This is a genomic window from Bacteriovorax sp. As-1, from assembly GCF_058446905.1.
In genome coordinates, this window is record NZ_CP184341.1 from 2,224,723 (window position 1) to 2,339,427 (window position 114,705).

Consider the following 114,705-nt stretch of genomic DNA (forward strand, 5'->3'; position numbering starts at 1 on the left):
TTTTGGAGCTTTCGGTTGTTTTGGGGCCTTAGGCTTCGGCTCTGGTTTTGGTTCAACCGGAAGATCAATTTTTGGGAACAGTGGCATTGGCTCAGAAAGCTCATACGTTGTTGTTCCAAACTTCACGTCTTCATACTTGCCTAACTTCACTCCAAGAGGCTCTAACGCCTTCTTAGCAGTGTCTGGAAGGAAAGGAGACAGAAGGGTAGAGATCGCATGGATCGAGTATAGGCAGTTATAAACAACTTGTTTAAGCGCCACTTTATCTTCTTTAAGTTTCCATGGCTCTTTCGTGTTTACGTACTGGTTCATATTGTTGACACCTTCCCAAAGAGCTTCAAGCGCTTTGTTGTGTTCACGTTTTTCCATGTACTCTTTCATCTTCTTGAAGTTTTCATCGAAGTTAACTTCTTGTGTGATGCCTGCGCCATCAACCGTTGGAGCGTTGTCTTTTAAGTAAAGCTTAATTACACGCATGATCAGGTTCCCAAAAGAGTTCCCAAGTTCAGCATTGTGCTTTTCAATTAATTCTTTCTCAGAAAAACGCCCGTCACTTTGAGCAGGAAGCGCGCGAAGAAGGTAATAACGGAAACTATCCAGCGGATACTTTGCCAGCATATCGTTTGGATCAATAACGTTGTTAAGTGACTTCGACATCTTTTTTCCGTCTTCAGCAAGGATCATTCCGTGAACGTAAACTTGTTTTGGAAGAGCGATACCAGCAGCGTGTAGCATGATCGGCCAGATAACGGTATGGAACCAAGTAATGTCCTTACCAATAACGTGCATTGAAGCTGGCCAGAATTTTTCATTCGGAGTTCCAGCAACAGCAGCATAGTAGTTAATTAAAGCATCAAACCACGTGTACATAACAAACTTAGGATTTCCTGGAACCGGGATTCCCCATCCTTCGTTTGGACGAGAGATTGGAAGATCTCTTAGTTTGTCGCCTTCTAAACGCGAAAGCATTTCATTGTATGAAGAGCTTGGCACGATGAAGTTTGGATTCGTCTTGATGTAAGCGATGATCCAATCTTGGTAAGCGCCCATTTTAAAGAAGTAACCTTCTTCTTCTTTTTTTGTAAGTGGTGTGTTGTGGGCTGGACAGATATTGTCCGGCGCCTGAGTGTCAGTGTAGAAAGACTCACAAGCAAGACAATAGTTCCCAGAGTAAACTCCAAAGTACACGTCGCCTTTAGCTTCAAGTTTCTTCCAAAGATCAACGCACACATCGTGGTGGCGTTTTTCAGTTGTCCTGATGAAGTCGTTGTTTGAAACGTTTAAGTCAGCGCAAAGCTTTTTAAAGATTGCTGAGTTGTCATCGACAAACTTCTGCGTCTCAAGGCCTTGTGCTTTTGCCGACTCAATAAGCTTTTGTCCGTTTTCGTCTGTTCCAGTTAGGAAGTATGTTTCATAACCTAAGAACGCGTGCCATCTAGAGTAGGCGTCGCTGACGATTTTTTCGAGGGCATGGCCCATGTGCGGTCTACCGTTTGGGTAATCAATCGCGGTAGTGATATAAAATTTTTCGCTCATATAAATCCTTATGCTTTTACAACAAAGTTAACAATTTTTCCTGGAACGTAAATTTCTTTAATGATTGCTCCAGTAAGGTGCTTCGACACGTTCTCATCTGCTTTTGCCATCGCGATCGCATCTGCTTGAGTGATCCCTGGCTCAACTTCAAGAGTTGCACGAAGTTTTCCATTAACCTGAACCGCCACAGTGATCGTGTCGTCTTTTGCCAGGTTTTCGTCAAACTTAGGCCATGATTCATAAGTAAGCGTCGTCTTTCCACCAAGTATTTCCCAAAGCTCTTCACCTAGGTGAGGGGCCATTGGAGCAAGAAGAAGGGTGAATGTCTTAGCCGTTTCATTTGTTACCTTCCCAGCTTTGTAGCAGTGGTTAACAAAAATCATCAGCGCAGAAATTGCTGTGTTGAAACGAAGGTGATCGTAGTCTTCAGTCACTTTTTTAATTGCTTTATGAAGAGCTTTTAGAGTTTCATCAGTTTCAGCACCAGTTGTGATGTGTGCAGGATCAGCAAAGAATCTGTAAGCGCGAGAAAGGAAGTTAAATACCCCTTTAACTCCGTTTTCATTCCATGGCTTAACTTTTTCTAGTGGCCCCATGAACATTTCATAAAGGCGAAGAGAATCAGCTCCTGATTCTTTAACAACCGCGTCCGGGTTCACAACGTTACCGCGGGACTTTGACATTTTTTCGCCGTCAGTTCCAAGGATCAGGCCTTGGTTCACTAACTTTTGGAACGGTTCTTTTGTTGAAACAAACCCAAGATCAAAAAGCACTTTGTGCCAGAAGCGAGCGTATAGTAAGTGCAGAACCGCGTGCTCAGCTCCACCGATGTAAAGGTCAACTGGCATCCAGTATTTTTCTACGTCTTTATTCCATGGCTCTTTTTCGTTCTGTGGATCACAGAAGCGTAGGTAGTACCAACAAGACCCTGCCCAGTTAGGCATTGTGTTTGTTTCACGTTTTGCTTTTTTACCTGTTTTTGGATCAGTAATCCAAAGCCAGTCTGTAGCGTTGGCAAGTGGAGACTCGCCGTTACCAGATGGTTTAAATTCTTTTAGGTCAGGAAGAGCAAGTGGAAGTTCATCAGCGTCTAAGCATCTGATCGTTCCATCTTCAAACTTTAAGATAGGGAATGGTTCACCCCAGTATCTTTGACGAGAGAAAATCCAGTCGCGAAGTTTGTAGTTAATTTTTCCTGTCCCAAGCTTTTTAGACTCAAGCCACTCGATCACTTTTTTCTTAGACTCAGCAATGTTTAATCCATTGATGAAGTCAGAGTTCATGTGCTTTCCGTCTGCCGTGTAAGCCGCTTCGTCAATATCGCCGCCTTCAATAACTCTCACCATCGGAAGGCTGAACTTTTTCGCGAACTCATGATCTCTTTCATCGTGAGCAGGAACGGCCATAACCGCACCTGTTCCGTAAGTTGCAAGAACGTAGTCCGCAATCCATACCGGGATTTGTTTTCCAGTTGCCGGGTTAATGGCGAATGCTCCAGTTGGAACTCCGGTTTTATCTTTGTTAAGTTCAGTTCTCTCTAATTCGTTTTTAAGCTTACAAGCTTCAACGTAAGTCTCAACTGCTGCCTTTTGAGAGGCCGTCGTGATTTTTGCAACAAGCGCATGCTCAGGAGCGATGACCATGTAAGTTGCACCAAAAAGAGTGTCTGGTCTTGTGGTGAAGACTTCGATCTCTTCCCCTGATTCTACTTTAAACTTGATGGTTGCCCCTTCAGACTTTCCAATCCAGTTTCTTTGCATTTCTTTAATTGATTCCGGCCAGTCAACATCTTCGATGTCGTTAAGCAGTCTTTCAGCGTACTCAGTGATTCTCAGTACCCATTGTTTCATCTTCGTTTGGATAACCGGATGGCCTCCAACTTCAGACTTTCCATCGATAACTTCTTCGTTTGCTAGAACTGTTCCAAGCGCCGGGCACCAGTTTACGTTCATTTCAGATTCGTAAGCTAAACCTTTGTTGTAAAGCTGAACGAAAATCCATTGAGTCCACTTGTAGTAATCAACGTTACTCGTCGCGATCTCTCTGTCCCAGTCGTAAGAAAACCCAAGGGCCTTAAGCTGACGAGTGAAAGTCGCAATGTTCTTTTTAGTCGTGATATCCGGGTGAGTGTTGGTCTTCATGGCATAGTTCTCTGCCGGTAACCCGAAAGAGTCCCATCCCATTGGGTGAAGAACGTTATAGCCCAGCATTCTTTTATAACGAGACATGATGTCCGTCGCTGTATATCCTTCAGGATGACCTACGTGAAGTCCATCTCCAGATGGGAAGGGGAACATATCGAGAGCGTAGTACTTTGGCTTCTTCGAATTGTTTTCCGCTTTAAATGTTTTGTTGGTTTCCCAAAACTTTTGCCACTTGGCTTCGATGGTTGCGAAGTCGTAGTCGTTTTGGTTTTGTTGGGCATTGGTAGTTTCAGACATGAATGAAATCCTTGGTAAATGAACCTGATTATTTTGGAAGTCAAAATTTTAACACTAGGAATGCTTTTTATCAAAGTGTATAATAGGGGAAAGTTTGTACATTCCCTGGAGCTTTTATGAATGAGAAAATTATCGTCTACCCAATTAGCGCTAACCCGCCAACATGGGGACACGCCGATATCATGATGAGGGCGGCCACTCATTTCGACCACCTTTACTGGGTTGCTGCGACGAACCCTAAAAAAGCTTACATGTTCACAGTTGAAGAACGATTGGAAATGATGCAGGCTTACGTAGATTACTATAAACTAAAAAACGTCACTATTGTCTCGCACGAGGGGACGATTGCTCGCTTTGCAGAAGATAAAAAGGCCCAGTTTTTACTCAGAGGACTCCGAAACTCTTCTGACTATCAAATGGAACTTGAACTCTCTGTCGGTAACCGCGGAATCAGCAAAGACATCGAGACCATCTGTCTTTTCGCTAAACCTCACTTTGCAACAATCTCTTCAAGCTTAATTAGAGAACTGGCCCAATTAAATGAGCGCATCGATCAATACGTCATGCCTTCAATTGCTAAAAAAATTCTGCATAAACTTCACGGAGATAAAGCGATCAAATGAGAACGCTGATTATTTTAGGTCACCCTGATAAAAAATCACTGTGTGCCGCGATTGCAGACAGCTATGAAAAAGGCGCAAAAGAAAAAGGGGGAGAGATAGAGCGAATCAATCTCTCTGACTTAAATTTCAATCCCAATTTAAAAAATGGCTACAGGGTAGTTCAAAACCTGGAACCTGATTTAATCGAAGCTCAAAAAAAAGTAAAATGGGCCACGCACATCGTGATCGTTTTTCCGGTCTGGTGGGGTGGGGCTCCGGCACTTCTTAAAGGTTTTTTAGACCGCGCTTTTTTACCTGGATTTGCTTTTAAATACCGCGAGAATTCTCACAATTGGGACAAGCTTCTCACTGGGAAAAGTGCACGTTTAATCGTAACGAGTGATGCTCCCGTCTGGTGGTTATACCTGACGTACTTTCACCCCGCCGTCAACATGATGAAAAAAGCGGTGCTGGAATTTTGTGGAGTGAGCCCGGTTGAAGTCATGAGTTTTGGATCAATCAAAGATGCGAGCGAAAAGCGCATTGAGGGGATTATCTATAAGGCCTTTAGAGCAGGGCTAGACGAAAACTAAAGACGTTCTGCCATTCCAATAAATTCTTTAATCTTTGCCTGCGAGAATTTGTTGTCGCAGTTATTTTCAATTGCATCAAAAAACTTAATTAACGATAACGAAAGCTTATTTCCTTTTGCTGTTAAACTATAAGCATAACCTCTTAAATCATTGTCTACCATTTCACGGGAAATGAACTTTCTCTCTTCCAGAAAAGAAGTGCAATGGCTGATATTGCCCTTAGTTGTCGGGATAATTCCCGAGAGTTCATTAAAGCGGATTGTCTTTTCTGGTTCAAAAAAGATCGCCAATAAGATCAATGCCTGGTTGAGATTGAGATCAAACTCTTTAAGACCAAGATTCATTTCTTTTTGCAGTCGCATACCGTTGGAAATCAATGAAATCGTAGCACTTTCAGTAATGAATTTTTGTAGCTTAGGCTTTTTCATATTGTTTAGCAGTAAATAGTTTAGCAATAAACTATGTCAGTTGATGATGTTTTGCAATTGTTTTTCATTGGAAGATTTCCTAATAATTGTGAACACAGGAGAAAAATATGCAGACATCAAAGGCCTTGGTTCCCGAACTTATTATAAAATTCCCGGAAAAGACAAAGGCCACCGTCATTTCTTTTCTATTAGGATTGGGAATGCTGAGCGCACTTGCTCAGCTTAAATTCGTTCTACCATGGACGCCCGTTCCGATTACTGGGCAGACATTTGGTGTGGCCTTATTAGCTCTTCTTTGGGGAAGCCGTTTATCTTTTTCAGTTTTTGCTGCTTACCTGGGAATTGGTTTTTTAGGAGCACCTGTCTTTGCAGGCGGAGCTTCTGGTTTCTTGATCGGGCCTACGATGGGGTATCTCGGTGGAATGTTCATCGCCTCTTGGGTGGTTGGAAAATTAAGTGACAGGGGATGGACTGAAAGTTTTTGGAAAGCTCTTTTTGCCTGCTACATCGGAAGTGCGATTACTTTTTCTTTTGGTGTCTTTGGATTATTGTTTTTCATTCCAACAGAAAAATTGTTGATCGCTGGAGTACTGCCGTTTTTGCCTGGGGATTTATTAAAGAATCTGCTGGCCGCAGGAATTACCACTCGAAAACTAAGTCGTCCGAAAACCACTTCTTTTTAACTTTGTAATCTTTGAGCGAGTCATTAGCCAGGTAGTTTTCTAATTGATAGTTCTTCATGGTTTCGGCAAATGCATTGCTGCAGCCTTTGTGGGTTTTTCTCCACAAAAATATATTGTTTTCTTCTGCCTTTTCTTTTTTCTATTCGCTCTTCATGGCAGAGGCATTTACTTTTTTAAAGCAGGCCTGCTCGCCATTGACTGAGACGGGGACGTTGACCGTATTTTTATCGTAGAAGCCCGCGCTGCTTGAACCTCCACCAAGAGAGATACCAAAGCCAGTTTCTTTGCGGTAGCCGATAGCTTAGCTGTTGCATTTGGCGAATGCTTCGGAAAAAGAGATGGTGAATAGGAGCAGAGTTAGGGTTGTTTTCACTTTGAACTTTCAGGTCGGTTTGCTAAATAACTTTAGTTACTTGCGGGCAATGGTGTTGACTGCGTGACCGGCGGCCATAAGTCCGAATAAGGCCGTAATATGAGAGACTGAGCCCATGCCTGATTCACAATCTAGCTTGAGATTCGTTTCTGGGTCGGGAATATTGCAAGTACCACCTTCTGCTGTCGGATAGATAGTGTCTTCAGGTGAAAAAACACACATCATTTTAAATTTCTGCGGCTTCAGGTTGCTGGTTTTTGTTCCAGCTGGAAAGTCGAAATCGCGGCGTAGTTTTTTTCTCAATCTGAAAAGAAGAGAGTCATTTTTGCTGGAACCTAAATCCGCCAGCGTGACTTTTGTCGGGTCAACTTTTCCTGCGGCCCCCCCAGTGATAATCACTGGGATTTTTCTTTGGTGGCACTTAGATATAAGCAGAGATTTATTTTTTAAACTATCAATAGCATCAATCACAAAGTCGTAAGGCGCATCGAGAATAGCTTCAGCAGTAGACTCCGTAAAAAAATCTTCAATTAAATGGACATGGCAATCAGGGTTAATGGCCAAAATGCGATCGCGCATAACGTGGATTTTAAGTTTCCCATACTGGCCGCTCATTGCTGGAAGCTGACGGTTAGTATTAGTGATACAGACGTCGTCCAGGTCTACCAGAGTGATATAACCTACACCCGAGCGGGCCAGGGATTCGGCCGCCCATGAACCTACGCCCCCTAATCCTACGACCAGGACGCGGGCCCTCATCAGGTTTTTAAGCCCTTCGACACCATAGAGCCTGGCGATCCCGCCAAAGCGCTGGTTGTAGTCGGTTGTGACTTGTGATGGGGTTAAATCAATTGTCATGGGCGATTTATACCTATTTTATGGAGTTTTTCCAAGGGGGAAGGGCCTAAACAAGTATAAAAATTACAAAGGGGCTATTAAGCCATGCTGGTTGCTCTATACTCAGGCATCACACATTTTTTTAGAGGATTTTATGGCATTAGAGAGATTTAAGATTGTTTCGCCAAAAGATGGCCAGTCAGTCGACAACATTTTTGAAACATTACTAATCAACCTTGATCACATCATCAGCCTTAAGCCTATCCGTATGGTAGTGGAAGAGAAACTGGTAATGGGTTACTGGATTAGAACATCTAACGGGAAAAAATACCGTGCGGTGGAAATCCCGGACTCTTTAAAAGCTACCCTTGGCTCAGATGAGATTGATGGATCAACGACAGTGCTGAATGTACTAAGTGACGATCTAAATCAGCAGGAACTTTTAAACTAAGAACTTTTCTTAATTCATCCGCACTTCCCCCGGCGAAGATTACTTTTCCGGGGGAAGTTTTTTTTATGACCTCTAAAATCACAGCTTTCACATAGATTTCTGTTGCTTTTAAAATCGCTTCATCCGTCGTGTGAGGGAGTTCTTCATTACCTTTAAACAACTGGTCTGCTTTTAAATGTGGCAGCTGAGCGCTGTCGGAATAAGTTTTTAAGAAGCGGTTTAGTCCCGGAAAGATATATCCACCCTGGAAACCATCGTTAGTCACGAGGTCGCAAGTGATAAAAGTTCCGGCGTCAATCACCAGGACTTTTTCATTGGGTTTAAGTTTTTTGTAAACGCCATAAGCGGCAACCATGCGGTCTTCACCCAATGTTTCGCTATAGTCCACTTTCATATCGAAGAAATGCGTTTTTGTTCTTTTTGTTTTTAAGTCGAAGCTTGGCTTAATAGATAAGCTTTTGCCCACGCTGGAGATCAAAATAAAATCAGAAGCAACAGGAGTGTACTGATCGAGAGGCACAAGACTCTGCATCACACCATTGTCATGAATGGCGACTGTCGGATTCGTATTGCCGTTATCGATCGTAACTAATCTCATGCTTTTAAGTACTCGTTGATCAGTTTCATTTTGTATTCGTACAGGTTGCCGATTGGCTTGCAGAATTTAGGCGGATCTTTTTTTCCGTTGTGAAGCAGATCGTTCACGACTAGAACTTGCCCATCCGTGTGTTTGCCTGAACCGATACCAATTGTTGGGATTTTTAATTTATCTGTGATTTTTTTCGACAAAGACTCTTCAACAAATTCTAAAACAACACAGAAGCATCCGGCAGCTTCAAGCGCCTGAGCTTCTTTCATTAAACGAGTTTGAGAAGCCGTGTCTTTTCCGTGAGTGTAGTATCCGCCTTGTTCGTGTACAGACTGAGGAGTCAGGCCGATGTGCCCCATAACAGGAATCCCGATATGAGTCAGGCGCTCGATAATTTCCAGAATAAAAGGGAAGGCACCTTCAAGTTTTAGAGCTTCAACTCCCGATTGCTGAAAAAGTTTAATGGCGTTTTGCACACCAAGCTCCATCGTAGCGTAGCTTCCAAAGGGAAGATCGGCGACGACAAATTTTTCAGGGGCTCCACGTTTAACAGCTTTGGAGAACGTGATCATCGTTTCAGTGTCGACCTGAATGGTGTGGTCGTAACCTAAAACAACATTTCCTACACTGTCGCCGATTAAAAGAAGATCAAGGCTCGTTTCATTCATCAACTGGGCCATTTGATAATCGTAACAAGTCAGCATCTGCAGAGTGCGTTTTGCTGTTTTCTTTTTAAAGGCGCGGATTTTTCTGGTGTCTAATTTCATATTTATCTCACTAATTGATAAGATCAGCTTTTAATCTTTTATAAACCTGAGAGAGTTCTTCATTTTCCCAGTCTTTGGTTACTTTAGCTCTTAGTTCGTCGGTGTATCCCTCTACCTCTTTGTAGAAAGTGCGGTCGTTGATATCTTTCATGATTTTCTCCAGACCTTTTTCGAACTCTTCGCCTAGAAGAAGTTCTTTGCCTTTTAGTGAGCCTAAAAGAGCATTGGGAGAAATCAGGTTGAAAAAAGCTTCAGGTCCTAATGTCACGATGGCCTGAGAGATTGATTTCAACTCTAAAAAACATTCCATAAAAGCGACTTCCTGAGAGATGCCGTTTTTTCTAAGAGTGTTGAAAGATTTTAAAGCGACGTAGGGAAGAATCGAGCAAAGGAATGACTGCTCAGAAAATAAATCAGCAGCGCACTCTTCATCGAAGTTACTTTTGTAAAGAGCAGTGAAGCCTGCTGCTTTAGCAATCATGCGCAGGTCTGCTTCAAGGGCCGCTGAGTCGGCACAATAAGCAGCACCGATTTTTCCTTTGATCTCGTACTGGTATCGTACTTCACTGGCAATCGCCTTTGGAGCGAGTAGTGAGTGATGAATGTTTGGATATGCTTTCTTCAAATCAAACTTTGAAACACTGAAACCGTGAGCATAAATTAAATGGGCCCCGGGTGCTAAGTAGGATTGATTTTTTTGCAGGAAGCTTAGCTGTTGATCATCAGGGATCAGCATCACAAGCAGGCGCTCGTTTTTCAAAGCGTCACTTTCCAGATCAATAATTTGAAAACCCATTTGCTCGGCAAGAGCGCGCGATTTACTTCCTTTGTTTAAAGCAATTTTTAAGCTCTGCTTTGAATCTTTGAGGTTCAATGCCCATGCTTTTGCTTGCGAGCCAAAACCGACGATTGTCACGCTGGATTTTAGAGACTCCATAAACTTTCCTTTGTCAGATCTTCATGAATAAAGCTACACTCTTAGGAAGAAAGAGGCTAGCATTTCATTGAAAATAATATCGCAAGATTCCATTCCATTTTATCAGTCAGAAGAGCTAAACCGCGGGGTTTGGACCTTCACTTCTTTTCTTTCAGGGCAAGAGCAGTTTGTCTTTTTAAACGAGCATTTAAACCGATTGCTAAAAGGCGCAGATCACTTATTTCCTAAGGCAAATTGGATGAATTTTAGGGGAGAAATTGAAGCTTTTTTACAAGCTGAATTTGTCCCGGCACATTATTTTCGTCTTAGTATCGCTGGGGATACTTTGCTTTTTACCAAGAAGCCCCATGCACCAAAAAATCCTTATTTAAATTTGGGAAATGCCACATCAATCAAGGCCCAAAGCCTCGTGCCCTCGTTTGTTAAATCTCCCAACTATTTAGTGGCTGATCTGGAACTTAAAGAGGCCTTAAAAAGAAAATGTGACGATGTCATTTTTTTCGATCATCAGGGAAACTTAACAGAGGCGAGTACTTCGAATGTTTTTGTCTGGGTGGATGATAAAACGGTCCTGACACCTAAGCTTTCCTCTATGGTATTGGACGGTGTGACCCGCAAGAAATTAATTGAATACTTAAAACGCGAAGACTTTCATGTGATTGAATCCGACATTTCTAAAAGTGAGCTTGAAAGCTCCAGGGAAATTTGGTTAACTAATGCCATACAAGGCATTCGTTTGGTTGATCAATATGAAAAGATCAATTTTGTGAGAGAGAAAAATCTTTACCAGACTACGTGCCTTAAATTCGGCCGATTCGGAGAAAGGTATGAATAAACTGCTAAAAGTTAAATGCCCACAGTGTGATACTGCTTTTACTTATTACGAATCAGAGTTTCGTCCTTTCTGCTCAAAGAGATGTCAGCAGATTGACCTCGGACACTGGTTCCAGGAAACGTATACAGTCCCGACAAAAGATGTCGTCATGGAAGAGGAACAATCAATCGATCAGGATAGCGATGAAAGAAATGAAAGCGAATACGAAAAATAAAAAAGCAGTTGTTAAAAAAGAAGAAGCACTTAAACTGGCGATGGATCTTGGAGTCAAGGCTTCAAAACTTCTTTTGGAAAAACAAAAAAAACTATCCAGCTTAAAAATCACAACGAAAGTGGCCCAGGGAATTGCCAGCAACGCCGATGTTGAATCGGAAAAACTGGTGATTGATGGGATCATGAAAAAATACCCGGATCATTTTATCCTGGCAGAAGAGAGCGCCTATAAAGAATATATGGGCGAGATGAATCGCTATAAATTTCTGAAAGAAAAAGACTGGGTGTGGATTATCGATCCTCTGGATGGGACAAATAATTTTTTAAACGGACTCGATTATTACGGAGTCTGCATTTCTCTGGTTCATTTCGGAGAGCCGGTAGTCGGAGTGGTGATCAGACCGACTAACGGAGATTGTTTTTATGCCATCAAAGGCAAGGGAACAAAATTGATCAACTTTTCAAAAGACTTCAAAAAGAAATCCAAACCTATCAGCTTAAAAAAGACATCGACGAAAAAAACACTGAGTGACTCGTTATTAGTTACTGGATTTGCCACAGAAAAAGGCCCGGTCTTTGATCAGGAATTTGACCTGTTCAAAAAACTCATGGGCAAAAGCCGTGGTATCAGACGAATGGGAAGTGCGGCCCTGGATTTATGTTATGTGGCCCGCGGAGTATTTGACTGTTTTTGGGAGAGAGGATTGGCGGCATGGGATGTTTCTGCTGCCGGATTAATCTGTCTTGAGGCCGGTGTTTTAGTAACTGATTATGACGGTCAGAAATTCCATCCTTTCCAAGCGACAATCGCAGCGGCAAGAGCTCCTTTACACAAGGAAATGTTGTCTTTATTTGGGAACAGATTATAATTCCATATAGATGCGATTAGAGATTAAATCCTAGGAAGGGACCGTGACAGAAACAATACGTTTGATTCTCACCAAATTTACTGATGAAACCATCACAGTGTTTAGTTTGCTATTACTGCTGACGATGGTGGCGATTATTATCTATTGGTTTTACAACCGCAAAAAGTTTCATCAGCTCTCACACGAAATCCCAGCGAGTGTTGTAAAAAATTATTTAGATTCAATTATCCAGAATTCTAATTCACTTAAATCATCTCTTTTTAGAGGCGGTGGCCTTGATATGGGCAACGGCGTTCCTTCTGTTGTGCCAGTAGGGGATCTTCCCTCTTCAATGAATATCGGTATTGGTGCCGGTGCTGAAGAAGTGACACAAAAAAATGCAGAGATCGCGGCACTTACCCAAAAACTAAGCGACCGTCAGAGACAAATCGTTGACCTCGAGAGAACTATCCAGGAGCTTTCTGCAGGAAAAGGTCTGGGCGCTGAAACTGAAATCCTGAAAAAAGACTTAGGGACAGCTCAACAAAGAGTGAGAGACCTAGAGGCGCAATTAGCAGAAGCGATGACAAAAGCTGGTGGAGACGCTGGTCTTCAAAAAGAGCTGGCCTCTGTTACAAGTGAAAGAAATGAAATCCGTGAGCGCTTAAAAGAATACGCCATTATCGAAGAAGACCTGGCAAACTTGAAGCGTCTTCAGCAGGAAAATGACCAACTTAAAGCTGAGCTTCAGGCCTTAAGAAAAGGAGCTCCAGCTCCAGCAACTGCGGCTGCTCCAGTAGCACCACCACCTGCAATGGAAGAAGTAGAAGATTTAGAAGCAGCTATGGCCCAGGCCATTGCTGATAGCAAACCAGCACCTGCTGCTGAAAAAGCTCCTCAGGTTATGGATATCCCTCTTGAAGACGTTCCTCAGGAAGAAGGGGAGCAGAAATCTGCAGAAGAACTGTTATCTGAATTTGAAAAAATGCTGGGATAATCCCGCGGGAGTTTTTGATGAAGAATGTAGCTCGTATTATCTGTCTTCTGTCTCTGACTTTTTCTGCTTATGCACAAGCAGCGATTAATAATTCAGATGTAAAAAATGCTCTTCTTCAACGATATATGCTTAATAACGACAAGACTCAAATGGCGAGCCTTAAGAGTGAAACTCTTAAGCACGGTGGAGAATCTGTTGCAGCCTTGATTGAAGTTATGAAAAACGGAAAGTACCCGGATAAAAACCGCTGGATGGCGACGTTCCTACTGGGACAAATCATGGGTGATAAGTCAGCTCCTTTCCTTTCAAAATTTTTAAAGCACCCTCACTGGGTTATGAGAATGGCCAGCTTAAAGACGATGCTTGCTCTAAAACAACGAGGGTACTCACAACAATACGCGAGCCTTTTAAAAGATGATTCATTCATCGTTCGCGCTCAGGCCCTGGATAACATCAGGACACTTAAGACGGTAGACGCCGCTCCACAAGTATGGGCAATGTTATACGATAAGAAAAATTACTATCAGCCAACAATGAACGGGAAAGCTCTTAAGGCAAAACGTTCAAATATCATCAAGTCAGTTATCTCAACAGTAGGGGAGCTGAAGTTTGAGAAAGCTCGCCAGCCACTTCTAAAGATGATTCAAAAAGAACGCTACAACGATATCTTCCCGGAGATGGATGCAAGTCTTGCAAAGATTACTGGACAGAAATCACCTAATGGGGACATGAGCAAGAAGAGAATCTTCTGGCAACGTATGGCCTTGAATACAACAATCTAATTTAGATATTTTTTTAGGAAACTTAGAAGTTCTTTTCGGCTTCTTTTGTTTTCTTATCTTCGATTTCTTGAAGCTTGGCTTCGATGGCCAGGGCTCTTTCAAGACGATAGAGGATAGATTTTTCTAAGATTCCGTCAGTTCTGATAATCTTCCAGCCTTGCAGGAAATCCTGCTCAACTCTCTGGCGTTTAAAGACTGTGACCTTCGCCACTTCTTTTGTTCCACGATAACCTTTGACGACGTTGATGATCAGTTTGAATTCCGCTCTTTTTACAGAGTCACTTGACCCGAAAGAGTCGGCGAAGTTTAGCTCAAGAGTGTTGTCGATCCAGCGGGTTTTAATGACTCCGGCATCCTGGTTGTAAACTTCTCTGGCGTATTTATTAGTGAGCTTCATCACCTCTTGCCAGACCTTGTTGTAGTCGGCACGGTAGACTTGACTTGGAATTTCAAGATCTTCAGTGACTTCCTTGAAATTCTCATAAGAAGAACAGCTGTAAGTCCCAAACAAAATAGCTGTGACTACAATGGTCTGTGCCATGATCTTTGGTAATCTTTGCTTTAAATTGTTTGAAAAACTTTTTATCATCTTCTTAATATTGTAACGTAAGACCCAGTAGTTTCAAGATTTTCACTTAAAAGGGAAAGTATGACCCACTCAAAAACCATGGCGGATGTTCTTAAATTAGAAGCAGAATCGCTTCTTAGGGCCGCTGAAATTTTAGAAAAGAATCATTCAAAAGATGCAGATAAACTAACCAGCTTGTTTGATCAATTGAGAGCGACAGGTTCGTCGATTATTTTTTGTGGAGTAGGAAAGTCCGGCATTATCGCTCAAAAGTGTGCTGCCACTTTTACTTCTCTTGGTCTTCCGGCCCTTTTCCTTCACCCGACAGAAGCTCTTCACGGAGACCTGGGACGAGTAGGGAAAAACGATGCCATCGTCCTTTTAAGTAAATCAGGAACTACAGAAGAAGTCTTAAAGCTTATGCCATTTTTACAAATCCCAAAAAGCCACCGCATCGCTCTTGTGGGAAAAGTGCCTTCTCCTATTTCAGAGTACTGTGACATTATTTTTGATTGTTCGGTAGAAAAAGAAGCCTGCATCAACAACCAGGCACCAACGACGAGTTCAACACTGGCGCTGGCAATGGGCGACGCCATGGCCGTGCTTTTTGAAAAATACATAGGTCTTTCAAAAGAAGGTTTTGCCGTTAATCATCCGGGAGGAATCCTTGGTAAATCTCTGCGCATGAAAGTGCGAGACCTGACTATCAAAGAAGACCAGTGCCCGGTTTTAAAGAGCACACAGACACTTCAGGACGCTATTCTTATGATGACTAAGTTTCCAGTGGGAGGCTGTGCAGTTGTCGATAATGGAGAGTTTAAAGGCATTCTGGTTGAAGGCGATATAAGACGAACATTTACTCGCGAAAACCAAGGGCTGCAAACAAGTGTAGAGTCCATCATGAATAGGACTCCAACTAGTATTCACCCGGATCAATTAGCTTTTGAAGCTCTGGAGCTTATGGAATCGAAGACAAGGTCATTTCAAATACTGCCGGTCTTAGAAGGGAAAAAGTTTTTAGGCTTTATTCGTCTTCATGATCTCTTGAAAGAAGGTTTTTCTCTTAAGGGCTAATTCTACTAATCCTAAAACCAGTGCGATCGCAAGAAAGCTCAACAGACCAAAAGTTTGAAAGAGTGTTTTTTCTCTTTTAACAAAAGAAAAGTCGTGATCGAGATACGTTTTTTCACCCAATGATAAACGAGGGCTCTCGCTTCCATCAGGATAAATGACCGTTGAAATTCCCGTATTCGTTGACCTGATAATCGGCAGGTTGAATTCAAGTGCACGCCATTTACTTAAGAATAAGTGCTGATGAGGTTCCGCGGTGTCGCCATACCATGAATCATTAGTCAGGTTGATTAAGAACTGAGCTTCTTCCTTTTGATGGTTAAGCATATCAGAGACAAAATCAGGGAATAGAATTTCGTAACAAATAACTGAAACAAAACTATGATTGTCTCTGGTTTTAAAACCAGTATAAGTGTCACCTTCAGCAAAGTAAGAGATGTTAGTAATGATACCACTTAGGTACTGATTAAGTGGCCCAAAAGGAAGCCCTTCACCAAAAGGGATCAGGCGCATTTTGTGATAGACTTCTTTCATGTATCTATCGCTGCTAAAAAGAAAAGCAGAGTTGTAGTCGCTTTTGTAATTTTGCTCGCCTGGCTTAAGACTTGAATCGTAACCACCAATAAAAAGTTCAGCTCCTGTTTTTTCGATAATGCTGTCGATCACTGACGGAGGTGGGAAGTTTTTATTATTTTTCATCCCTTCACTTAAGAAGAGAGTCGGGAACGCTGTTTCGGGCCAGATGACTAAATCTGTTTTTTCTGGAAGTTTATCAGTGCTTAGAAAGTAATAGCTGTCGTAGACACTCTTGATTGAGTTAACACTTCCGCGTTCAGAATCAATTTTAAGAAAGTTTCCGATGTTGGGTTGGACCATGCGGATTTTTAGCGTGCTTAATTCCTTGGCACTGCTCGGGTATAAAAAAGGCAAGTGAAGCACAATCACAACTAAAACAAATCCGTAGTAGAGTTTAGGTTTTTGTTTGGTTTTAAAGTGCTCTACCAGCGCCAGAGATAAAAGGGCCGTGAAGAATGAATAAAAAGCAGCTCCTGCCCATGGTGCAAAGACCAGTTTCACTGTCGGAGCCAATGAAAGAAACGAATGCCCTAAGTGCGCCGGGAATTGCTGAGGCACAAAGCGCTCGAGTAGAACATACCCTACGGCAAGAAAAAGCGGGTGTTTGATTTTGTTTTTTAAAACGACATAACAGTAGACTTGGGGAATGATGACAAATGAAAATACCAGGCCAAGCAGATAGTTTAAAGGAAAGAAGAGACCGCCGAACTCTTTAAGAGTATGCGGGATCCAGTAGAAACCAAGTAGGTAAAAACCAAGTGAGTAGGCTAAACTTAAAACAAATTGTTTTTTGAGAGATGTTTCCTGATCCAGGGCCCAGTTAAAAAGAGCAAATCCGATGATCGGAGCAATAAACAGCGATGAGCCGTTAAAAAGTGGGAAGCCCAAAGCATAAAGCATTCCGGCCAGGAGACAGACGATAATTGTTCGGTATTTTAATAAAATTGGCATAAAGAGATACTAGTTTTATTCAGATTATTTGCCAATGAGAGACTCTCACTTTAGAATTTTATTATGAACAATGATGTTTCTAGAATAACTCCAGGAAAGGGAGAGTCTCTCGATTATTTTGAGGGCCTTCGTTCATCCATCCCAGAAGCAGCTTACAAACCAGTTAAGCGCTGCCCGAATTGCCAGTCGGTTTATTTAACCGATACAAACTGCGAAGCATGTGGGCGCTCACTCCTTTATCATCCGATCGGAGATCCGTTTAGCGCTAAAAGCCTTTATGGTTTTAAAGAGCGCTACTACGAGAGTTTCTCAACTTTCATTAAGTATTTCCCGGTTTTTGAAAACAAGACTGGCAATGAAGCCAAAAGCTACGTCAGAAAACTGATGAAGCGCTTTGATGATTTGTTAGAGGCCTTTGGTGATGAAGAGGCCATGGATACAAAAAACCGCAGGCTTTTTTATGTCGAAATCATGGAACTTATGGATGAGCTTCTTCGTTATGGGACGAGCCCAGTGCTTCTTCAGCAAAAAATTGAAGGCAGCTCATTTGAGACCGGTTCTCTTTTATCTGAACAATTGCTTTTGTATTTAAATGAAACGAAAAAAGAAAATAAGCTTGAAGCTTCGTGGAGTGTGCGCTTTTTAAATCATCGTTGGTTTGGTTTGAAAGTGGACAGGATTTTTAAGACGTTTATAATCGCGGCCACTGTGGTTGCAATGGCCGTCGCTTATTATGGTGTGATTAGTTCGCAAGTCGGTAGATAATTTTCCCTTCTTCTTTTTTAGCCTGAGACTTAGAGTCGTTAGCTAGCTGACGGTTTGGAGTGTCTTCGTATTGAGCAGCAAGAGTGATCGCAGCTGAAGCATCAAGACGTCCACCTGTTGCGCATTTTCCTTCCATCGTTACTTCTTTTTTAGCAGAAGCTTTGATGATTTCCTTAATTTTTTCAGTCGGAAGGTTAGGGAACTGAGACTTAATTAAAGCAGCTACACCTGTTACGAATGCTGTTGCTTGAGAAGTACCAGTTAAGTATCCTGCACGTCCGTTTTGTAGAGAAGATTTAATACGGTAACCTGGAGCAAAGATATCTACACTCGAACGTCCGTAGTTTGAAGAGCTAAGGATTCTTAAGTCTTCATCGTGGGCCGTTACAGTAATGATATTTTTCAGTCCGTAGCTTGCCGGGAAGTAAGCTTTCTTTCTATCGTCAATGTTAGACTCTTCGTTACCAGCTGCTGCAACAACCAGGATTCCTTTTCTTTCAGCTTCTTTAAGGATGCGCAGTTCTTCTACTGCGGCCTCAGGTCCACCACCAGAATAGTTGATAACATCAACGTTGTTGTCTACAGCGTATTTAAGAGCTTCAACCGTAGAGTTCAGGTTATCAAGTCCTGAAGCGTTTGGGTTGTAGTATTTTAGAGCAAGGATTTTAACGTCTGGGTAGATACTCTTAATGATCCCAGATACGTGAGTTCCGTGTCCGTGTTGATCAAGTGGAGCACCTTTTAGTTTTTTATCTTTAGAGAAGTCGACACCGAAGTTGTTCTCATCAACTTTTCCATTTTCTACGAAAATGTTCTTTTCAAGGAAAGGGTGGATCGGGTCGATACCAGTATCAACTACAGCAACGACGATTTCCTTTTTCTTCTTAAATTTCTTCCAGGCTTCTAGAAGATTAATGCTCGATGGATTTTCTGGATTAACTCCCCAGCTTACATAACTAGAAGTTAAATCACGTGGATCAAAATAAGACTTCTCTTCCATCTTTTGAGATTGAACTCTTGGAAGATTTCCCTGAATGTTGGCAGTCTGTGACCATGCACCAAACGAGATTGTTGCCACTACATTAAGTACAACAAGTCTGGTGATCATCTTCTTCATTTGATTCTTCATACTAATCCCTTAATTCGATCCGGCCAAGGTTCATTCTGGCCTAATTGGTTCTCCCCCATAAAAAGCAAGCTTCTTGCCAAGGAGTTCCCCTAATAATCTAGGGGGTTAAGGTTCAAAGTGATCAAAGAGTTGATAAAAAACTAGTGAGCTGTAAAAAGTTTAAACACATTTTTAGTGATGATTCCTGTTTTGATCCTAGACCAGGTTCTAAAAATTTTGTGAAAGGGTGAAAAAATGACACTAAATAAGTGGCAAGCAGATTGCTCTATATATTGGTAAGAGGCCCAAAGTGGGGCCACCCCCTCAAGGATGTAGAGGTCACTGTATGAAAAATGGATTACTTAGATTTTATCTCGTCTTTATGTTCGTCAGTTTAGCGCTTTTTTCATGTGAAAATCGCGACCTAAGCAGCGATGCCAGAGAAGCCAAGCAAAGCATTATCGACAGAAAGCCAGACATGCGTCATCCAGTGGAGCCCAACGAGGCACCAGCTGAACCTCAAAAAGGGAAGAAGTCCCGCGGTAAATACATTGCGAGATCGAGCAACTGGTGCTGATTCCCCCCTCAGCACTGCTTGCCCGGTATCAATAAAAAAGCCTCCAATTGGAGGCTTTTTCTATTTAGATCTTGTTGTGAGAGAAATGTGATTAGATAGCTTTGATAAATTTTTGGTTTTCTCTTTCTTGTTCTTCAGCGTGAGTGATACACAGATTTGTCCACGGTTGGTTTTCCAGGCGTTTTTCACCGATGGCCTCATCACACTCTTCGCAGTGACCGTAAACGTTCTGCTCGATCTTATAAAGGGCTTCATCAATGGCCTTAAGCTTTACCAGCTCTCTTTGGCGCATATTAAATGTTACTTGTTGATTGATGACCGATGTGGCCAGGTCAGCTTCGTCAGATAGGTCGTCTGAAGAAACAGTCAGGTCTTCTGTACTACGTAGAATACCACCGTTCATGATCTTCATCTTCGCCTGAAGAAGTAGTTCTTTGAATTTTTCCATCTTAGCTTTGTCCATACATTCCTCGTTTAAACTAGCAATCCTTAGAAACTCGGTCTGACGTGTGCGCCAGAAGAAACTTACCAAATAGTTTACCTTGTTTTCTGAATTTGACACAAGGGAAAAAACTACCATTACCTTTCATCTGGCCCTGAGTTTTGACTGAATAATCGACAAGTTTAGGCGCCATTTTGTCAAAAAAGTTTACAAGGTTTTGGGGAGCCATTATTATTGGGGAAATCTATAGAGAGGACGATTTATATGTTTGCTGAAGAGTATCTGGCGCTAGTGCGTGAATGCCGTGACGAAGAAAAAATGTTTCAATTTCTAAAAGAAGACAAGCCGGGAGTGGCCCTGGAACTGGCAAAGTCAAAAAACGTGAGCCCGCGCATCCTTGATATTCTCACTCGCCATGTATCAATCACTGTTCGTCACGAAGTGGCAAAGAACCCTCTGACACCTGTGACGACACTGCAAAGACTAGCAAGCGATAAAGACATGCTGGTAAGAGACTACGCTCGCAGAACTTTACTTGCTCAAAACTAAATTTTACGGTTGAGCTGGCGCCTGTGGAACTTCAGGTTTCTTATCTTTATCGCGCCAGCTTTTGCCTTCACGATTCTTCGCATTCTTCTGCCATTTATTGACCGCTTCTTGATGGGCCCCATAGCTCTCTGAAAAAATGTGTGTTCCGTCGTTTTGACTCACAAAATAGAGATACTTGTGTTGAGCAGGGTGTAGCACCGCTTTGATTGATTCAATTCCTGGATTGGCAATCGGCCCCTTTGGTAAAGCTTTAACTGTATATGTATTGTAGTCAGTTGGAGTCAGTAGATCTTTTTTTGTAATGTTTCCATTATAAGTCTCATAAATACCATAGATCGTCGTCGGGTCTGACTGCAGTCTCATTTTAATTCTCAGGCGATTTAAAAATACTCCGGCAATTAGCGGTCTTTCACTCTTATCTCCAGTCTCTTTTTCAACCATTGAAGCAAGAGTGATGACATCTTCTTTACTCATTCCCGCCAAAGAGTAATCAACTCCCGTTGTTTTTTTATTAAACTGTCTCACCATCGTTTTGATGACATCTTCTGCCGGAAGTCCTGGGGCAAAGTCATAAGTTTCGGGGTAGAGGTATCCTTCTACAGTTGCACCTTTGATTCCTAAACTTTGAACGAAGGCCGGGCTTTTACATAATTCAATAAACTGATCATAGGTCGTGATTGATCGCTCTTCTAGCATACGACCGATCTCATACATGTTTTTTCCCTCGGGCACAGTGAAGTACATCGCCAAGGATTTTTCATTGATAAAAGTATTGTAGACATCCATCAGGTTTGATCCAGTCTTAATCTGATATTGTCCTGATTTAAACTTGGTCATCACTCCTCTCATTTGAGAAAGGCGGTGAAAGAGTCTTGGAGAAGAAATAAGTTTTTCTTTGTCTAAACGGGCATTAATAGATGAGAAGCTCTCGCTCGGCTTGATGTAAAAGAAGGTGTCAGGTCCTTCATATCTCCAAATGTAGGCAGAGTAATAAATCCTAAGTCCTACTAACAATAAGGCAAATAATGGGGCACCTAAAAGAAATAATAGATTTTTTTTCATAATATCTAGAGGTTAATGAATATCATCCGGGCTTACAACGAATGGCCATAAATTCCTAGTATTGCGTATGTTCGTTCGGCCCTAGAATGGAGGCTGGAGAAAGTGAATGAAGATTATTTTGGCCGTTACTATAATGATACTTTCAATATCCAATGTCTTTGCTCGGCCATCATGTCCTGCAGTTCAACCACAAACAGGTGTTGAGAACTTTGCCAAAGATGCAGCAGGTTTGGCGTGCGCAGCGACTCGAGAAGAGTATCAGTGTGCAAAATTAGAATCAGAACTTGAAGATAAAGAAAAATACAAAGTCATTAAATGCGACAGCAAATCTCTTGAGGCCAATAAACTTTCTAATGTGAGTTTGAGTGATTGTGTTTGGAATGGATTAAAAATCAGTGGCGAGCAATTGGTGGACCTGGGAAAACTACCGGGAAAAATTGCTGAGAGCATTGCCAAAGGTTTTAGTGAAACTCAAATGTGTAACCAGAGCATTGAGAAAAAAAGAGAGATCTTAAATGCTTTCAACTTAACAATTGAAGATTCGCGTTTCAAATTAACAGAACAATTTTTAGGGCGCTGGCTTGAAGAGGCTCCTTGTTCGGAAATTGAAAAATTGGTTTTTAACCGCTATCAAAATTATCAGAATACGATGATGCGTGAGCGCCAGGCCGCTATTTTAACTGGAAAAAAACCAACTGCACTTAAAACGGAAAAACAAGGTCCAGCTCTGATGGAGCTTCTGAAGTCGGCGATGAAAGAGGCCGGCGCTGTCTATCAGTGTTACACGCCAAAAGTAAAAGCTGAAATGGTATGTGCGGGAGTGACTTCATTGTTAGCTGATGCTGCTTTAGGTGGTGGTGTGCTGATGGCGGCGAAAAAAATCAGCATGGTGGTTAAATCTAAAAAGGCCTTGGGTAATATCGAACGAGCAGTGGCCTCTGGAAATAAAGCAGACCTAAAAGATTCAGCAGCTCTTTTAACTAAAGACAGATTAAAAGGTGCTCAGGCCGTTTTAAAACGTGAGCTTTCGGAAGCAGAAAAGAAAGCGATCATGGAAGCCCATGAAGTAGGGATTAAAGAAGGGCGCGGTTTTTATTCATACACTCAGGAGGATATCTCGAAGAAGGCGCGTATTTTAAGAGAAGCTGGCCTTTCTCCGAGCGAAACCCGCGAGTTAATGGAAAATGGTATTACCGGAATGTTCCGCGATCCGTTCTTTAAAAATGCGATGGTCAAACATTTTGAAAAAACTATTGCTGTTGCCATGACTGAATCGCAGAAAGAAGCGATGGTGGCGATTCACGAATTAGGGAAGTCTTCGGCCGCTGGATTTGCAGATAAAGCAAAAGCGCTTTTAAAAGAAGCGAAATTTACTGATGATCAAATCGCTAAAATCCTAAAAGCGAAATCAAATGAAGAAAATGGTATTAAAACGGTGGTCGCTGCTGCCGTAGAAAAGAAAGTGGAATCAGCGGCAACGAAACCAATGACAGAAGTGGCCAAGCCACAACCGACAACTCCTGCCGTAAAACCGGTGGAAACACCAACTCAAGCCGTAGTTGATTCTCCAGGCAGAAAAGCCGTTTTAAACAATTTTAAAGACGATAAACTTGTTCAGTACAAGCCGATGGAAATCGACGAAAAGTTAACTGGTGAAGCGCTTGAAGCAAAAAAGCGCGCAAGAACTAAAGAAGCACAAGAACTGATGAAGAAACTGGAAAAGGCCAACGGTTTTGATGTCCAGGCCTCAATGTACTCTGATGCTGAAAGTATTTCGAAGGCCAGAAAGTTTATTACTGAATTTGAAGAAAAGTTAGCGAAGCTTCCAGCGAAGGGAGCGGATATGACGAGAAAAGATCTACAAGATAAACTCGATCGTTCAATAACATCTTTGGAAATGTACCAGAAGAGATGTAAAGGAGCGCTGGAACTTTACCGTGACGCTTACGGGATTGTTCAGTACTTAAAAACGTACGAAACCGTTTACGAAAGAAGCTGTAAATAAGTTAAGATTTGATAAAGTCTTCGAGGATGATGGTCGCTGAAACGCAGTCGATTTTAGTGACATCAACCTTGAAGTTGAATTGAGGAGAGTTTTTCATTCTGTCCTCTGCCGCTTTGGTTGTCAGCGTTTCATCCTGCTCAAAAAACATCTGATCTGGACAAGCTTTTTGCAAAAGAGCGCCGAACTCTTTCATGCGTCTGGTGTTATCGCTTTCTTTGCCATCAACGAAATAAGGTACACCTAAAACGATGATGTCGATGCCTTCGTTATCAACCAGCCCTTGAATTGATTTGATGGATTCTTCGTGAGAGCGGTAGATGATTTTTTCAAAAGCGTAGGGAAAAGGGTCATGTCCCGGGCAATACATCGCCGTCCCAATGACCTTGCTGCCAAAATCAATCGCCAGGATTCGCTTTGCAATGAATTGTTGGTAGCGGGGGTAAAAAGAGTAATCTTCCATGCACTGGGGTATATCTTACGGCGCAATCTCTGTAAAGAAGCTGTTTTTAAGGGGTTAGGTCATGATTTTGACTCGAAAAAAAGCGTGTTTCAGGCCATTTATCTTGACAGTTTTCCCTACAAGGATAATATTGGATGTATATTTACAAATACCTTCCCGCTAATAACAATCCCCGAAATTTTCAACACCATGAGGTTTTTCAAAATTCGGTCTTATTTTCGTTCATTAAAATTCAATCAACATTTAGATAAATAATTTTCACCGCAACAGGAGTCACCTTCAAATGCATCTTAACGATCTTAGAGAAAAAGAAATTGCCGAACTCACGACCATGGCCGAAGAGTTACAGATTGAAAACCCAAGTAACTTAAAGAAACACGAACTCATCTTCGCTATCTTAAAAGCGACAGCAAAAGATGATAAAGCGATTTTCGGAAACGGCGTTCTTGAGATTCTACCAGACGGTTTCGGATTCCTTAGATCACCACTTTATAACTACCTTCCGGGTGCCGATGATATTTACGTATCTCCATCTCAGATCAGAAAATTCGGTCTAAGAAAAGGGGACTCTGTAGAAGGTGAAATCAGACCACCGAAAGAAGGTGAGAGATACTTCGCCCTAGTTAAAGTAAATGAAATCAACGGACAGTCTCCTGAAAAACATAAGAAGACAGTTCTCTTTGATAACTTAACTCCGCTTTACCCAGAAAAGAAAATCAACCTTGAGTACCACCCGACAAACTACTCAACTCGTCTTATCGACCTGTTTGTTCCACAAGGGTTTGGTCAACGCTGTCTTATCGTAGCTCCTCCAAAAGCTGGTAAGACTGTACTTCTTCAAGATATCGCTAACGCTATTACAACTAACCATCCAGATGCTGTTCTGATCGTTCTTCTAATTGACGAACGTCCAGAGGAAGTAACTGACATGAGAAGAAACGTTAACGCTGAAGTTGTTTCTTCAACGTTCGATGAACCTGCTACTCGCCACGTTCAAGTTGCTGAGATGGTTATCGAAAAAGCAAAACGTTTAACTGAAGCTGGCAAAGATGTTATCATCCTTCTGGACTCGATCACTCGTCTTGCCCGCGCATACAACACAGTTGTTCCACCATCAGGGAAAATCCTTTCGGGTGGGGTTGACTCAAACGCTCTTCACAAACCAAAAAGATTCTTCGGATCTGCTCGTAACATCGAAGGTGGTGGATCTCTTACGATCATCGCTACAGCTCTTATCGATACAGGTTCAAGAATGGATGAAGTTATCTTTGAAGAATTCAAAGGTACAGGTAACTCTGAAATCCAGCTTGATAGAAAACTTCTTGAAAAGAGAATTTTCCCAGCTCTTGATATCAACAAATCTTCAACTCGTAAGGAAGACCTGCTTATGGCACCAAACGATCTACAAAGATCGTACCTGCTTCGCAAGGTTCTTCACCCAATGGCGCCAATCGACGCTATGGAATTTATCCTGAGCCGTGTAACGAAGACAAAATCAAACTCGGACTTCCTGGATTCAATGAACTCATAAGAGTAAAGTATGAAAAAAGCGCTGCTTAAAAAATTAGTTCTTCTTGTTTCAAAACAATACGCTTCAATTGGCGGCCAGGCCGTCATTGAAGGCGTAATGATGAGATCTCCAAACGCCTTCGTTGTTGCTGTCAGAAAGCCGGATGGTTCAATCCGCCTAAGACGCGACCAATGGTACGGTCTTTCAAATAAGCTCGCTTTTTTGAAGAAGCCGTTTCTAAGAGGTGTTTTAGTTTTGGTTGAAACGATGGCCAACGGGATTGTGTCGCTGAATTATTCGGCCAACATCGCGATGGATGAAGAGAACAAAAAAGAAGCTCTTAAAAAAGGGCAGACAGAAGAAGAATACGAAAAGACAAAAAAATCAAAAGAGAAGGTAAGTCTTGAGACTTTCCTTTCAATCGCGGTTTCTTTCCTTTTCGGTATTGGGCTTTTCGTTTTCGTTCCTCACGCAGCAACTGCTCTTATTGAAAAATACTCAGGGGCCACTTGGGATCTACAGAGCTGGCAATTCCACGCTGTAGATGGAACGATTAAAGCTTTTATCTTTTTAACTTATATCTGGCTTATCAGCTTCATTCCAGACATTAAAAAGGTGTTCCAGTACCACGGTGCTGAACATAAATCGATTTCGACATTTGAAGCAGGTGAAGAACTGACGATTGCAAACGCGAGAAAATTCCCGACTTTCCACCCTCGTTGTGGAACGACGTTTATTTTCTTCTTAATGTTTGTTTCAATCATTCTATTTGCCATTATTTTCGCGATCATTCCGGTAGGATCAAATTCTCCGGTTATCTTAAAGCACCTTTACGCAATCCTGTTTAAAGTGGCCTTAACATTCCCGATCGCAGGTATTTCTTATGAGCTAATTAAGTTCCTGGGGAAAAATCCGGATTCAGCTTTTGGAAGATTCTTAAGCTACCCTGGAAAAATGCTTCAGAAACTAACGACAAAAGAGCCTGATGACCAACAATTGGAAATCGCTCTAGCTTCAATCAAAGCGGTGCTTTTCTTAGAAGAAAAATACAACTTGAAGGACGCGAGCTCAAAAACGATCACTGTGGACGAAATCGATCTTCGTACACTTGCTGATATTGAAAACAGTAACTTTAAACTTAAAGACTTTTTAGAAGGCTAATATCCATGTCAATGTTTGATAAACTAGAAGCAGTTGTTAATCGTTATGAGCAACTCACAGAAAAACTTGCAGACCCGTCGATCTATGATCGTCAGAAAGAATTCAAAGAAATCTCTTCTGAAAGATCTAACATCGAAGAGGTTGTAAACGTTTATAAAGAATACAAAAAAATGAAAGAAGACCTGGAAGGGTCTAAAGAAATTCTTCGCAATGAAAAAGACGAAGACATGCGTGAAATGGCGAAGATGGAACTGGCCGAACTTGAAGCGCAAATCCCACCAATGGAAGAGAAACTAAAAGTTCTTCTCCTGCCAAAAGATCCATTAGATGACCGCAACGTTATCATGGAGATGAGAGCTGGAGCTGGTGGAGATGAAGCGTCGATTTTCGTAGCTGATATGTTCCGCCTTTACCAAAACTATTTCCGCCACCTGGGATTCAAGATTGAAGTAGATTCAATGTCTGAAGGAGACCAGGGCCTAAAAGAAATTATCTTCACTGTAACAGGTGATAAAGTTTACTCAAAACTTAAATGGGAAGCGGGAGTTCACCGCGTTCAACGTGTACCTAAAACTGAAACAATGGGACGCGTGCACACTTCTACAATCACGATTGCCGTTATGCCGGAAGTTGATGAGGTAGAATTTGAACTTAACCCGAACGATCTTCGTATCGACGTTTACCGCTCTGGTGGATCGGGTGGTCAGTCGGTTAACACGACGGACTCTGCGGTTCGTATTACTCACATTCCTACAGGGATGTCGGTAGCTAACCAGGACCAAAAGTCTCAGCTAAAAAACAAAGAAAAAGCGATGAAGATCCTTCGCTCGAGAATTTACGAGCAAATGGTTAAAGCGCAAAAAGATGAAATCGATTCTGAACGCCGCGGACAAATCGGTGAAGGGGATCGTTCTGAAAAAATCAGAACGTATAACTATCCTCAAAACAGAATTTCTGACCATAGAATCGGACTGACTGTTCACAACCTTGAAGGGGTTATGAACGGCGATTTAGGTGACATTACAGATGCTCTGATTGCCCATCACCAGGCCGAGCTAATGAAAGGACAAGAAGAGTAAATCCTAATCCAGCGAGTGCCGCGTGAGTATTGTCAGTTTAGATAATTACCTAAAGGGATTTTTTGATTCAGAAAAAAAGAATCTGATGCAAAACTATCCGGGGCTTACGTTGCACCGACTTCGCCAAGACATTAATCTTCATGCTTTCTTGCACGGGATTGATTCAGAGGAGATTTTTGATTTCCCTTATCTTCCTCACCGCACACATCCACTGACTATTTTTTTCGAAAAGCTTAAAGAAGGTGTACCTCTGGAATACATCACAGGTTACGCTTATTTTTATCGCTCAATTTTTAAAGTCACCAGCGACACACTTATCCCGCGCAGTGAAACTGAAATCCTGGTAGAGCTTGCTTCCCAGGAAATTAAGAAAAACTACCGCAAAAGGCCATGCCGTGTGGCCGATATTGGAACGGGAACAGGGGCGATTGCCCTCTCGCTTATGACTGAAGAGAGCGCTGCTCTTTCAATTGTTGCCAGCGATATTTCTCCAAAAGCGCTTAAAATCGCCAAGGAAAACTACTTTAACCAACGTTACGGGCTCTCGAACATTCACCAGATCGACTTCGTTCTTAGTGACCGCTTTACCAATATTACTGGCGAATTCGACCTGATTCTTTCAAACCCTCCTTACATTAAAAAAGAAGCGGACATGAAAGAGGTGCACCCACAAGTGGCGTCTTTTGAACCACACCTGGCCCTCTTCCTGGAAGATGATTCGTATGACCAATGGTTTAGAGAATTTTTTGAAAGTATTTATGAAAAGTTATCGGCCACAGGTGTATCATTGATCGAAGGACACGAACACCATCTTGAACATCTTTCGGCCATGGCCAAATCCGTAGGATTTAGCGAAGCCGTTGTGATTCAGGATTACACTCAAAGAAACAGATTTTTAAAGTTAAAAAAATAAAGGAAGGATCATGGACAAATTAATTATCTCTGGACCTGCAAAACTTTCTGGAACAGTGAGAATCGCTAGAGCAAAAAACGCTTACCTGCCAATTTTAGCAGCTGTACTACTTTCAGATAAACCTATTCACTTAAAAAACATTCCTGAACTTCAGGATATTAAAACGATGATTAAACTTCTTTCAAACCTTGGTGTAACTATCAAGAAAGAAGGGGACATCACAACATTTGATGCTTCAACTCTAAACTCGCACGAAGCGACTTACGACATTGTAAAAACAATGCGTGCTTCAATCTTCGTTCTTGGACCTCTTTTAGCGAGAAGAAAAGCAGCGAGAGTTTCTCTTCCTGGTGGATGTGCGATTGGGACAAGACCAATTGACCTTCACTTAACAAACTTAGAAAAACTTGGTTGCGAAATCAATGTTCACTCTGGATATGTTGATGCCAAAGTAGACAAGATGAAAGCAACTCACATCACTCTGGCATTCCCATCAGTTGGAGCGACTGAAAACCTAATGATGGCCGCAGTTTTTAGCGATGGTGTAACGACGATCGAGAACTCTGCTCTAGAGCCGGAGATTGATGATCTAGCTCACTTCCTAAATGCAATGGGAGCAAACGTAAAAGGAATCGGAACAAGAACAATCGTTGTTACTGGAGTTAAAGAACTTAAAGAAGTGACTTACGAAGCAATTGGAGACCGTATTGAAGCTGCGACTTACTTAATGGCCGCACTTGCAACTGGATCTGATATTGAAATCCTTGGAGTGAATCCTCGCCACTTAGATTTCGTAACTGAAGTCCTTCAGCAAATGGGCGCAAAGATTGTCACTGGTGAAAATTCAATTAAGGTTTTCAAGAGTGAACTTAAAGGCTGCTTAATTGATACAGCACCATTCCCTGGTTTCCCAACAGACGCTCAGGCCCAGATGATTGCTCTTTGTACGCAAGTTAAAGGCGCTTCTGTTATCACTGAACATATTTTTGAAAACCGCTTTATGCACGTTCCTGAGCTTGTTCGTTTAGGAGCAGATATCACTCTTAAAGGTAAATCTGCCTTCATCCAAGGTGGAGAGAAGTTAACAGCGGCCCCAGTAATGTGTACTGACCTTCGTGCAAGTGCTGCTTTAATTATCGCAGCTCTGGCAACTGAAGGAGATACAGAAATCCAGCGCGTTTACCACCTTGATAGAGGGTATGAGCGTTTAGTAGATAAATTCTCAGCTTTAGGAGCGAAGATTAAACGCGTTCCAGGGAACCCGACATAATGAGTGCTGATTGTTTATTCTGTAAAATCTTAAAGGGCGAAATTCCTTCGACGAAAGTTTATGAAAAAGGAAACGTGATTGGCTTTGTGGATATCTTTCCACAGGCAAAAATCCATTTGCTCTTCGTTCACAAAAACCACTCGTCAGATATTAATCATATGTCATTAGACCCGCAAACAATTGGCGAAGTCTATCAGGGAATTGCCGAGTACACGAAGGCCCAAGGTCTTGATCAAGGCGGATTCAGAGTTGTTACAAATCTTGGTAAAGATGCCGGTCAGACGGTTTTCCACACCCATTTCCACGTTTTAAGTGGAGAGAAATTGGGTCGTTTCGGTAGCTAGTTCATTTTTGAAAATGACTGATTGCTTACCGTATTTTTAATTTAATATAAGTCGATCATTTGTTAAATCTTCTGTGTTCTCAAAAAACACAGGAGATTTTTATGCCTTATGTACTCTTCTTCTTATGTTTACTTCTTGGTGCCTGCGGAAAAAAAAGCAATATCATCAGCGCTCCTTCCGTCGTCTCAACTTCAGAGCAGAGAAGCTTTATTGTGATTGCTCACGAAAAAGGAAGTTCTGTATTTAGAAACAAAGCTCTCAACTCAATCGTAGAGACAAAGTTTCCTTCAAACAATCCAAATTTTGAGATTAAAAAAGGTGATGAACTTCTAGGTTATGACATGAGTGAGCGCGACCGCGCTTTTTATGAACACAATGAACGAACCATGGCCAAGGTCATTGTTTCTTTCACTGACAGGCTGGAGATTTATTTTGTTCCTCGCAAAGTCGCGATTCCTGAAATCACATCTCAATTAAAACTCACTGCTGAAGCTCAAAGAAAATTTAAACTCATCAATCCCAATGGGCGTTACACTGAAGAGGGAAATACTCTTTACTTGATTAGCGTAAATTATGAAGACTTGATGGAAAACGACAAAAAATTTTATCAGGAGAATTTTGATCTTCAAGACTTAAAAGAAAGATCGGCCTTTTATGTGGAAAGCTATAAAGAAATGGTTTTGAGTATGAGTTATGAGTTTTTTAAAGAAAGAGATATCACAAAACTTTTTACCGGACCGACCATTAAGTGTTCCCGAGATTTGATTGAGGCCGGTACCTGTGGGCGTTGTGAGTACAAAAAAAGTGTTCCATCAGGAAACTTTGACAAGATTGCCAATCCTTCTTTGGATGATTTAGGAGTTGGGTTAAAACTAGATGGAGAGACCATTAAAATGGGAAATTTAACTGCTGAAATGCTTGCTCCTGGTTCAGTAGTTTTTCACTTGGCCCCACAGGCCCTGGATGTTTCTGTCACACTTAGAGTGGAATTGGAAAAGAAGGCCTTGCCGACATATAGGATTTCAGAAAATGTAGAAGAGCTTACTTATTGTGCTTCTGTCCCTAGAGGGTATATCACTCTCGCTTCAAAATCATCGATTAGCTTGAAAGTAAAAATGTTGGGAAGAGGTGAGAAGTTAAAAGACGTTAAATTATAAAAAAAATGCAGCCTCGGCTGCATTTTTTTATTAACTGTTTAGCCCTTCAAAAAGGGAAGTTAGAATAGCTTTTTGTAGTCTGGTCAATTGGTAGATATTAGTCATGATAAGAACTGGCGACTTCTTAATAGAAGCACAAATGACCAGCTGGCCTTTGTCTTTATTGTAATCAGTGATTTCAAAAATGTTTCCGAAATCTTTTTCGTAGCTCTTTAAAACCATTTCATCCATATCATCAATTGATGTCATTTCAGGGAAGCGATCGCCAACGATTTTAACTTTTACAAGTTTGTTTTTTTCGTTTTCGTTTTTCGCTTTGATCATGTCGTTATAGATCAGCTTCAGGTTTGTTGCACCTAGGTTTGATTTTAGGATAAACCATAATTCTTCAAAAAATCCTGAACGGTCATTTGGAAATAGACCAAGGAGGTGAGTCCTGACTTTAAAAAGCTCTTCGATAAGCGAGATGTTGTTTTGAAGAATCCAGTTCTCGCGCATTTTATCAAAAATAGGTTTTGCTTCGTCGTAGCTTAATTTATCGAATCTTTCTGCTGAAAGACTGAACTCTGCACTTGAGCGGATAGGATAGAATTTTAATTCGTTTTCAAGGCCAACCAGGAATTCATCATTTTTTAGTTCTTCAGAAAAGATAAATCCTTGCAGTGGAAGGTTTTTAGCTTCGTTGATGTCGATGATTTTTGAACTTGGAGTTTCGTTGTGCTTGAAAGAGCGAACGATTCCTTGTTCCTTATTCTTAGTGTAGAGGAGATTAAAATCCATGTTTTTTCCTAAAAGTCTTATAGAATTTAAGCATTTTACTAAGGAAATCCGCCACTTGGCTAGGAAAAATGTGCGAAATTGCTCGTGATTCGATGTTCGTATAGACTTGAATATATGAATAAGTTGCTAAGTTTATTGATTGTTTGTGTTGTGTCGTGGCAGGTCCTGGCGCAAGACGAGCGCTATTTCAGGCAGCTTTTTTCCGGAGAGCTCAATAAAAAAGGCAAGTCAGATGCACGCAAGTATTCCTGGAGCGTCCACACTCCCTATTACTCACTGGACTTAAACCGCGATGGAAAAGAAGAGCAGATTGTCTTTGTAAAAAAAGACAATGAGGACTGGATCGAGATCTTTGATAGTGAGAAGAATAAAATCTTCGGCCATATTTTTGAAAACAAAGGTTATGATTCAGAACTCTTCAGGATTGAACTTAAGACTCTCAATGTAGCAACAGATGTGTTGCTCCTTTATTATTACGAAGGTGTAAGCAAGTATATCGATTTTCAGGGGACGGCACGCATTTACGCCATCACGATTGATAACCGCGATCTAAAAACTCTGAGTATCTTTAAGGGCTCAAGTTTCTTTGATGAAGTGAAAACCTTCAAAGGGCATTATCACAAAAGAAATTATGAAGTGTATCTTGAAGACCTAAACCGCGATGAGACTAAAGAGCTCATTATCAAGCATAGAAATGCCAGCACTGTCTTTATCTACAAAGGACAGGGGAAGTGGATGACTTTTAATCAGGACCAAAAATAATTAAGAGGCCTTTGGGAAATCGACGTCATCGTCGTCTTCAGAATTTTGCTGATAGTCCGTTTTGTATGGTTTGAATTGCTGAGTTTTTGGATAGTATCCAACGGCCTTCTCATCAGATTTTTTGCTGAACTTTTTTGAAATCATAATCCATAGAGCAATAGGAAGAGCGATTAAGAAAATAAGCGGGCCGACGTAATTAGATGGAGTTGTTGCTTCTGCTTTGGCAACGATGTTGGCCGGGAAACGCTTTGGAGTAGGGGCCTCGTTTTTAGCGAAGTCATATCCTGAATCAACTTTTTTTGCATCTTCGATATCAACTTCAACTACCGGTTCCACTGATGGGCCACGATGAATACTATCAGGTTGTCCGTGAACAACACTTGAAAGAGTGATAAAAGTGAAAGCGAATAATAGAGCGCAAATCTTTTTTTCCATCGTGAACTCCAGAGAAAAATTTCTCTATAAGTCTTATCGAAATGAAAAAGGAAAAGATTAAATTAGTCGGGTATTTTATTTTTCGAGCTCTTCAAGCTCTTGATAAAGCGCCAGGAGTCTTTCCTCCAGAACGTTTTGGGCGTCTGTCAGGATCTTTAATTCGCCATTTTTAGGATCGGCGAGCTTGGTGTAGTCCAGGCCTGCGATCTTTTCTTCAATGATTTTAACCTTGGATTCAGTCGCTTCAATGTCGGTGTAGATTGTTTCAAGGCGAAGCTTGTTTTTATTGTTGTTCACCTTTGGAGCTGCTGCTGGTTGGGCAGAGGGGGCCGGAGTCGTTTCTTTAGAGTCTTTTGAGCTTTCTCTGAGTTCTTTTTCAATCTCTAAAGCATCAAGGTAAGGAGAAACTTGATCGTATCCACCTTCGAAGTTTTGCAGTTTCTTTTCATCAATCAGCCAGACTTTGTTCGTTACTGTACTTAAGAAAGCACGGTCGTGACTGATGAGGATGACAGCGCCTGGAAACTCAGCGAGTTTTTCTTCCAGGATCTGGATTGTTTCAAGATCGAGGTCGTTGGTAGGCTCATCGAAAATGAGAATATCACCCGGCTTTGTTAAGTTAAAAGCAAGTTGAAGCCTGCTCTTTTCTCCACCGGAAAACGTTTTTAGTGGACGGTTGATATCGTCGCGGTCAAAAAGGAAGCTTTCAAAATAAGAGATGACGTGTTTTTTAGATCCATCTGGAAGGGCCACGAAATCATTTCCATCGCCGAGCAATTGGTAAGGAGTTGTGTCGATATCGAGCTCGTCGCGCTTTTGTGAGAAGTATTGGATTTGTAAATTATCAGCAGTCTTCATCTTGCCGCCAGTTGGAGCAAGATCACCTTTGACTAATTTTAACAGGGTGGTTTTTCCCACACCGTTTTGGCCTAGAAGACCAATCTTGTTACCTTTGTGGATTTCTCCGCTGATTTGTTCAAAGAGAACTTTTGATTTTGAATACTCAAAATCAAGATCAGTGAAGGACACGAGAACTTTTGTCTGTCTGCCAGATTTTTGTAAGCTTAAATCGAGGGTCTTTTTGGCTTCACTCTTAATTGTTGAAACTCGGTCTTTTAAATCGAGGAAGTTCTCTACGCGCTTTTTACTTCTTGTCCCGCGGGCCTTAACTCCCTGGCGCATCCACGCTTGTTCGCGCTCAAGGTTATTTTTAAGCTTGTTGAGTAAACTCATCTTGGCCTGCTCTGATCTTTCCAGGAAGCCTAGGTAGTCAGTGTAAGAGCCGTCGAAGTTTTCGATACGTCCGTGCTGAATATGCAGAATTCTTCTCGTTAGTTTAGAAAGCAGGTAGCGGTCGTGAGTGATAAGCATAAAAGCTTTTGAAGTCGAGTTAAGCTCATCTTCAAAGAGCTTGATGGTTTCAATGTCTAAGTGGTTGGTAGGCTCATCCCATAAAATGAGATTGGCGTTACTTGAAAGACCAAGGCTTAGAAGAATTTTCTTTTGTTCACCACCGGAAAGGTCAGTGATCTTTTTGTCTAAATTCTCGTGGCCGAAATATTTTAAATACGATTCGTAATCTTGAATCAACTCCCATCCGTGAAGCCTCTCGAATTCGTCGAGGTGAGTTTCATAAAGCGCTTTTAGCTCTGGATAAAAAACGAAAAAGTAGTCCTTAATCGAGACATTCTCATGCCCGGCGACTGGAAGTTCCTGTGGGACATAAAAAAGAGTGAAGCGTTTTGAGTCGTCTCCATCTCCGCGCGCCTTATTAAATTCAAAAGGAGGCGTAGAGTGATCTGGAACCACCTCTCCAGAGAGAATCTTAAACAGCGTCGATTTTCCTTTCCCGTTTAGACCTAATAATCCAATACGGTCTCCTGTTGAAATAGAGAGCTGGGCATTTTTAAAAATGGTTTTAGTTCCAAAGGTAAGGTGAATGTTTTTGATGCTGCAAAGTAAACTCATTCTGCGATTATAATGAGTTGAATATCAATCGGCAATTAATTCCCAGTTGCGCAGGGAGATTCCTATAGCGTGCTACTATTAAGTTAGGTTACCTCTAAGGGTGGCTCCCTGCGGGAGAGAGTATGAACATTCCAGCAATCGCAAAAAATACTTTTGAGTTGCTTCGAAATCAGCCCGAATTCATGAACATCACCAATTCGGTGGTAGAGCACCTAAATAAAATCAAAAGTAAACTCGAGAAGGCCCGTTTTGTTCACAACGTTGTTGATGAATACAATAAAGAAGTTTTCGCTCATCCTCTTTTAAAGCAATTTGTCCCTTGTAAAGCAGGGTGTACTGGCTGCTGTCATACTCAAGTGAGTGTGACGGAAGATGAGGCCGAGCTGCTCTTGCACAACATTGATGAAGGGGTCGTGATTGATTACAATCGCTTGAGTCTTCAGAGTGAAGCAGGCAACGATTCTGCTGATTTCTTTAAACTTTCATACAAAGACCGCGCATGTGTTTTCCTCGATGAAAACGGAGCATGCAAAGTGTATAAAGACCGCCCTTCTGTCTGCCGCACCAATGCAGTTGTAGGGGAAGCCTCTCAGTGTGATACCAGCTCACAGGCCCAGGGACCTCTTCGGTTAGTTAAAACTCCCAAAGCCGATATGGCCATTGTCGCAGCTTTTGCTGTCGCCGAAAGCGGAACTTTGCCCTATATGCTCTCTAAGGTATTAAAAGAAAGAAACGCCAGAGAAGATAACGGCTTTTTCAAGAGTATTTTCGATCGTTTGACTGGGCGAAAACCAGTTTCCAAAGACACCGAACTATAGTAAAAATCCCCAATGGATTGCCTCTTATGTCACTCTGATTCAACATCTTTTGTTGCCGGTACTTTTATTTGCCCGGAATGTGCACTGGTGTTTAAAAATCCAGCTGACTTTCTGAGTGCTTCAGACGATCACGATCGCTATGCTCAACACCAAAACAATAGCGAAGACCAGGGATACCGCGATTTTTTAGGTAAGCTCCTCAATCCACTAAAAGAATTTCTTCCCCCTCATTTTTATGCGCTCGATTTTGGATGTGGCCCGGGACCAACACTCTCACTTCTTTTGGAAGATGAAGGCGGTGACGTCGAAAACTACGATCCTATTTTTTTCCCGGATGCTCATCTGCTCATCCCTGAAACTTATGATCTGGTGACATCGACTGAAGTTGTCGAGCACTTCAAAACACCAGAAAAAGATTGGGAGCTTTTAGTTGGGCTAGTTAAAGACGGAGGTCTTTTAGGAATCATGACTCAGTTTTACGTCGAGTCTATTGATTTCCAAAAGTGGTGGTATAAAAACGACCCAACTCATGTGGCATTCTACCAGGAGAAAACACTTAATTACCTGGCGGAAACCTATCATCTCGATATGATCTACAACGATCACAAGTCAGTCGTGATTTTCAGAAAGAGAGGCTATTAATGTTTACCATGTATGCAATTCCTAATTGTGACACTGTTAAGAAGGCACGCACTTTTTTAGATAAGAAAAAAATTGCTTACGAATTTGTGGATTTCAAAAAAACACCACCAACAAAAGATCAGATTAAAAGATGGGCCGATTTTATGGGGGAGCTACCCGCTAATAAAAAAGGAACGACTTACAAAAAAGTAAAAGATGAATTTGAGTCCCTGACTCCAGCGAAGAAAATTGATTTCATGATTGAAAATTCTTCAATGATCAAAAGACCAGTCTTAGAAAAAAACGGCAAAACGCTCGCCATTGGTTTTGACGAAGAAACTTACGGCGGGTTCTAGTTTGGATAAGGCGACCTACCTCAAGATTAAAGCAGAAAGAGAAAAAGCATTTTTAGAAAGTAAAAATGCCAAGGAAGATTTTTGTTTTAAATGCCATCGTCTGCAAAAGTATTGTCTGTGCCCACAGATTAAACCCTTCGATACCAAGATGAAGTTCGTTATCCTGATGCATCCAATGGAAGCTAAAAAAGAAAAGCAGGGGACGGGAAGAATCTGTCTGGCCACACTTAAAAACTCACACATGATAATGGGTGTGGACTTCACTGAAAATGAAGAGGTCAATGCTCTTATTAATGACCCGAATAATTACTGTTTCACTATGTATCCGGGAGAGCGTTCACTCAATATTTCTGAGCACGACGTCGCTCCTTTAAATAAGCTTCTTGATGAGAATAAAACCATCGTTCTATTTCTCATTGATGGCACCTGGCCTTGCGCTAAAAAAATGATGAGAGAGTCTAAAAATATCCAGTCTCTCCCGCGCATCTCCTTTACGGCCAAACACACTTCTATTTTTGAAATTAAAGAACAGCCGGCCGATTATTGCCTTTCAACTCTGGAGTCGATCCACTTCTTCATTCAAGAGTGCAGCCGACGTGGAGTTGAAAATACCGCTGGGGCCGAAGACAATCTTATTGATGTTTTCAAGGCCATGATCAAGTTTCAAATGGACTGTGCTTTAGACCCAAACAGATCTTCTTATAAACGTGGATCGAAGCTGGGTTATTCTAAAAAAGAAGACCGTGTGAAGGCCAAGAAGTGGCTGACAAAAAGCCGAAGTGTCATTCTTCCTGACCGCTGCTCTTAATAAAGACCCTGATGGCCACAAATATGGGCATTTGCTAACCTCCTAATCCTACACATATCTGACTGAATTTCTAAGACTTAGGTCAATATTACCTTCCATCTTTTAAGCCCTTAACCGTTTATAATGTAAAATAGAATATAAATAACCATTGTGGTGGGTACCCGTATGCTTAAACACCTTTATAAGACATTTTTAGTTTCGATCCTGACATGGTCGCTTTTAATGTTTAATAGCGCAGCTGTTTTTGCAGAAACAAAGGCAACGGTAACGACGGATAGTAAAGGCGTTATTTCAGCGACTAAAACTCACAAATTCGAAAAAATTTCTGACACTGATATGTTAGCTTCTTTAGGGATGTTGGCCGCTGGTTTTATTACCGGACGAATGCTGAAGAACTATAAAATTCTTGGTGGTGCGACCGACGTTATTCTGGCGGGTGCTGCAGGGGTTGCCTTCATCGCCGGTGAGATTATTTCTAACGTTAAATTCAAAGGTACGATCGATGAGATGACTGAAACGGTTGTTAAGAAGAGTGATGGTACTGTTAATGAAGAGCAGATTCAAAGATTGAAAGATTTACGTCAATCTTATGAAGAAGCAAAGAAGACGACAAAAACGAAAAAGACCCTTCAACTTGCTTCGGCCGCAGCTTTTACAGCAGCAGCAGCTGTTGCCACTTACAATGCCATTCAGGAATCCATGGCCGCAGCGGCTTGTCTTCAGGCAACAACAACTAGCTTAACAAATCTTGGAACATGTCCTGAAGGAAATACTCCGCAAACTTCATTTTATCGTCCTTACTGCGCACAGTGTGCGACAGAGGTTACGGCCTATAAAGCAAACGTTGTAAAATTTGAGGCGGCCAGAACTTCACCTGGTCCATCATTACTTGAACAAAAAGAAATTTCACCTGCACAAATGAAAGCAAATATGCCTGTTTGTGAAGATATGCTTCCAGGATCAATCACTCCTCCAGCAGCAGGTATTTCTATTGCTGCAGCTTGTGGAGCAATGGTTAAAATGGAATCAATGAATCAGGTTTTTTCATACAACCCTGCTGCACTGGGAAGTACAAATCAATTGTTAGATGAAATCCTTTATAAAGGAAACGCTCCTAAATTTACTTATGAAGACGCTAAATCAGTAGAGCTAAAAGGTGAGACGATTTTAAATACTGTTTTAGATGTTTTTTTTCCTCAAGCTAAGGCGAGCTGGCTTCCAATGCTTGGTTTAAGTGCTGCGACTGCAGCAAGCTTCTTTTTAATTACTGGAGAGACAGCAACGCTAGTTGACCTTTATATGTTCGTTCCAAGAAACCGCGCGATTGCCTTTGCTGCACTTGCCGGAGTTGCTTACCTTTCTTCGAAGTCATCTGACAATGTTATTGGTAAGCTTGATGATAATATCAAAAAGATCGATGCTATTCTTGGCGATATGGAGAAGCTGACAAAAGGTGTGAAGGCACAAAATTTAAGCAACCAATCAATTGCTATTAAGACAGTTAATCCTGCGATTAATTCAGCATCATACTCAGCTACTGGAAAAACTAAATCGCAGTGTATGGCCAATAATAGTACAGAAAACTGTGCTAGCCTGACTGATCAATTAAAATCAATGCCTGGATTTGCGGGCCTTCCTGACTCATTTAAAGACATCGCTACTCAGAGTACAACAATGGCAGATGGATTAAGTGGTTCAACTGGAGTTTCAGGATCGACATTAACGACTGCTGAAGCTTTAGGAAATAAACAAAATGCGATCGCAAAAGTTTTAAAAGGCCAGCAATCTAAACTTGAGAAAATTTCTAACGGAAAAATTAACTTTGAGAAAGGAAAAAACGATTTTCTCAACAGTGTTAAAGCAAGTGTAAAAAAAGGACTTGATAAAAAAGGAATGAGTGCTGCCGGCATGATGGCAAGTATCGGTGGAACACCGATTGATTCTTCGGCAAATAAAAATGCAGGAGATGACGTTAAGAAACTTGGAGCCTTTGAAGGCAATGTTGTGAGTACTGCTCCAACAGGTGAGGCAGAAAAGGAAAAAGAAGACTCTGGTCTAAAGTTAGAATTTAAAGATAATTCAGCCGTTGGTGATGCAACGATCCTAGGGGCGCCTCAGGTTTCAGGAGCTGACCAATACGATGTTAAGACCGATGAAATCAACGGTCAAAATGGACCGTCATTATTTGAATTAATTACCAGAAGATATATTAAATCAGGTTACCCAAAACTTCTTGAGGAAGAACCAGTTAAAAACTAAGTTCTCTCTAAGAAGATCGAGGCACGTATGTTGAAGTTTTTTTATAAAGTGTGTTTGGTATCAGTTCTGTCCGGCTCTTTGATGCTGGTTGATTTCAGTTACAAAGGGGCAATCCTTCAGTCTGCACAGGCTGAATCTGTAAAAACTGAAGCCATTAGTGACAAAGACTTAATGGGAACATTGACCATGACTGCTGTCGGGACAATCGCTTCACGTCTTTACTCTTATAAGATGACGACTGACGTAATGCTTGCTGCCGCCGGTGGTGCTGCTTTTATCGCAGGTGAAGTTCTGGCCTATCTGAAACTTAAAGAAGTTATGAAAGGTATGGAGCAGGAAATTACCAGAGATAAAAATGGTAATATTAACCAAGAGCAAATTGCGGCCCTGGAAAGATTGAGAAAATCTTATGAAGAGGCCAAGAAAACAGCGGGTACTAAGAAGATGCTTCAAATGGCAGCAGCAGCAGCTTTCGCCGCGGCGGCAGTAACTGCTTATACAATGGCCGCAGGTGATATGGCCGCGCTGACAACTTGCTCTTCAGGAATTACAACAGCTCTTAGTACTATTTCTGGTCCAGTCACTGCCACATGTAAAGGTTTACTTGCTGGAACTTATACCGCCGCAGAAGGTGCTCGCTGTATGACGGAGGTGGGAACATGTACGGCCGCTGTGACAAAATATCAGCAATCATTGATGACCTATGAAATGGCGAGACAGGCCTCTGGTCCATCAGCTCAAGGTCTAGCGACAACTACAACTCAAGGGACAGCTCTTCAAGGTGAATTAGCTGCTCTAACTGGTTCATGTACGACCTATACAGGAGCGGCAAATGGCTCGTTACAGGGGGCATGTCAGGGACTAATTCCAACTAATAATATTGCCACTAGTGGTGGGGCCGGATTAGTTGCTCCTGCCGGTAGTATGAATCAATATGACTTGCCTCCAGTATTGAAAAAGTATTACATGCAAAACCGTATGGATGCTAAAGAGATGGCAAGCGTAATTAAGAAAAATAAAACTTTCTTAACGAATTATTTTGATAAGGCTTTTGATGTCATTTTCCCTTCGGCCCATGCTGAACTTTTTAGTGCAATGGGGATTGCTTCTAAAGCTGCTATTACTTTTCTTCTTACTACATCTGCAACGCTTGGACCATCGATTGACTTATTCTTATTGATCCCACAAAAGCGTGCTATTGCGTGGGGAGTTTTGGCCGGATTAACATTCGCAGCAACAACAGCTACAGATAATGTTATCAGTCAGATTGATGCTAATATCAAAAAAATCGATACGATCCTAAGATCAATGAAGTCGTTAACTCTTGGGGCGACTGGAAGTCAGTTGGCGACACAAAAACCAATGATTCAATCGACTATTAAGCCTAGTGCAAATGCCGCCATTAGTGGTGCAAATTACGATGAAGTTGATCTATCGAAAATGGGGAATGGGACTGTATTGCCTTGTTATACAGGATCAGATTCAAAAAATTGTAAATCATTTGATGAGTCGGTTAAGAACCTTCCAAGTTACAACGGACTTAATGCTGAATCACAAATGCAGCTTTCAACACTGTTAAAGAATGCAAACGGCTTTAATGGGACAAGCAAGATTACTAAGGGGTCTCTGGAAGGAGCTTCTAATCTTGCAGGACAGGCAAATGCTCTAAGAAGTGCTATGGAGAAAGCGCAAAAAAATGCAGCTGATCGTCTGCTGAAAGAAAAGAGCAAAATCAATCTGGCACAACAGGGTAAGTCTTTATCTGACTCTATTGAAAAAGGCGTGAATGCCGCTTTAAAGAAATCAAACTCAACGGCCGCAGAAATGTACGCTTCAATGTATGGTGGACGTTCTGGAGCTTCTGCAGTGGGATCAACTGCTTCAGCAAAAGGTGATGATAAAGCAGAAGAGTTAAAGAAAAATCCAATTAAGGCCGGAAATATTGTTGATATCGGTGCTGCTGGTTCAGGTGAGAAATCAGACCTGGGACTTGGTGGTCTAAGCGATGGACAAAAAGGTGCTAACGAGGGTGAGCTTGCGGCAGAGGAAACTCAAAAAACCGCTGGTTCATCAATGGATGACTACGATTTAAAATCAAATGAGATCTCAAAAGACTCATCGACATCGATCTTTGAACTCATCTCAAACCGCTACCAACGCACAGGTTACCAACGACTGTTTGAGAAAGTTAAGACCCAAGATCCGACCAAAGCAAAAGAATAAAATACTTCATAAGCCCCTCATTTGAGGGGCTTTTAGTTTGCGGCGCGAACTATTTTTCAAACCCTCTTTACATGGTTACGATTGTATACTAAGCTCTCGTTAGGAACTGAGTCTAAAATGAGAGGTTATTATGAAATTAGATACTTATAGTCATTCAACGCCAGAAGTAGCGGAAACTAATACAATTAATACTGCTAAAATGGCCACTACGGAACAATCAGGTAAGGACTTCTTCGTACAAAACACATGTAAAGATAAGAAGGACAGCGAAGGCCATGGTGTATGCCCTCTAAGAGAGCTTTTAAGCCGTCTGGGAGACAAGTGGAGCGTGCTTCTCATCCTTACTCTTGCAAGAATGCCAGGCGAGCGTGCACGTTTTTCTGAGCTAAAAAGAAGCCTTCCGGATATTTCACAAAGAATGCTGACAGCGACTCTTAGAAATCTTGAGAGAGACGGTCTTATTTCAAGAGAGATGTTTGCTGAAGTTCCACCAAGAGTTGAGTACCAACTTACAGAATTGGGTGTGAGCATTCTGAACCCTATGAGAGAAATTGTTACCTGGATCGAAGGAAACTGGACAACGATCATCACTTCGAGAGAAACTTTTGATAAGAAAAATCCAAAAGAGGAAAACGGGCTTCAGTAGTGCTACAAAACATTGATAAAAAAAAGATTGTTGAAGTTTTAATTGAAAAGTTAAATACAGAATTAAAAGAAGTTGAAGGCGCGGCCAAATCCACTCGTGATTTGGCCACTGCTGACGATCTTAAGTCGGAAGGAAAGTACGACACTCGTGCTATCGAAGCTGGGTATCTTGCCAGTGCTCAAAGTAAAAGAGTCGAAGAAATCAAAATGGACATTCAAATGCTCGAAGACCTGGCCACTCAGATTGAGCCGGCGAGCAAGCTTCAATTAGGCTCGCTGGGTCTGATTAATTGCAATGGCCAGGAGAGATTGTATTTCCTATCTACAACGTCTGGCGGGTCGATGCTGATGATCGACAATCATCCCATTCTCGTGATTTCGGTTTTTTCTCCTATTGGCGATGCGGCCTTAGGTCTTGGTGTCGGGGAGAGTTTTGAAGTCGAAACTCCAAAAGAGACAAGACAGTACGACATTGTCGAAGTATATTAATCCAAGAAATTAACCATAGATAAAAGTAAGTGAAGTCTGGTGAAATTCCAGCACTGTCCCGCAACGGTAAAGTCCGATCCTTATTCTTATCTCCATTTTATCCCGCGGAGGAATTTATGACTGAGCCATTCTCATTATCTGCCCTTATTTCTGCTAAGATTGAAAACTCAATCACCAAGCAAACAAAAGCAATCTTTCCCGATGTTACGAACCACTATGAAACACTGTTTGGTGGGACGGCCTTATCCTGGATGGATGAAATTGCTTTTATCTGTGCCACTCGTTTTTCTCGATTGAGAGTCGTCACCGTGTCTACTGATAGAATTGATTTCAAGAGGCCAATCCCTGCAGGGAAAATTGCTGAACTAGTCGCCAAAGTTAAAAGAGTCGGTGAGACCAGCCTGGTTGTTGGAGTGGAAATGTTCACTGAAGACATGTATGGAGAAGGAAGAGAGCTTGCTGTCAGAGGGGATTTCACCTTTGTGGCCATTGATGAAAATAAAAGACCAACGAAGGTTTTAGCATAATCTTAAGGCCCCATTTTAGGGGCCCTAAATAGGTTATGACGTATTTTAGACAAATCTTATTTTATAACGATTGTCTAATAGTCCTTTTCGAATAAGAAACTTAAGGTCTAAATAAAATGCAGGGAATTTTTCTCTAAATGAATTTCTTGTTTTTGTTCATTCTTTAACCACTCACGAATCCAAACTTAATGAATCCTCAAGTCACTATTAATTTTCCTGACCTAGGTTAACTATTCTGATTCATTCTCGATAAGCCTTGCAAATAATCTCAGTTCGAAAATAGGCGCGGCTTTAACCAAGGAATTGTATTTGAAAAATTTTAGTTTAAAAGCGAAGTTGCTCTCGCTCTCTGTTTTCCTTGTAACTATCTCGATAATTATTGGTGGAATTAGTTACTGGGGAATAAATGCGGTAATTAAAGATTACTCAGTTATTGCAGATGTGAGTTTCCCAAATAGTACAGGAATGCTCCAAATGTTCTCAAATTTCAGAATGGCACGAATTGAAGCATTTCAGATTGTTTCAGAATCAACAAGTGTTGAAGAAAAAAATATAGCCATTGAAGAAATCCTAAAAGTAATTGAATCAGATAAAGAATCACAGAAAAAATATAATGAAGTAGAATTTCTTCCTGGTGAAGAAGTGCTTTATAAAGAATTTAGAAAGGATATTGATGCAGGTTTTGCTCTATTGACTAAGATGATAACTGATTACAAGAGCGGGAAAACAGACCAGGCGTCTTTGGATAAAATGAGTGTAATGCTAGAAACAGAGATGTCAAAGATTGGGGCACAAGGTAGAGTTGCGATGCAAAACCTTAGTAAGTTCCATTATGATTATGCTGATAAGTCAGAGGCAAATGCCAAGGCTACAGGTGAACTAGCAAACAAAGTTAGCATCGGATCTGTTTTAATTCTTGGGTTTATTGGGATTGCTGGTTCTCTATTATTTTCAAACTCTCTTACTAAATCACTTAAAGCTATCAGTGACGCTCTCGATGAATCAAGTACACAAGTGTCGTCAGCAGCGGGACAAATCGCTTCTTCTTCAGAAGAGCTTTCTCAGGCAGCGACAGAGCAGGCAGCTTCTCTGGAAGAAACGTCGGCTTCAGTAGAAGAAATGAGCTCGATGATCTCTATCAACTCAGAGAACGCTAAAAAAGCTTCTGAAAACTCTGTGTCTTCTCATAAGCAAGCAGAGAGAGGACGTCAGGTCATAAGTGAAATGGTGGCTTCAATGTCACAAATCAATGAAAGTAATAATAACATTATGACTCAGATTAATGCTTCTAACGAGCAAATGGGTGAGATCGTAAAAGTTATCCAGGAAATTGAATCAAAAACAAAAGTTATCAACGACATCGTATTCCAGACAAGGCTTCTATCGTTCAACGCTTCTGTGGAAGCAGCGAGAGCTGGTGAGCAAGGGAAAGGATTTGCGGTTGTAGCTGAAGAAGTCGGTAACCTGGCACAGATGAGTGGTAACGCAGCTAAAGAAATTTCCGAAATGCTAGCGTCTTCAATTCAGAAAGTAGAAAGCATCGCGAATGAAACAAAAACAAAAGTAGATATCCTGATTACAGATGGTGCTGAAAAAGTAAGAATGGGTACAAAAGTTGCTGAAGAGTGTGGTGAGGTTCTTGCTGAAATCGTAAAGAATGTTTCGAGTGTTAGTACAATGGCGAGCGAGATCTCAAACGCAAGTTTGGAGCAGTCTAAGGGGATTCAGGAAATCACAAAGGCAATGGGACAGCTTGATCAGGTAACTCAGACCAACTCTGCGACTTCAGAAGAAGCGGCGAGTGCGGCAGAAGAATTATCTGCACAGGCAGACTCTTTAAAGAACCAGGTATTAACTCTTGTTTCAGTTATCAACGGGACATCTGCTCCGGTGAATACTGGCTTTGATAAAAAACCAGATGAACCAAAGCACACAACAAAAGCACCTGTGAACACTTCATCTTCAGCAAACGTTATCCATATGAAAAAGCCAGCGGTTAAAGTGGCGACAACTGCAGCCCCAGCAATGAAAAAAGCGGCCAATGGTGGAACTAAGGATGGAGTACCAAGCTACGACCATCCAGGATTTGAAGAGGTTTAAGACTTGAACTTTGCATTGCCAGATTTTTCAAAGAATTTTGAAGAAGAGAAACATATTCAGGACGAGGACTTTGCCTATTTTCAGGCCCTCGTCCTTTCTATTGCAGGGATTTCCCTAAGTGAGAAAAAGCGCGATCTTTTAAAGACGCGCTTAGGTCCTTATATCCGCGACAATAATCACGGCAATTATAAAGAATACCGCCGCTATCTTGAAGGGCTGACAAAAGATCACCCAGAATGGCAAAATCTAATTAATCTGATTACAACGAATAAAACAGATTTTTTTAGAGAGCCTGCTCACTTTGAATACATTGAAACCAAGCTGATCCCTGAATGGGTGAGGATGGGAAAAAAAGAAGTGTACATTTGGTCTGCTGCCTGCTCATCAGGGGAAGAGCCCTATACACTGGCAATGTTTTTAAAGAAGAAACTTCCTAATGAAATGAATTTTAAAATTTTGGCATCAGATATTGATACAAATATTTTAAACCGTGCTCAAAATGGTGTTTATCCAATTGCAAAGGTTGATGAGATTCCCGAAGAGTTTCGTAAAGATTTTCTGGATAAAGGGACTGGTGCTATTGAAGAGTGGTATAGAATTAAGCCGTATTTGAAAAAACACATTGAGTTTAAACTCTACAACTTAATTGAGGACACTCTTCCAAGTGATGAGCTTTTCGATTTAGTTCTTTGCCGTAACGTGATGATTTATTTTCCAAAAGAAGTCATCAAATTGGTGGCCGATAAAATGTATAAGGCCACAACTAAAGAAGGGTGTTTATTTATCGGTCATTCAGAGTCTCTCCAGGCCGTCAAAAGTTCATGGATTTCAGCGGCGCCTTCGGTTTACAAAAAGACAGCGCTCGGAAAAAGAAAATGAATGAGAACATCCTTTGCCTCAATATCGGTGAATTAATTGTGACGGGCGAGGAAGTGGTGATCAGTAATACTCTTGAGTCTTGTGTCTCAGTTTGCCTCTATTCTCCCAATAAAAAAGTCGTGGGGATGATTCATTTTGCCCTGCCTTATTTTTTAGACAACAGTGAAGAAGGAGATGATCTTCGTTATGGAGACCGCGCGATTCCGATTTTAATTGAAGAAATGGTTAAAGCAACCAAAGAGCCGGTAACTGGTTTGAAGGCAAAGATTGTCGGCGGTGCCAATTGTTTTACTCGCGATTCAAAAGGTGGGCAGAAAAATTCTTTATCACAGTATCGAAGGAAGATTGCAAGTAGCAAGTTTAACTAAGCTGGATTAATGCCATGGGTGTTTGCTCGACAAGAACTTCGATTCTCTGTGGTTTATTAAGCAACAGGTAGAGCAAAGCTAAAAACGGTTCCATTGGGATTTTTATTCTGTGCTTTGATTTCACCTTTATGTAAGTGAACAAAGTCGCGGCAAAGAGTAAGGCCAAGTCCTCCTTTATAAGACTTCATATGAAAGCGGCTTAAGAACTGATTCATTTCCATTTCATTCACACCCGGACCTTCATCGGAAATCATGATCGTTACCAAATCTGCATCTATCATAGCTTCAATATGAATATTGCCATTTTGAGGGGAGTACTTGATAGCGTTTGAAATTAAATTTCTCACCACTGTCTGGATCATATTGACGTCAATTTTGGCCGAAGTGTTTTGTTGGATATTAAGGGTGTAGCCGATATCTTTTTGCATTGAGATTGGACTTAGGTAAAGAATGGCCTCATCGATAAGATCGTAAAGGTCGACTTGAGTCGTTTTTAATTGGATTTTTTCCAGACTGTCTTTTGACCAACGAAGTAGCCCTTCAACAAACTTAGTCACGTTTTGAGAGGAGTCGAGCAGAAGACTTAAGCTCGCCTTTAAATCTTCATCTGCTTGAACTACAGGATGATCCATCAGGGATTCCACCAGGAGCGTGTGACTGGCCACGTTTCCAATTAAATCATGGGCCATAACACTGATAAACTTAGTCCTGATCTCTGCCATTTGAGTGAGTTGCATTTCATAATTCTTTTGACCGGTAATATTCTTAATAATGATAATTCTTCCGGCAAAAGTATTATTAACTCCTAAAATGTCTTCAATGGAAATCGTGAAATACTCTTTATAAGTTTTGTAATTAAGAAAGAATTCACTGTTTGGTTTGTTATCTTCTATGGCCGCGATGATATGGGAGATAAACTTATTAAATGGCAGATCCGACAAATTTTTATCATACGAAGAATCATCCAGGCTCAAGTTCGATCGTGCGCAAGCATTGAAATCGACCAGTTTATTGTTTTGATCAAGGCTGAGGTAGATGTCACTGATTGAATCGAGAATAAGTCCCCTGGCCACTGGTATAATTTCCAGGACTTCGCCTTTTAAGATGATGTAGCAAAAGCATCCTGCAGAAAAAGTCAGAAAAACCGGAACGACTTGAAGAAATCTAAAAGTAGGAGAGAGTCCTACGGCAAAAGCATCAATGGCAAATGGAATGAGAATACTGAAGAATAGGATCCAACTGTAACGTCTTTGAATATAGCCCTGTCCTTTTATTCCAGCAACGAGCAAGGCAAGGGCCCATAAAACGACGACTCTGCCTGTGATGTTATGAAAGAAAAAGATTGGTCCGTTAGCAAAGGTCAGGAGATTTGTCCCGAAAATATACCGCATTTCATAATGATTAAGGAAATATTCATGGTAGGGGCTAATAATGGTAAGAATTGAAACGCACGGTATAATGAGTAAGCTTATTTTTGCGTATAAGGGAAGAGGTTTATAGCCCGCAAAACATCGAATGAGATAGAGTAAGCTGATCGGGATCATGGAAATCCCAACATGTCTCATCCTGACGAGGTTAATTTTCAGTTCTAGAGAGGAAACATTATAAGTGAGAGCTGCACTAAGAGACCAGATTGAAAGTAAAAAGAGAAAGAGGCAAAGATGAAATCCAAGTTTATTTGAGGCCTTTCTCAAACAGTAGAAACTGAGTGAGATAAGTGTTAACCCTGAAATCCAGTGGAGGATATTGAACAAGATAGGCATATGTTCAAGTATTCCTCATTTTTATTGATTTTGCTTGCACAAAATGAGGTTTTTTTCTAACGTAGATATATGAATAAAATAAATGTTGTCATTGTGGATGATCATCCACTCTTTCTTGAAGGTATTACCTCTGTCCTGTCTCGAAACGAAAGATACAATGTCGTAGGAAAAGCTGAAAGCGCTACAGATGCGATGGATCTTTTGTCTAGAAACAATGCTGAAGTTGTTATTTGTGATTACTTAATGCCAGATATGAATGGTCTTGAGTTCATGAGTAAGATGAAAGCTGCCCGTTCTCCAGCTAAATTCGTCTTTATCTCTCAGTATCAAAGTCACGAAATTCTCTCTCAAATCATTCAGGCCGACATCGACGGGTTTGTTTTTAAGAGTGATTCAACTGATGAAGTCATGAGAGCAATTGATACAGTTGTTCAAGGTGACAAGTTCTTAAGTCCAAAAGTAAGCAATGTTCTGCTGGAAAAAACGAAGATGAATCCAGTGTTCGAGGCCGAGTCGCAAAAGACAGTTGATGTGACTGACAGAGAGAAAGAAATCTCTCGTTACATCACTCAAGGTAAAACAAATAAAGAAATTGGTGTCATTCTAAATTGTTCTGAGCATACAGTTAAGTGCCATAAAAGTAACTTAATGAGGAAATTAGGACTGAAGAATGCAGCAGAGATCAGCGCATGGGCCATTAGGCAGCGATTGTAATTAATCCATATGGCCTAGTATTTTTTTTCTAAAAAAATTATCTAATTATAAATAAAGGCCCATCAGAAAGATGGGCTTTTTTTATTTTGTCGTCCAAAGTGATGACAAGAAAATGTTTCATTTGTTTTCTTGACGCTGAATTATAAAAGTTCACAGCTCTTAGCTGCATTAACAGCATCAATATGACCGAAATATTCTGGAATTGAGATCATAGTGTCGATGTATGTTTTTGAAAGATTGTAGTAGATGTCACTATTGTAAGCTTGAAGACGGTTAGCGATACATTCATAGTCGCGACCTGAAGAAGCCATTGCGTTTGAACCGATAATACCAAAAGCTAGTACTGCCATTAAAAGTGCTTTAATACGTTCCCCTCATAAGGATGATTTATGGGCCACGTTTTATCACTTTTTTTAAGGATAGTTTTCAGGATTTGGTTATATGTAGGTTTTACCAAGCGCCAAAAAGCGGACGAGGAGATGGGGTCCGTCGTCCGCTTTTAGGTGGAAGTAGTGGTAAGTTAGGAAAGAATCGTTGTATTACCTAAAAGAACCTATTTAGGAGTTCCGTTGTTAATAATGATCCATTCCACCAGATCTAGGTTATTGGGAATGTGACTAAAACACCTCTCTGTTAAGTCGGGCCTAGTAAGGAAGCCCTGGGAGTTACAGTTTAAGAGAGATTGCAAAGTTTCAAAAAAGCAGGGACTTAGCTCTGAGCTACCTCCACAAATATGCCACTTTTTTAAGGTGAAGAGTTTTAAAGGTGCAGGAGTACATAAAAAAATTGATGGGGAGCTTTTCGTTGCGAGCTTTATACATGCAAACTCTTTATAGTCGTTCTGGAATAATTGTTGTATACCTTTTCAATGAACCCAAAGGAAAATTTGCTTAATGACCTCTTGAGACTTGAGGTTGCTAAAAAAGGACAATCGGCAACCTTTGCGTTTGCTGGTTTTGCTATATTTTCTTTTTTCTACGGTTACGGTTGTGAGAGATTCCTTTCTCTTATTAAGATTATCTCTTTAGCTCTTTTTGTCATAAGTATTTTCCGTTTTTTCCACTACAGAAAAATTATTAAGCAGGGGACTGTGAGCGCTTCTGAATGGCTCTACACTATTGCTCTGGTAACATTAAATGGATTGGGTCTTGCGGTGATTCTGAGCTTGGCCTCTTTTGAATTGAAACTTAGTGGTGTGCATTTTGTTGTCGCAACGACATTGCTTGCGGGCCTTGTGGGCTCTTCAACTGTAACCCTCTCTTATTTCCCGATTCTCTTTTTACCATTTCAAACTTTTCTGCTCTTGCCTCAAATCGGAATTATTCTTTATTACTATTTTGCTGAAGACCTTAACTTTTTACCGTTGATTGTTTTGTACGTTATGTATTACGGATACCAAATAAAGCAATTCCGCGCCTATCGCAAAGATCTGGTTCAGCTTTTTACATATCAAATTGAATTGGAAAGAAAAAACCGTGAACTTAATGAAAGCCAAAGTGTGATCATTGATCAGACAGTCAAACTTGTTCACACATCACGCCTTGCTGTTCTAGGGGAAATGTCAGCAGGCATGGCCCACGAGATCAATAATCCTCTGACTATCATTTCTTCATGCGCACAAATGCTCACGCGCTTTGGAATGGCCGATAAAGTCGACAATCAATTATTAATTAAACACACAGAAAAAATTTACAAATCCGTTGAACGAATTTCGGCAATTGTAAAAGGACTTAAACATTTCGCTAATCAATCAGACCGCGTCCCTAAAGGTAGATATTTTATTCATGAAATCATGAGTGAAACGACTCCTTTTTGTCAGGAGCATATCAATTCCTTAGGTATTGCTTTTAAGATTGATGAAATCCCTGATATTGAAATTCACTGCCACTCAGTTCAAATTTCACAGGTTCTTTTAAATCTACTAAAAAATGCTTCAGACGCTCTTGCCGGTGAACCTGATGCTTTCGAGCGCTGGATTTCCATCAACTTCAAACAAGATGATCAATACTTCTACTTCCTGGTTTCAAACGGGGGAGAGAAAATTTCTAATGAAGTGGCCGAGAAGATTTTTAATCCATTCTTTACTACTAAAAATAGCGGAACTGGGCTTGGGCTTTCGATTTCTCAGACGATTATGAAAGATCATGGTGGAGAGCTTTACTATGATTCGGATGGGTATGAGAGAACGACGTTTGTGATTAAGCATCCTCTCATGAATCTTTAATTAGGGAAGTTCTGTGCAGCTACTGGCCTTGATAGCGCTTCATGTTCTTGTCATAATCTTTTTAACAAGAACATAAAGTAAGGAGAGCACATGGCACGTTATGTTGACGGTTTCATTATTCCCATTAAAAAGAAAGATTTGAAAGCTTATAAAAAGATGGCGGCCATTGGTTGCAAAGTTTGGATGGAGCATGGAGCTCTTGATTACCATGAGTGTGTTGGAGAGACTTTAGATACTCCCTTTGGAGTGTCTTTTACAAAACTGTGTAAACTCAAGCCTAATGAAACGGTGATCTTTGCTTTCATTGTTTATAAATCTAAAGCTCATGCGACGAAGGTGAATAAAAAAGTTCACAGCGATCCACGAATGCAGCCAGAAAATTTTTCGTCGATGCCTTTTGATATGAAGAGATTTACTTTCGGTAAATTTGAGACTCTGATTAGAGCATAACATTTAATGAACGATTTTATTCCTAGATTTGTTCAGGTCCTAGGAGTGCCGAGCGAAGCCGAGGAGCGTACAAATGGTACGTGACGAGGTTGAGTCGAGAGCAACGACGACGGAGATGAATAAAAAAGAACTTACTTTGCCGAACTCATTGGAAAGCGTTTTGTGTTTTAAAATCTTCGGAAGTAGTAAAAATGTCCGCTGGACATTTTTTCGGCAAAGAATGGCGCACTCGTCAGGATTCGAACCTGAGACCTACCGATTAGAAATCGGTTGCTCTATCCAGCTGAGCTACGAGTGCATGATTGGATAATTTTCGAAGTGAGAAGAAAATTAATGGTTTGAAGGCCTAATGTCAAGCGAAAGATGAGGTTTTAGGCCTTCTAAGTCCTTGGAATTTTAAATAAATCTTTCCCAATTCGAGATTCTTCCTTAAACTAGAGGGATGAAGACAAAAAGCTTTTATTCCGTCCCTGAGGTCGTGGCCCATTTGAAGACTGGGCAGCCGACGCTGTTTCATTCGTCGCAAACTTCGACGGTCATCCCGTTTGAAAATTTGAGCGGGCTTAATGGCGAAACAGTTCTGGGAAATCTTTCGACAATTAAAGGTCATCTTGAAATGTTGAAAGATGGAAACTTGAAAGTCACAGGTTTTGTGACGTGGAAAGAGGCCAAGGAATTTTGTCTGAGTCATGGAAGAGAGATCATGACGTCGCCTACAGAAGAGCTTGCTGGTGTGCTTGCGGGAATTGCTACAAGCTGCACAGGTGAGAGGTCTTTTGGTTTTAAAAACCTGCGCTCGCAAATCGTGGAAGTAAACTATCTTGATCATAAAGGTGAAGAGAAAAAGCTTCTGGGCGATAAAAAATTAGAATGCGGCATTGACCTGTCTTCGTACCAAAAAGATTTTAATCATTATAGAAATTTTAAAAACGCCCCTTACCCGCGACTGGAGTTTGAAACTGACTTAATGACAGGGACCGAAGGACAGTTGGGAGTGATTACTTCTGCTGTTTTAAAAACGGTAGAGCATTTCCCGGAAACGTATGTCTTTATGCTTCTTCCTCGCTGGGAGGAAAACTTTGAGCCGCATTTAGAAATTTATCATGCTGTTCAAAAATTTAGAGATGAAATCCGCGCGTGTGAGTTCATTGATGCAAACTCGCTTTCTTATCTGCCAGCTGAAAAAAATCCAGGAAATAACCAGGATGTTATCTTTTTAGAAATTAAAAAAGACAACTTCGAATCTATCTATGAAAACCTTCTAAGCGCACTGACATTAGTCAACGAAGAGCATATCTTCGAAATGAATGCCTCTAAGTGCCGCGACCTGCGCGTAAGTGTTCCGCGTGCGATTTTTGAAGTGAACAGCCGTATGGGGGTCACTAAAAAAGGGACTGATGTTCAAGTAGGGGAGGAGAAGTTTAGAGAGCTTCTTTTATTTTATAGGGAGCTTGCTAGTAAGGGTGTTGCCTATAATTTATTTGGCCACTTTGGAGACGCTCACTTGCATTTCAACTTTATGCCAACTCCGGATAAAAATGATTTTTGTAATGAGCAGCTAGAAACTCTTTACGCGAAAGTTTTAGAGTGGAAGGGCTCACCATTTGCTGAGCACGGCATTGGTTTATTGAAAAGAAAATTCATTGCACCTTTTTATACTGAGACGGAAAAAACTGTTTTCCGCTCTTTAAAAAAACAGTTTGATCCCAAGGGACAATTTTTTCCTGAAGGATTTATGACATGTTAAAAAAGGGACGCGTTTTTAAATCAGCCAAGAGAGAATTTGACTGCAAAGTCATCGACACTAATGAAATGGTTGTGGCCACGGCATTGGGGAACCTTTTAAAAGGTGATGAGAACTCTATCGTCGTTGGCGACTACGTTATGATCGATGAGAAAAATGTCATCACGGAAGTTCTTCCACGTGACAATGAAATTTATCGCTTGATTATTCGCGAGCAAAAGAAAAAAGTGACAGCTTCAAACTGTGACCTGATGGTTATTGTCAGTTCTGTGTCTCGACCTGAGTACAAACGCGGGATCGTGGATCGTTTTTTAGTACGTGCTCACCAGTGGGGAATCAGGCCATTAATCGTTTTTAATAAGATGGATCAGTTTGATCCGAATGTGCTTGATATGAAATTTGAATTTGATCGCATGAATAATTTAGGGATCGAATGTTTTGAAATTTCTGCGGCCAATCCAGATTACAAACCTCACGTTCTTTCATTAGGTCTTAACGATCTTAAAGAAAGGCTTCAGGGGAAAACGTCGATCTTTTTAGGTCAGTCGGGTGTTGGAAAAAGTAAACTCATCACGGCTTCTTCAGAAGGAAAGATCAAACTTTTATCCCGCGAAGTGGGGAAGGTTGGTAAAGGAACCCATACGACTACCTGGAGTGAGATTGTTGACTGCGAAAGTATGTCTTTGATTGATTCACCGGGGATCAGGTCTTTTGGGGTTGAAGATTTACTTGAAGAAGACTTAATAACGTACTTTCCGGATATCGAAGAAGGGGCGGTTCAGTGCAAGTTCTCGAATTGCACTCATGAACCGGGGACGGCAGGGTGTTTTTTCTACACAAAACTTGACCAAAACGCTTATGAAACAACTCTTATCATGTCGAGATTAGAATCATTTCTTCGAATGAAAGAAGAAATTTCCCAGACTCCAAGTTATTTAAAAAGATAATAAATAAATTCGCAAGTTTTCCGATGAGACCAATAGAACGGACCTTATGGTCAAATTGGGAGAACTAGCATGTCAGATTTTAAAGTATTAGATTTCAATAAAAAGAAAGCAGATACAATCGAGCAAAAGCGCAGAGCTTTTAACCGTATCGTGTTCCAAAACTTTTTGGGAGCGTACTCGGTGATCGATGATAATGGTTCAATCTATCCAGTAACGATGGTTGATATCGCAGGGGATGGTTGTTCATTCCAGGTTCCATGGAACCCAAGAACAGATAAAAAACTTGCTCAAGGTTTTGAAGTGAACATGAGAATGTACTTCACAAACGCTTCATACATTCCAGTGATCATGCAAGTTCGCCACGGGAAAGAAGTCCTTGGTAAAGATGGCAATACTTACATGCAATATGGGTGTGAATTCGATAAATCAGTAGCTAGTTTTGAAGCTATGCAGAGCTTTATTGACTTCATTTACAAGTTTGCAGAGCACTCGGCAATCGATAAGGGTGACACAAAGGTCTATTTCAAATAATAGCACCGCGCTATTTAGTGTAATTTCATATTCAATTATAAGCTTCATATGTTAGATTTGTACTCCTGATTCGGGAGTACAAATCTTATGAAAATGGCCATCGTTGGCTCTGGTCCACTAGCAATTCTAACCGCACATTATTTTGATCAAATGGGAGCGACAGTGACTCTGTTTCAGCGCGCGCCTTTGGGTGGAAATATGCGCTTTCTACTGGATCACTTCCCGGACTTCAAAATCGGTTACCAAAAAAGTATTGTGACAGTAAAAGAATTCTTCGATAGCGAGATTGTTCCGGCCGTTTTAGAGCTGGAAAAATACAACCTGACAAAACGTGGGGATGTTCTTCGCGTTCACAAGCGCTTCTTGCACACAGATGAAGCGGTCCCAAGTCGCACGCGTATGCACGATTTGTTTCGCGTGGTTTATACCCTGAATCCAAAAGAAACAATTTTAAAACAATTGGAAGAGAACCCAGACTTCTTTAAGCAGTTGGGTGAAGACGTAATCAATTCACTTCACCGCCCGGTGGAGAATTTTGAAGACTTCGATATTGTGATTGAAGCTCAAGGTTTAGGAAAAAAACCGACTCCAATGGGAGCGGGAAGAAGCCTGGCGCTCAATGAGTACAATCTGCAGGAGAGTTCACTTCTGTATTATGAAAAAGATATTTTCACTAAGCTTGACCTGAGCAATAAAAAAACCATCGTCTTGGTGGGCGAGGGTGTGTCTTTAAAGCTGGCCCTTTTAAAAATGAAGGATTGGTTATTCTCTTCACCAAAACATGAGCTTCACTGGGTGACTTATCAAACAGCTTACACTTCTTGTGGGATTGGCTGGCTTGATGAAGAAGTGGAGAAGTTTCTTGAAGAGATCAAAGCTCGCTTTGAAAAAGATAAGGAAGTGTTTGAGACGAAGCTGCGCGAGTGGCGCGATCTTGAAGACTACGTCAAAGTTAAAATACCAAAGCCCGTTGAGCCGACTCCGCCGCTTATCGTGCACTCTGGATACGATGTGACTGCGGTAGACCGTTTATTAGACCGTGAAGGCGTCTTTGCAACGATTGAATCACCTGACTTCAGGGATCACTCGCGCGTGCCTTCAGATATGATGACGTTGGCGGCAGATGCTATTTGCGTGGCCCGTGGAGTAGAAGACGAGAAGCTTGCTGGATCTGCCCTTCTGTCTGAAGAACCAGGTTATTACGTCATGAATGCCCGCGATCTTAACGAAGGTCTTGGCATGATCAAAGATATTGAAACTGATATTTTAAAATTCTTTAAAAAAGCGTGAGATTTATGAAAAATATTTCTTTCATCATTGTGTCTGCTTTATTCCTTTTCGCTGGTTGTTCATCAAAGGCCTTAAAGCCTAGAGAAGTTGATCAGTACTACACGAGCACTGGTGTTCAAAAATATTTTCTCTCTGATATCCCTGACTGGGCTAACTTCAGCCAGTCGGCCGGATGTTTTAGATCAAAAGGGATTCGCTACTTTGATATTGAAGCGATGATGAAGAGCTTTTCATTAAATTACAACCAGGCCCTGCAAATCCAGGCTTCGTATAACGAAGAGTTCCTGGTAATGAAGAAGAACCCAAAAGTTAACCTGACTTTAAAAGACGAAGAAGTTCTTTATTTTAAAGCAAGCGATAGAGTTAACAGCAAAATTAATTTCTTTGATGCTCCGACGTTTAAAGAAATTCACCTGATCTGGTTGGATGAGGCCCTTTTAGGGAAAAAACAAGAAGAGCGCTTAAGAGCATTTTTGCAGTCTTCAGTCCATGACAGCGGAGTGCCCGTTCTCGTGTCGGCCTGCCTGACTAAAGAAGAGGCCGAAGCCAAATTTCCGAATCTGGCCTTAAAAGTCATCAGCGCTGAACTCTTTTCCATTTACGATGTTAATGGCGTAAGGCAGCCGAGTCTGCACGTAAACGTGAATGCTTTTTTTCAGGAAGGGCAGAAGTTGATTTTCTACAAACAAGATACAAAAAAAAATGTGGATGATATCCGCGGAACATTTAAGACATCAAACTACTAGAAGGAGAACAATATGTTTGGATTTGGAGATGTTAAAAAAAGTGAACACAAAGAAAACCTTGATCGCGTAAACGCAGTTTTTACGACGACAATGGGAGAGTTCGAAGTAGAACTATTTGCTAAAGAATGCCCTGAGACAGTATGGAACTTTATTAACCTTGCTGAAGGCAGACAAGAAACTCCAGCGAAAAAAGGGCCTTACTATGACGGACTGATTTTTCACCGTGTAATCGACAACTTCATGATCCAGGGTGGATGCCCAGAAGGTTCAGGAAGAGGCGGCCCTGGATACAGATTTAAAGATGAAACTCAACCTGGTCTAAGACATTCTGGCCCGGGAATTCTTTCGATGGCAAACGCAGGTCCAGGGACTAACGGCTCTCAGTTCTTCATCACTCTTGTTCCAACTCCACACTTAGATGGAAGACACACTGTCTTCGGAAAAATTGTAAGTGGGATGGATGTGGTTTCAGCTATCGGAAAAACTGCTGTAGGACCTGGGGATCGTCCAGTAAAAGAAGTTAAGATCGAGAAAGTAACAATTAAGAGATAAGCATTGATTAATTTTTTATTTGACACCAATGCAAAGGCGGGATCAAAATTAATTGCTGTTTCTTTTTGTTAAAAACACTCGAGGAGAGAAAATGAAAGCTTTGACTATCGTAGCTGCTCTTGCACTTACTTCAGGTTCGGCAATGGCACTAGACACTGTAATGGGACTAAAAGGACGTTTTGATTACGTTCGTACTGAAACTGACAACAACCCTGGAAAAGATTCTTCAGGTGTGTTGACAACATCATACCTTAGACTGGTAACAGACGCTAAGTTAAATGATACAATGACTGCTAAGTTAACTCTTGATTTCCAAGAAGCTAACAGCTCAAAAGACAATGGTTTAACAAACTTTGTATACGAAGCATTCCTAACTAAGGATTTCGGACACGGGATTTCAGCAATGGTTGGTAAGCAAGCTGTTTTAACTGGTGGACATGAGAACGAATATTCTTCAAGAGATGTATACTCAACTTCAGTTTTCAACGACAACATTGCTGATAACCTAATGGGTCTTACAGCTGGTTACTCTGTAGCAGAACAAAACATCTACCTACAGTACCTACAACAAACTGATACTGCTCAAACTCCTTTCACAGATAAGAAAGTTGTTGGTGCAGCTTACTACGGATCATTCATGAACAAAATGATCGAGCCAGTTCTTTCTTACCACAAGCAAGGGACAACTCGCGCTGGTCAATACGACACTTTCATGTCAGCTGGTCTACGTTTAAACGTTGCTCAATTCACAGTTGAAGCTGATTACCTTGTTCTTGAACAAGAAAAACTTTCAGCTGCTGGAGACGCAAAACTTAACTCTATCGTAGCTACAGTTCGTTACAACCATGAAAACTTCAAACCATTCGCTAAATTCATTAAAGAAGATGGGGAAAAAGGATTTGATGGAATCGTAACTGGATCAAACGAATCAGAAAGAACTGCTTGGGAATTAGGTCTTGAGTTCGTTCCAAACAAAGATGAAGACTTCCGTTACCACGTTGTATACGCGAACTCTGAAAGCAAAGAAACAAAACCAGCTTCTTCAAAAACTGAAGAGCAAAAAATCTACGCTGGTATTGCTTTCAACTACAATATCCTGAAGTAATCAAAAAAAAAGGGAGCGAAAGCTCCCTTTTTTATTTGTGGTCTGTTAACTAAATTCCAATTTATCGACCATCAACTGTATCGACTCATTCCCATTAAAACGATTCAATCCCAACGTAAAATACACCGACAGGTCTTCTTGTTTTAAATTCTGAGTTAAGTAGACCTCACTTGGAGTGATGGCCTCATGTTTGCCGATATAGTTAAAGCTGATCCCTTTTAATTTCACCTTTTCTTTTGAAAGGCTCCATCTCACGTGGACATCTTTCATCAGGTCAAAAGAATCCAGCTTAACGCCTTTTATGCGGAATTTTGGCTTCTCATTGCCCATTCCAAACGGCTCAAGCAGGTCGAGGTCGCGCATTAGTTGAGGATTGATTTCTGTAGCATCAATATCCAGGTCGTAAAAATCAATTCTCGTGCGAGTGATCGCTGGAATATCTTTTAGGCTGGCATTCATATTATCAATGAACGCGCGAAGGTTTTCTTTTGGCATTGAAAGCCCGGCAGCGGCCTTGTGGCCTCCGAACTTAATAAAGAGTTCGGACTCTTTTTTGAGGAGTGAGAAAATATCCAGGTCACCAGCGCTTCGGCATGAAGCTTTGATAATTCCTTCATGTTCAGAGTCTGTGAAGACGATGGCCGGTACTTTAAAGGCCTCTACTAATTTTGAGGCCACAATTCCAATAACGCCTTCGTGCCAGTGAGGCTGATAAACGATAGTGATTAAGTGTTCGCCGTCGTGGTGTTTTAATTCTCTTACGACTTGTTCGCGGGCCTCATTGTAAACTTCACTCTGAATAAATTTTCTTTCAGCATTACAGCTCACCAGTAAATCATAGTACTCGCGCGCTTTTTCTGCGTTGTCAGAAATCAGGAGTTGAAGCGAAGCTTCCGGATGCTCTAGTCTTCCTTTAGAGTTGATTAATGGTCCCACATGGAAGGCCAGTTTTTCAGAAGGAATGCTCTTTGCTTTTAATTCTTCACTGGTAAAAAAGGCACGAAGCCCCGGGTACTCAGTGTCTTTTAAAAGTTTAAGTCCGTGACGGACAAGTTTTAAGTTTAGTGGTGATAAGTGGGCAAGGTCACAGATTGTTCCAATGGCCACAAATTGCAGAAGCGAGTAGATCGAAGGAATCTTTTGATTCATCTTAATCAAATCATTTCTGATTTGCACGGCAAGAGCAAAGGCAACCGTTACTCCCGCCATCGTTTTTAGTTGGTCATAGTGGGGATTGTCGATTTCATCACGACGGTTTGGGTTGATAACCGCAAAGGCGTTCGGCATTGTTTCGCGCGCATCTTTGTGGTGGTCGGTAATAATCAGGTCGAGACCTTTTTCACGAGCGTAATCGGCGGCTTCATTATTTGTGATCCCGCAGTCGACAGTGATTAAAATTTTTAGATTGTTGGCAACAGCTTCATCAATGCTTGAAAGGTGCAGACCATAACCTTCAACAAAGCGTGAAGGTTGAACTGTGCTGACGTTTACTCCCAGCATGTGGAAGAAGTGATAGAGAAGAGCACATGACGTTGTCCCGTCGACATCGTAGTCGCCGTAGATTCCAATCTTCTCTTCTTTATCAATGGCCTCAATAATTCGCGCTGAAGCTTTACCTAAATCTTTAAGCGAGCCCATATCGGGAATTGTTTTTAAATCCCATGACAGAAAGTCTTCAATCATTGAATGAGTAAAGCCTTTTTTCTGAAAGAGCCTAAGGACGACTGGATGAAGTTGTTGCATAACTATTCATAGCATTAAAACTACGAAAAGGGAGCAACTACCAAAGAACTGTAAGACCTTTTATGACGTCTTCGTCATGAAGTTCATGACCGTAAGCGAAAAGTTTTTCGTAATCTGATTGATTTTTAGAGTGAACTTTTGAAAAGTAATTAGAAGGAAGGAAAGATTTCTTGCATTGCGTACATTTTTGCGGTTCCTGGTGAGATTCGTTAACCTGACCGCAAATGTGGCATTTTTTAATGATAAGTTTATCGTTTTTAATCTGACCTTTTAGTTCTACTTTCATGGTGAAATCCTATTCACTAAATTGCGTCCCTACTAGTTGTTCCTGAACCGTTCCTTAGCTCAAGAATGCTTATACAAGCTTGTCGTGAGTGTAATGGAAAAGATTTAGGAAAAAGCGGTAAATATTTCCACTTTTTCACTGGAGTTTTTTGGTCGGATAAAAAGAATAAGGCCGAAGAAGTTAGGGGGAACTCCTTCGGCCTATGTGTGTAGTTTCCTGGGGGAAAGAAGCTAATTATTCAAAACGTACGCGGTTAAAGTCATTTGATGAATTTACACTGAAGTTGAATCCATCATGAGGCATTGATTGCTGCTGCTGTTGTGGTTGGGCCTGTGACTGTTCCTGGAACTGTGGCTGGAAGTAGTACCTTTCCATTTTTTCCTGAGAAGGTGCGCGGTCCATCCCACCAAGTTGTTGTTGGTACGGAGAGCGTGCTGTTGGGTAACCAATCCCAATCCCTTGGTATCCACCCATTTCGCTGAATGGCGCGTATGGAATGTAACCAAAGTTATTAAAGCTATCGTGCATATAAGCGTATGGGCTCATGTATCCACTCATTGGCGAGAATGAATCATAAGGCGATTGGTATTGTGGTTTTTGTTGCGCCATCATTGAGAACATCTGCTGCATCATCATTTGCTGTTGTTGCTGCTGAGAGATCATCAGTGATGTCAATTGAGACATGATCATCAAGACATCTTGATTCGTATCAGCCTTAACTACTTCTTTTTTTGGCTCGTCCTTTTTAGGAGCGTCTTCTTTTGTATCTTCTTTTTTAGCTTTCTTTAATTCTTCAAGCTCTTTAATAATGGCCTGTTTATCGGCCATAAGCTTTTTGATTTCTTCATCAAGCTTTGATGACTTATCGTCTTTAAGACATTGAACGTTGATTTCGTTCTTTTTTAATTCTTCTTTTTTTGCGGCTTCTTTTTTCTCTTGTTCAAGTTTTTCCAGACGGTCTTCTTCTAAGCTAGAAGGAGCGCGACCAGTTGTTTTCTGTTGATCCCAAAACATTTGAGGAGCGAATGCATTCACTGTTAGTAGAGCTGAGAACGTAAGGAACATCATCGACTGCTTTTTCATATAATCCCCTTGGTGAGAAACGTAAGTGATATGCAGTTCTTATTACAACTAATGTGCCAAGAGGTAAGGGGCTGATACTAATGATTATTGAAGGAGAAGAACTGTCTAAAGTATTAACAGATAAAAAATTCCTGTTAAAACTTTAGACATTTATAGAGTTAATCGACCGTCTGGTATGTGCGCTTTAAGATCTTATATGACTCATCATCCGTGTGAACATAAATGGTTGTTCTAAGTACGGCTTCTTCGCCTGATGAGCTTAAAAGGTCACTCAGGGTCTTCATCTTTCTTCCTTTTGCCGGGAATTCAAGCACTAGAGGAGTTTCGGCCGACCAGCCCATTCTTAGTTCACTCTGAGGGATGAAGTACTTGTAGGTCTTATAGTAATTCTCTCCTAAAAGAGTGGACTCTGGAGATGAAAGGGGAACTAGAGTAGAGTTCTCATCGCCTGGAAGCTCAGTGATTAGGCGCGATTTTTTTGCCAGGAACGAACTCACATAAACAAGTTGTCCGCTGATATTTGAAATAGTTCCTGTGGCTTCCACTTTTAACGAGACTTCATCTAGCGATGCCGTCGCTGCAAAGTCATCCATTTTAAAATATGTTTTAGCATGGTCTTCAGGAACAGAGAATTTTTCTGTTGCCTGCGCCCAGTATAGAGGACTTGTTACGTAACGATCGATCATTTCAAATGTCATTGTCCCATATCCGTCTTTACCCCAGTCCTTGCCCCAGCTGTTTTTAAAGAAGAAAACTTTCTTATTAAGATCGTATCCCGTGATAAGAACCGAGTGTCCACCGCATTTATCCGGTGCTTGTAAACAGGCCTTTCTTAAGTCAGCATTATAAAAAACATCTCCAGTCTGCGGCCAACCATCAAAGTTTACTGAAACGTCAACAGTTAGTGGTCTTTGGTATTTAGCTAAAAAACGGATGATCTCGTTGGTGTTTTTCTGAACGCTTCCGTATTTAAAGCCATCAAAGGCAATAAGATTTTTTTGTGTTTCTTCACTTGGTACGTTGTGCATGAAGCACTCTTTAGGTGCTGCTGAATTTGACGATTCATATTTTTCACATGGTAGTCCCTTCTGGAACCATGAAGGCTGATAGCCCCAGTCTCTCTCCAGCATTACACCGTAGTTTTTAGTTGCTGAAAGATTAGAGCTTACCGATGATCCTTCTTCAGTATTGAAAGACCCTGAGTATTTAGTTACCAGGTTCATAAACTCTTCAGAAAGGTTAACGTCTTTTTCCAGGTCGATTTTAATTGCACTCTCTAAAAGAGCAGTTGTTGCAAAAAAAGTACAAGTTCCGCGGTCACTTTGATTTTTGGCCGCAGTCGTCTGGTCATTTAAGTTAATAGTTCTTGGAAGGTCTGTTAGTTGAGACTCATTAAAAGTAGAGTTGGCAACAGCATCGTAGAATTTTCCTAAGATGACTTTATCTTTATATGCACCAGCAGTTTCCGCTTTTTTAGGAGCGCATGACTGCATAACAGTTGTTAAAGCAAGAGTCGCTAGAAGCATCTTCTTCATAAGAAATCCCGTTTAAGGTTTAAATTTGAACTATTATCGCAATTTATTTAGGAAAGAGTGGCGGGGTGAAAGAATTACATAGAGAGTGTGTTCAAGAGATAGACAAAAGGCGCCCCGTGGTTCGGAGGCGCCTTTATAAAAGAGTGATTACTTTACGTTATCTAGTGCTTTTAACTGTTGGTTCATTGATTGCTCAAGTTGACGAGCAAGCGCCATTTCTTGTTGGAATCTGATTTGTTCCATTTTCTTTTCAACCATAATACGGTTTCTTTCTTCAAGTCTTTCTCTTAAAAGTTTTAGGCGGTCAGAAGCCGTTAACTTCTTAGGAGCTGGTTTTCTTACTTCAACTCTTTTTGGAGCTGGAGCAGGAGTTGGTTCAGCTACTTGGTATTGTCCTTCAATGTTCATTGTAGGAGCTTGGATTGCTTCGTCAGCAAGTGTTAGTTCGTCATTGATTGTTAGGTCAGTGTCAGCTTTAACATTAAAAGCAAACATTAAGCTAAGTAGCATTAAGTACTTCATAGATCCCCCGTGTGGTTATATGCGGCGTTTTTATGACTTCTATAAAGATCAGTAAAGAGCATGTGTAAAAAAGATAGTGACACCATTTTCTCAGGATCATTATGGCACCAGTGATATATAGTCACTGCAAGATTATTGGCGATCTTATTGAAATGTAATTCAAACACCTGATGTTTTTGTTGGCACAGGCCTTGCCCTAGGAGTCTCGTGCTTAATCAAGCAAAAAAAATCTGAGGGGGATTTTCATGAAAAAAGCAATGTTGTTATTAGGTGTTCTACTGCTATCTGTATCATGCGTGGAATTAAATGGTTCACTTCAAGTTCGTGAAGCTATGAGCGTGAAGAAGAAATCAGGATTCCTAAATCTAAAAACAAAAACAATTAAAATCGAGCCAGGATCTTACTCAACTGAGCTGAAAGTTAAAAGCCAGAAAAATATCAACCTTGAACTTAAAGGGGGATCACTGGGAGAAGTGGATATTCCAATCAAATCTGAGGAGAGCTTAAAACTTCCACTAAATGGACAATTCTATATCGAAGGAAGAAAAATTGAGCAGCCATTCAATGTAAGTGGGACAATCACAACAAATGTTGACCACTGGGGATACACAGACACAACTGAAAAATGCGAAAGACAAATCACAGAAAGAAGATGTGAAAAAGTGTGTGTAAAAGAAACTGGAAAGTGTGATGTCGTTTGTAAAGACGTAGTGATCACTTTATACGGGCTAAAAGATATTTCTTACCACTACAAGAGAACAGACCGCGAAGTTCGCATAGAGTTTATGCCAGAGAACTCGACTGCCGTTATCGCTAGCCTTCCAGCTCGTGGAACAGAGTCTGAAAAAATCATCGATAGAGAGACAATCTGTCGTTAATTTGAGAGTGAAAATTAAGAATGTTTACTAAATGTAAGGGAAGTGAAAGCTTCCCTTTTTTTGTCTTAATTTTTATTCATCGTCAAAAATTTAGTCAGTGCCCTTTCTAATTATCAAATGCTTATTTTAATTATTCGTGGCCATTAGTTTGCATCTGAAATCATATTTTATTTCTTGAAAAGGATGTTGAATATGATTTCAAAATTATTTTTAGTTACCTTGCTCTCTCTTCCATTCGCGGGTGTTTCTAACTCACAGGCCGCAAGCTGTAACCCTGCCATTGTTTCCAACCGCGAGTTGGGTTCTAGTCTTTCACCAGAAATGCTGGGGAACCTTTATGGGCGAGCGATGCTTAATATGGCCAAGATTGCGGTCCTGGAAAATTACGCAACATTTGAAGAAGCGGCCCGCGATATTGTCAGTAAGGCCCAGGGGAGAGTTTATGAGTCTTTAAAAAATAGGGCGAAGAATTTTAATTACTGGCAAAAAAATAACCGCATCAACAATGCCGACTTTGTTCTCGTTGCCTCTTTGATGGGGTTAGACCGGGCCGAGATGGGGGCTCTCTACTTGGCTTACCTTGCCGACAAGGGAGATCCTAGTTTTTCTTTTAGTGATGTGATTTATAAAATTATTTCTAAAAATGATAATTCTGTCCTGGTGACATCAGGTCAGTTAGACCAGGAATTAGCTCAGTTTCCCACTGCTTGTTTGCAGCAAAAAATTTCTAAAACTCAGCTGGTTAATTTAATTAATAAATTAAATATGGCCGTCTCTGAAAATCTAAATGATGTCAGCATTGATGGAGAGCTGGTGAGATATGCTCAAACGACACTAATGCGTGTTCCATCTTTAAAAGTGACTAAATTTAAATATAATCCATCTGAAGTCGAATCATTGCATGTCGGATTCAGGCTTCTTTCTGAAGTCGGCGGATCTTTTAATTCATACAGAAACTCGAATGCAGTCATTCACAGTGTTTCTAATATAGAGACGATTAAGCACTTTCATAAGTTTTATGGATTGTCTGATTTTGCTGTCTTAAATAAAAAAGAAAAAACACTGACCTTCTATGATGAGTCGGCGAGACTGCAAAGAAAAATAAATATCGACGTTGCATCAACTGATGACCGCATGAATGCGGGAGGCGCTGGTATCTATTACGGACTTATTGAAAAAGGAAATACTTATTATGCCAAGGCACTATCAGACAAAGGGATGAGAGAAGTTTTTAAAAGTAAACAAGCTCAAGGAATCCGAGTTCAGGGTCCTCTTTACATTCTACCTCAGGATGTGGGAGCTCACAAATTCAGAATTAAAAATAAGAGACTTGCTTTTAGTGGGTATCAATTTTATCGCAAAAGCCGAAATTTGAATTACTCGATTGATAGTGCAATTAAGTTCAAATTGGAGATCAGACATAGCTACAAATCTAAATTTGTCTCTGATTACATTAATACATTGGAGAGAGAGAAAACTCATCTAATGCAGGTTCTGAAAGTTGATAATGATGATTATAATATCCTGGCCGGTTTTGCGGTTGGAGTTCTTGCTCCTGAATCTGATTTTGGTAAAAACTGGAAGTATGTACTAAAAGAATTTTTGCCGGGGGCCGTTTCTCTGGCCAAAGGAAACGGGCTTGATACGAGTAAAAACAGTCGCGGACCGACTCAGCTAAAAGTTATACCAGAAGTGATCATGGAAGATTACGGCATCAGTAAAACCAATCTGACTGATCCGGAGAATGCAGCAGTCGCCACGATTGCTATTAGTGCGGATTTTTTAAAGCAATTGAGAAACTTAGGTGTGAACCACAAAGCAATTAATGAAGAGAATATTCAGACATATCTTTATTACCTGTACCAGGGAAAGCGAGTGCAGATCAAAGAAGCACTGGCCACACCAAATGATAATATTGCGATAAAGAAGATTGTAAGTGTCGTTAATGGACTAGAGTTTTTAGAATACTAAAATAAAAAGGGCCTCTTTCGAGGCCCTTTTCAAAGTTACATTTTAAGTGCTTTTTTTAGATTTTCATCAAGAGCATCAAGGAACTTCTCAGTTGTTAAATACTGATCAGCTGCTACTTTATCTCCATGAATACAAACCGCAAGGTCTTTAGTCATTTTTCCAGACTCAACAGTTTCAACACAAACTTTTTCCAGTGTTTCACAGAAGTGAACAAGTTGTGCGTTGTTATCTAATTTACCTCTGTGAGCAAGTCCTCTTGTCCACGCAAAGATAGAAGCGATTGGGTTAGTTGAAGTTGGCTTACCTTGTTGGTGCATTCTGTAGTGACGAGTAACAGTTCCGTGAGCTGCCTCAGCTTCCATTGTTTTTCCATCTGGAGTGACAAGAACTGAAGTCATAAGTCCAAGAGAACCGAAACCTTGAGCTACTGTATCTGACTGAACGTCACCGTCGTAGTTCTTACATGCCCAAACGAAGTTACCATTCCACTTTAGAGCAGAGGCAACCATATCGTCGATTAGTCTGTGTTCGTAGACGATTCCTAGGGACTCGAATTTCTTCTTGTAGTCTGCTTGGTAGATTTCTTCGAAGATATCTTTGAAGCGACCATCGTACTTCTTAAGAATTGTGTTCTTAGAAGAGAAGTATAGAGGCCATTTTTTAGAAAGGGCCATGTTGAAACATGAGTGAGCAAATCCTCTGATAGACTCATCTGTGTTGTACATAGATAGAGCTACACCTGGACCTTTGAAGTTATAAACTTCTTTTTCAATTTTTTCGCCGTTTGCTCCAACGAAAGAAATCGTAAGCTTTCCAGCTCCAGGAACAACGAAATCCGTTGCACGGTACTGGTCACCGAAAGCGTGACGACCGATCATGATTGGTGCTGTCCAGTTTGGAACTAGGCGAGGAACGTTTTTACAGATGATTGGTTCACGGAAAACAGTTCCATCAAGAATGTTTCTAATTGTACCGTTTGGTGATTTCCACATTTCTTTTAGGTTGAATTCTTTTACACGAGCTTCATCTGGAGTGATTGTCGCGCACTTGATACCAACGTTGTACTTTTTGATCGCTTCAGCAGCATCAACAGTTACCTGGTCATTAGTCGCATCTCTGTGTTCCATTCCAAGATCGTAGTACTTAATATCTACATCAATGTATGGAAGAATTAGTTTTTCTTTAATGAACTTCCAGATGATTCTGGTCATTTCATCGCCATCAAGCTCCACCACAGGGTTAGCTACTTTGATCTTTGTCATGCGCATATTCCTTACGTTTGTACGTTGCTAAAATTTAAGTTGATTCTATGGGAGAAAAGGGGGGATCGTCTATATTCAGCGCCGTGGGTTAAGCTGCATTTACCTTCATTTGTTGAAGATATTTTTGAGCTCTATCCAGAATGGGCTGATAGTTGGCCGTTTGGACGATGTAGTCATTGGCCCCGTTGAAGATCATGTCGCAAATTTCTTCTTCGTCGCCATTTTTAGATATAAATAAAATTGGTAATTCGGCCTTAGTTCTAGACTGTCTTACCATCGAAATGATTTCATGGGCCGGCATGTCGGCCATGTCTTCGTTACAGATAATCATATTGTGGTCGCGCTTGTGTTCAAGAAGGTGGAGTAGGTGAAAGCCACCAGTCGCAAATTCGACTTCAAAGTTGCCAAGCATGCGTAGCTTACCCGCGAGAATGTTTCTAAAATTAACATTCTCACTGGCCACTAGTATTTTAAAAGTCACAGCTTTGATGATTGCCATTTTTTATCCGTAATTTTTTACAGCTTTAGTTACTAACTTTTCGGCCTCTTTCATGGCCTTCTTCTTCTCTTCATCAGTTTGAACTGTTCCCTTGAATTTTGGTTCAAGGACGTATTGTTTGATGTAGGCTTCAGCTTTTTTCCCGTCTTCAGTCAGGCGAACTTTTTCCCACAACAGAGCGTCTCCTCCGTAAAGAGTTTTAGCGAAGAATTTAGTTACACCGCCCATTTCATTTATCTGGTTTTGAATACTCATCTTAATGGCCTTTTCACCAAAAGAAGGAGCATCAATTAAAAGCTTCACAACATTGTCTTTAATGGCATCCATGTTGGCCTTAAATCCAGGGCCACTCATGTCAGCGCCATCAACTAGTGCTGGCTTTAAGATTTTTTCCATTACGGTGTCTTTAATGCGAGAGCCTTCCGGAGTATTGAAGATTTCTTCAAAGTTTTCTTTCTTAAGCAGCACGTCTCTCAATTCCATTGGAACGTCTTTTTCAGAAATTCCAGCAAGAGAGTCCTTAACTGTTCCTCTTACGATGGCCTTTAGGAATTGATCTAAACCACCACTTTGGTAAAGGAAGTCTAGTAAGTCTTGTTTTGCCTTTTTTGTTTTAGCAACATCGTTTAAATCAACAGATAGATTTTTAATAATCCCATCAAGCGTGTGTTTGGCGTTTTCAGGGTTGTACTCGATGTAGTGAGACAGAAGAATTGCCAGCGGTTTTACCGATGAATCAATGTTCTGTTGCATTTGCTGTGTATAAGGCGAAGACGGAAGAAGGGCACTTAGACATGGAAGGAAAGTTGAGAACTCTCGCTTGATCATAAGGGTTGCTGCATCTTTTTGTTCTGTCGTCATCCAGTTGTTGATGTTGCTTCTTACGATGCTCATCCCGCGGTTGGTAAGCGCATCTGTACAAACGCTTAACTTAGCAGTTACCTGGGCCATTGGGTATTGTTTTAAGTCATCAAGACATTTGTTGTATTTAGCAATAGAGTCGTCAATGTCTGCTTTTTGAGCATTAAAATCTGCAGTCCCCAGCGCACCTTTAAGAAGAAAGTTAAGTTTCAGAGCACCAAGTTGTTTTGCAAAGTTGATGGCAAAGTTTTTTGTACATTCATCAAGGTGAGCAGAAAGAGCGTCACCAGCAAGGTCTTTATCCGCACAGGCCATGAATTCATCTTCAACCGGACGTAGGGCAGAAGGAGTCTTCGCTGCATTTAGCTGCACCTGAGTTTCCACGCGTCCATAGTTAACTACGATTGATTTCGTCGCTTCACGCTTTAAGCTGTCAACACACTTGTCTTGTTTTGTTTCTTTGGCCATACAAGACTGGAAGTTTGTCATCAGAGTTTTTCTGATCGTTGCGCGTTTTTCAGAAAGATCCATTCCCGGACGGTCTTTCAGGTAATCATTTAATGAAGTGTCGATCTGATCTTGTCCAACTAACATCGTTGTTGAAGAAGAAACCTTGTCAGAACATGTGTATAAGTTCTTGGTATAATCAGAGATTGAAAATTCTTTTCCGTCTTTTGTTCCAAGACAGTCGCCAAGCGCTTTTTTGAATTGGTTTTCAACTGTTTTTTTATCAGCATCGCGGCCGGCGTACATATTTCCAACACTCTTGTTGAATTGAGTTTCCCCAAAAAAGAAGGCGATCTTTTTAACAGACCCCTTAATACAAGAGTTGACCTGATCCATGACCACGCCAGTTGTTTTTTTGTCGATACACTCGTTGTTTGATTTCGTCAGGTTTGAAATAAAAGTATCAACCTGAGCTTTAGTTAAACCAAGAGCGGATAGACCACCGGACTTTGCAAGATACCCGTAAACTTCTTTTGAGAAGCTGGTGCTTGAAATTTGTTTTGCTGCTTTAATTGTAAGAGAGTTGCTACATTTTTCAAGCTCGTCGTCCTCTGGAGAGTCGCCGATACATTTAGAGAATTCACCTTGAACCAGGTTTTTAACCAGCGCGTCTGCTTCGGCGTTAGTTAAGTTTCCTTTGGCCGTATCTCTGATCTGGTGGTCGGCAACTTTCATCGCCACAGTACGGGTTAATTTACCAGTACAGCTTCCCAGTCTCTTATTTAAGTCAGGAGCTTCTGAAATATTATCAGGCAGAGTTTTATCAAGACATTTTGCCAGATCACTTACTGATGATTTGTTTAAGTCACTTTTCCCCGGCATACCTGCAGGGATGGCCTCGTTAAGTTTAATCGTCGCTACATTTTGTGAAAAGGTAAGAATGGTTTTTCTTAAACAGTTCTCGCGCGCACTTGGTGTTTGCTGATTGCTCCAGCACTTATCTAAAAGAGCAACACCTTCATTTCCAACTTTAATTGACATGGCCTTATCGCTCTTAAGCGAGGTTTTTGCCGTATTTTTTAAAGTTGCACTTACAACTTTATAAGTTACTTCGTTCGTGATTGCATTTTCACAAGGAGAGATATCCAGCATCCCGTCGTCTCTGGCCCCTTTTTTCTTTTGAGCTTCAGCACAAGTTTTAAACTGAGCACTCTTATCGCTTGCCAGTTTTCTTACCTCTGCTGCACTCATCGCATCTTTGACGGCCGGAGTGTTCGAAATTTTATCTTCAACTAAAAGTGATCCAGTGCTTTGAACCAGGTTATCAATACAGCCCATGAACTGGTCTGTATAAGTCACTTTGCTGGTAATGTTGCTGCCAACTTTGTCTACACATGAATCGAAATTGATCCACACAGTTTTTTTAATCAAGTTGCCGTTGGCCTTAGAAGAGGCCTTTTCTCTAATTGTTTTAGTCAGCGAGATGTCTGTAACTTTAGAGACACCTGTCTTCATACTCGAGAGCGCACAGTTTTTTACATCTGTTGCAGTCGACTTGGTTTTAACAATACAAGACTTATAAAGATCGGCCTGGCTTTTATTGAAAGGAGTTCGTTCAATGGCAGGAAGGGCAGAGTTAAGGCTTGCACGTGAAAGTTCATACACGATCCCAATACCAGCACTAGGTACTAAGCTTGCCGAAAGAGCATCAATACAATGACTGGCATCGTACTGTGAGTTTAATGACGTCGAGATACAGTCATTAAAAGGTTCAGTCATCTTGTTAACCCATAACTGACGTCTGGCCGGGTCAGTGACTCCTTCTTTCTCTAGAATTTTATCAGCGAATTTTCCAATCAGGTTGTTACCTAAGTAGCCATAAAAACCAATGAGGTTTTGATCAGAAACAGGGTTTAGGTGTTTTTTGATTCCGGCCTGGACTGTACTTTTTACAAAAGCATCCAATTCTCCCGCCTTTGGGTAATAGCTTGCGAGATCACTCTTATAAGGCGCAATTTTTTCTGTAACTTTCTTTTCAATATTAATGTTGAACAGATCGGCCGCACCGGCCGCCATTTTAGACTTCATCGTTTGTGAAAATGAAGACGGGCGTTCATAGTTTGTAGGAGTAATTAACGCAATTGAATCAAGCTCCGCAGAAAATGACTCAAATGACAACCCAGTCAGCACAATTACGAGTAAATTTTTCATGACCTGTTCCTAAACATAGTTCCTAGTGGTTTAACGGCAAAAATTGACGCGATCTTTAAAAGAATCGGGGTCGTTATGCGACTAATTTTCTTTCACGGACTGTAAAAAACTGGCAGCTGAGTGAAAAAGTCGACTATAAAGACTAAATAGTGTTACTAGAGAGACATTAATTGTCGGGTATCCGACACACTTCACAAAAGGGGTTTTAATGAAGGCATTTTTAAAATTATCAATGTTAGCGATGCTTGCTGTACTTGCTAGCTGCGGTGGCGGCGGCGGAGGCGGCGGTGGTGGACACTCGACTTACGGGACGTACTACTCACCAAACATCCTTGCGAGTGAGTTCGTAAACTCACTTAACTCAGTAGATGGAACTTATTCATCTCACGTTGAACTTTACACAAACGAAACTCTTAGATCTCAAGTTCCAGGACAAGAAGACTGGTTCGTAATCTGGGATGCAAAATACAGCGAATATAAAGCTGTGTCCCTTCAGTATATCCGTTCAATCGTTTACTACGATTACTATGCTAACAACAGAGCTGTAGCTTCTGAGTTCAGATCTATTGAAAGAGGGGATATCCTTTCTGGTAACCTAGACGGTGACTATTATGGAAATGATTACGAAGTAGTAGACAGACTTTCATCTGGATACTTCGAAGGAAGAAACTCTGGATACCTATATGAAGACGAAGCAACTTCAACAGACGTTTCTCTTCTTGCTAAAGAACAAGAGCAAAAGAAATTCTTCGACAAAGCTGCAAAAGTATCTCTTGTTTACAACGTAAGCATCGAGACATCTATGTCGATGGTGACGTTAGGATCAAAGATCGAAAAAATGCTAACGCGAGCTAACGGAGAGCTTACTCAAGAAGACCAAGCCGCTCTTCTTGGAGACATCAAAACTCTTACAGGTGTAAGCCTTGAAGAACTACAAAAAGCGGGAGAAAACTCTGTAGCTAAAGAAGAAGTTCTTGCTAAGGTTGCTGCTAAGATTGGAACTTCTGCTCAAAACCTAGAGCAAAAATTCCTTCCAGAAGTTTTTGGTATCACGCTTTAATTAGTTCGAAAGAGTCTTAATTAATAAAACGGGCCCGCTTCACAGCGGGCCTTTTTTTTGCCCAAAATCCACAAAACCCGACCAAATTGGTGTCATAAAGAAACTAAACTATCATCGTTGGTGTCAGCTTGATTCCGAAAAAATCTGCAAAAATCTTAAATACTTACAAGTTGAGTGAAAAGATCGACTATTTTTTTTACCCCTGTTACAAATCGAATATGTCGAATTAATCAACCGACATTTCCTGAGGGGGGAATTAATTATGAAATCGCTTTTTAAACTATCCATGCTCGCACTTTTAGTAACTTTAGCTAGCTGTTCAGGCGGCGGCGGTGGCGGAGGAGGCGGTGGAACATATACACCTCCATCAACAGGCGGTGGTGGATCAACTCCAACATCTACATATGGACAGTATTCTTCAGCTAATATTATAGCTTCAGAATTCGTTTCATCACTTAACTCAGTAGATAGCACTTACTCTTCAAGAGTGGAGCTTTATACAAACGAAACACTAAGATCACAGCAAGCGGGCCAGGACGACTGGTTTGTTATCTGGGATGCTAAATTCCAGGAATATAAAGCCGTCTCACTACAATATGTTCGTTCAATCGTTTATTACGACTACTACTCTAATAACAGAGCCGTGGCTTCTGAATTCAGAAAGATCGAAACTGGTGATGTGACTGCTGGTAACCTGAACGGTGATTACTACGGTAACGACTACGAAGTAGTAGACAGACTTTCTTCTGGTTACTACGAAGGAAGACAATCTGGCTATCTATATGAAGATGAAGTTGGATCAACTGACGTATCTTTAATGGCCAAAGAACAAGAACAACAAAAATTCTTCGCGAAAGCATCAAAAGTGTCTTTCGTATACAATGTAAGCTTAGAGACTTCTATGTCGATGGTTACTCTAGGATCAAAAATCGAGAAAATGCTTTCACGTGCTAACGGTGAGTTAACTCAAGAAGATCAACTTGCACTTCTTGGGGATATGAAAACACTTACTGGAGTAAGTCTTGAAGAGATCCAAAAGGCAACTCAATCAACAGAAGCTAAAGAAGACGTAATCGCCAAAATCGCTGAAAAACTGGGAACAAGCGCTTCAAACCTAGAGCAAAGAGTTCTTCCAGAAGTTTTCGGTATCACTCTTTAATCAACTCTTAGACTTAACCGTCTAAGTCCTTGAGGCCCCCGCAGGATATGCGGGGGCTTTTCTTTTTGTGGCCGTAAAAATTACCACCCATCTTCACTGGCCACACGGGCAGAGGTAGAACCATGCGAGATTTATTTAACTCCTTGGGGGATGTATGTTTAAAAGTGTCGTTGCTTTTTTAGCTTTGGCCGTGATCTCTACAGCTCATGCTTCATACCATGTAGCTTCTTATAATACTGAAAATCTTGATCCTAATAAACCAACGCGCGTGATGGTGGTTGGTAACGGCGATGACCTGGGACTTCTCTTTGAAGAAGTGGCAAAGGCCAAGGCCGTTAAATACACTGAGAATTATCCACAAGACCAGATTGCTTTGATTGCCATTAACGAAAAAGAAATGGGGAGCGAATGGAATTTAAAACGTTACGGTTTTAAGATTGAAAGAAATGACAGCTCAACTCTTGATGGAAAAGAATTTATTAAGGAAGTTTCAAAATTTAAGAAAATTCTTTCTCTGGATATCTTTAGCCACAGCTCTGCTCAATTCGGGATTCACCTGGATGGAAGAGCGAACCGCTTAAACATTACAACAAAAGGTCTTGAATCCTTAAAGCCGAATTTCATGAAAGATGCTTTTGCTTATCTTCATGGTTGTAATTCAGGATTTAACCTGGCTCCATTTTTATCAAACATCTGGGGGATTCCAGTTGCAGGATCGATGACATCGACAAACTTCCAAAGACTGCATTCAGATGGAAACTTCTATCTTTCAGAAGAAGGGTATGCACCAAACTCTGACTGGGCAAAAACAAACGCTCTTTCATATGATAAAGAAGTTGAATGTAAAACTGGAACATGCCAAAGACTTAAGCCAGACAACACACCTTATGTTGGTTTCTGGGGAGCGTACAGAGCTGGAGGACTTCCTTTCTACAAGTTCTTTTGTGTGAAAAATTCAGAAGCTGACTGTCAGAGAGTGATGGCAAAATCAATGTTGTCTCACACGCTGACAATCAATCTTAAGAAGAACAGCTCGCTTGCTGAGTATAAAAAAGCAGTCTTTGATTTCCTTTGCCCGGTAAGCTCGAAAAAAGACTTAAGAGGTGAGTGTGAAGCAAAACTTGATGAAGCTCTAGTGACAGGGGATATGACGTACAACCCATTTTCTCGCCCGCAAGTAGAATGTAACTTTAAAGAGTGTAAGGTTGAGATCGATTGTGAGAAGGTTCTTTTCACTGGAGTTCCAAAACCAGGAACGTGTGAGCTTAAAAACAACACGCCAGCTCCGGCAACAACTCTGGTTCGCGAGTACAAAGCTTACCTGGCGGCCTTTCCAAGCCTTTCTAAATAAACGAACAGCAAAAATACAGGTGTCTAAACTATAGACACCTGTCCCTAAAATTATCCGGTCCTAATCTCTTGATTTAATAAAGCGCTACAATACCCATTATTTGGATCATTTCTTGCTTTTAGGACCATACTATGAAAACAAAATTTAATAGGCTAATGAGTTTTTGCGTCCTTTTTACGTCTTTTGTTTACGTGCAAGCGTATGCAGGAGAGTCCTTCATTCCTCTGCAAAAGGGATTGAGGATGGCCAGTGACGATTTAATTTATAACGATCAAGTTTTATCCAGCCGCGAAGCGGATATCTTAGGAAATTCTCAGAAAGTGGATTTATCGCTCTTAAATCCGCGACCTAATGATCTTTGGGACAGCTCTGTCACTAGTGTCGATGACCAAAGCGAAATCGCTATCCGCGATAACGATGTCCTTTCATATGAAGGTTCTATTCTTTCTAATACCGGCCTTTACCGCTTTAACGCGATTCCGACTAATGGGAATAAGGTTTACACCATCCATTTAGATAAAACTCTGCACACGATGCTGATGAGAAAAAATCTTCTTCGCGCTCTGGGATATAAAATCCCGGCGATGAAGTACTTAAGAAAAGTGACTATCCAGTTTAATTCAAAAGCGGCGATGGAAAGTTTCCTAAAAAGAGAAATCCCAGAAGCCACTCTTGGAGCAGCTGACAGATGGGCCGCTACAGATTTAGTAAAAGCTGATCAATTGACAGTAACTTTAAAAGACGTTGCTGTGACTGAACCCAATGAATACGATTTTTATAACGTATCGATGGGGATCCCAACTCAAACAATCAACAGCCGTTCTTTAAGAGCACTGGTTATCCCTTATTCACTTGTTGACCTGTATGAAAGTGTGAACAAGTTCAGTTGGGTTGACGGAAAGATTGATAACAAGTCTGTTATCCTTTCGCATTTTACGGCAAACGATTTTGCGACAACTGTAGATGATGCTGTGTGGATGTTAAACCGTTTAAATAAACTGACTCGCGCCGATTTCCAGAAGATTGTTGCTGATGCTCAGTTCCCAAAAGAAGTAGAGCTGGTTCTTGTTGAAAAACTCATTTCAAGAAGAAACTCACTTAATAAGCTCTTCTCTTTGAAGACGGCAGAAATTGCTTTTAATGCCAAGATCACAATGGGCTCAGCATTAAGAGAAGGTAAAATCGTTCAGAAGGAGTACCCTGATTATGCTTCTCGTTTTGCTTATGGAGACGCTGAGTCTCCGCTTGAGCAGATGAGATTTTTTCTTTACTCAAAAATTCAAAGTAACATCATTGATAACCTGGTTAATAAGTTAAACGGAGAAATGTCGATCTTTGACTTAGGTGAAAAGAGAACAGAATACTTCCAGAAACAATTTAAGGAAGGTCTGGATCACTTCGTAGAAACAGGTGAGCTTCTTCCAATTAAAGTTGGTTCTTGGTACAGCCCGGTGGTTGACGTTAATTTACTTCTTTCAAGAGATATCATCCTGGGGAATTACCTGGGGACGGATAACTTAGTTCAGCTTGCCGATACATTTGGAGCAAGTGCAGACGTCGGTATGTTTGCCGGAATTGAAGGTCTTGGTTACGACCTGGCCGGAAGTGCAAAAGCTTCTGTATCGCTGGTGCGTTCATATTCACATCTAAAACCAGTCAGGAATCTAAAAGAGAGTTTAAAAGAGCCATACAAAAATATGTTTGTGGGACTTTTGAAACGTTCATTAAAAGAAAAGTTCTTTTCACTGTCAGAGTTGCAAAAACTTGGAGAAAAGGCAGATGAAACCGGCTCAGCTAAAGATGAACAGAAAAAACGCATTGAAGAAATGTTTGCAGAAATTGACAAGAACCTGGATGTTGGTGAATCACTTATCATCACTGACCGATTAGTTCCTTCCGCAAGCGTGCGCTTGAACTTTAACCAAGGTCTAATTGGAGCAGGGATTGGAGTTTCTGGAAGTGTTTCTGTTTTAAAACGTATTCACTTGTACAAAAAGAGTCCTAAGGTTCTTCAGATTTATGATGACTCAGGATTCGTAAGAAACGTCGACATCAGCTTTACTGTGAGCAGCTATGTAAACTGGCTTAAGGTAAGTGCTAAGCTTGATAAAGGACACTATAACGTTAACTCGTACATGGTTAACCTCTCAACTGACTTATCAGAAAACCCAAATCTGTTCTCAAATGCACTGGGGGTTTATAACGTTCTAAAGAATAAAGACTTTGAACTTCTTGATAAGAACAACCCGCCGGTAAAACTGGACGTGCAGTTTAAAGACAGAACAAGAAGTTTATCTCTTCTTTTCTGGAGAATGAAATCTTTGACAGGAAAGACGTACTACGACTTAAAAGCAAAAGACGGCGTGGAAGGGACTTATTACAGTTTAGAAAAAGACTTCTTAACAGGTCTTAACCCGGAAGCTTTCTCAAAGCAGTTATTGAATTACTACCTGGCTAAGGAAGAAGTAGAAGACGTAAGAATCACAGAAGACGGAAATCGCAACCCGGGAGAGAGCTTCTTTGGGCGCTCGCACACGCAAAAGCTTCGTTATGAAGCAAGTCTTGATACTAACAAACGTTTTGCCCAGAAATTCTTGTCTCTTTCTGATGTCAAACAAGGTTGGGGAATGAGCGAGAAGAAAGTCAGAAAGTTTATGACGAACGTAAACGAGAAATTTCAGTACCCACTTTTTGATATCGGTCAGATCGATTTCAAAAAACTTCGCCTGTTTAATGTCGGTTACCACATGAACCTTTACAATAAAGGGATCGAGCGACTGCACTCAATTAAAGAGTCAGACATACTGCCTTTAGAAGTAAAGTACAAAAAAGAAAGATGGTGCTCTGAAGACGATAACAGAAAGAGAAGTGCTGTGTGTGGAGACCTTTGGTCACTTAAGAGTGTTATTAAAAAATGCCCAAAATCGAAAAACGATGAGGTGATGGCAGATTGTAGCGTAGAGCTTTTTGAAAAGATGATGGATGACTTGGACTTCAACGACTTTAAGAAACTTATTGGTGTAGACAATATGTACATCTACGGAACTATCGATGGTTTCAGAGAGAAGTCTGAAGTGTTGAACGACACTTTATACTCAAATACAATTGGTAAAATCGGCAGCAAGCAGTGGAACGGACCACTTGATGTCGTAAAGGATTTATTAGGACTTTCTGGCGGAGAATTCAGCGGTGGCTGGATTCGCGAAGGACTATAGGTGGTTGTCATGAAAAAGATTATTTTTACAACTCTTGTTCTTCAAAGTTTAACCGCAATGGCCACAACCAACGACCCGCTTTATAACAAACAATGGGCATTGGAAAATAGCGGTCAGGTTATTTTAAAAAACATCTCAGACCTGGAGCGTGTACAGGTAAAAGGTCTTCCTGGAGTGGACATCAATTGGGTAGACACTAAAGAGGAAAAAACTGAAAAGAAAGAATTAATCGTTGCCGTTTTAGATAGTGGGCTGGACTTGGAACACCCGGATTTAAAAGAGCGTATCTGGTACAATGAAAAACTCTGTGCTGGAGCAACAAACGCGGCCAACCGCCCTTGTTATGGTTACAACTATCTTGATAACAACACAATTCTTACGGACGATGTAGGTCACGGGACACACGTCGCAGGTTTGATCGCGGCCAATAGAAACAATGCTACCGGGATCGCCGGAGCGGCCGATTCACGTATAAAGATCATGCCTTTAAAAGTTATCAACAGTTCAGTTAACGGGTTTGTGTATAACGGAAAAGTTATTACCGATGTTATTGCTGATGCCATGACATTTGCAGTAAAAAATGGTGCTGAAGTTATTAACTTATCTTTAGGGTGGCCAAAGCTGGTTGATCTGGCAAAAGTTCGTCAGGCCTTCGACTACGCTGAACAAAATAACGTGATCGTTATTGCGGCTTCAGGAAACAACAATAAAGATCTTCCGACATTTCCATGTAGTTACGAAAACGTTATCTGCGTTGGTGCTATCGATAACCGTGGCGACTTGACAGATTTCACGAACCATGGATCAAAAGTCGACGTAGTAGCTCCAGGTGAATCAATCATAAGTACTTACCCGCGCGCTCTGGAGTCGCGTGTTCTTCGTATCAAAAACTATGAAGCAAAACGTGGATCGAGCCAGGCCGCTCCTTATGTGACAGCGGCACTTGCAAACTTAAAACTTCTTCACCCTGGTTTAACTAACGATCAGGTGAGAAGCCTGCTTTTTAGAAGCGTAAAGAAACTGGCAAAAGAATCATCTTCTCGTTTCGTGAAGTTTGGCTCTCTTGATATGAAGGCCCTGCTTGAACTTGCCGCGAAAGAAGAGGAAAAAGCTTTCGTTAACCCTTTAATGAAAGGACTGACAGAAGTTAAGTTCAATGCTGGAGATAGAAGATTTGCTTTTAATCTTGAATTAAAGAATCTTTCAAACATCGATTACAAAGGACTGGTGTGCCTGCGTTCAGGATCAAAGGCCATTGAGCTAGATCAAAACTGTGTTAGCGTAGAAAATATCCAGGCAAAAAAATCTTTGAGTCTTCCGGTGAGCGGATTGATTCAAGACATGAGCGGGGACTCTCACATTCTTTTCACTGTGCAGATTGATGATCGCACTTACACAACAAGTTTAGTTTTTAGCCGCAATCTAAATAACGATGCAGCTTTAATCGCTCACTCTCTTGGTCAGGCAAGTTTTGATGACATGGCCGTTATCAGTGGAGACAGACGCCTTTCAAGAATGACCCGCGTTTTTGATAAACACAGACAAACTGCTTTCCCTGAGTATTTTTACCAGGAAAAACTAAAACAAACTGAAAACGCTTCAATTGTGTCTCTGTTAACGAATGAAGGCGGAAAGTTTACTGTGAAAAAGATCACCCTTCCAAAAGTAAACAAGGTGCTTTCAATCCACCGTCAAGACATCAACATGGACGGCAAGCTGGATTATTTCATCTACACACTCTCAAACAAGAAAGATGAACTTCAGTTCTACATTCTTGATGAAAAACTAAATCCGTTGTTTAAAGAAAACTCGACATGGTCGATGACACTTTCAACATTTGAAGGTCTGCCGATTGATGGAGGTATGGAGAAGTTTGAGTGGATTAAGGTGAAGAACCCGACACTTGGAAATATTCTGGTTCCTTCAATTTACCGCTCATACACAATGCCGGAAGCAGATAACTCAAAACAGATCTCTGATCGCGTGATCGGAGCGATGTCTCACCAGTTCTATCTGAATCCAAAAGTGACAGATAAAAAAGTAGAGATCGAGCTTCGCGTAGTGGACTCAGTGAAAATGATGGCGGCCCTTCGCAAAGAGATGGGCATCCTTGGAACATTTGATACGAAGTCAGTTTACTTACTAAAACCATTCCCACAGACGATGGAAGAGTCGAGAAATGGTGTGATCAGGTCACTGATTGTTGTAGACGAAGATGGTATCGGTCAGCTTCACCAGGCGACGATCTCGCTTGAAGGGAATAACTTCTCTAAGCTTTCGAGTTTATCGACGGAAAAAGCAGTTGATCAGTCGCTGATTTACCCAATCATCGATTCGAAAAACGGAAACGTGACTGACGAAGCGATTTTTACAACTTTACTCAATAGAGCAACGGCTGAGTTTTTAGTTAAAAACGATCACGAGATCGGATCGATTCAGCATTTAAACGAAGATTGGGAAAACCCAGTGATCGCTCTAACGGCCACTTTTGCTGAAAATGGCGCTAAAACTTATTTAGTAGAAAGTCGCTCGAGCCTTACAGTGCTGCGTGACAACGGCAAAAAAGCGTCACTTCCGATCTACCGTGACTCAAGTTTTCCGGGCCAGAGCTTCTCAGAAACGATCACTCCGATCCTCTCGGAAGGCCGTCCTGGGGTTTATATTAACTCAACTCTGATCTACGGTGAGCGCCTGTATAGTATGGTAGATACTGAGAATAACGGGTTTATTAGGCCACTTTCACTATCGATCGGGATCCCGAATGGGTGTGTGCCTCTGCTTCCAGAAACCCTGGCAGATAAGACCCAGTACAATTACGTATTCTTGTGCACAAGCCCATCTAAGGAAATCACTCTCAAATTCCTTCCAATGTCGCACCTTTAGTGTTAAATTTCCCAGTCTAAAAACATACTCGTCCTGGCCCATGGTGGGTCAGGACCTAATTTTTATTAGTCCAGGGGGATTTATGATTTATGAATTGTCAGTAGTGACAAAGCCGGAGCTTGGCGCAGAAGCTCACGCACAGATCGCAGAGATCGTGAAAGACGCACTTAAAGGCTTCGATGGTGAAGTTCTTATCGCAGACGATTGGGGAAGACTTGCTCTTGCTCAACCATACGCAAACGGTGCTCGTCACGGACACTTCCATTACTTCATGTACAAATCAAACACACAAGCTAACACTGAGTTAACTCGTCGTTTTGGTATCAATGAAGGCGTTCTTCGTACAGCTATCTTCAACATTGGTCTTGATGAAGAAAAAGAAACTCTAGTGAAGAACTTCAAGTCTCCACTTTCGAAAGCACACCGTGGTTCAGTTCTTGATAACAAGAACGAAGACGACGATGAGTCAGGATTCGAAGATATGGAAGACGACCGTCGTAAATTCGCTAAGAGAAAGTCTTGCTGGTTCACAGCTAAGAAAATCAAAGCTGACTGGAAAGATCCTCAAACTTGGAACTGGTTAGTTTCTGAGTTCGGAAAAATTTCTCCAGCTCGCGTTTCAGGTATCTCTAGAAAACACCAAAGATTTGCTAACGCTGCTATTAAGCACGCTAGAAACCTTGGGATTTCAAGCTACCTATCTAACCGTACAGCTGATAGAGCTTAGTTAGAGTAATAGCGATGACTAAAGTCGAACAAACCTCACAGATCTTTGATCAACAGGCTTCAGTTCCAAAACTGTTGTTTTTGGCGATCATGACTATTGCGCTTTGTTCATTTGGTCCAATGAGTATTTTTGCTTCAGTTCCACTGGCAATTGCTTTTCTTCTTTACGGCCGTTTGATCGGTTTTGGTTTAGGAGCTTTTTCAATTGCACTTCTTTGGGGTCTTTCATTAACTGTGAAAGGTTTTCCAATGGGGCTAGTGGGATATTATGGATCGGCCTTTTTGTACGCACTAGTGACGGCTGAGATTGTCCTGAGAAACATCAATCCGGTAAAAGGATTGATCTATATGGGGCTGATCCTTGTGATCATTTCAGGGTCTTTAGTAGTGGCTTACGACAGGTTGAGCCCGACTGGGTTAAAAAGCGAAATCAGTCAGTATGTATCGTCTGTTTTATCGCAGCTTAAAAAAAGCAAACAAGAGTCTTCAGAGGTTTCTGGAGATGAAGAAAGGGCCTTTGATGATTTCGTTAATAAGCCAGAAGCTTTGACGAATGACATCTACAGCTCACTTCCTTTGATTGTTTTTTGTGTTTCTTATTTTGGTTTGTGGGTGAGCTTGTATGTTACTCTTCGCAACGCCATTGTATGGAGATACAAGGCCGCTTATAAGTATAGTCTGCGCGATTTGACTTATTTCAAGGCACCTGAGTTTTTTGTGTACCCGCTGATTCTTTCTCTGGTTTTATGGCTAGGGGCGGACTACGGACTACCGAAAGAGTCGGAAGTAATTGGTAGAAACCTATTATATTGTCTTGGTGTTTTTTATTTGTTCCAGGGGTTTGGAGTCTACAATGACTTCCTGAAGTTTTTAAAAATCGGCGGATTTATTAAGACTCTGTTTATTGCTTTTACATTTCTTCTAGCGTCTAAGTTCCTCGCGATCTTGGGCATATTTGATTTATGGTTCGATTTTAGAAGATTTTTTACAAATTCAAAAAAAGATGAAGGAGATACTATATGAAAGTTATTTTAACTGAAAAAGTTCCTACTCTAGGGAACATCGGAGAGATCGTTAACGTATCAGCTGGTCATGCTAGAAACTATCTAGTACCAAATGGCTTCGCAATGGTTGCTGACGAATCAAACAAGAGACTACTAGCTGCTCAGCAAAAAAGTCTTGGAAAGAAAATCCAAGCTCAAAGAGACGGGGCTCTCGACATTAAAAAGAAGATCGAAGGTCTTACAATCGAACTTATCAAGAAAGTTGGAGCTTCTGGGAAACTTTTCGGAACTGTTACAAACGCTGAGCTTTCTAAAGAACTAGAAAACCGCGGTCTAACTGTTGAAAGAAGACTAATTCACCTAGAGGCACCAATCAAAGGTCTTGGTACTTTCACAGCTAAAGCTAAAATCTTCCAAGATATCGAAGCTACTTTCAAAGTAAAAGTTGCTATCGATCCTAAGCAAGCTGAAGAATTAAAACTTGCTCAAGAAGAAGCTCTAAAAGCTGCTGAAGCTCGTAAGAAAGCTGCTGCTGACGCAAAAGCTGCAGGTGATTCTGCAACTCCAGTTGCTGAAATGACTGAAGAGCAAAGATTAAAAATGGAAGTTGATAAACTTTTAAGATCTTAATTTCTGCTTAAAAAGATGTTATAATAAGAGGGACCTCGTTATGAGGTCCTTCTTTGTTTTTTGAGGTGAGCAATCATGGCTTCAATGAATCAACACAATGAACTTCCTCACGATCTACTGGCCGAAAAAGCTTTAGTAGGCTGTTTAATTATTGATGGTTCAGTCTTTGATGAGATCTCTAACCTTAAAATCAATTCGTCTCAATTCTATGATCCACGTTACGGGATCGTTTTCGATATCATTGCCGATCTCTCTCTTGCTAACCGTGCGATTGACTTCGTTACTGTATGTAACAAGCTCAAAGACAAAGGAAAGCTGGAAGAAGTAGGTGGTGAGTCTTTTGTATCGAGTTTAACAGAAGACCAGGCTTCATCAGCAAACGTCTATGAGTACGCGAAGATCGTAAAAGATAAAGCGTCGATGAGAGAGATCATCAAGACGGCCATGCGAGTGGTGCAGATGGGGATGAGTTATACTGGTGAAGCTGATGATTTCATCCAGGATGTTGAGTCGAGCTTCTTTAAGCTCACTAACGAAGCCAAAACCGGCGGTATGGTTAAGATCAACGCCACTTTAAGACAAAACTTAAAAGAACTGGAAGACACCACAAGGATCATGGGAGAGATCTCAGGGCTCTCGACAGGCTATCCTCGTCTTGATGAACTTCTTCTGGGAATGCAGCCAGGTCAACTGATTATTTTAGCTGCCCGTCCAGCGATGGGGAAGACCTCTCTGGCACTAAACGTGGCGATCAGCTCATGTCTTCAATCAGGACTTCCTGTGGCGATCTTCTCTCTCGAGATGTTAGCGACGGAACTTTCAATGAGATTACTAACAGGTCGAGCGAAGGTGGATTCAAAACGCGTTCGTAAGAAGGCCTTCTTAGATACTGACCTTCGAAGTATTGCAAAAGCCACTCAAGAGCTTTCAGCGCTTCCAATTTTCATTAACGATTCAGGGAATACCACAATCCTTGATATTCAATCACAGTGTAGAAAAATCAAAGCTGATCAAGGTCTTGGTCTGATTGTTATCGACTACCTTCAGCTGATGGGTTCTACCAACAAGTCTCTTCAAAGAGAGCAGCAGATCGCCGAGATCTCGAGAGGGTTAAAGACCATGGCCAAGGAACTTGGCTGTCCGGTTATCGCACTTTCTCAGCTTAACCGTGGTGTTGAATCCCGTCCAAACAAACGTCCTACAACTGCCGATCTTCGTGAATCTGGAGCTATCGAGCAGGATGCGGATATCGTCATGTTCGTTTACCGAGATGAAGTTTACTACCCGGATACAAAAGAGCCGGGTGTTGCCGAAATCATCGTAGGTAAAAACCGTGCAGGGGAAATTGGAACGGCAAAACTTGCGTGGGTTGGTGCCTACACAAGCTTTGAAAACCTCGCTCACCGTGACGGACCATAATCTCTATACAGTTTTTCCGTATAAAGATTCACTGCTAATGTTAAGCGGGGCCAAAGAGGCGCGCGCGTATTACAAAGACCACTACATTGATCTCTTAACTGGAGAGTCTCATGAGTTTGCTGTTGAAGGATGGCTATCACTCTTAAATTTCCCAGTGACCATGCATCCGATTGAAAAACGTGTGGTTCATCTTTTTTATGAGTTGGGTTTTCTCTTTGAAAATCTTTCAGAAGAGATCATGAGCACTGATCTTCTGGCCCTTGATATCGAATACTCCGAAAGAGAAGAATTCCAGGTCAATCCAGACCACAAGAAAATCATTCTTTCACTTAAGTCCGCTCCTCACTATCACGAATATGAAAAACAATTCCAGAAGGGCTATAAAGAGCTGACAGAGGGCAATTGTTATCAGTTTAACCTGACAGGTGAATACACATACGATTTTGAAGATGATGTTGAGGCGGAAGATTTTATTTCGGCCTTGTGGAAAGACCCAAAGAAGCGTGGAGCTTTTGCTTCTGCTACCTATGTCGAACACTTCGAGCAGCTTTTTTTAAGTAACTCACCAGAGTGTTTGTTCCGTTATGAAGGAGGAATGCTTTCAACGATGCCAATTAAAGGCACAATGAAACGAAACACTGATGACCCCAAAGAAATAAAAAATCTCTGGAAAGAATTAGTCTTGGATAAAAAGAGTGAGGGCGAGTTGTTTATGATTGCCGATCTTTTGCGTAACGATCTTTGCCGCATTGATCTTCCAAGAGCTATCGTCACAAGAAAAAAAGCAATGCTACTTGTGCCTGGACTTATTCATCAGTATTCAGAAATAAAAGTACCTCTTTCACAACATGTGACTTTGAAAAATATTTTAGAAAAAATTTTCCCTGGGGGAAGTATCACTGGTGCACCTAAAAAAAGAGTTATGCAGATTCTAAAAAAATTAGAATCGCGCACTCGCGGTTTTTATTGTGGATCAACTTTGCTTTTTTCTAAGGGGCAAATAGAAGCTTCGATTAATATCAGATCGAGTGTTGTTGATTTCAAAAAAAGATCACTTTCTTATCAAGCGGGGGGCGGTATTACACTCTTAAGCCAACCTCAACACGAGTTTTTAGAGATGACTTACAAGCACGACAGCTATATTGATACCCTAACTCTATAAAATTGCTTGATTCTAATAAAAACTTACATTCATAATTTTCTAGGCGAGAAACATTGACACTGTTTTCTTACACTCGATATGATTTTTTTGCGTCATAGTAATTGACTTTTTTAGCCAAGAAAAAGTCCACATAATCTCCGTCGACGGATCGGCAAAGGATTAAGCGGATTGGCTAATTAAATAAGACAAAGGAGTGTTGAATGGGAACTTTAGGTTTAAAGGATACGGGTAAACCAGAGTCATCTGAGACAGGAGTCTCTTTAGGTTCACTTGCTGAACTAACAGGCTTTCCGATTGATTACATCAAAAGGGAACTTCTTTTAGACAGCGAAAAAGACCTGAGTGTTGAAGAGTTAAGAGAAAAGGTTCTTGCTTACCTTAATTCTGCAGCAGTTTAAAAAAATTAATTATTAAACCTTTTGTCAGTAGGACTTTTGGTTTTAGTTACTAAAAAGCCTAGCTTATGCTAGGCTTTCTAGTTTATGGAACCAAAAACTACTGATTATTGTCTTCTTCAATCAATCGACTCAGTCGAAGACTTTCTTAAATCCACGTTCCACTCAAGCTCCAACAAATTAAAGAAACATTTTAAGAAGCCTTTTCTTTCAAGAAGCTTCAAGGCAAGAGCGACGCTTTCTCTGCCACTTAATTTTATTAATGATGGCGAGATTAATCCGCACTATGAAGGTGAGGAGATCAGGATCATCGCTGAAGATGAAAACTTTTTTGTCTTTGATAAAAACCCCAATCAGTTTGTTCACCCACTGACTTACGATGAAAGCGACAATTGTTTGTCGTTTATCAGAACTAAAAGACCTGAACTCTTGAATGTTAACCGCGCTCAATATGACCGCGGATTGTTGTACCGTCTGGATTATGAAACTTCAGGCGTGATGATTTATGTAAAGAGTGATGAGCTTTATAAAAGGCTTCGTGAGAGTTTTTCAACCATTGCTAAGGCAAAGATCTATTGGTGTTGGGTGGAAGGCGAAATGAAGCTCTCAGGATCATTTAAGCATTCATTTTCTTCAGGTGAGGAAAAAGGAAAGAGAGTCTTAGTGGGCGAGGACAGAGTTCACTCACAAGAAGGTGAGCTGTCACTGAAGGCCCTTCGTTACGAGCAAAGTTTAAATCGCACATTGGTAGAGGTAAGTTTAAAGAGTGGCCTTCGCCACCAGATCCGCGCCCAGCTGGCCCATCTTGGATTCCCTTTGGCCGGCGATAAATTTTATGGAGGAAAGGAGGCCAAAAGGCTCTATCTCCATGCCCAGACCTACCGGCTAGAAGTGGACGGAAGAGATTATTCATACGACTCAACCCCCTTAAATTTCGACGGTTTTTGAAAGACCAACGTTTTTGTTCAAGAAAAAAGTCAAGCCCTAAAATGGATTAACCGACAAGAATAGTATGATTTCTTAAACCCCTATTTTTTAGGAAGATCGATGTCGGACCAGCAGATTATTTTAGAGAACAGTTTCTGGAAGTTTTTAGTGTCGCTTGAAGAGCTTAAAGAGAAAAAAGAACTCGTGTTGTTTTGCTCTTCGCTTGCCATTGATGAAGACACCCTTACCACGTATTGCGAATTTTTAGCGCGCTTTAAAGTCGCCGCTTTCAGAGACGCAGAGTACATCTATCCGCTTAAAGAACAATGTCGCATTAAAATGGAATTTTCGTTGGCCGAATGGCTGGCCCTTCAGGCGATGGTGCCAAAGGACTCTCAAGCAACGGCTTATTTCCAGCAGATCGTGCAGGATAAAATGAAAATGGCCCAGCTGGCCCATGCTCAATTCTCACTTTATAAAGCTCCGAAAGGAACTCCTGTGGAATTCTCTTCCTTTGAAATGTTAAAAAAGAAAATTGATTACGATATTATCTGTCGCAAATCCATGAAAGTTAAATTCTTCACGGAGAAAGAATGCGATGTTTTTCCACACAGACAGGTTTATCTCGACGGTATTCTGTGTGTGGTGGGAGAAAGTATCTCCGATAAAACACTGGTGTACTTCGGACTTGAAGACATCAAGGACGTTGAAAATCTGGATCTCATGTATGAACCGAATTTGAGTCAGATTGAAGTGAACGAATTTATCGGACACCTAAGATTAATTAACGGCAAAGAAGAAAGACTGGTTCTTAAAATTTATAGTCAGGATCAATCGGATCTTCTTCCTGAACACCATTTTCTTGGCAACCCTTTTGTTACCTCTAGCACTGAAGGGGACATGATTTGGGCCGCTACTCTTGAAATGTGCGATGATGTTTTTCATTGGTTATACAAAATGAAAGACAGAGTTGAAGTCCTGGACCCAGGCCATATTAGAAAAGAGTTTTCTCATTACTGCGAACTTAAAAAAGAAAACAGCAATAAGAAAGCGTCATAACACAATGACCCTCGACAGAAGCGCTTAAAGGCGAAAGACTAGTTCTAGTCTCATTGGTCGAGGGTTCACATGTCTCATCCAAAATTAGGATTGGTTTTAAGCGGTGGTGGCGCCAGAGCTGCTTATCAGGCCGGCGTGCTTAAAGGCATCGCTGAAATTGTCGGCGACAAAATGGGCGATGATCCTTTTCAAATCATCACCGGGATTTCTGCCGGCGCCATCAATGCGGCCTATCTCGCTTCAGCAAAAAACAGTTTTAATGAACAAGTTCAAAGTCTCATCCGCATTTGGGAAGAACTCACACCTGAAAATGTTTTAAGAACAGATATCGCTTCTTTGGGAAAACTTAGTGCAGGCTGGATCAAAGATCTCAGCTTCGGTGGAATGTTTGGGAGATCTGAGTCTACTCATTTACTCGATTCAACACCACTGCGCGATCTTTTAGAAGAGAGCATCGACTTCGACCAAATCGAAAAAAATATTATCAACAATAAACTTCATGGTATCGCAGTTTCAACGACCAGTTATGCCACTGGAACAAGTGTGACATTTTTTGATTCTCCGTCAGTCAAAGATTATGCGCGAAGTGCACGCATTGGTTTAAAAGGACCTTTGCGCCTGGAGCACGTCCTTGCTTCGTCGGCCATTCCTTTTATCTTTCGTCCGGTAAGAATAAAAAATAGTTTTTACGGAGATGGCGGAATCAGGTCTAACGCTCCTTTGAGCCCGGCCATTCACTTGGGGGCGGATAAACTCCTTGCGATTGGCGTCAGGTATTTTAGAAAAGAGATGGAAGTCAAAGAGCTCAATCAGCAAGTAGAGATGAACAATATTGTCCTGGCCGACATTGTAGGGGTTTTATTTAACTCGCTTTTTCTTGATGCTATCGAATTTGATTATGAAAGACTTCAGCGTATTAATAAAACCGTTTCTCTTCTTAGCGAAGATGCTCTTGCTTCTCACCCCAGTGAGTTAAAAAAGATTCCGACACTACTTATTCAACCTTCAGTGGATTTAGGGGAGCTTGCCGGAGATCAGTTTCATCGTTTTCCTAAAATGCTCCGTTATCTTTTAAGTGGTATTGGAGCAACAGAGGCACGTGGAGCAGATCTTCTCAGTTACATTGCCTTTGATAAGGCCTATACCCAAAAATTAGTGGAAATCGGCAAGAAAGACGCTCACGACAGGGCACAAGAGATCAGAGAGTTCTTCCAATTGTAGTGAATTCGCATTATTCTTGGTGGATGGAGCAACAGCCTAAAAAGTCCAATAACTTTTTTCTTATTTCGTTTCTTCCGGCCATTTTGTATTGGTACCTGGAGACGAAGTATCCGGTTAAGATCGCCTTAATGGGTGGTATCGCGCTTTCTATTGGTGAGATTCTTTTTGAAAAGATTTTTACCGGCCACATTCACCAGCTTTCTCGTTTTAACTTTTTTCTGGTTGTTTTTCTCGGTGGTTTTTCGCTGATGGAAGAAAACGGGATCTGGTTTAAACTTCAGCCGACATTTTCTCTTTGGGCCGTGGCCGTTTACATGTGGGTTAAGCTCAGAAAGGGGTCGGGCTTTTTTAAAGAGATGATGATGGAAATGAGGCCGGTTGGAAAAATGCCTCCCGATCACATCATCTTGTCTATGGAAAGAAACATGGTCATCCTGTTTTTTTGTTACGGACTTTTAATGGGCGTTCTGGCCTTGTGGTTTCCAACTTCATTATGGGCCTTCTTTAAAACAGCGGGGCTCTTTATCGTCATGGGGATTTTCATGGTGATTCAGACCATCCTAAACCGTCGAAATATGAGAAATCCTCCCATGGAATAACTGTCGAAAGTTTTTACAGGGCCGTTCTTTTTTCATTTGTTAACTATGCTTTTTTAGAATGGATTAAGATAATCCAGATGAAAACTTTTTATAGGACATTGTTGATCTCCATCCTGTCGCTCACGCTCTTGATGAGTGGAGTGGGCGCTTCTGAGCGAGTGGAAAATGTCTTACTGGAAGACAGCCTGCTGGCACTGAGCAAATTGGAAAACAAGTATATTACGATAAAAAAACAACGCTCTGATCTTGGAAATATTGAAACCAATTTACGCCGCACTAAAAAAGGGCAGAGTATTTATTTAAAGTTTGAAAGTATCGCCGGCTCGTTGATTGTCATCGGAATTATTATTGGAAGTTATAAGGCCTATTTTCCACCTGGGTTCAGGGCCATGGCCGGAGCTTATGTTACGGTAACGGGAATCAGCCACGGACTCATTAAACTGAGTGCAAGTGATGTTCAAAAATTATTAGTAGATATTGTTAAATTAAATAATGTTCTTGATAAAAGTGAAGAGTCAATTGAGGGCCAGGCCGAGTATCATTGTGCCTTAATTGAAGGCAATTACTATCACACATTCTGCCGTTAATAGATCATTCTAAATGTTAGATTCACCCTGGGGCCAATAAGCTTTTTGGTCTTGGCGATTTTGTGTTGCCAGAAGTGCTGGAGTTCATCTTTCATGACAACCAAACTTCCATCAGTGATAGGGATGATGACGGTTTTCTTCTCCAGATCGAATTTATGTTTTAATTGAAAGGACCTGGTTTCACCAAAGCTCAAAGAGGCGATGATTGGATTTGGTCCCAGTTCTTTTTCATCATCAGAGTGATAAGACATATGATCATTGCCGTCTCGATAGTAGTTCACTAATACAGAATTAAACCGCGTATTCAAATCATTTTCTAATTGAGTCTTAAGTTTTAAAAGAACAGGAGTCCAGGGCAAGGCCTGCATGTGAATGTTGGAGTAGCTGTATTTCACTCCTGAATCACCATACCAGGCGGTGAGGCGAGGCTGAGGAAATGTTTTTCCATAGAGAGTGATAGAGTCGTTTCTCCATTTAATGCCTTCGGTGACTTCATCGATGTTTAGATCACAATACTGCTCAAAGTACTGGAGAGTTCCGTCTTCAGTGATGATATCGATAAGGCCTTTAGGCAAAAAGTTCATGACTACTTTTTATTCTTTTCAAAAAGGTCTGTCTGGATTTGAACTGATTGCTCGTGGATTGAATCGAAAATTTCTTTGATGAAGTCAGGAGAAAGTCCCATCTTTTCGGCCGAGACCAGGCGATCCTTCATCAATTCTTCAAAGCGCCCTTTTTGTAGAGCAGTGATGTTCTGGTTGATTTTTGCTGTGGCGATTCTCTCTACCACTTGCTGTCTTAGTTTCAGTGTGTGGATCAGCTCATTGTCCAGGCGATCAATTTGTTCGCGCAGGTCATTTAACTCTTCAGTATAGTTTTTATCCTGAGAGTATTCTCTCTTGTGAGAAAGAGACGAAATAATATTTAAAAGTTTTTCTGGTGTCACTTGTTGAGAAGCATCTGACCATGCTCTGTCCGGATCAGGATGAGTTTCGATGATCAAACCATTCATATCAAGGTCCATCGCTTTTTGACAGACTTTCTGAACCAGGTCTCTTTTTCCAGTGATATGAGAAGGATCGCAAAGAAGAGGAAGCTCCGGGAACTTTACTTTAAGTTCCATCGGGATTCTCCATAGAGGATCATTTCTGAATTCTAATTTTTCAGCGACAGAAAACCCGCGATGAATAGCGACGAGTTTTGAAATCCCTGCTTGATTCATTCTCTCTAAAGCACCAATCCACAATTGCAGGTCAGCGTTGATTGGGTTTTTTACCATGACAGGAATGTCTACACCCTTAAGAGCGTCGGCGATTTCCTGAACCGAGAATGGGTTGGCCGTCGTGCGAGCACCGATCCACAAAATATCAATTCCTGCTTTTAAACAAAGCTCGACATGTTTTGCAGTAGCAACTTCAGTCGTAGTTAAAAGACCTGTTTCTTTTTTGACTCGAGCAAGCCACGGAAGAGCGATTTCTCCCAGACCTTCAAAGTTGTTTGGACGCGTTCTCGGCTTCCAGATTCCTGCGCGGAAAACTTTTACTGCAGGGATTTCTTTTAGCGCGTGCGCAGTTCTTAGAACTTGTTCTTCAGATTCAGCAGAGCACGGGCCGGCAATAACCAGTGGTGTGCCTGGAGTCGGAAGAGGGAGCCATTCATTAAGTGCGTCGATTTTCATATATGTCCTTGGGCTGTACCTTACTCCCTTTTTAGGCTAATGTTAAGGGGGCCTGTAATAAGGTTTTTCTTCTAATTTATCCAGCTAAACCTAAGGAATTTATATGCAAATAACAGACAAAAGAATTGAAGAATACTGTATCTCTAAAAGTAACATTCCGGGAACGGACTGTTTGACGATCGAAGACTATACAAGAGCAAACGTCCACGGGGCGGGGATGCTGATTGGGAAAATGGAAGCCTCTTTCATTGGTTTTCTTCTTCGTTCAATTAAAGCTAAAAGAGTCCTGGAACTAGGGACATTTACCGGGTACTCAGCGCTGACAATGGCCGAAAATCTGCCGGATGGAGCTGAGATTATCACCGTTGACGTCAACCAGGAGACAGTCGCACTTGCTAAAGACTTTTGGGGAAAATCAGCTCACGGGCACAAGATTAAAAGTATACTTGGACCAGGTTTAGAAGTGATCCCAACACTTACGGGAAAATTTGATTTTGTTTTCATTGATGCTGATAAAAGAAACTACATTGATTACCTGAAACTGACAGTGCCTATGCTTTCAGAGCATGGAATGATTGTCATCGATAACGTTCTTTGGGGCGGTCAAGTTCTTCCGGGAAGTGAATCAACAGGAAGTGACCTGCGTGATCGCAACACTGAGTTTATCCGCGCGGTGAATGATTATATTGCAGGAAATCCAGAGCTTTATGGGACGCTTATGCCTATTAGAGACGGGATGTTCCTGGTTCAGAAAAAAGTCTACTAATTTATAAAAGGCCCGCTTTAAACGGGCCTTCTTTTTACATTACATCGTCTTCAAAATAAGTTTTTTGAGCAGTCACATCGAGTTTCTTTGTAATCGTATCGCAAAGTCTGCGACGGCAAGGCACTTCAAAAAACAATTCTACAGTTGAGACATCCTGCTCGTTTAAGAGTTCTTGGCTTAGTACTGGATAGAATGAATGGATGGACTCTTTAGCTAAATTAACCGCTGTCGCGTTCGAAGTATCTACAGTCGCTTTCACAATATGATCCACTTGAGCTCCACCGTTAAGCAGGTGTACTTCGTAAAGGTCTGACGGTGTTCCAAATAAAAGATAATGATTTATTTGCCCAGAAGCTTTAATTAGTGAGCGCTGATAGAGAACTTTCACATTATCCAGAGTCACTCCTTCCATCACAACTTCACCATCTTTTTCAAAGTGGCCCAAGTACACAGCACCGGTCAGGGCGTGTGGTTTAAGCAGGAAAGCTTCCAGATCAAATGGAGCTGGAACAAAAGTTAGAAGCTGCCCTTCGCTGGTGTAAGAAAGAAGTTTTACTTTTAAGTTTTCAGGAAGAGTGTACTCTAAAACCACCTGTTTAGCGTGAATCTTGTGATACATCGGCAGGTGATAGGGCATGAGTTTCTCCTGGCCAAAAAGCACCATTCCGTGTGTCGCTTCTACGGCGAAAGTTTTGAAAGATAGTAGACAGAGAAAAAGAAAAGACATTAGTACTTTCATTATTAACCCCCTTTTGAAAGCACAGGCAAGGTAACTTCTCACTATGCATTTGAATAATTCATAATAATGATTTATATATGAATATAAATGAGTTTACTTCATCCAAACTTAGTTGCATTCATGGCCGTGGTTGAGCGCAAGACTGTTCAAGACGCCGCTAAAAAAATCGGGCTCACCCAAACTGGTGTGACCCAGAGAATTCGTGCGCTGGAAAAAGAACTACAGACGACATTGTTTATCCGCTCGCGTTCAGGAATGAAGCTGACGATTGAAGGTGAGTCCTTACACCGCTATTGTCAGAGTGCCGTTGAACTTGAAGGTCAATTAGTTTTTGAATCGACTCAGCAGGAGATTGCTCTGACTATCAGTGGCCCTTCGAGTTTGATGCGCTCTCGAGTGATTCCTAATGTTTCAGGTCTTCTAAAAAAATACCCTTTTTTACGTGTTCAGTTTGACCTGATGGACCAGCAGTCTGCGGTCTATAAACTAAAAAATGGAACATCCCAAATTGTTTTGGTGCGCAGACCGAATGTGGCCCTGGAAATGGACTCGAGGATTTTAAAGGCAGAGCGCTATATTCTTGTGGGGCCCTTGGCCTGGAAAAAGCGTGGGATTAAGGACATTCTTCAAAACGAAACCATCATTGATTTTGACCAGAATGATACATATACCTTTGATTTCCTAGAAAAGTACAAGCTTCAAGACCAGGTTCTAAGCTCGCGCCACTACGTCAATAACACCGATGCTCTGGCATCGATGATTGCTGATGGAGCGGGCTACAGTGTGCTGGCCCAAGAGTTGGCAAGTGACCTGATTAATCGTAAACTCCTGGTCGATTTACAACCTGGAAAATTCCTGGATTTAGCTGATATTTGCCTGGCGTGGTATCCACGTCCAGAAATGCCGCCGTACTTCAAAGACATACTCAACGTTTTAAAATAAAGGCCCTGCTCATGAGTGACACTGAAACTAAAAAACCGATAGCTTTAGAAGCTTACGAAAAACTTGCGGAAGCTTTTTCTGAAATCGCTCCGGCAAAAGCGGAAAATGCTTACATCGAACAACCTGCGATGAGAAAAGCAGTGGGGGATGTGCGTGGGAAAAAAATTTTCGAAGCGGGTTGTGGTCCGGGAATTTTAGCAGAGTACTTAGTGCACGAAGGGGCAAAAGTTGTGGGCTTTGATGTAAGCCCTAAGATGATTGAGCTGGCAAAAAAGCGCGTGCCTGATAATGCAACTTTTTTTGTTGCCGATATGGCCAAGCCTCTTCCTATTGATCAGGACGGACAATTCGATATGGTAGTGGCGAGTCTGTCAATTGACTATATCGAAGACTGGACGACACCTCTAAGCGAATTTTATCGACTACTAAAACCAAAAGGGAAATTTGTTTTCACAATCCAGCACCCGATTGGGTCTTGGAATTGGTACAAACCAACATCTGCTTTTGGTGTTCAATATGTAGAAGCCTCGTGGAAGGGGTTTACTGAAGAGCCAGTGATTATGCCGGATTACTATCGTTCTTTTGAAGAAGTCATCAACCCATTAATCAAGGCCGGGTTTAAAATCCTTAAGGTTGAGGACTTAAAACCAATTGATGCCCTTCGCACACTTGATCCTTACAAGTTTGGTAAATATTCCAAACTGGCTACATTTATGTGCATTATTGTTGAAAAGGAATAGCGACATTTCATACCAGATTTTATAAAATAGGCTTTAATTCATTATTTTAGTATTTGGTATTTTCCTGGAGTGAGCCGTGTCAGCTAGACAGGACGAAAAAAATCTTTCTACGCGCTATAAGTACTTAATGGCGCTTTCTGCATTAGGTGTAGTGTACGGAGATATTGGAACAAGTCCACTCTACGCACTTAAAGAATCATTCCACCATGGCCACAATATCGGCATCACTCACGATAACATCTTCGGAATTCTTTCACTGATTTTCTGGTCACTGATTATCGTTATTTCACTTAAGTATCTTCGTTACGTTTTAAAAGCAGACAACAAAGGGGAGGGGGGAATCCTTGCTCTAACGGCTTTAGTGACTCCAAGAACAGATAAACATGCAACAAAAAGAAAGAACCTGATTCGTTTAGGTCTTTTTGGAACGGCCCTACTGTACGGGGACGGAATGATCACGCCTTCGATTTCAGTTTTATCTGCGGTTGAAGGGCTTGAACTTATCACGCCGGTTTTTTCTCCTTACATTATCCCAATTACGATCGCGATTCTTATCGGCCTTTTTTCTGTTCAAAAATACGGGACAGACGCTGTAGGAAAAATCTTTGGTCCATTAACTCTTTTCTGGTTCTTAACTCTCGGAGGGTTAGGGATTTATAACATTGTAAAAGAGCCATCTGTTCTTATGGCGATGAACCCATATTATGCTTTCCGCTTTTTTGCGGAAAACCAATGGAACGGATTCTTAGTTTTAGGTTCTGTATTCCTGGTTGTAACAGGTGGAGAAGCACTTTACTCAGACCTTGGACACTTTGGAAGACAGCCGATTCAACGTGCTTGGTTTGGTGTGGTTCTTCCGTGTTTAGTTTTAAACTACTTTGGACAAGGGGCCCTTTTAACTCACAACCCTCTTGCGGCGAAAAACCCATTCTTCTTAATGGCACCAAGTTGGATGTTAACTCCACTGGTAATCTTAGCGACACTTTCAACAGTTATCGCTTCACAGGCCTTAATCACTGGGGTTTTCTCAATCACGATGCAAGCCGTGCAACTGGGGTATATTCCTCGTGTTCTTATTGAGCACACATCAGAAAAAGAATTCGGACAAATTTACGTTAAGAGTATGAATCGCATGTTAATGGTGGCGTGTATTCTTCTGGTCTTTTTCTTTAAAACATCAAGTAATTTAGCCGCCGCTTACGGGATTGCTGTAACTACCACTATGGGAGTTACGACCATCCTCTTCTATTTAGTCGCAAGACAAAAATGGAGATGGAGCAGATGGAAAGCTGGTCTTATCTGTGGCTTCTTCCTGATCATCGACCTTTCATTCTGGGGTGCGAACCTGCTTAAAGTTGTCGACGGTGGATGGGTGCCATTAGCTGTTGGTGTGTTTATCTTCGTGATGATGACGACGTGGAAAAAGGGAAGAAAGCTTCTTGCCCAAAGAATTAGAGATGAAGTTATTCCTCTAAGTCTTTTCTTAGATAAGATCGATACGCAAAAGCCATACAGAAATCCGGGAATTGCTATTTACATGGCAAGCGGACTTAAAGATACGCCATACGCTTTAATCCAAAGCTATGAGCACTACAAATCAATTCATGAACACCTGATTTTCCTTTCAGTTGTTACAGAAGAAATTCCACAAGTCCCTCAATCAAGACGTGTGGAAGTCAACAGCATCGGACACGGTTGTTATACTGTTTATGTGCATTACGGATATATGGAAAGACCAAACATTCCTAAAGAGCTTGATGGTCTACAGATTGGAAACATTCTTTTAAATCCTAATGAAGCCACTTACTTCATCGGAAAAGAAAGACTGTTTGCCACTGAAAAACCCGGCATGGCCATCTGGCGTGAAAAGCTTTTTGCTTTTCAAACGGCCAATGCTCAGGACGCAACAACATTCTTCCAGCTGCCTAGAAAGCGCGTAATGGAAGTCGGAGTTCAGGTCGAACTCTAGAAGATATTAAGGAGACTCCCTGTGAAAAAATCTCTTCTGTTTATCATGTTTGCTACACTCGCTTCATGCGCGTCTGTTGATAGCATTCATAAAAACGCAAACTGTGTTGTCTGGAGAGACCAAAAATACTGGGGACCTTATTCTGTTGAAGTTGTAGAAAATAAAATCTTCTGGAACGGAAACTGCAAAGGATACAACTCTGGCTGTAAAGAGCTAAGCCTTAAAGTAGATGAAAACAAAAACCTTCTTTCTGATGAAGCAGTTATTGGAACAATCGCTAATAACGAATTAAAGCTGGTTGAGAAACACGCTCTTGCAACTATGATCAACTACACAGTCATGTCTGCCAATATGGAAGGAAAGCAGTTAAAAACTCAAACAGCTGCAACTGAACCATTTGTTGATTCATACAAATTCAATGATAAATGCTCTGTGGAAGCGGCCCTTCTTGGTGGCGTGGCCCTTGATGCAATTTACTTCCTTCAAATTAACAAATAATGAAAACAAGAAAAATTCTCGCTATGGGTGGTGGGGGATTTTCAATGGAGCCGGGCAACCTGCTACTTGATCAATTCTTCTTTTCTCTGGCAGAAAAACAAAAACCGAATGTTTGTTTTATTGGCACGGCCAGTGGCGATGCTCAAGGTTACATTGATCGTTTTTACGATTATATGAAAGACCACGATGTCACCCCATCTCATCTTTCTTTATTTAAAGCTCCTGTTGGCCCTCTTCGCGATTATGTTCTCTCAAAAGATGTGATCTATGTCGGCGGAGGTAATACCAGAAACCTTATGACCCTTTGGAAAGAGTGGGGGCTGGATAAGATTCTTTGGGAAGCTTATAACAATGGAGTCGTTCTTGGGGGGCTTTCGGCCGGAGGTCTTTGTTGGTTTGAAGAAGGTGTGACGGACTCTATTCCGGGAAGCCTGACAAAACTATCATGCATGAACATTTTAAAAGGTTCATTTTGTCCGCATTTTGATGGAGAGGCAGAGAGACGTCCGTCTTATCACGATCTGGTTTTAAATGGTCTTAAAAGTGGTTATGCCTGCGATGACAGCGCAGCTGTTTATTTTGAAAATGAAGTTTTGGTGGAGTCGGTGTCTTCTGTAACGACGGCTTCGTCATACTACGTGAAAAACGATGGCGGGAAGATCCAGGAAGAGAAAATTCCCACTCGTTATCTAGGCAAATAAACTAAAGAGCAAAATCGTAACTAATTTCAATATCGCTTTCGACTCCCTTAACTTTGATCGTTTTAAGGGCGCATGTAGCGTCCCCGCACGAAAGGTTGTATTGACCATTTTCGAACTTAATGCTCTTCCATTTAGTTCTATCCAGAGCTTCATTGAGAATATTGATTTCTGATTTATCTTCTGACGGAATCGCTCTTAATTCTCTGAGCGCTTGAATTAAAATGCGCTCAGGTTTTTTTGTGTTTAATTTGCGGGGGCGTATGAGAAAAGAGAAGGCGTAATGAGCACATCCGCCTTTTTTATAAGTGATCACTGTGCCTTTATGGGTTGTCACTGTTTGCGTGAGGATTTTGTTTTTTAAGTCTTTACTGACTGGAGTGATGTTTTGGTAGAGCTTTGGGTTTTGGTCAAAAATGCTTTTAGCATCGGCAAAATTATAAGTGCAGTGGTCTTCAGTTGCGTAAAGGGGAAGACTAAGCAGTGAGATCAGCAAAAACAGTAAAAACTTCATTGGTTTTCCTATGTTGGTTGATACCAGTATAAACTATAAGAATTTTCTTTAGGCACAAATCCTACAGATTCATAAATCCTGGCCGCGTGATAATCAGGATCGGCCTCCATACAAAGGGTTTTGACTCCCCAGTTTTCTAAAGCGTATTTTCCACTTTCATACACGAGTGTCCCACAGGCACCGATCCCGCGATGATCCTGATGAGTTACAACACTTTGGTAGCGAGCGAGATCGCCTTCAAAATAGATTCCTAAATCAGCAATGAGTAAATCACCTTTGAAAGCTCCAAAACGTCCACCGCGGTTTTCTGCGATGAGTTTTTTGTAGGACTCATCCTGATTTCTTTTGAATTCTTTAAAGCCTTCATAAGAATGTTTAGGGTCGCGAGTGATTGTTTGTAACTCCAGGGCCTGATCCCAATCTGAAGAAGAGGTGAGTAATCTTATCGTCAGGTCGCGGTTGTAATGTTTAGGAGGAACAACAGAAGTGGCCTGTAGTGAAACCGATTTCTCTAGTGAAAAGCCATGGCCTAAATACTCAACACTATTTGGTTCTGTGTCTTCATCCCAGGCAAAGACATAGTGCTTAAATGTCTTATAGTGAGCAAATTCTCTTTGAAAGATATTCATCCAGTTGACGATATCTCCATCGACGGGAGCTTTTTTAAAGATAAGGTAATTTCCCCAATGGAAAGTTGGGTTGCTTAATGTTTTGACGACAGTATAGCTTTCGCGAGGAATGATCTCACTTTCATTCCTGGCAAAAATCATATTTGTTCGAAGTGAAAGTGAGTTCAAATTCATCATTTTTCCTTAGTTGTCTTTAATTTTCTTTACGCCCACTTATCTGTGTATTCGATAAGTTTAGACGTGATCCCTTTTTCTGAAAGCGAGTGACCTGCATCACCGATAATATGCAGTTCTGCCTCCGGGAAAGCACGGTGAAGGGCCCAGGCGCTGTCTGTTGGGCAAACAACGTCGTAGCGTCCTTGAACGATCACTGTTTTAATCTTTCTGATTTTATCGACGTTGTTTAAAAGGAAGTTGTCTTCCGTGAAGAAACCTTTATTTGTGAAATAGTGGCACTCGATGCGGGCAAAAGCGTCAGCGAACTCATCATCACCAAAGCGTGAAGCGGCTTCAGCATCGTACATAAGTTTTGATGTTGAACCTTCCCACACTGACCATGCTTGAGCTGCAGTCTTTCTAACTTGAGCATCCGGAGATGTCAGGCGTTTGTAGTAAGCTGTCACGAAATCATGGCGCTCATTTTCTGGAATAGGCTTAACGTATTCTTCCCAAAGATCAGGGAAAATCTTTGAGCATCCTTCCTGGTAGAACCAATCGATTTCTTTTTTGCGAAGGAGGAAAATCCCGCGCAGAAAAAGCTCTGAGCATTTTTCAGGGTGAGTGATGGAATAAGAAAGAGCAAGAGTTGATCCCCATGAACCGCCAAAAACGGCCCACTTTGAAATATTCAAGTGAGTTCTTAGTTTCTCAATGTCGGCAACCAGGTCCCAGGTTGTGTTGTCTTTTAATTCAGCAAAAGGAGTGCTTTTTCCACAACCTCTTTGATCGAATAAAACAATTCTCCATTTTTTTGGATCGAAGTAACGACGGTAATTAGCGATTAATCCTCCGCCTGGGCCACCGTGAAGGAAGACTACTGGTTTTCCATTAGGGTTTCCTGCTTCTTCAAAATAAAGTGTATGGAGATCAGAGACTTTTAAAAAGCCTGTGTTATAGGGTTCAATTTCTGGATACATTTCTTTCATGATATTTCCTTTTAATTCAAATTTGATGAGGGTATTCTAGCCTAGATGCAGACACAAATCGAAGCATTTATTCTTACTGGAAGTAGTTTTGATCTGGAGAATCGCCAGATTTTAAAACTTTATGGACAGTCCAATCAAGGCTCATTTCTTGTCACGATTGATCAATTCCAGAATTATTTTTTTGTGGAAAGCAAAAATCCTACTTCTTACAGAAGTCTTGATGGACTTTGGGGGAGAAAGTCCTGTGTCACAATCAGGCCGATTTGAAATCAAAAAAACAAAAGTTTGAAAGTGATGGACTTAGGACTTTTGAGGCCGATGTTAAAGCGGTCGATCGCTTTTTGATGGACAAGCATATTTATGCTCAGGTGAAAATTGAGGGAGAGGCAAAAGTTGTCAACGGACTTTTAACTTTTAATAATCCTAAAATTACACCGGGAAATTACTATCCTGATTACAAAATTTTATCTTTTGATATTGAGACCGGCAGAGATGGAAAACTTCTTTCTCTTGCTTATAGTTTCCGTTCAAAAACACTGAATGAAGACCGCACTGTCGTTTTAGGTGAAGGAAAAAATACTCAAGATGTGCTTTTTTCCTTGAACGAGAAAGGACTGCTGCTTTTTTTCCAGGAAGCGATCACTCGATTAGACCCAGACATTATCACCGGATGGAACGTTATCGGATTTGACTTTCATTTTATTAATCAGAAATCAAAACAATTAAAAGTTCCGCTTTATATTGGCAGAGGCTCGCGCTCTCTTGACATGTTCCAAAACGCGCGTGGCGAATGGCAAGTGAACCTGGAAGGGCGAGTTGTTATCGACGGCCCTCGTGCTTTGAAGATGAACTTCTTTTCTTTTGAAAGTTTTAAGCTCAACAATGTAGCGAAAGAACTTTTAGGAGAAGCAAAAGACATTGATGAAGATGAGTCTTACGATAAGTGGGATGAAATCGAGAGACGCTTTCGCGAAGATAAAATGGCCCTTGCCCGCTACAACGTAAAAGATGCTGTTTTGGTTTTAGATATTTTTGAAAAAATTAAACTTATGGACCTGCTGTTAACCCGCTCTTATATTTCAGGGATGCTGATGGAGAGAATCGGGGGATCTGTGGCGGCCTTTGACCATTTTTATTTACCAGATTTACACGATGCCGGAGTTGTTGCTCCGAACGTAGATGATATTGGATGGGTCAGACAGGCCAAAGGTGGATTTGTTCTTAATCCAAAAGTTGGGATTCATCCCAATGTGTTGGTTATGGATTTTAAAAGTCTCTACCCGACAGTAATCAGGACTTTTTTAATTGATCCTCTTTCACGATTTCAGCGCCATATTGATCCGCTGAAAACTCCCGTCGGACTGACATTCTCGCGCACTCATCATATTTTGCCGGGAAAAATCACTGAACTCTTAGAGCGCAGGACTCAGGCAAAAAAAGAAAAAAATGCTAACCTTTCACAGGCCGTTAAAATCCTGATGAACAGTTTTTACGGAGTGATGGGATCAAGTGGCTGCCGTTTTTATCAGGAAGATTTACCTGACGGGATTACGGGAAGCGGGCAGTGGATTTTAAAAACAGTGATTGAGTTTTTGGAAGGAAAAGGATTTACCGTGCTTTATGGAGATACGGATTCACTTTTTGTTCAACTGCCAACTTATGACCACTACAGCGACCAGGCCAAAAAATTGGTGGCCGAGGTAAACACATTCCTTACGCAAAAACTAAAAGATGACTTTGATGTAGAGTCACATCTTGAAATTCAGTACGACAAATTTTTTAAGACACTGATTCTAACCAGCACCAGAAATATGGAAGAAGGGGCAAAAAAGCGTTATGCAGGTCTGGCGGAAAAAGAAGTAGATGGAAAAAAAGTAGAGGAAATCGTTCTTACTGGAATGGAGTACGTCCGTTCAGACTGGTCGCTTTTGGCCCGCAACTTTCAATACGAACTGGTCAGACGAGTCTTTTATGGAGAAGACATCCAGGAATACATCGATGATACCATGAAGAAACTCGAATCTCACGAGCTTGATGATCAGTTGGTTTTAAGCAAACGCCTTTCAAAACCTCTGTCTGAATATATAAAAAATGTTCCACCTCATGCACGCGCGGCCAAAATCCTTTTTGAAACCAAGGGGATTTTACAAAGGCGACCTCACTATGTGATGACGTTGAGAGGAGCGATTCCGGTGGAGCTTCCTCACGAAGATATTGATTACGACTATTACATCGACCGCCAGCTCGCTCCAATTGCCGATAGCATTCTGGGACTTTTTGGAAAAAGTTTTGAAGAAATGCGCGGCCCTCAGCTTTCCCTTTTTTGATCTTTCAGTTAGCATAGAGTTATGAAGCTAGTTCACGATTTAATGAGAAATGCCAAAGATGGTGCAAAGAATTTGTACAGAGGCGCTCTTTTGTTCCACGAGAAGAAGGGGACGACACTGGCTTCATCGTCGACTTTCTATGCATTGATTACGGTTATTCCTTTTTTACTTTTGACGGTTAGAGGTCTTGGGTACTTTTTAGGAAACATCAACCGTGTGCAGAAATACCTTTTCGTTCTCGGCGGACGCTTCTTTCCGGAAGTGGCACCACAATTTCTTCTGACTCTGCAAAATATGATTAAGGGACCGCTTTTTGCCGGAACTCAGTTCACAGTTTTAAACTTTTTTGTTTTAGCGGTGTCTACGATTACATTTTTAAATTCAATCTGGATGGGGATTTATTTCATCACGGAAGACAAAAGCATTCTTTCGATCTGGAGGATTCTAAAGGGATTCGTCATTATCGGAATTACTCTTTTGATGGTGATGCTCATTTTCATGTTGCCACCTGTAATTATTTATGTGGTGAAGTTTATCCAGACCAATATCATCACTCAGTTTTTCTATGAAAACTTTGATTTCCTTCGTCCGGTTCTGACTTTTATTAAGAAGATCAATTTAAGAAGATCATACTGGCTGAACTCGAGCTTCCTGCACATTACGATCATGATTGCTTACTTCACGGTGCTTTACCGCTGGTTGTTCTCATGGAAAATCCAGTTAAAAGAAGCTTTCATTGCCGCTTTGGCCTTTTCAACTTCGGTGTTTATTGGAAAATCCCTTTTCTGGATTTACATTTATTACGTTCGCGGAAGTTTGATGAGAAATTACGGTGACCTTTATACTTCGGTGATTGGAGTCATCTGGCTGTTCTATTTAATGTGCTTTTTCTTTTATGGGGCCTGTGTTTGTCATGTGTACCGCCAGAGAAGAGAGCTGGCCTCTCGCAAGTATTAAAGAGGATTTATGATAAGATTCATCATCAGACTTTATACAATTCTTCTTATGCTCGATGCGATCCTGAGCTTTTTTCCTGAGACAAACAGGTATCAGTGGAGACAAAAACTTAAGAAAATTTGTGATTATACATGTGATCCGGTTAGAAGATATATGCCTCAAGGGCTACCATTTGATCTCTCTCCCATTGTGGTGGTGTTTCTTCTCTACATCTTCGTCGAAATTTTTTCATTTCTCTGGTGAGAAAACTGCAGATAAAATCTTGTCATTAGATTGATTTTAATTTTACAATTATTACTGAGATTAAAAACCCTCCTTTCATAGGATTTGAATGGACCAAAATGATTTAAGTCTGGATTTACTTTTACAAGAAACGTTGGCGCTCTCTGAGTACCTGCGCTCAAATACACCTCAGAAAAATACAGACCCTGTTCAAACTTCTTTTTTACCGGAAGAAGATGACACTGATTATTTATTAGACCTGGCAGACAGTATGATCAGCGAAGAGGCGGAAGTCACGGCTTCGACCCCGGTATCATCTGAGATTCCTGAGTCGGTTACTCAAGTGGAAATTATTGCTCCTGCGGTTTCAATTTATCCAGAAACTCCGGGGATCATTTATAAGATCGACAATGGGCCAAGCACGTTTTGCGTGCGAGGGTATTCAGTCGCCAACATCAAAGAAGCTTTCCAGGAACTCGCGAACAGCGAATCAAGCAAAAGGCCTATTCTTAAACTTTCACGTGAGGATGATTTTTCACAGGTCATGTTTTTTGAGACCAGAAGTTTCGAGCTGGCCGAATCGGTGAGAGAGCAAATCATCAACCGTCGCTTTCCGCACCAGGAAGATGCTGTTTGCAACATCAGCGATCCAGGGTTTAGTTGGTGGATGGATGTGAGTGACGTTAATGAAAACGGGCACAAGCAAGGGCGTTTTGAAATTTTCTTCCGTTCTCATGGAATCAATCGTGCAGAAAAATACATTCAGCTTGGTCCTATCGGAGACGGGAGTGTCGCGGCCTTGAGAATGAATCAGGCGCGCACATTACTTCGCAGTTCATTTCCGATCAGCGAATTTTCTTGTGACGATAAAAGTTTTACGGTGGCTTCACAAAAGCCTGACCATTTAAGTTTTGTTTCTTTCAAGAATATTTTCTTAGAAGGTATCAACAATACTGAACTAGAAAATTTCCCTGACAATTCTATGGGGCGTACTCTGTTTTACTATTTCCACGAACTGGCCATTGTGCGCAAGTTTTGGATTGAAGTCAAAACCAAGCTCGGTTAAAATGAATTAAAACAACAGGATGTTTTGTTTTAGTTCCTTAACTACAGGATGTTTGCCTTGGAATTTTCATTTGATCGTTCAAGAGATGCCCATTTACGTACCCCTTCTCAAGCTGCGCCACAACCGCAAGCACAGCCTCAGTCACAAGCCGCTCAACCAGCGCAGAGTGCAGGCGTAAGACCGGGGCCGGATTTAAATACGGTTGATCCATCGACGATTGCCAATGAACGTTTAAGAAAAGCGATTGAAAGAAATCGTGCAAAACAAGCATCACGCCAAGAACCGCAAATGGCCGGAGCTCAAGCTGCGCCACAGGCCCAATACCAAGCTCCTCCTGTTCAACCACAACCGCAACCAGTTCAACCAATACAAGAAGAACATCAACAAGCTTCATTTTTTAATCAGCCAGTTGAAGAACAACCAAGACCATACGCTCGTCCTCAAACAATGCAAGCTGAAGCTCAAGTCGCAGAGGCGACTCCAATTTCTTCTGTTTCAGAAGAGTCGAGAAGGCCACGCGTGAGAGTAAGAGAGAACGTTTCAACAACGCCTCCACCTCCACCAGCTGGGACAAGTGTAGTGAGCCGTCGTTCAGTGGCAAAACCAGAAGATACAGAGTTTGTTCCAGTTAAACGTGGGACTCGCAAAGTTGCTTCACAAATTAGCTACACAACTTCATCGGCAACTTCTCGCAAGAAGCAAAAGAACCTGGATCCAAAATACGTTACATGGTTAGTGAAAGGTTCATGGATTTTCTGTGCACTAATGATTTTAAGACTGATCTTTGCAAATGGTGGAGTGACGGATTTCTATTCACAAAAAGGCACAGTGAATGAAAAGCTTGCAGAGCTGACAAATATTAAAAAAGAAAATATGCAGCTGGTTCGCGAGATCGAACGCATGAGATCAGATTCGGGCTTCCAGAAGAGACTGGTTCGCGACAATCTGGGCTTTATTGCGAGCGACGAGTTTTTAGTACTATTTCCGAAAGAGAGATAGGACTAATCCATTTTAGTTTATCCCCAACCTTAAGTTTTTTGGAAAAAGGCGAGCCGCCTTTAGTCTCGAGGACAAATTGCGCTTCGTAAGATTTGGTGCGGTAAATAACTGGTGGCTCGGCAAGCCCTGGATGAAACGGCACATCCTTTTCAATCCCCACGACTTTTAGTTGTGAGTCTAAAAAAACAATATCCAGTTTGAAGTAGGTATCGGGCATCCAAAAACGACGTGTCCCCATGGAATCATTAACAAAAAGCATCGCTTCCGTTGCGGGAAAATCAGCATCTTTAATTCCACTAAGGCCATGTTGGTGTTCTGCTCTAGTTAAGGCCAGGCGCACAGTCACTTTTTTATTCTCAGGATTGGCCATTTGGTAAGTGACATTTGACCACGCTATCATAGGCAAAAGCGCAGTGAGGAGTGCGAAATTTTTAATGAGCTTTGAAGCCTTTTGATATATAGTGATCATTAGCATTCCTGGGAATAGTTTCCAGTGAATTGTCTCTAAAACTGAAGGAGAATGCAAATGTCTAGCTCGAAAATCCACGGACTCTTAAGAACTCATCACTGTGGAGAGTTACGAGATTCGGACGTGGGCTCTACAGTTGTTCTATGCGGATGGGTTAACAAATACAGAAACCTTGGCTCACTTCATTTTATCGACCTGCGCGATAAATACGGTGTGACACAACTTGGGTTTGTTAATTTTAAAGGCAACATCGAAGACTTAAAAAAATGTTCACTTGAATCTGTTATCCTGGCAAAAGGTGTTGTTCAAGCGCGTCCTAAAGAAGCGCAAAATGCACAGATGGATACAGGGATGGTTGAAGTGCAAGTTGAAGAGCTGACACTTCTTTCGAAATCAGATATTGACTCAATTCCATTTTTACCATTTGGTGCAGTGGAAGCGACAGAAGATCTTCGTCTTAAATACAGATACCTGGATTTAAGAACGAAAAAGCTTCAGGACATTTTAAAACTTAGATCAAAAACAATGAACACGATTCGTGGTCTTCTTTCTGATTTAGATTTCATCGAAGTTGAAACTCCGATACTTTATAAGTCGACTCCAGAAGGAGCGCGTGACTACATTGTTCCTTCACGTGTTCACCCTGGACAGGTTTACGCTCTTCCACAATCACCACAAACGCTTAAGCAGCTTTTAATGATTGGTGGAACAGATAAGTATTTCCAAATCTGCCGTTGTTTCCGCGATGAAGACTTACGTGCAGACCGCCAGCCGGAATTCTCTCAGGTGGATATTGAGGTTTCATTTGCCACTCAAGAGTACATGAAAAACTTAGTTGAAAAGATTTTAAAAGCGGTTTTCAAAAAAGATGACAGCTTCAAACTTCAGACGATGAAGTATGTAGATGCGATGAACCTATATGGATGTGATAAACCAGATTTACGTTTTGGTTTAAAACAAATGATTGTGACTGACGTTTTCAAAGGATCAGATTTCGCAACATTTGCTTCTGTTGGCGACAACGGCGGTATTATTAAGGCGATGTTTGTTCCCGAAGCGATGGGGCAGTTCACACGTAAAGACACTGATGGATTTGTTGAAATCGTCAAACCTTACGGTGGTAAAGGTGTGGCCTTCTACAAGCTTTCAAAAGGTGAGAGATCAACTGGGATTTCTAAATTCATTACGCCAGAGATTGAAGCGAAGCTTTTTGCACTATCAGAAGAAAAAGGTGACGGAACTTGGTTATTCTTTGCAGACAACAACCACTCAGTGGCGCACGCAAGTGCAGATGCTCTTAGAAGAAACCTTGGGCATAAACTAAACCTAATTGGGAAAGAAGATGCTTTCCTATGGTTATACGACTTCCCACTTTTAGAGTGGAGCGAAGGGGAAAACGGAGCACCAGGACGATTCACGGCAGCTCACCACCCGTTCACAATGCCATCTCGTGAGAAAATGGATATCTTCATGAACTCCGATCATACAGATCCAAATGGGCCACTTAGAACATTAACAGCTGAAGCGTACGACGTTGTTTGTAACGGATACGAAATCGGTGGTGGATCGGTGAGAATTTTCGACAATGCTGTTCAAGATAGAATGTTCAAAGTTCTAGGGTTTACTCCGGAAGAAACAAAAGCACAGTTTGGTTTCTTTATTGAGGCCCTAAAATACGGTGTTCCTCCGCACGCTGGCCTTGCTTTTGGTCTGGATAGATTGATTATGATTTTAACTGGTACAGACTCAATTAGAGATGTTATCGCTTTCCCTAAGACAGCGTCAGCGAGTGATTTAATGTCACAAGCTCCGTCTCGCCCAAGCGAAGCGCAGTTAAAAGAACTTCATTTCAATTGGACAACGAAAGCTTAAAGCAGAAACGCTTTTACTGAATCAACAATACTTCGAGAGTTGTACGGCTTCTTCAAATAGCCGTCAGCTCTCAAGTCCTTAACCTTCCCTGAAATATCATCTGAACCTGAAGCAATAACTACCTTGAACTTTTCGCGGTCTGCTCGGTTGTTCAAAAGAGGAATCAGCTCTGATCCTGACATTTTGGGCAAGAAGAGATCAACCAGGATTAGATCCGGGATGGAGTTCTCTTTTAAATGCTCAAGTAATTCTTCGGCCGTCTCCATGAAATGGACATCAAGTCTTTGGTTGCGAAGAATCGCTTCAAGTAAATCTCTTAAATCCGGATCATCCTCAACAATCGCAACTTTTCTTTCCTGGATTTCGTCGCTTACTTCATCGTTAATGAGTTTGAGGATGGTTTGGATGAGTTCATTGGCATTGATTGGTTTCGGTAAAAATCCCGAGAACCCAAAGTTCAATGCCCTCATACGCTCTTCCTTCATCGCGTGTGCAGTGAGTGCAATGATTGGCAGAGTTTTTCCGGATTGTTTGATTCTCTTGGTGACTTCATAGCCGTTCATGAGCGGCATCTGGATGTCCATCAGGATGAGATCAAAGTGATTCTCCAATGCTGTTTTAATTCCCTGATAAGGGTCACTGATGGTGGTCACATTCGCGCCAACATCACTTAAAATCACATTGATTAATGTTAAGTTGTCTTCCAAATCGTCGATGACCAGGATGTTTGTTCCTTTAAGTGCGGTTTTATTGGCAAACTTTTCGGAAGGTTTATAGAAATGTGAGCGAGGCTCACTAAAAAATTTTGTATCATCAACAACATCAACTTTCATGGTGGCCACGAATGTACTACCGACACCCAGCTGACTTCGTTGCAGATAGAATTCACCATTCATAGACTCACATAAACGTTTTGTCAGAATCAGGCCAAGACCTGTTCCACCATATTTTCGCGTGGTCGAAACATCGGCCTGAGTAAATGGCTGGAAGAGTTGAGTGGCCTGCTGCTCAGAAATCCCGACACCGGAATCGATGATAGAGAATTTCAAGCGAGAGTTGCAGAAACCGACTTGCAGTTCAACAGTTCCTTTCATCGTAAACTTAATGGCATTACCGACGGCATTCATAAGAATTTGCTTAATGCGGGTCGGATCAGATTTGATGATTTCCGGAAGTTCATTCATCGCTTTAATTTCAAAACGAATCCCGTTTTCCTGTGCTCTAAATTCCATTAAAGAGGCAACATCAGCTAAAAGCTCCGGCAGATTCATATCGATTTTTTCAATCACTAGTTTTCCGGCCTCGACTTTTGAAAGATCGAGAATATCGTCTATAATTCGAAGAAGTTGCTCAGAGTTTTTCTCCGCAATCGAAATGTATTTGTTTAATTCAGATTGTGAAAGGTCCGGGTTTCTCATCAGGTTTACAAACCCCATGATTGATCCCAAAGGAGTTCTAATTTCGTGACTCATATTGGCCAGGAAAGCACTCTTGGCATGGTTGGCACTTTCAGCAAGCTGTTTAGAAGACTTAACTTCATCAAGAACAGCTTCAAGCTTTTGAGAAAGTACTTTTTGTTCGTGAATATCAGTGTTGGTTCCAATCCACTTTTTAATGTTGCCATTTTCATCACGCATTGGAAGTGCGCGCGCCAGAAACCATCTGTATTGTCCTTCATTCCCGCGCAGGCGAAACTCAATCTGGTAAGGAGTCCCATTGGTGATTGATTCTTTCCAGGAAAGAGCGATTTGTTTGATATCGTCTGGATGATGAAAGAGATACCATCCTTTTCCTAAACCTTCCTGGGCTGAAGCCCCGGTGTAATCTTCCCATCTCTCATTGAAATAAATGATATCTCCTTGAGGATTAGCGGTGAAAATAATTTGCGGCATAACTTCAGCGAGTGCGCGGAATTCTGTTTCACTTTCCTGAATATGTTTTCTGGCTTGAACTTTTTCAGTAACGTCTGTCGCAAAAACAAAAATCCCATAAGGGTTTCCACTTCCATCAGACATTCTTTTATAAGTGATGTCCGCGTATTGTGAATGATCTTTTCCTTTGTTGGCAAAAGCAGAGAAGATGGTTCTTGCTTCTTTGACTGAATAACTTTCACCGGTTTCAAACACGTCTTTCATTTTTGTGAAAAATTCAGGACGCGTATGCAGCTCTGGCAGTGCTTCTAAAATAGGAAGACCAATCACCGAGCGGTGATCAATCATCTTAGAATACTCTTCATTGATTTTTTCAAAAATAAAACTCGGCCCCTTTAAGATGGCCATCGCAGCAGGTGTGCTATTAAAGAGTGTTTCGAATTTTTGTCTTTCAGATTCTACGGTTTGATGGGCGATCGAGAGCTCATTGGCCAGGGTGGCGAGCGCTTCTGTGCGTTCTGAATTTTCCTGCTCCATTTGCATCATATGCGATGAGTCCCTATTCAATAAGTTACATTTAGGTGAAAAGTATATCTCTAAATTTTATTTACCGTCCTCATTTTTTTGGGATTTTTGCCACTATTTTTGAGGAAAAATTGGTTTGTAAACCTCTGATTGAATAGAGTTTTAAGGGGTTAGGAAGGTATTTAGATTGCATTAAGTTAGAGGGGGTGTCTTGCGTCTAAAAACAGATGGCAAAACATTGATTTGAGGAAAAAAATGACTATAGCTTGTCTTTATCACTTTATCATTCCTATCGATTTTATCGAAAACCTAAAAGGTGCGATATTTAATCAGGGAAAAGATAAAAGAGCTTTCAGGGATTGATGGTTGGAGGAAAAATGAGCGGATTATTATTAGGATTAATTGGTGGTGGAGTTTCTGGTTTAGCAACGACACTCGGTGGTGCTCCGATCCTAATCAAAGATTCTAAAATTGGGAAGGTTCTAAAAAACATTAATATGGATTTTGTTACTGGATTAATGCTTTCGGCAGCGGCCTTCTCTTTGATCTGGCCAGCATATGAGAGAGTTTATTTCAGTGCAGAGAGATACTTCCAGTTCTTAATAGTGAGCTGTGCCTTAGTTGGGGGAGTGATCTTTATCAAGTCCGTAGGGAAATTTTTAGAGTATCTTTTAAGGCATAACGAGAACGCTCGTGAAAATAAAAAGGCCATGCTGTTCGTTATCGCGATGATGGTGCACAATTTTCCGGAAGGGCTGGCCTCTGGGGCATCAATGACTTTACCAGGATCTCAAGGTGTGTCTCTTCTGAGTGCGATTGCTATGCAGAACATTCCTGAGGGATTCACGACAGCGCTTAGCTTTATTACTCTTGGAGTAAACCCAGTTATGGCCTTCTTCGGCAATATGTTGACTGGTGTCGTTGAGTTAGTTGGCGGGATTGTCGGAGGATATATGAGTTCACAAATTGATGGTGTGCTTCCGATTCTAATGGCCTTCGCTGGTGGAGCAATGATGAGTGTGGTTCTTGGAGAGCTCGCTGATAAATTGAAAGAAGGAAGTTATCGCTTCCTGATGAGACCAAGCTTTTTAAGCGGAATGGCTTTAGTAATTATCTTTAATAGCTTATAATACAACCAACTAATAACAACGATGGGAGAATACTTGTTATGAAAACTAAAATTGATATTGGAATTGATGAAAAAAATCGCGTTGAAATTGCCAATGGTCTATCAAGACTTCTGGCTGATACTTACACTCTTTATTTAAAGACTCACAACTATCACTGGAACGTAACTGGTCCAATGTTTCAAACTCTTCACACGATGTTTGAAGGGCAGTACAACGAACTAGCTCTAGCCGTCGATGAAGTGGCAGAAAGAATCAGAGCTCTTGGCGTGAAAGCTCCAGGGACATACACTGAGTTCTCAAAGCTTTCTTCAATTAAAGAAACTCATGGAGACCTGAGCGCTCAGCAAATGATTGCTGAACTGGTAGCTGGTCAAGAGGCAGTGGTAAGAACTGCACGCAGTATCTTCCCGGTTGTTGATGAGTCAAATGACCAACCAACAGCTGACCTTCTCACAAGAAGAATGGAAGCTCATGAGAAGACAGCGTGGATGTTAAGATCAATGCTTGAGTAATCACAAAAATAAAAAGCCTCCTTTTCGGAGGCTTTTTTGTTTCTTGGGCCGGATGAAATTATGTTTTTACTAAGATCACCAAGACTAGAAATAAACTTCTGTTTATCTCTCCAGTATTAAGCAGCTTCTTTTTCGTCGTAGTATGATTTATCAATTGT

At 41.2% G+C, this 114,705-nt stretch carries 112 protein-coding genes, 1 tRNA gene and 1 riboswitch (2 of these 114 cut by a window edge); of the genes, 77 read left to right on the forward strand and 36 right to left on the reverse strand.

Going from position 1 to position 114,705, the window contains the following annotated elements:
• Window positions 1–1,536, reverse strand: partial view of a methionine--tRNA ligase gene (metG, locus tag ACN20O_RS11170; RefSeq protein ID WP_491634016.1) — the 5' portion only. 18 nt of this gene lie to the left of the window's left edge; only the first 1,536 of its 1,554 coding nucleotides appear in the window; it begins with the start codon at window positions 1,534–1,536; its stop codon lies beyond the left edge, outside the window.
• A gap of 8 nt (window positions 1,537–1,544) precedes the next feature.
• Complete coding sequence (leuS, locus tag ACN20O_RS11175) at window positions 1,545–3,977, reverse strand: leucine--tRNA ligase (RefSeq protein ID WP_491634017.1); 2,433 nt, start codon at window positions 3,975–3,977, stop codon at window positions 1,545–1,547.
• Window positions 3,978–4,093: 116 nt separating this feature from the next.
• Here leuS and coaD point away from each other — a divergent pair, with 116 nt between their 5' ends.
• On the forward strand, window positions 4,094–4,600 hold the full coding sequence (gene coaD / locus ACN20O_RS11180) for a pantetheine-phosphate adenylyltransferase (RefSeq protein ID WP_491634018.1): 507 nt from the start codon (window positions 4,094–4,096) through the stop codon (window positions 4,598–4,600).
• Window positions 4,597–5,172, forward strand: a complete 576-nt coding sequence (locus tag ACN20O_RS11185; RefSeq protein WP_491634019.1) for an NAD(P)H-dependent oxidoreductase — start codon at window positions 4,597–4,599, stop codon at window positions 5,170–5,172. Before coaD ends, ACN20O_RS11185 begins: the two co-directional genes overlap by 4 nt.
• Here ACN20O_RS11185 and ACN20O_RS11190 read toward each other — a convergent pair.
• Window positions 5,169–5,600: a MarR family winged helix-turn-helix transcriptional regulator gene (locus ACN20O_RS11190; protein WP_491634020.1), complete on the reverse strand. Its 432-nt coding sequence runs from the start codon at window positions 5,598–5,600 to the stop codon at window positions 5,169–5,171. The two genes, ACN20O_RS11185 and ACN20O_RS11190, sit on opposite strands and share 4 nt — an antisense overlap.
• Window positions 5,601–5,707: 107 nt before the next feature.
• Between ACN20O_RS11190 and ACN20O_RS11195 the strand changes: the two genes are divergently transcribed.
• Window positions 5,708–6,283, forward strand: a complete 576-nt coding sequence (locus ACN20O_RS11195) for a biotin transporter BioY (protein WP_491634021.1) — start codon at window positions 5,708–5,710, stop codon at window positions 6,281–6,283.
• Between the two features lie 409 nt (window positions 6,284–6,692).
• Here ACN20O_RS11195 and ACN20O_RS11200 read toward each other — a convergent pair whose 3' ends face one another.
• Entirely contained in the window at window positions 6,693–7,514 is an 822-nt protein-coding gene (locus ACN20O_RS11200) for a tRNA threonylcarbamoyladenosine dehydratase (protein WP_491634022.1), read from the reverse strand.
• A gap of 133 nt (window positions 7,515–7,647) precedes the next feature.
• Between ACN20O_RS11200 and ACN20O_RS11205 the strand changes: the two genes are divergently transcribed.
• Window positions 7,648–7,944, forward strand: a complete 297-nt coding sequence (locus tag ACN20O_RS11205) for a hypothetical protein (RefSeq protein WP_133566691.1) — start codon at window positions 7,648–7,650, stop codon at window positions 7,942–7,944.
• On the opposite strand, the gene ACN20O_RS11210 is transcribed toward ACN20O_RS11205, so the two are convergent.
• Genes ACN20O_RS11210 through ACN20O_RS11220 form a run of 3 tightly spaced genes read right to left on the reverse strand, consistent with a single transcriptional unit; the run spans window position 7,856 to window position 10,237 of the window.
• Entirely contained in the window at window positions 7,856–8,542 is a 687-nt protein-coding gene (locus tag ACN20O_RS11210; RefSeq protein ID WP_491634023.1) for a type III pantothenate kinase, read from the reverse strand. The two genes, ACN20O_RS11205 and ACN20O_RS11210, sit on opposite strands and share 89 nt — an antisense overlap.
• Entirely contained in the window at window positions 8,539–9,300 is a 762-nt protein-coding gene (gene panB, locus ACN20O_RS11215; protein WP_491634024.1) for a 3-methyl-2-oxobutanoate hydroxymethyltransferase, read from the reverse strand. The genes ACN20O_RS11210 and panB overlap by 4 nt, the downstream gene beginning before the upstream one ends.
• Before the next feature lie 10 nt (window positions 9,301–9,310).
• Window positions 9,311–10,237, reverse strand: a complete 927-nt coding sequence (locus ACN20O_RS11220; RefSeq protein WP_491634025.1) for a ketol-acid reductoisomerase — start codon at window positions 10,235–10,237, stop codon at window positions 9,311–9,313.
• A 67-nt stretch (window positions 10,238–10,304) separates the two neighbouring features.
• On the opposite strand from ACN20O_RS11220, the gene ACN20O_RS11225 reads away from it, so the two are divergent.
• From ACN20O_RS11225 to ACN20O_RS11245, 5 genes are read left to right on the forward strand one after another with little or no spacing between them, the layout of a single operon-like run.
• A complete protein-coding gene (locus ACN20O_RS11225) occupies window positions 10,305–11,072 on the forward strand; it encodes an aminotransferase class IV (RefSeq protein ID WP_491634026.1) in 768 nt (255 codons plus the stop codon).
• Window positions 11,065–11,286, forward strand: a complete 222-nt coding sequence (locus ACN20O_RS11230) for a DNA gyrase inhibitor YacG (RefSeq protein WP_491634027.1) — start codon at window positions 11,065–11,067, stop codon at window positions 11,284–11,286. The genes ACN20O_RS11225 and ACN20O_RS11230 overlap by 8 nt, the downstream gene beginning before the upstream one ends.
• Window positions 11,264–12,154 (forward strand): inositol monophosphatase family protein, encoded by an 891-nt coding sequence (locus ACN20O_RS11235; protein WP_491634028.1) that lies wholly within the window; start codon window positions 11,264–11,266, stop codon window positions 12,152–12,154. Before ACN20O_RS11230 ends, ACN20O_RS11235 begins: the two co-directional genes overlap by 23 nt.
• A 43-nt stretch (window positions 12,155–12,197) precedes the next feature.
• Window positions 12,198–13,130 carry a hypothetical protein gene (locus ACN20O_RS11240; RefSeq protein WP_491634029.1) on the forward strand — a complete coding sequence of 311 codons (933 nt, stop codon included), beginning with the start codon at window positions 12,198–12,200 and terminating at the stop codon, window positions 13,128–13,130.
• A 17-nt stretch (window positions 13,131–13,147) separates the two neighbouring features.
• Entirely contained in the window at window positions 13,148–13,912 is a 765-nt protein-coding gene (locus ACN20O_RS11245) for a HEAT repeat domain-containing protein (protein ID WP_491634030.1), read from the forward strand.
• Between the two features lie 22 nt (window positions 13,913–13,934).
• Here ACN20O_RS11245 and ACN20O_RS11250 read toward each other — a convergent pair whose 3' ends face one another.
• Window positions 13,935–14,453, reverse strand: a complete 519-nt coding sequence (locus ACN20O_RS11250; protein ID WP_133566692.1) for a hypothetical protein — start codon at window positions 14,451–14,453, stop codon at window positions 13,935–13,937.
• A gap of 108 nt (window positions 14,454–14,561) precedes the next feature.
• Between ACN20O_RS11250 and ACN20O_RS11255 the strand changes: the two genes are divergently transcribed.
• Window positions 14,562–15,554: a KpsF/GutQ family sugar-phosphate isomerase gene (locus ACN20O_RS11255; RefSeq protein WP_491634031.1), complete on the forward strand. Its 993-nt coding sequence runs from the start codon at window positions 14,562–14,564 to the stop codon at window positions 15,552–15,554.
• On the opposite strand, the gene lnt is transcribed toward ACN20O_RS11255, so the two are convergent.
• Window positions 15,498–17,078 (reverse strand): apolipoprotein N-acyltransferase, encoded by a 1,581-nt coding sequence (lnt, locus tag ACN20O_RS11260; RefSeq protein WP_491634032.1) that lies wholly within the window; start codon window positions 17,076–17,078, stop codon window positions 15,498–15,500. The two genes, ACN20O_RS11255 and lnt, sit on opposite strands and share 57 nt — an antisense overlap.
• A gap of 63 nt (window positions 17,079–17,141) precedes the next feature.
• On the opposite strand from lnt, the gene ACN20O_RS11265 reads away from it, so the two are divergent.
• Window positions 17,142–17,843, forward strand: a complete 702-nt coding sequence (locus ACN20O_RS11265) for a hypothetical protein (protein WP_491634033.1) — start codon at window positions 17,142–17,144, stop codon at window positions 17,841–17,843.
• Here ACN20O_RS11265 and ACN20O_RS11270 read toward each other — a convergent pair.
• The gene (locus ACN20O_RS11270; protein ID WP_102242396.1) at window positions 17,821–18,972 is read right to left on the reverse strand and encodes a S8 family serine peptidase; all 1,152 of its coding nucleotides are present in this window, start codon (window positions 18,970–18,972) and stop codon (window positions 17,821–17,823) included. The genes ACN20O_RS11265 and ACN20O_RS11270 overlap by 23 nt on opposite strands.
• A 325-nt stretch (window positions 18,973–19,297) precedes the next feature.
• Between ACN20O_RS11270 and ACN20O_RS11275 the strand changes: the two genes are divergently transcribed.
• On the forward strand, window positions 19,298–19,528 hold the full coding sequence (locus ACN20O_RS11275) for a hypothetical protein (RefSeq protein ID WP_491634034.1): 231 nt from the start codon (window positions 19,298–19,300) through the stop codon (window positions 19,526–19,528).
• Window positions 19,529–19,619: 91 nt separating this feature from the next.
• On the opposite strand, the gene ACN20O_RS11280 is transcribed toward ACN20O_RS11275, so the two are convergent.
• Complete coding sequence (locus ACN20O_RS11280; protein ID WP_491634035.1) at window positions 19,620–19,991, reverse strand: TraR/DksA family transcriptional regulator; 372 nt, start codon at window positions 19,989–19,991, stop codon at window positions 19,620–19,622.
• 243 nt (window positions 19,992–20,234) lie between these two features.
• On the opposite strand from ACN20O_RS11280, the gene ACN20O_RS11285 reads away from it, so the two are divergent.
• Window positions 20,235–20,519, forward strand: coding sequence for a hypothetical protein (locus tag ACN20O_RS11285; protein WP_102242400.1), 285 nt, complete (start codon window positions 20,235–20,237; stop codon window positions 20,517–20,519).
• 3 nt (window positions 20,520–20,522) lie between these two features.
• On the opposite strand, the gene mltG is transcribed toward ACN20O_RS11285, so the two are convergent.
• Window positions 20,523–21,581, reverse strand: a complete 1,059-nt coding sequence (gene mltG / locus ACN20O_RS11290) for an endolytic transglycosylase MltG (protein ID WP_102242401.1) — start codon at window positions 21,579–21,581, stop codon at window positions 20,523–20,525.
• Window positions 21,582–21,687: 106 nt separating this feature from the next.
• On the opposite strand from mltG, the gene ACN20O_RS11295 reads away from it, so the two are divergent.
• A complete protein-coding gene (locus tag ACN20O_RS11295; RefSeq protein ID WP_491634036.1) occupies window positions 21,688–23,586 on the forward strand; it encodes a hypothetical protein in 1,899 nt (632 codons plus the stop codon).
• Between the two features lies 1 nt (window position 23,587).
• On the opposite strand, the gene ruvX is transcribed toward ACN20O_RS11295, so the two are convergent.
• Entirely contained in the window at window positions 23,588–24,046 is a 459-nt protein-coding gene (ruvX, locus tag ACN20O_RS11300; RefSeq protein WP_491634037.1) for a Holliday junction resolvase RuvX, read from the reverse strand.
• A gap of 283 nt (window positions 24,047–24,329) precedes the next feature.
• Between ruvX and rho the strand changes: the two genes are divergently transcribed.
• From rho to ACN20O_RS11335, 7 genes are all read left to right on the forward strand, one after another.
• Entirely contained in the window at window positions 24,330–25,577 is a 1,248-nt protein-coding gene (gene rho, locus ACN20O_RS11305) for a transcription termination factor Rho (RefSeq protein WP_491634038.1), read from the forward strand.
• Between the two features lie 9 nt (window positions 25,578–25,586).
• Window positions 25,587–26,717 carry a DUF1385 domain-containing protein gene (locus ACN20O_RS11310; protein ID WP_491634039.1) on the forward strand — a complete coding sequence of 377 codons (1,131 nt, stop codon included), beginning with the start codon at window positions 25,587–25,589 and terminating at the stop codon, window positions 26,715–26,717.
• Between the two features lie 11 nt (window positions 26,718–26,728).
• Complete coding sequence (gene prfA / locus ACN20O_RS11315; protein ID WP_142410074.1) at window positions 26,729–27,796, forward strand: peptide chain release factor 1; 1,068 nt, start codon at window positions 26,729–26,731, stop codon at window positions 27,794–27,796.
• Window positions 27,797–27,818: 22 nt separating this feature from the next.
• Window positions 27,819–28,709, forward strand: coding sequence for a N5-glutamine methyltransferase family protein (locus ACN20O_RS11320; RefSeq protein ID WP_491634040.1), 891 nt, complete (start codon window positions 27,819–27,821; stop codon window positions 28,707–28,709).
• 10 nt (window positions 28,710–28,719) lie between these two features.
• Window positions 28,720–29,979: a UDP-N-acetylglucosamine 1-carboxyvinyltransferase gene (gene murA / locus ACN20O_RS11325; protein ID WP_102242407.1), complete on the forward strand. Its 1,260-nt coding sequence runs from the start codon at window positions 28,720–28,722 to the stop codon at window positions 29,977–29,979.
• Window positions 29,979–30,323, forward strand: a complete 345-nt coding sequence (locus ACN20O_RS11330) for an HIT domain-containing protein (protein WP_491634041.1) — start codon at window positions 29,979–29,981, stop codon at window positions 30,321–30,323. Before murA ends, ACN20O_RS11330 begins: the two co-directional genes overlap by 1 nt.
• A gap of 101 nt (window positions 30,324–30,424) precedes the next feature.
• Window positions 30,425–31,480, forward strand: a complete 1,056-nt coding sequence (locus tag ACN20O_RS11335) for a hypothetical protein (RefSeq protein ID WP_491634042.1) — start codon at window positions 30,425–30,427, stop codon at window positions 31,478–31,480.
• Between the two features lie 30 nt (window positions 31,481–31,510).
• Here the strand turns inward: ACN20O_RS11335 and ACN20O_RS11340 are convergent, their stop codons facing one another.
• Entirely contained in the window at window positions 31,511–32,260 is a 750-nt protein-coding gene (locus ACN20O_RS11340) for a hypothetical protein (RefSeq protein WP_491634043.1), read from the reverse strand.
• Between the two features lie 114 nt (window positions 32,261–32,374).
• Here ACN20O_RS11340 and ACN20O_RS11345 point away from each other — a divergent pair, with 114 nt between their 5' ends.
• Window positions 32,375–33,022 carry a hypothetical protein gene (locus ACN20O_RS11345; RefSeq protein WP_491634044.1) on the forward strand — a complete coding sequence of 216 codons (648 nt, stop codon included), beginning with the start codon at window positions 32,375–32,377 and terminating at the stop codon, window positions 33,020–33,022.
• Here the strand turns inward: ACN20O_RS11345 and ACN20O_RS11350 are convergent, their stop codons facing one another.
• Window positions 33,023–33,457 carry a hypothetical protein gene (locus ACN20O_RS11350; RefSeq protein WP_491634045.1) on the reverse strand — a complete coding sequence of 145 codons (435 nt, stop codon included), beginning with the start codon at window positions 33,455–33,457 and terminating at the stop codon, window positions 33,023–33,025.
• A gap of 75 nt (window positions 33,458–33,532) precedes the next feature.
• The gene (locus tag ACN20O_RS11355) at window positions 33,533–35,425 is read right to left on the reverse strand and encodes an ABC-F family ATP-binding cassette domain-containing protein (protein WP_491634046.1); all 1,893 of its coding nucleotides are present in this window, start codon (window positions 35,423–35,425) and stop codon (window positions 33,533–33,535) included.
• Between the two features lie 122 nt (window positions 35,426–35,547).
• Here ACN20O_RS11355 and ACN20O_RS11360 point away from each other — a divergent pair, with 122 nt between their 5' ends.
• The 12 genes from ACN20O_RS11360 to ACN20O_RS11415 all read left to right on the forward strand — a co-directional run bounded on the left by ACN20O_RS11360 (window position 35,548) and on the right by ACN20O_RS11415 (window position 47,518).
• Window positions 35,548–36,243: a YkgJ family cysteine cluster protein gene (locus ACN20O_RS11360; protein WP_491634047.1), complete on the forward strand. Its 696-nt coding sequence runs from the start codon at window positions 35,548–35,550 to the stop codon at window positions 36,241–36,243.
• Window positions 36,244–36,255: 12 nt separating this feature from the next.
• Complete coding sequence (locus ACN20O_RS11365; RefSeq protein WP_491634048.1) at window positions 36,256–36,885, forward strand: class I SAM-dependent methyltransferase; 630 nt, start codon at window positions 36,256–36,258, stop codon at window positions 36,883–36,885.
• Entirely contained in the window at window positions 36,885–37,220 is a 336-nt protein-coding gene (locus ACN20O_RS11370) for an arsenate reductase family protein (protein WP_491634049.1), read from the forward strand. The genes ACN20O_RS11365 and ACN20O_RS11370 overlap by 1 nt, the downstream gene beginning before the upstream one ends.
• Before the next feature lies 1 nt (window position 37,221).
• On the forward strand, window positions 37,222–38,028 hold the full coding sequence (locus ACN20O_RS11375; RefSeq protein ID WP_491634050.1) for a tRNA-uridine aminocarboxypropyltransferase: 807 nt from the start codon (window positions 37,222–37,224) through the stop codon (window positions 38,026–38,028).
• A 165-nt stretch (window positions 38,029–38,193) separates the two neighbouring features.
• The gene (locus ACN20O_RS11380; protein WP_491634051.1) at window positions 38,194–40,287 is read left to right on the forward strand and encodes a hypothetical protein; all 2,094 of its coding nucleotides are present in this window, start codon (window positions 38,194–38,196) and stop codon (window positions 40,285–40,287) included.
• Window positions 40,288–40,314: 27 nt separating this feature from the next.
• The gene (locus ACN20O_RS11385; protein WP_491634052.1) at window positions 40,315–42,510 is read left to right on the forward strand and encodes a hypothetical protein; all 2,196 of its coding nucleotides are present in this window, start codon (window positions 40,315–40,317) and stop codon (window positions 42,508–42,510) included.
• A 130-nt stretch (window positions 42,511–42,640) separates the two neighbouring features.
• Window positions 42,641–43,156 carry a winged helix-turn-helix transcriptional regulator gene (locus ACN20O_RS11390; RefSeq protein WP_491634053.1) on the forward strand — a complete coding sequence of 172 codons (516 nt, stop codon included), beginning with the start codon at window positions 42,641–42,643 and terminating at the stop codon, window positions 43,154–43,156.
• The gene (locus ACN20O_RS11395; protein WP_491634054.1) at window positions 43,156–43,644 is read left to right on the forward strand and encodes a GreA/GreB family elongation factor; all 489 of its coding nucleotides are present in this window, start codon (window positions 43,156–43,158) and stop codon (window positions 43,642–43,644) included. The genes ACN20O_RS11390 and ACN20O_RS11395 overlap by 1 nt, the downstream gene beginning before the upstream one ends.
• Before the next feature lie 15 nt (window positions 43,645–43,659).
• A riboswitch (adenosylcobalamin-variant (AdoCbl-variant) riboswitch) is annotated at window positions 43,660–43,734 on the forward strand.
• A gap of 26 nt (window positions 43,735–43,760) precedes the next feature.
• On the forward strand, window positions 43,761–44,171 hold the full coding sequence (locus ACN20O_RS11400) for an acyl-CoA thioesterase (RefSeq protein WP_102242422.1): 411 nt from the start codon (window positions 43,761–43,763) through the stop codon (window positions 44,169–44,171).
• Window positions 44,172–44,480: 309 nt separating this feature from the next.
• On the forward strand, window positions 44,481–46,271 hold the full coding sequence (locus ACN20O_RS11405) for a methyl-accepting chemotaxis protein (protein ID WP_491634055.1): 1,791 nt from the start codon (window positions 44,481–44,483) through the stop codon (window positions 46,269–46,271).
• A gap of 3 nt (window positions 46,272–46,274) precedes the next feature.
• On the forward strand, window positions 46,275–47,150 hold the full coding sequence (locus ACN20O_RS11410) for a CheR family methyltransferase (protein WP_491634056.1): 876 nt from the start codon (window positions 46,275–46,277) through the stop codon (window positions 47,148–47,150).
• A complete protein-coding gene (locus ACN20O_RS11415) occupies window positions 47,147–47,518 on the forward strand; it encodes a chemotaxis protein CheD (RefSeq protein WP_491634057.1) in 372 nt (123 codons plus the stop codon). The genes ACN20O_RS11410 and ACN20O_RS11415 overlap by 4 nt, the downstream gene beginning before the upstream one ends.
• A gap of 56 nt (window positions 47,519–47,574) precedes the next feature.
• On the opposite strand, the gene ACN20O_RS11420 is transcribed toward ACN20O_RS11415, so the two are convergent.
• A complete protein-coding gene (locus ACN20O_RS11420) occupies window positions 47,575–49,281 on the reverse strand; it encodes a sensor histidine kinase (protein ID WP_491634058.1) in 1,707 nt (568 codons plus the stop codon).
• A 69-nt stretch (window positions 49,282–49,350) separates the two neighbouring features.
• Here ACN20O_RS11420 and ACN20O_RS11425 point away from each other — a divergent pair, with 69 nt between their 5' ends.
• Complete coding sequence (locus ACN20O_RS11425; RefSeq protein ID WP_491634059.1) at window positions 49,351–49,995, forward strand: response regulator; 645 nt, start codon at window positions 49,351–49,353, stop codon at window positions 49,993–49,995.
• Window positions 49,996–50,135: 140 nt separating this feature from the next.
• Here the strand turns inward: ACN20O_RS11425 and ACN20O_RS11430 are convergent, their stop codons facing one another.
• On the reverse strand, window positions 50,136–50,345 hold the full coding sequence (locus ACN20O_RS11430) for a hypothetical protein (protein ID WP_491634060.1): 210 nt from the start codon (window positions 50,343–50,345) through the stop codon (window positions 50,136–50,138).
• A 518-nt stretch (window positions 50,346–50,863) separates the two neighbouring features.
• Between ACN20O_RS11430 and ACN20O_RS11435 the strand changes: the two genes are divergently transcribed.
• Together ACN20O_RS11435 and ACN20O_RS11440 are read left to right on the forward strand one after the other, a co-directional pair.
• On the forward strand, window positions 50,864–52,219 hold the full coding sequence (locus tag ACN20O_RS11435) for a sensor histidine kinase (protein ID WP_491634061.1): 1,356 nt from the start codon (window positions 50,864–50,866) through the stop codon (window positions 52,217–52,219).
• A 90-nt stretch (window positions 52,220–52,309) separates the two neighbouring features.
• Window positions 52,310–52,669 (forward strand): DUF1428 domain-containing protein, encoded by a 360-nt coding sequence (locus tag ACN20O_RS11440; protein ID WP_491634062.1) that lies wholly within the window; start codon window positions 52,310–52,312, stop codon window positions 52,667–52,669.
• 221 nt (window positions 52,670–52,890) lie between these two features.
• Here ACN20O_RS11440 and ACN20O_RS11445 read toward each other — a convergent pair.
• A tRNA-Arg gene (locus ACN20O_RS11445) sits at window positions 52,891–52,967 on the reverse strand.
• A gap of 144 nt (window positions 52,968–53,111) precedes the next feature.
• On the opposite strand from ACN20O_RS11445, the gene ACN20O_RS11450 reads away from it, so the two are divergent.
• The 7 genes from ACN20O_RS11450 to ACN20O_RS11480 all read left to right on the forward strand — a co-directional run bounded on the left by ACN20O_RS11450 (window position 53,112) and on the right by ACN20O_RS11480 (window position 59,584).
• Entirely contained in the window at window positions 53,112–54,416 is a 1,305-nt protein-coding gene (locus tag ACN20O_RS11450) for an FAD-binding oxidoreductase (RefSeq protein WP_491634063.1), read from the forward strand.
• Complete coding sequence (gene rsgA / locus ACN20O_RS11455; protein WP_491634064.1) at window positions 54,410–55,360, forward strand: ribosome small subunit-dependent GTPase A; 951 nt, start codon at window positions 54,410–54,412, stop codon at window positions 55,358–55,360. Before ACN20O_RS11450 ends, rsgA begins: the two co-directional genes overlap by 7 nt.
• Window positions 55,361–55,429: 69 nt before the next feature.
• Entirely contained in the window at window positions 55,430–55,891 is a 462-nt protein-coding gene (locus tag ACN20O_RS11460; protein WP_491634065.1) for a PilZ domain-containing protein, read from the forward strand.
• Between the two features lie 87 nt (window positions 55,892–55,978).
• Window positions 55,979–57,181 (forward strand): hypothetical protein, encoded by a 1,203-nt coding sequence (locus tag ACN20O_RS11465; protein WP_491634066.1) that lies wholly within the window; start codon window positions 55,979–55,981, stop codon window positions 57,179–57,181.
• A 5-nt stretch (window positions 57,182–57,186) separates the two neighbouring features.
• A complete protein-coding gene (locus ACN20O_RS11470) occupies window positions 57,187–57,927 on the forward strand; it encodes a hypothetical protein (protein WP_491634067.1) in 741 nt (246 codons plus the stop codon).
• 12 nt (window positions 57,928–57,939) lie between these two features.
• Window positions 57,940–58,479, forward strand: a complete 540-nt coding sequence (locus tag ACN20O_RS11475; RefSeq protein ID WP_491634068.1) for a peptidylprolyl isomerase — start codon at window positions 57,940–57,942, stop codon at window positions 58,477–58,479.
• A gap of 91 nt (window positions 58,480–58,570) precedes the next feature.
• On the forward strand, window positions 58,571–59,584 hold the full coding sequence (locus ACN20O_RS11480; RefSeq protein ID WP_491634069.1) for a hypothetical protein: 1,014 nt from the start codon (window positions 58,571–58,573) through the stop codon (window positions 59,582–59,584).
• Window positions 59,585–59,629: 45 nt separating this feature from the next.
• Here ACN20O_RS11480 and recJ read toward each other — a convergent pair whose 3' ends face one another.
• The 5 genes from recJ to ACN20O_RS11505 form a co-directional block, all read right to left on the reverse strand.
• A complete protein-coding gene (gene recJ / locus ACN20O_RS11485) occupies window positions 59,630–61,327 on the reverse strand; it encodes a single-stranded-DNA-specific exonuclease RecJ (RefSeq protein WP_491634070.1) in 1,698 nt (565 codons plus the stop codon).
• 37 nt (window positions 61,328–61,364) lie between these two features.
• Entirely contained in the window at window positions 61,365–61,613 is a 249-nt protein-coding gene (locus tag ACN20O_RS11490; protein ID WP_142410042.1) for a hypothetical protein, read from the reverse strand.
• A gap of 234 nt (window positions 61,614–61,847) precedes the next feature.
• The gene (locus ACN20O_RS11495) at window positions 61,848–62,696 is read right to left on the reverse strand and encodes a hypothetical protein (RefSeq protein WP_491634071.1); all 849 of its coding nucleotides are present in this window, start codon (window positions 62,694–62,696) and stop codon (window positions 61,848–61,850) included.
• Window positions 62,697–62,854: 158 nt separating this feature from the next.
• On the reverse strand, window positions 62,855–64,231 hold the full coding sequence (locus tag ACN20O_RS11500) for a C1 family peptidase (RefSeq protein WP_491634072.1): 1,377 nt from the start codon (window positions 64,229–64,231) through the stop codon (window positions 62,855–62,857).
• A gap of 147 nt (window positions 64,232–64,378) precedes the next feature.
• Window positions 64,379–64,753, reverse strand: coding sequence for a hypothetical protein (locus ACN20O_RS11505; RefSeq protein WP_491634073.1), 375 nt, complete (start codon window positions 64,751–64,753; stop codon window positions 64,379–64,381).
• Window positions 64,754–64,998: 245 nt separating this feature from the next.
• Between ACN20O_RS11505 and ACN20O_RS11510 the strand changes: the two genes are divergently transcribed.
• Window positions 64,999–65,631 (forward strand): hypothetical protein, encoded by a 633-nt coding sequence (locus ACN20O_RS11510; protein ID WP_491634074.1) that lies wholly within the window; start codon window positions 64,999–65,001, stop codon window positions 65,629–65,631.
• 192 nt (window positions 65,632–65,823) lie between these two features.
• Window positions 65,824–67,602: a hypothetical protein gene (locus tag ACN20O_RS11515; protein WP_491634075.1), complete on the forward strand. Its 1,779-nt coding sequence runs from the start codon at window positions 65,824–65,826 to the stop codon at window positions 67,600–67,602.
• Window positions 67,603–67,637: 35 nt separating this feature from the next.
• Here ACN20O_RS11515 and ACN20O_RS11520 read toward each other — a convergent pair whose 3' ends face one another.
• The 3 genes from ACN20O_RS11520 to ACN20O_RS11530 all read right to left on the reverse strand — a co-directional run bounded on the left by ACN20O_RS11520 (window position 67,638) and on the right by ACN20O_RS11530 (window position 72,882).
• Entirely contained in the window at window positions 67,638–68,864 is a 1,227-nt protein-coding gene (locus ACN20O_RS11520; protein WP_491634076.1) for an isocitrate dehydrogenase (NADP(+)), read from the reverse strand.
• An 88-nt stretch (window positions 68,865–68,952) separates the two neighbouring features.
• Entirely contained in the window at window positions 68,953–69,363 is a 411-nt protein-coding gene (locus ACN20O_RS11525) for a response regulator (RefSeq protein ID WP_491634077.1), read from the reverse strand.
• A 3-nt stretch (window positions 69,364–69,366) separates the two neighbouring features.
• The gene (locus ACN20O_RS11530) at window positions 69,367–72,882 is read right to left on the reverse strand and encodes a hypothetical protein (RefSeq protein WP_491634078.1); all 3,516 of its coding nucleotides are present in this window, start codon (window positions 72,880–72,882) and stop codon (window positions 69,367–69,369) included.
• Between the two features lie 208 nt (window positions 72,883–73,090).
• Between ACN20O_RS11530 and ACN20O_RS11535 the strand changes: the two genes are divergently transcribed.
• The 16 genes from ACN20O_RS11535 to ACN20O_RS11610 all read left to right on the forward strand — a co-directional run bounded on the left by ACN20O_RS11535 (window position 73,091) and on the right by ACN20O_RS11610 (window position 92,279).
• Complete coding sequence (locus ACN20O_RS11535; RefSeq protein WP_491634079.1) at window positions 73,091–73,942, forward strand: hypothetical protein; 852 nt, start codon at window positions 73,091–73,093, stop codon at window positions 73,940–73,942.
• A 262-nt stretch (window positions 73,943–74,204) separates the two neighbouring features.
• Entirely contained in the window at window positions 74,205–75,101 is an 897-nt protein-coding gene (locus ACN20O_RS11540) for a hypothetical protein (RefSeq protein ID WP_491634080.1), read from the forward strand.
• 154 nt (window positions 75,102–75,255) lie between these two features.
• Window positions 75,256–76,452 carry a hypothetical protein gene (locus ACN20O_RS11545; RefSeq protein WP_491634081.1) on the forward strand — a complete coding sequence of 399 codons (1,197 nt, stop codon included), beginning with the start codon at window positions 75,256–75,258 and terminating at the stop codon, window positions 76,450–76,452.
• A gap of 131 nt (window positions 76,453–76,583) precedes the next feature.
• A complete protein-coding gene (locus ACN20O_RS11550; RefSeq protein ID WP_491634082.1) occupies window positions 76,584–79,667 on the forward strand; it encodes an SNARE domain-containing protein in 3,084 nt (1,027 codons plus the stop codon).
• Window positions 79,668–79,676: 9 nt separating this feature from the next.
• The gene (locus ACN20O_RS11555) at window positions 79,677–82,550 is read left to right on the forward strand and encodes a S8 family peptidase (protein ID WP_491634083.1); all 2,874 of its coding nucleotides are present in this window, start codon (window positions 79,677–79,679) and stop codon (window positions 82,548–82,550) included.
• A gap of 82 nt (window positions 82,551–82,632) precedes the next feature.
• Window positions 82,633–83,277 (forward strand): 30S ribosomal protein S18, encoded by a 645-nt coding sequence (rpsR, locus tag ACN20O_RS11560; RefSeq protein ID WP_185903046.1) that lies wholly within the window; start codon window positions 82,633–82,635, stop codon window positions 83,275–83,277.
• Window positions 83,278–83,291: 14 nt separating this feature from the next.
• Entirely contained in the window at window positions 83,292–84,299 is a 1,008-nt protein-coding gene (locus tag ACN20O_RS11565) for a DUF2232 domain-containing protein (RefSeq protein WP_491634084.1), read from the forward strand.
• Window positions 84,296–84,910 carry a 50S ribosomal protein L9 gene (gene rplI / locus ACN20O_RS11570; protein WP_491634085.1) on the forward strand — a complete coding sequence of 205 codons (615 nt, stop codon included), beginning with the start codon at window positions 84,296–84,298 and terminating at the stop codon, window positions 84,908–84,910. The genes ACN20O_RS11565 and rplI overlap by 4 nt, the downstream gene beginning before the upstream one ends.
• Before the next feature lie 75 nt (window positions 84,911–84,985).
• Window positions 84,986–86,329, forward strand: coding sequence for a replicative DNA helicase (gene dnaB / locus ACN20O_RS11575; RefSeq protein ID WP_102242461.1), 1,344 nt, complete (start codon window positions 84,986–84,988; stop codon window positions 86,327–86,329).
• A 37-nt stretch (window positions 86,330–86,366) separates the two neighbouring features.
• The gene (locus ACN20O_RS11580) at window positions 86,367–87,491 is read left to right on the forward strand and encodes a chorismate-binding protein (RefSeq protein WP_491634086.1); all 1,125 of its coding nucleotides are present in this window, start codon (window positions 86,367–86,369) and stop codon (window positions 87,489–87,491) included.
• Window positions 87,492–87,691: 200 nt separating this feature from the next.
• On the forward strand, window positions 87,692–87,889 hold the full coding sequence (locus tag ACN20O_RS11585) for a hypothetical protein (protein WP_142410026.1): 198 nt from the start codon (window positions 87,692–87,694) through the stop codon (window positions 87,887–87,889).
• Between the two features lie 84 nt (window positions 87,890–87,973).
• A complete protein-coding gene (locus ACN20O_RS11590) occupies window positions 87,974–88,834 on the forward strand; it encodes a pseudouridine synthase (RefSeq protein ID WP_491634087.1) in 861 nt (286 codons plus the stop codon).
• 99 nt (window positions 88,835–88,933) lie between these two features.
• Window positions 88,934–89,872, forward strand: a complete 939-nt coding sequence (locus ACN20O_RS11595; RefSeq protein ID WP_491634088.1) for a WYL domain-containing protein — start codon at window positions 88,934–88,936, stop codon at window positions 89,870–89,872.
• A gap of 69 nt (window positions 89,873–89,941) precedes the next feature.
• The gene (locus tag ACN20O_RS11600) at window positions 89,942–91,093 is read left to right on the forward strand and encodes a patatin-like phospholipase family protein (RefSeq protein ID WP_491634089.1); all 1,152 of its coding nucleotides are present in this window, start codon (window positions 89,942–89,944) and stop codon (window positions 91,091–91,093) included.
• 23 nt (window positions 91,094–91,116) lie between these two features.
• The gene (locus ACN20O_RS11605) at window positions 91,117–91,692 is read left to right on the forward strand and encodes an inner membrane-spanning protein YciB (protein ID WP_491634090.1); all 576 of its coding nucleotides are present in this window, start codon (window positions 91,117–91,119) and stop codon (window positions 91,690–91,692) included.
• Between the two features lie 77 nt (window positions 91,693–91,769).
• Window positions 91,770–92,279, forward strand: coding sequence for a hypothetical protein (locus ACN20O_RS11610; protein WP_491634091.1), 510 nt, complete (start codon window positions 91,770–91,772; stop codon window positions 92,277–92,279).
• On the opposite strand, the gene ACN20O_RS11615 is transcribed toward ACN20O_RS11610, so the two are convergent.
• On the reverse strand, window positions 92,276–92,863 hold the full coding sequence (locus tag ACN20O_RS11615) for an alpha-ketoglutarate-dependent dioxygenase AlkB family protein (RefSeq protein WP_491634092.1): 588 nt from the start codon (window positions 92,861–92,863) through the stop codon (window positions 92,276–92,278). The two genes, ACN20O_RS11610 and ACN20O_RS11615, sit on opposite strands and share 4 nt — an antisense overlap.
• A 2-nt stretch (window positions 92,864–92,865) precedes the next feature.
• Window positions 92,866–93,957 (reverse strand): chorismate mutase, encoded by a 1,092-nt coding sequence (locus tag ACN20O_RS11620; RefSeq protein WP_491634093.1) that lies wholly within the window; start codon window positions 93,955–93,957, stop codon window positions 92,866–92,868.
• A gap of 103 nt (window positions 93,958–94,060) precedes the next feature.
• Between ACN20O_RS11620 and ACN20O_RS11625 the strand changes: the two genes are divergently transcribed.
• Window positions 94,061–94,723: an O-methyltransferase gene (locus tag ACN20O_RS11625; RefSeq protein WP_491634094.1), complete on the forward strand. Its 663-nt coding sequence runs from the start codon at window positions 94,061–94,063 to the stop codon at window positions 94,721–94,723.
• A 34-nt stretch (window positions 94,724–94,757) separates the two neighbouring features.
• Here the strand turns inward: ACN20O_RS11625 and ACN20O_RS11630 are convergent, their stop codons facing one another.
• Window positions 94,758–95,462, reverse strand: a complete 705-nt coding sequence (locus ACN20O_RS11630; RefSeq protein ID WP_491634095.1) for a hypothetical protein — start codon at window positions 95,460–95,462, stop codon at window positions 94,758–94,760.
• 87 nt (window positions 95,463–95,549) lie between these two features.
• On the opposite strand from ACN20O_RS11630, the gene ACN20O_RS11635 reads away from it, so the two are divergent.
• From ACN20O_RS11635 to ACN20O_RS11655, 5 genes are all read left to right on the forward strand, one after another.
• Window positions 95,550–96,404 (forward strand): LysR family transcriptional regulator, encoded by an 855-nt coding sequence (locus ACN20O_RS11635; RefSeq protein WP_491634096.1) that lies wholly within the window; start codon window positions 95,550–95,552, stop codon window positions 96,402–96,404.
• Window positions 96,405–96,415: 11 nt separating this feature from the next.
• Window positions 96,416–97,144, forward strand: coding sequence for a class I SAM-dependent methyltransferase (locus ACN20O_RS11640; protein ID WP_491634097.1), 729 nt, complete (start codon window positions 96,416–96,418; stop codon window positions 97,142–97,144).
• A 76-nt stretch (window positions 97,145–97,220) separates the two neighbouring features.
• Window positions 97,221–99,113 carry a potassium transporter Kup gene (locus tag ACN20O_RS11645; protein ID WP_491634098.1) on the forward strand — a complete coding sequence of 631 codons (1,893 nt, stop codon included), beginning with the start codon at window positions 97,221–97,223 and terminating at the stop codon, window positions 99,111–99,113.
• Window positions 99,114–99,134: 21 nt separating this feature from the next.
• Window positions 99,135–99,611 carry a hypothetical protein gene (locus ACN20O_RS11650; protein WP_491634099.1) on the forward strand — a complete coding sequence of 159 codons (477 nt, stop codon included), beginning with the start codon at window positions 99,135–99,137 and terminating at the stop codon, window positions 99,609–99,611.
• Window positions 99,611–100,312: a Type 1 glutamine amidotransferase-like domain-containing protein gene (locus ACN20O_RS11655; protein WP_491634100.1), complete on the forward strand. Its 702-nt coding sequence runs from the start codon at window positions 99,611–99,613 to the stop codon at window positions 100,310–100,312. Before ACN20O_RS11650 ends, ACN20O_RS11655 begins: the two co-directional genes overlap by 1 nt.
• A gap of 1 nt (window position 100,313) precedes the next feature.
• Here ACN20O_RS11655 and ACN20O_RS11660 read toward each other — a convergent pair whose 3' ends face one another.
• The 3 genes from ACN20O_RS11660 to pip are packed head-to-tail and all read right to left on the reverse strand — an operon-like array spanning window position 100,314 to window position 102,597.
• Window positions 100,314–100,823 (reverse strand): hypothetical protein, encoded by a 510-nt coding sequence (locus tag ACN20O_RS11660; protein WP_491634101.1) that lies wholly within the window; start codon window positions 100,821–100,823, stop codon window positions 100,314–100,316.
• 8 nt (window positions 100,824–100,831) lie between these two features.
• Window positions 100,832–101,629, reverse strand: coding sequence for a GNAT family N-acetyltransferase (locus ACN20O_RS11665; protein WP_491634102.1), 798 nt, complete (start codon window positions 101,627–101,629; stop codon window positions 100,832–100,834).
• A 26-nt stretch (window positions 101,630–101,655) separates the two neighbouring features.
• Window positions 101,656–102,597: a prolyl aminopeptidase gene (gene pip / locus ACN20O_RS11670; RefSeq protein ID WP_491634103.1), complete on the reverse strand. Its 942-nt coding sequence runs from the start codon at window positions 102,595–102,597 to the stop codon at window positions 101,656–101,658.
• Window positions 102,598–102,642: 45 nt separating this feature from the next.
• Between pip and ACN20O_RS11675 the strand changes: the two genes are divergently transcribed.
• The 6 genes from ACN20O_RS11675 to ACN20O_RS11700 all read left to right on the forward strand — a co-directional run bounded on the left by ACN20O_RS11675 (window position 102,643) and on the right by ACN20O_RS11700 (window position 108,168).
• Entirely contained in the window at window positions 102,643–102,864 is a 222-nt protein-coding gene (locus tag ACN20O_RS11675) for a hypothetical protein (RefSeq protein ID WP_491634104.1), read from the forward strand.
• Window positions 102,861–104,924 (forward strand): DNA polymerase II, encoded by a 2,064-nt coding sequence (locus ACN20O_RS11680; protein WP_491634105.1) that lies wholly within the window; start codon window positions 102,861–102,863, stop codon window positions 104,922–104,924. Before ACN20O_RS11675 ends, ACN20O_RS11680 begins: the two co-directional genes overlap by 4 nt.
• A 21-nt stretch (window positions 104,925–104,945) precedes the next feature.
• Window positions 104,946–105,881 (forward strand): YihY/virulence factor BrkB family protein, encoded by a 936-nt coding sequence (locus ACN20O_RS11685; RefSeq protein WP_491634106.1) that lies wholly within the window; start codon window positions 104,946–104,948, stop codon window positions 105,879–105,881.
• 9 nt (window positions 105,882–105,890) lie between these two features.
• Window positions 105,891–106,124, forward strand: a complete 234-nt coding sequence (locus ACN20O_RS11690; protein ID WP_491634107.1) for a YggT family protein — start codon at window positions 105,891–105,893, stop codon at window positions 106,122–106,124.
• Between the two features lie 88 nt (window positions 106,125–106,212).
• Window positions 106,213–107,169 carry a hypothetical protein gene (locus ACN20O_RS11695; protein WP_491634108.1) on the forward strand — a complete coding sequence of 319 codons (957 nt, stop codon included), beginning with the start codon at window positions 106,213–106,215 and terminating at the stop codon, window positions 107,167–107,169.
• Window positions 107,170–107,226: 57 nt separating this feature from the next.
• Complete coding sequence (locus ACN20O_RS11700) at window positions 107,227–108,168, forward strand: FtsB family cell division protein (protein WP_491634109.1); 942 nt, start codon at window positions 107,227–107,229, stop codon at window positions 108,166–108,168.
• Here ACN20O_RS11700 and ACN20O_RS11705 read toward each other — a convergent pair.
• Entirely contained in the window at window positions 108,122–108,643 is a 522-nt protein-coding gene (locus tag ACN20O_RS11705) for a DUF192 domain-containing protein (protein WP_491634110.1), read from the reverse strand. The genes ACN20O_RS11700 and ACN20O_RS11705 overlap by 47 nt on opposite strands.
• Before the next feature lie 51 nt (window positions 108,644–108,694).
• On the opposite strand from ACN20O_RS11705, the gene aspS reads away from it, so the two are divergent.
• Window positions 108,695–110,509, forward strand: coding sequence for an aspartate--tRNA ligase (aspS, locus tag ACN20O_RS11710; protein WP_491634111.1), 1,815 nt, complete (start codon window positions 108,695–108,697; stop codon window positions 110,507–110,509).
• Here the strand turns inward: aspS and ACN20O_RS11715 are convergent.
• Complete coding sequence (locus tag ACN20O_RS11715; RefSeq protein WP_491634112.1) at window positions 110,506–112,926, reverse strand: response regulator; 2,421 nt, start codon at window positions 112,924–112,926, stop codon at window positions 110,506–110,508. The genes aspS and ACN20O_RS11715 overlap by 4 nt on opposite strands.
• A 356-nt stretch (window positions 112,927–113,282) precedes the next feature.
• On the opposite strand from ACN20O_RS11715, the gene ACN20O_RS11720 reads away from it, so the two are divergent.
• Entirely contained in the window at window positions 113,283–114,035 is a 753-nt protein-coding gene (locus tag ACN20O_RS11720; RefSeq protein WP_491634113.1) for a ZIP family metal transporter, read from the forward strand.
• A gap of 38 nt (window positions 114,036–114,073) precedes the next feature.
• Entirely contained in the window at window positions 114,074–114,547 is a 474-nt protein-coding gene (locus tag ACN20O_RS11725) for a Dps family protein (protein ID WP_491634114.1), read from the forward strand.
• Window positions 114,548–114,663: 116 nt separating this feature from the next.
• Here the strand turns inward: ACN20O_RS11725 and ACN20O_RS11730 are convergent, their stop codons facing one another.
• Window positions 114,664–114,705 carry the 3' end of an RDD family protein gene (locus ACN20O_RS11730; protein ID WP_491634115.1) on the reverse strand. The gene runs 510 nt beyond the window's last position, so the window shows 42 of its 552 coding nt (coding positions 511–552); the start codon falls outside the window, past its right edge — the gene reads right to left on this strand; its stop codon occupies window positions 114,664–114,666.

Excerpts from the sequence above, each read along its gene's own strand:
- ACN20O_RS11245 (WP_491634030.1), top strand. The coding sequence starts at position 13,148 with ATGAAGAATGTAGCTCGTATTATCTGTCTTCTGTCTCTGACTTTTTCT.
- ACN20O_RS11545 (WP_491634081.1), top strand. The coding sequence starts at position 75,256 with ATGTTTAAAAGTGTCGTTGCTTTTTTAGCTTTGGCCGTGATCTCTACA.
- ACN20O_RS11600 (WP_491634089.1), top strand. The coding sequence starts at position 89,942 with ATGTCTCATCCAAAATTAGGATTGGTTTTAAGCGGTGGTGGCGCCAGA.
- ACN20O_RS11270 (WP_102242396.1), bottom strand. The coding sequence starts at position 18,972 with ATGAAGAATCAAATGAAGAAGATGATCACCAGACTTGTTGTACTTAAT.
- ACN20O_RS11625 (WP_491634094.1), top strand. The coding sequence starts at position 94,061 with ATGCAAATAACAGACAAAAGAATTGAAGAATACTGTATCTCTAAAAGT.
- recJ (WP_491634070.1), bottom strand. The coding sequence starts at position 61,327 with ATGCAACAACTTCATCCAGTCGTCCTTAGGCTCTTTCAGAAAAAAGGC.
- ACN20O_RS11355 (WP_491634046.1), bottom strand. The coding sequence starts at position 35,425 with ATGAGTTTACTTTGCAGCATCAAAAACATTCACCTTACCTTTGGAACT.
- mltG (WP_102242401.1), bottom strand. The coding sequence starts at position 21,581 with ATGAAAAAAAATCTATTATTTCTTTTAGGTGCCCCATTATTTGCCTTA.
- ACN20O_RS11565 (WP_491634084.1), top strand. The coding sequence starts at position 83,292 with ATGACTAAAGTCGAACAAACCTCACAGATCTTTGATCAACAGGCTTCA.
- ACN20O_RS11490 (WP_142410042.1), bottom strand. The coding sequence starts at position 61,613 with ATGAAAGTAGAACTAAAAGGTCAGATTAAAAACGATAAACTTATCATT.
- rpsR (WP_185903046.1), top strand. The coding sequence starts at position 82,633 with ATGATTTATGAATTGTCAGTAGTGACAAAGCCGGAGCTTGGCGCAGAA.
- ACN20O_RS11465 (WP_491634066.1), top strand. The coding sequence starts at position 55,979 with ATGAAAATGGCCATCGTTGGCTCTGGTCCACTAGCAATTCTAACCGCA.
- ACN20O_RS11430 (WP_491634060.1), bottom strand. The coding sequence starts at position 50,345 with ATGGCAGTACTAGCTTTTGGTATTATCGGTTCAAACGCAATGGCTTCT.
- ACN20O_RS11580 (WP_491634086.1), top strand. The coding sequence starts at position 86,367 with ATGTTAAGCGGGGCCAAAGAGGCGCGCGCGTATTACAAAGACCACTAC.
- pip (WP_491634103.1), bottom strand. The coding sequence starts at position 102,597 with ATGAAAGAAATGTATCCAGAAATTGAACCCTATAACACAGGCTTTTTA.
- ACN20O_RS11660 (WP_491634101.1), bottom strand. The coding sequence starts at position 100,823 with ATGAAGTTTTTACTGTTTTTGCTGATCTCACTGCTTAGTCTTCCCCTT.
- aspS (WP_491634111.1), top strand. The coding sequence starts at position 108,695 with ATGTCTAGCTCGAAAATCCACGGACTCTTAAGAACTCATCACTGTGGA.
- ACN20O_RS11310 (WP_491634039.1), top strand. The coding sequence starts at position 25,587 with ATGAAAAAAGCGCTGCTTAAAAAATTAGTTCTTCTTGTTTCAAAACAA.
- ACN20O_RS11425 (WP_491634059.1), top strand. The coding sequence starts at position 49,351 with ATGAATAAAATAAATGTTGTCATTGTGGATGATCATCCACTCTTTCTT.
- coaD (WP_491634018.1), top strand. The coding sequence starts at position 4,094 with ATGAATGAGAAAATTATCGTCTACCCAATTAGCGCTAACCCGCCAACA.
- ACN20O_RS11330 (WP_491634041.1), top strand. The coding sequence starts at position 29,979 with ATGAGTGCTGATTGTTTATTCTGTAAAATCTTAAAGGGCGAAATTCCT.
- panB (WP_491634024.1), bottom strand. The coding sequence starts at position 9,300 with ATGAAATTAGACACCAGAAAAATCCGCGCCTTTAAAAAGAAAACAGCA.
- ACN20O_RS11470 (WP_491634067.1), top strand. The coding sequence starts at position 57,187 with ATGAAAAATATTTCTTTCATCATTGTGTCTGCTTTATTCCTTTTCGCT.
- ACN20O_RS11345 (WP_491634044.1), top strand. The coding sequence starts at position 32,375 with ATGAATAAGTTGCTAAGTTTATTGATTGTTTGTGTTGTGTCGTGGCAG.
- ACN20O_RS11250 (WP_133566692.1), bottom strand. The coding sequence starts at position 14,453 with ATGGCACAGACCATTGTAGTCACAGCTATTTTGTTTGGGACTTACAGC.
- ACN20O_RS11340 (WP_491634043.1), bottom strand. The coding sequence starts at position 32,260 with ATGGATTTTAATCTCCTCTACACTAAGAATAAGGAACAAGGAATCGTT.
- ACN20O_RS11450 (WP_491634063.1), top strand. The coding sequence starts at position 53,112 with ATGAAGACAAAAAGCTTTTATTCCGTCCCTGAGGTCGTGGCCCATTTG.
- ACN20O_RS11715 (WP_491634112.1), bottom strand. The coding sequence starts at position 112,926 with ATGATGCAAATGGAGCAGGAAAATTCAGAACGCACAGAAGCGCTCGCC.
- ACN20O_RS11390 (WP_491634053.1), top strand. The coding sequence starts at position 42,641 with ATGAAATTAGATACTTATAGTCATTCAACGCCAGAAGTAGCGGAAACT.
- ACN20O_RS11655 (WP_491634100.1), top strand. The coding sequence starts at position 99,611 with ATGAAAACAAGAAAAATTCTCGCTATGGGTGGTGGGGGATTTTCAATG.
- leuS (WP_491634017.1), bottom strand. The coding sequence starts at position 3,977 with ATGTCTGAAACTACCAATGCCCAACAAAACCAAAACGACTACGACTTC.
- ACN20O_RS11280 (WP_491634035.1), bottom strand. The coding sequence starts at position 19,991 with ATGGACAAAGCTAAGATGGAAAAATTCAAAGAACTACTTCTTCAGGCG.
- ACN20O_RS11505 (WP_491634073.1), bottom strand. The coding sequence starts at position 64,753 with ATGAAGTACTTAATGCTACTTAGCTTAATGTTTGCTTTTAATGTTAAA.
- ACN20O_RS11360 (WP_491634047.1), top strand. The coding sequence starts at position 35,548 with ATGAACATTCCAGCAATCGCAAAAAATACTTTTGAGTTGCTTCGAAAT.
- ACN20O_RS11595 (WP_491634088.1), top strand. The coding sequence starts at position 88,934 with ATGTCGGACCAGCAGATTATTTTAGAGAACAGTTTCTGGAAGTTTTTA.
- ACN20O_RS11335 (WP_491634042.1), top strand. The coding sequence starts at position 30,425 with ATGCCTTATGTACTCTTCTTCTTATGTTTACTTCTTGGTGCCTGCGGA.
- ACN20O_RS11555 (WP_491634083.1), top strand. The coding sequence starts at position 79,677 with ATGAAAAAGATTATTTTTACAACTCTTGTTCTTCAAAGTTTAACCGCA.
- ACN20O_RS11255 (WP_491634031.1), top strand. The coding sequence starts at position 14,562 with ATGACCCACTCAAAAACCATGGCGGATGTTCTTAAATTAGAAGCAGAA.
- ACN20O_RS11385 (WP_491634052.1), top strand. The coding sequence starts at position 40,315 with ATGTTGAAGTTTTTTTATAAAGTGTGTTTGGTATCAGTTCTGTCCGGC.
- ACN20O_RS11550 (WP_491634082.1), top strand. The coding sequence starts at position 76,584 with ATGAAAACAAAATTTAATAGGCTAATGAGTTTTTGCGTCCTTTTTACG.
- ACN20O_RS11200 (WP_491634022.1), bottom strand. The coding sequence starts at position 7,514 with ATGACAATTGATTTAACCCCATCACAAGTCACAACCGACTACAACCAG.
- ACN20O_RS11690 (WP_491634107.1), top strand. The coding sequence starts at position 105,891 with ATGATAAGATTCATCATCAGACTTTATACAATTCTTCTTATGCTCGAT.
- ACN20O_RS11420 (WP_491634058.1), bottom strand. The coding sequence starts at position 49,281 with ATGCCTATCTTGTTCAATATCCTCCACTGGATTTCAGGGTTAACACTT.
- ACN20O_RS11210 (WP_491634023.1), bottom strand. The coding sequence starts at position 8,542 with ATGAGATTAGTTACGATCGATAACGGCAATACGAATCCGACAGTCGCC.
- ACN20O_RS11615 (WP_491634092.1), bottom strand. The coding sequence starts at position 92,863 with ATGAACTTTTTGCCTAAAGGCCTTATCGATATCATCACTGAAGACGGA.
- ACN20O_RS11585 (WP_142410026.1), top strand. The coding sequence starts at position 87,692 with ATGGGAACTTTAGGTTTAAAGGATACGGGTAAACCAGAGTCATCTGAG.
- murA (WP_102242407.1), top strand. The coding sequence starts at position 28,720 with ATGGACAAATTAATTATCTCTGGACCTGCAAAACTTTCTGGAACAGTG.
- ACN20O_RS11520 (WP_491634076.1), bottom strand. The coding sequence starts at position 68,864 with ATGACAAAGATCAAAGTAGCTAACCCTGTGGTGGAGCTTGATGGCGAT.
- ACN20O_RS11675 (WP_491634104.1), top strand. The coding sequence starts at position 102,643 with ATGCAGACACAAATCGAAGCATTTATTCTTACTGGAAGTAGTTTTGAT.
- ACN20O_RS11640 (WP_491634097.1), top strand. The coding sequence starts at position 96,416 with ATGAGTGACACTGAAACTAAAAAACCGATAGCTTTAGAAGCTTACGAA.
- ruvX (WP_491634037.1), bottom strand. The coding sequence starts at position 24,046 with ATGGAAGATTACTCTTTTTACCCCCGCTACCAACAATTCATTGCAAAG.
- ACN20O_RS11205 (WP_133566691.1), top strand. The coding sequence starts at position 7,648 with ATGGCATTAGAGAGATTTAAGATTGTTTCGCCAAAAGATGGCCAGTCA.
- rplI (WP_491634085.1), top strand. The coding sequence starts at position 84,296 with ATGAAAGTTATTTTAACTGAAAAAGTTCCTACTCTAGGGAACATCGGA.
- ACN20O_RS11610 (WP_491634091.1), top strand. The coding sequence starts at position 91,770 with ATGAAAACTTTTTATAGGACATTGTTGATCTCCATCCTGTCGCTCACG.
- ACN20O_RS11285 (WP_102242400.1), top strand. The coding sequence starts at position 20,235 with ATGTTTGCTGAAGAGTATCTGGCGCTAGTGCGTGAATGCCGTGACGAA.
- ACN20O_RS11185 (WP_491634019.1), top strand. The coding sequence starts at position 4,597 with ATGAGAACGCTGATTATTTTAGGTCACCCTGATAAAAAATCACTGTGT.
- ACN20O_RS11720 (WP_491634113.1), top strand. The coding sequence starts at position 113,283 with ATGAGCGGATTATTATTAGGATTAATTGGTGGTGGAGTTTCTGGTTTA.
- rsgA (WP_491634064.1), top strand. The coding sequence starts at position 54,410 with ATGTTAAAAAAGGGACGCGTTTTTAAATCAGCCAAGAGAGAATTTGAC.
- ACN20O_RS11380 (WP_491634051.1), top strand. The coding sequence starts at position 38,194 with ATGCTTAAACACCTTTATAAGACATTTTTAGTTTCGATCCTGACATGG.
- ACN20O_RS11435 (WP_491634061.1), top strand. The coding sequence starts at position 50,864 with ATGAACCCAAAGGAAAATTTGCTTAATGACCTCTTGAGACTTGAGGTT.
- rho (WP_491634038.1), top strand. The coding sequence starts at position 24,330 with ATGCATCTTAACGATCTTAGAGAAAAAGAAATTGCCGAACTCACGACC.
- ACN20O_RS11665 (WP_491634102.1), bottom strand. The coding sequence starts at position 101,629 with ATGATGAATTTGAACTCACTTTCACTTCGAACAAATATGATTTTTGCC.
- ACN20O_RS11605 (WP_491634090.1), top strand. The coding sequence starts at position 91,117 with ATGGAGCAACAGCCTAAAAAGTCCAATAACTTTTTTCTTATTTCGTTT.
- ACN20O_RS11530 (WP_491634078.1), bottom strand. The coding sequence starts at position 72,882 with ATGAAAAATTTACTCGTAATTGTGCTGACTGGGTTGTCATTTGAGTCA.
- ACN20O_RS11630 (WP_491634095.1), bottom strand. The coding sequence starts at position 95,462 with ATGAAAGTACTAATGTCTTTTCTTTTTCTCTGTCTACTATCTTTCAAA.
- ACN20O_RS11230 (WP_491634027.1), top strand. The coding sequence starts at position 11,065 with ATGAATAAACTGCTAAAAGTTAAATGCCCACAGTGTGATACTGCTTTT.
- ACN20O_RS11480 (WP_491634069.1), top strand. The coding sequence starts at position 58,571 with ATGAAAGCTTTGACTATCGTAGCTGCTCTTGCACTTACTTCAGGTTCG.
- ACN20O_RS11235 (WP_491634028.1), top strand. The coding sequence starts at position 11,264 with ATGAAAGCGAATACGAAAAATAAAAAAGCAGTTGTTAAAAAAGAAGAA.
- ACN20O_RS11350 (WP_491634045.1), bottom strand. The coding sequence starts at position 33,457 with ATGGAAAAAAAGATTTGCGCTCTATTATTCGCTTTCACTTTTATCACT.
- ACN20O_RS11725 (WP_491634114.1), top strand. The coding sequence starts at position 114,074 with ATGAAAACTAAAATTGATATTGGAATTGATGAAAAAAATCGCGTTGAA.
- lnt (WP_491634032.1), bottom strand. The coding sequence starts at position 17,078 with ATGCCAATTTTATTAAAATACCGAACAATTATCGTCTGTCTCCTGGCC.
- ACN20O_RS11540 (WP_491634080.1), top strand. The coding sequence starts at position 74,205 with ATGAAATCGCTTTTTAAACTATCCATGCTCGCACTTTTAGTAACTTTA.
- ACN20O_RS11515 (WP_491634075.1), top strand. The coding sequence starts at position 65,824 with ATGATTTCAAAATTATTTTTAGTTACCTTGCTCTCTCTTCCATTCGCG.
- ACN20O_RS11685 (WP_491634106.1), top strand. The coding sequence starts at position 104,946 with ATGAAGCTAGTTCACGATTTAATGAGAAATGCCAAAGATGGTGCAAAG.
- ACN20O_RS11705 (WP_491634110.1), bottom strand. The coding sequence starts at position 108,643 with ATGCTAATGATCACTATATATCAAAAGGCTTCAAAGCTCATTAAAAAT.
- ACN20O_RS11620 (WP_491634093.1), bottom strand. The coding sequence starts at position 93,957 with ATGAAAATCGACGCACTTAATGAATGGCTCCCTCTTCCGACTCCAGGC.
- ACN20O_RS11400 (WP_102242422.1), top strand. The coding sequence starts at position 43,761 with ATGACTGAGCCATTCTCATTATCTGCCCTTATTTCTGCTAAGATTGAA.
- ACN20O_RS11265 (WP_491634033.1), top strand. The coding sequence starts at position 17,142 with ATGAACAATGATGTTTCTAGAATAACTCCAGGAAAGGGAGAGTCTCTC.
- ACN20O_RS11440 (WP_491634062.1), top strand. The coding sequence starts at position 52,310 with ATGGCACGTTATGTTGACGGTTTCATTATTCCCATTAAAAAGAAAGAT.
- ACN20O_RS11535 (WP_491634079.1), top strand. The coding sequence starts at position 73,091 with ATGAAGGCATTTTTAAAATTATCAATGTTAGCGATGCTTGCTGTACTT.
- ACN20O_RS11190 (WP_491634020.1), bottom strand. The coding sequence starts at position 5,600 with ATGAAAAAGCCTAAGCTACAAAAATTCATTACTGAAAGTGCTACGATT.
- prfA (WP_142410074.1), top strand. The coding sequence starts at position 26,729 with ATGTTTGATAAACTAGAAGCAGTTGTTAATCGTTATGAGCAACTCACA.
- ACN20O_RS11510 (WP_491634074.1), top strand. The coding sequence starts at position 64,999 with ATGAAAAAAGCAATGTTGTTATTAGGTGTTCTACTGCTATCTGTATCA.
- ACN20O_RS11365 (WP_491634048.1), top strand. The coding sequence starts at position 36,256 with ATGGATTGCCTCTTATGTCACTCTGATTCAACATCTTTTGTTGCCGGT.
- ACN20O_RS11500 (WP_491634072.1), bottom strand. The coding sequence starts at position 64,231 with ATGAAGAAGATGCTTCTAGCGACTCTTGCTTTAACAACTGTTATGCAG.
- ACN20O_RS11415 (WP_491634057.1), top strand. The coding sequence starts at position 47,147 with ATGAATGAGAACATCCTTTGCCTCAATATCGGTGAATTAATTGTGACG.
- ACN20O_RS11695 (WP_491634108.1), top strand. The coding sequence starts at position 106,213 with ATGGACCAAAATGATTTAAGTCTGGATTTACTTTTACAAGAAACGTTG.
- ACN20O_RS11295 (WP_491634036.1), top strand. The coding sequence starts at position 21,688 with ATGAAGATTATTTTGGCCGTTACTATAATGATACTTTCAATATCCAAT.
- ACN20O_RS11370 (WP_491634049.1), top strand. The coding sequence starts at position 36,885 with ATGTTTACCATGTATGCAATTCCTAATTGTGACACTGTTAAGAAGGCA.
- ACN20O_RS11635 (WP_491634096.1), top strand. The coding sequence starts at position 95,550 with ATGAGTTTACTTCATCCAAACTTAGTTGCATTCATGGCCGTGGTTGAG.
- ACN20O_RS11525 (WP_491634077.1), bottom strand. The coding sequence starts at position 69,363 with ATGGCAATCATCAAAGCTGTGACTTTTAAAATACTAGTGGCCAGTGAG.
- ACN20O_RS11475 (WP_491634068.1), top strand. The coding sequence starts at position 57,940 with ATGTTTGGATTTGGAGATGTTAAAAAAAGTGAACACAAAGAAAACCTT.
- ACN20O_RS11590 (WP_491634087.1), top strand. The coding sequence starts at position 87,974 with ATGGAACCAAAAACTACTGATTATTGTCTTCTTCAATCAATCGACTCA.
- ACN20O_RS11460 (WP_491634065.1), top strand. The coding sequence starts at position 55,430 with ATGTCAGATTTTAAAGTATTAGATTTCAATAAAAAGAAAGCAGATACA.
- ACN20O_RS11495 (WP_491634071.1), bottom strand. The coding sequence starts at position 62,696 with ATGAAAAAGCAGTCGATGATGTTCCTTACGTTCTCAGCTCTACTAACA.
- dnaB (WP_102242461.1), top strand. The coding sequence starts at position 84,986 with ATGGCTTCAATGAATCAACACAATGAACTTCCTCACGATCTACTGGCC.
- ACN20O_RS11195 (WP_491634021.1), top strand. The coding sequence starts at position 5,708 with ATGCAGACATCAAAGGCCTTGGTTCCCGAACTTATTATAAAATTCCCG.
- ACN20O_RS11220 (WP_491634025.1), bottom strand. The coding sequence starts at position 10,237 with ATGGAGTCTCTAAAATCCAGCGTGACAATCGTCGGTTTTGGCTCGCAA.
- ACN20O_RS11275 (WP_491634034.1), top strand. The coding sequence starts at position 19,298 with ATGAAAAATGGATTACTTAGATTTTATCTCGTCTTTATGTTCGTCAGT.